This window comes from Sphingobacterium sp. UBA2480 (assembly GCF_002341965.1).
In the GTDB taxonomy this organism is placed as follows: domain Bacteria; phylum Bacteroidota; class Bacteroidia; order Sphingobacteriales; family Sphingobacteriaceae; genus Sphingobacterium; species Sphingobacterium multivorum.
The window spans coordinates 173,015-288,357 of record NZ_DDPA01000001.1 but is presented as its reverse complement, the minus strand read 5'-3'; the positions used below and the strand labels follow the sequence as shown (position 1 = coordinate 288,357).

The 115,343-nt window shown below is 40.2% G+C and carries 112 protein-coding genes, 1 tRNA gene and 1 pseudogene (2 of these 114 running past the window's edge); 48 read left to right on the top strand and 66 right to left on the bottom strand.

The features are described from left to right. Positions 1-1,200: the 5' portion of an FAD-dependent oxidoreductase gene (locus B3600_RS01355; RefSeq protein WP_286751831.1), read on the bottom strand. It extends 321 nt beyond the left edge of the window; 1,200 of the gene's 1,521 nt are visible here — the first part of the coding sequence; its start codon is at positions 1,198-1,200; the stop codon falls past the left edge of the window. Between the two features lie 212 nt (positions 1,201-1,412). Between B3600_RS01355 and B3600_RS01350 the strand changes: the two genes are divergently transcribed. Together B3600_RS01350 and B3600_RS01345 are read left to right on the top strand one after the other, a co-directional pair. After that, positions 1,413-2,186 carry an SDR family oxidoreductase gene (locus B3600_RS01350; RefSeq protein ID WP_286751830.1) on the top strand — a complete coding sequence of 258 codons (774 nt, stop codon included), beginning with the start codon at positions 1,413-1,415 and terminating at the stop codon, positions 2,184-2,186. A gap of 68 nt (positions 2,187-2,254) precedes the next feature. Further along, complete coding sequence (locus tag B3600_RS01345) at positions 2,255-2,746, top strand: low affinity iron permease family protein (protein WP_286751829.1); 492 nt, start codon at positions 2,255-2,257, stop codon at positions 2,744-2,746. A 71-nt stretch (positions 2,747-2,817) separates the two neighbouring features. Here the strand turns inward: B3600_RS01345 and B3600_RS01340 are convergent, their stop codons facing one another. The 3 genes from B3600_RS01340 to B3600_RS01330 all read right to left on the bottom strand — a co-directional run bounded on the left by B3600_RS01340 (position 2,818) and on the right by B3600_RS01330 (position 4,773). Then, positions 2,818-3,810, bottom strand: a complete 993-nt coding sequence (locus tag B3600_RS01340) for an SDR family oxidoreductase (protein ID WP_115048624.1) — start codon at positions 3,808-3,810, stop codon at positions 2,818-2,820. Positions 3,811-3,894: 84 nt separating this feature from the next. Further along, the gene (locus tag B3600_RS01335) at positions 3,895-4,125 is read right to left on the bottom strand and encodes a hypothetical protein (protein WP_286751828.1); all 231 of its coding nucleotides are present in this window, start codon (positions 4,123-4,125) and stop codon (positions 3,895-3,897) included. A 51-nt stretch (positions 4,126-4,176) separates the two neighbouring features. Next, positions 4,177-4,773: a ferritin-like domain-containing protein gene (locus tag B3600_RS01330; protein WP_286751827.1), complete on the bottom strand. Its 597-nt coding sequence runs from the start codon at positions 4,771-4,773 to the stop codon at positions 4,177-4,179. Between the two features lie 262 nt (positions 4,774-5,035). Between B3600_RS01330 and B3600_RS01325 the strand changes: the two genes are divergently transcribed. Continuing rightward, positions 5,036-5,425, top strand: coding sequence for a hypothetical protein (locus B3600_RS01325; protein WP_286751826.1), 390 nt, complete (start codon positions 5,036-5,038; stop codon positions 5,423-5,425). Positions 5,426-5,488: 63 nt separating this feature from the next. Here the strand turns inward: B3600_RS01325 and B3600_RS01320 are convergent, their stop codons facing one another. Further along, positions 5,489-6,142 carry a response regulator transcription factor gene (locus tag B3600_RS01320; protein WP_046676323.1) on the bottom strand — a complete coding sequence of 218 codons (654 nt, stop codon included), beginning with the start codon at positions 6,140-6,142 and terminating at the stop codon, positions 5,489-5,491. Positions 6,143-6,607: 465 nt separating this feature from the next. On the opposite strand from B3600_RS01320, the gene B3600_RS01315 reads away from it, so the two are divergent. Both B3600_RS01315 and B3600_RS01310 read left to right on the top strand, forming a co-directional pair. Then, positions 6,608-7,216 (top strand): DUF4142 domain-containing protein, encoded by a 609-nt coding sequence (locus B3600_RS01315; RefSeq protein ID WP_286751825.1) that lies wholly within the window; start codon positions 6,608-6,610, stop codon positions 7,214-7,216. 76 nt (positions 7,217-7,292) lie between these two features. Next, positions 7,293-7,793 (top strand): hypothetical protein, encoded by a 501-nt coding sequence (locus B3600_RS01310; RefSeq protein WP_286751824.1) that lies wholly within the window; start codon positions 7,293-7,295, stop codon positions 7,791-7,793. A 6-nt stretch (positions 7,794-7,799) separates the two neighbouring features. On the opposite strand, the gene B3600_RS01305 is transcribed toward B3600_RS01310, so the two are convergent. The 5 genes from B3600_RS01305 to B3600_RS01285 form a co-directional block, all read right to left on the bottom strand. Beyond that, positions 7,800-9,941 (bottom strand): mechanosensitive ion channel family protein, encoded by a 2,142-nt coding sequence (locus B3600_RS01305; RefSeq protein ID WP_286751823.1) that lies wholly within the window; start codon positions 9,939-9,941, stop codon positions 7,800-7,802. Between the two features lie 31 nt (positions 9,942-9,972). Further along, the gene (locus B3600_RS01300; RefSeq protein WP_046676320.1) at positions 9,973-10,179 is read right to left on the bottom strand and encodes a hypothetical protein; all 207 of its coding nucleotides are present in this window, start codon (positions 10,177-10,179) and stop codon (positions 9,973-9,975) included. A 162-nt stretch (positions 10,180-10,341) separates the two neighbouring features. Continuing rightward, complete coding sequence (locus tag B3600_RS01295; protein ID WP_286751822.1) at positions 10,342-10,578, bottom strand: hypothetical protein; 237 nt, start codon at positions 10,576-10,578, stop codon at positions 10,342-10,344. 25 nt (positions 10,579-10,603) lie between these two features. Next, positions 10,604-11,275 carry a DUF6766 family protein gene (locus B3600_RS01290; protein WP_286751821.1) on the bottom strand — a complete coding sequence of 224 codons (672 nt, stop codon included), beginning with the start codon at positions 11,273-11,275 and terminating at the stop codon, positions 10,604-10,606. A 61-nt stretch (positions 11,276-11,336) separates the two neighbouring features. After that, positions 11,337-11,786 (bottom strand): DUF421 domain-containing protein, encoded by a 450-nt coding sequence (locus tag B3600_RS01285; protein WP_286751820.1) that lies wholly within the window; start codon positions 11,784-11,786, stop codon positions 11,337-11,339. 268 nt (positions 11,787-12,054) lie between these two features. Between B3600_RS01285 and B3600_RS01280 the strand changes: the two genes are divergently transcribed. From B3600_RS01280 to B3600_RS01265, 4 genes are all read left to right on the top strand, one after another. Further along, the gene (locus B3600_RS01280) at positions 12,055-12,798 is read left to right on the top strand and encodes a nucleotidyltransferase domain-containing protein (RefSeq protein WP_286751819.1); all 744 of its coding nucleotides are present in this window, start codon (positions 12,055-12,057) and stop codon (positions 12,796-12,798) included. Between the two features lies 1 nt (position 12,799). Beyond that, positions 12,800-13,534, top strand: coding sequence for a metallophosphoesterase family protein (locus B3600_RS01275; RefSeq protein WP_286751818.1), 735 nt, complete (start codon positions 12,800-12,802; stop codon positions 13,532-13,534). A 78-nt stretch (positions 13,535-13,612) separates the two neighbouring features. Continuing rightward, positions 13,613-14,167 (top strand): type 1 glutamine amidotransferase domain-containing protein, encoded by a 555-nt coding sequence (locus B3600_RS01270; protein ID WP_204991153.1) that lies wholly within the window; start codon positions 13,613-13,615, stop codon positions 14,165-14,167. 88 nt (positions 14,168-14,255) lie between these two features. Further along, positions 14,256-14,507 (top strand): Rho termination factor N-terminal domain-containing protein, encoded by a 252-nt coding sequence (locus B3600_RS01265; protein WP_070564428.1) that lies wholly within the window; start codon positions 14,256-14,258, stop codon positions 14,505-14,507. Between the two features lie 107 nt (positions 14,508-14,614). Here the strand turns inward: B3600_RS01265 and B3600_RS01260 are convergent, their stop codons facing one another. Further along, entirely contained in the window at positions 14,615-14,818 is a 204-nt protein-coding gene (locus B3600_RS01260; RefSeq protein ID WP_286751817.1) for a hypothetical protein, read from the bottom strand. Between the two features lie 30 nt (positions 14,819-14,848). Next, positions 14,849-15,505 (bottom strand): response regulator transcription factor, encoded by a 657-nt coding sequence (locus B3600_RS01255; protein WP_286751816.1) that lies wholly within the window; start codon positions 15,503-15,505, stop codon positions 14,849-14,851. Between the two features lie 214 nt (positions 15,506-15,719). Between B3600_RS01255 and B3600_RS01250 the strand changes: the two genes are divergently transcribed. Then, the gene (locus tag B3600_RS01250) at positions 15,720-15,935 is read left to right on the top strand and encodes a hypothetical protein (protein WP_286751815.1); all 216 of its coding nucleotides are present in this window, start codon (positions 15,720-15,722) and stop codon (positions 15,933-15,935) included. Positions 15,936-16,073: 138 nt separating this feature from the next. Here B3600_RS01250 and B3600_RS01245 read toward each other — a convergent pair whose 3' ends face one another. Then, complete coding sequence (locus tag B3600_RS01245) at positions 16,074-16,634, bottom strand: DUF4230 domain-containing protein (protein WP_046676305.1); 561 nt, start codon at positions 16,632-16,634, stop codon at positions 16,074-16,076. 202 nt (positions 16,635-16,836) lie between these two features. On the opposite strand from B3600_RS01245, the gene B3600_RS01240 reads away from it, so the two are divergent. Next, positions 16,837-16,910, top strand: a tRNA-His gene (locus tag B3600_RS01240). A gap of 48 nt (positions 16,911-16,958) precedes the next feature. Here the strand turns inward: B3600_RS01240 and B3600_RS01235 are convergent. Beyond that, positions 16,959-17,738, bottom strand: coding sequence for a class I SAM-dependent methyltransferase (locus B3600_RS01235; protein ID WP_083295870.1), 780 nt, complete (start codon positions 17,736-17,738; stop codon positions 16,959-16,961). 171 nt (positions 17,739-17,909) lie between these two features. Between B3600_RS01235 and B3600_RS01230 the strand changes: the two genes are divergently transcribed. From B3600_RS01230 to B3600_RS01165, 14 genes are all read left to right on the top strand, one after another. Then, the gene (locus B3600_RS01230; protein ID WP_286751814.1) at positions 17,910-18,866 is read left to right on the top strand and encodes a bifunctional helix-turn-helix transcriptional regulator/GNAT family N-acetyltransferase; all 957 of its coding nucleotides are present in this window, start codon (positions 17,910-17,912) and stop codon (positions 18,864-18,866) included. Between the two features lie 151 nt (positions 18,867-19,017). Next, the gene (locus tag B3600_RS01225; protein WP_286751813.1) at positions 19,018-19,551 is read left to right on the top strand and encodes an RNA polymerase sigma factor; all 534 of its coding nucleotides are present in this window, start codon (positions 19,018-19,020) and stop codon (positions 19,549-19,551) included. Next, positions 19,532-19,804 (top strand): hypothetical protein, encoded by a 273-nt coding sequence (locus tag B3600_RS01220; protein WP_139144943.1) that lies wholly within the window; start codon positions 19,532-19,534, stop codon positions 19,802-19,804. Before B3600_RS01225 ends, B3600_RS01220 begins: the two co-directional genes overlap by 20 nt. Positions 19,805-19,816: 12 nt before the next feature. Beyond that, positions 19,817-20,500: an ATP-dependent Clp protease proteolytic subunit gene (locus B3600_RS01215; protein ID WP_201639237.1), complete on the top strand. Its 684-nt coding sequence runs from the start codon at positions 19,817-19,819 to the stop codon at positions 20,498-20,500. Between the two features lie 96 nt (positions 20,501-20,596). After that, entirely contained in the window at positions 20,597-21,007 is a 411-nt protein-coding gene (locus tag B3600_RS01210; protein WP_070564449.1) for a VOC family protein, read from the top strand. A 78-nt stretch (positions 21,008-21,085) separates the two neighbouring features. Then, positions 21,086-22,186, top strand: coding sequence for a DNA alkylation repair protein (locus B3600_RS01205; RefSeq protein WP_204991154.1), 1,101 nt, complete (start codon positions 21,086-21,088; stop codon positions 22,184-22,186). A gap of 118 nt (positions 22,187-22,304) precedes the next feature. After that, positions 22,305-23,846, top strand: coding sequence for a M20/M25/M40 family metallo-hydrolase (locus B3600_RS01200; RefSeq protein ID WP_286751812.1), 1,542 nt, complete (start codon positions 22,305-22,307; stop codon positions 23,844-23,846). 66 nt (positions 23,847-23,912) lie between these two features. After that, positions 23,913-24,329 carry a nuclear transport factor 2 family protein gene (locus B3600_RS01195; RefSeq protein ID WP_046676299.1) on the top strand — a complete coding sequence of 139 codons (417 nt, stop codon included), beginning with the start codon at positions 23,913-23,915 and terminating at the stop codon, positions 24,327-24,329. 237 nt (positions 24,330-24,566) lie between these two features. Beyond that, complete coding sequence (locus B3600_RS01190; protein WP_286751811.1) at positions 24,567-25,919, top strand: DUF3472 domain-containing protein; 1,353 nt, start codon at positions 24,567-24,569, stop codon at positions 25,917-25,919. Between the two features lie 235 nt (positions 25,920-26,154). Further along, positions 26,155-27,342 (top strand): serine hydrolase domain-containing protein, encoded by a 1,188-nt coding sequence (locus tag B3600_RS01185; protein ID WP_286751810.1) that lies wholly within the window; start codon positions 26,155-26,157, stop codon positions 27,340-27,342. 250 nt (positions 27,343-27,592) lie between these two features. Continuing rightward, on the top strand, positions 27,593-29,113 hold the full coding sequence (locus B3600_RS01180) for a glycoside hydrolase (protein ID WP_286751809.1): 1,521 nt from the start codon (positions 27,593-27,595) through the stop codon (positions 29,111-29,113). A 336-nt stretch (positions 29,114-29,449) separates the two neighbouring features. Next, positions 29,450-30,169, top strand: coding sequence for a DUF3575 domain-containing protein (locus B3600_RS01175; RefSeq protein WP_286751808.1), 720 nt, complete (start codon positions 29,450-29,452; stop codon positions 30,167-30,169). Between the two features lie 760 nt (positions 30,170-30,929). Beyond that, positions 30,930-31,166 carry a hypothetical protein gene (locus B3600_RS01170; RefSeq protein ID WP_070564469.1) on the top strand — a complete coding sequence of 79 codons (237 nt, stop codon included), beginning with the start codon at positions 30,930-30,932 and terminating at the stop codon, positions 31,164-31,166. Positions 31,167-31,837: 671 nt separating this feature from the next. After that, the gene (locus tag B3600_RS01165) at positions 31,838-32,683 is read left to right on the top strand and encodes an alpha/beta hydrolase-fold protein (RefSeq protein ID WP_312743462.1); all 846 of its coding nucleotides are present in this window, start codon (positions 31,838-31,840) and stop codon (positions 32,681-32,683) included. A 10-nt stretch (positions 32,684-32,693) separates the two neighbouring features. Here the strand turns inward: B3600_RS01165 and B3600_RS01160 are convergent, their stop codons facing one another. Beyond that, positions 32,694-33,779 (bottom strand): hypothetical protein, encoded by a 1,086-nt coding sequence (locus tag B3600_RS01160; protein WP_286751806.1) that lies wholly within the window; start codon positions 33,777-33,779, stop codon positions 32,694-32,696. 358 nt (positions 33,780-34,137) lie between these two features. Beyond that, complete coding sequence (locus B3600_RS01155; protein WP_046676293.1) at positions 34,138-34,638, bottom strand: RNA polymerase sigma factor; 501 nt, start codon at positions 34,636-34,638, stop codon at positions 34,138-34,140. A gap of 409 nt (positions 34,639-35,047) precedes the next feature. Between B3600_RS01155 and B3600_RS01150 the strand changes: the two genes are divergently transcribed. Both B3600_RS01150 and B3600_RS01145 read left to right on the top strand, forming a co-directional pair. Then, positions 35,048-35,200 (top strand): lmo0937 family membrane protein, encoded by a 153-nt coding sequence (locus B3600_RS01150; RefSeq protein ID WP_115048587.1) that lies wholly within the window; start codon positions 35,048-35,050, stop codon positions 35,198-35,200. Positions 35,201-35,501: 301 nt separating this feature from the next. Continuing rightward, positions 35,502-35,975, top strand: coding sequence for an ankyrin repeat domain-containing protein (locus B3600_RS01145; RefSeq protein WP_286751805.1), 474 nt, complete (start codon positions 35,502-35,504; stop codon positions 35,973-35,975). 89 nt (positions 35,976-36,064) lie between these two features. Here B3600_RS01145 and B3600_RS01140 read toward each other — a convergent pair whose 3' ends face one another. The 5 genes from B3600_RS01140 to treY all read right to left on the bottom strand — a co-directional run bounded on the left by B3600_RS01140 (position 36,065) and on the right by treY (position 49,334). Continuing rightward, entirely contained in the window at positions 36,065-38,254 is a 2,190-nt protein-coding gene (locus B3600_RS01140; RefSeq protein ID WP_286751804.1) for a catalase, read from the bottom strand. A gap of 346 nt (positions 38,255-38,600) precedes the next feature. Further along, positions 38,601-40,775, bottom strand: coding sequence for an ATP-binding protein (locus tag B3600_RS01135; protein ID WP_286751803.1), 2,175 nt, complete (start codon positions 40,773-40,775; stop codon positions 38,601-38,603). Positions 40,776-41,178: 403 nt separating this feature from the next. Next, positions 41,179-42,996, bottom strand: coding sequence for a malto-oligosyltrehalose trehalohydrolase (gene treZ, locus B3600_RS01130; protein ID WP_286751801.1), 1,818 nt, complete (start codon positions 42,994-42,996; stop codon positions 41,179-41,181). Between the two features lie 15 nt (positions 42,997-43,011). Then, entirely contained in the window at positions 43,012-45,120 is a 2,109-nt protein-coding gene (gene glgX, locus B3600_RS01125; protein WP_286751800.1) for a glycogen debranching protein GlgX, read from the bottom strand. 8 nt (positions 45,121-45,128) lie between these two features. Further along, positions 45,129-49,334, bottom strand: a complete 4,206-nt coding sequence (gene treY, locus B3600_RS01120; protein WP_286751799.1) for a malto-oligosyltrehalose synthase — start codon at positions 49,332-49,334, stop codon at positions 45,129-45,131. 196 nt (positions 49,335-49,530) lie between these two features. Here treY and B3600_RS01115 point away from each other — a divergent pair, with 196 nt between their 5' ends. The 6 genes from B3600_RS01115 (at position 49,531) to B3600_RS01090 (ending at position 52,882) form a co-directional block, all read left to right on the top strand. Then, positions 49,531-50,013 (top strand): adenylyltransferase/cytidyltransferase family protein, encoded by a 483-nt coding sequence (locus tag B3600_RS01115; protein WP_046676287.1) that lies wholly within the window; start codon positions 49,531-49,533, stop codon positions 50,011-50,013. A gap of 15 nt (positions 50,014-50,028) precedes the next feature. Further along, positions 50,029-50,514 (top strand): adenylyltransferase/cytidyltransferase family protein, encoded by a 486-nt coding sequence (locus B3600_RS01110; protein WP_070560786.1) that lies wholly within the window; start codon positions 50,029-50,031, stop codon positions 50,512-50,514. Positions 50,515-50,570: 56 nt separating this feature from the next. Further along, a complete protein-coding gene (locus B3600_RS01105; protein WP_112374726.1) occupies positions 50,571-50,969 on the top strand; it encodes a hypothetical protein in 399 nt (132 codons plus the stop codon). A 318-nt stretch (positions 50,970-51,287) separates the two neighbouring features. Continuing rightward, positions 51,288-51,782: an RNA polymerase sigma factor gene (locus B3600_RS01100; RefSeq protein WP_046676284.1), complete on the top strand. Its 495-nt coding sequence runs from the start codon at positions 51,288-51,290 to the stop codon at positions 51,780-51,782. Positions 51,783-51,877: 95 nt separating this feature from the next. Then, positions 51,878-52,348, top strand: coding sequence for a hypothetical protein (locus tag B3600_RS01095; RefSeq protein WP_046676283.1), 471 nt, complete (start codon positions 51,878-51,880; stop codon positions 52,346-52,348). A gap of 114 nt (positions 52,349-52,462) precedes the next feature. Continuing rightward, on the top strand, positions 52,463-52,882 hold the full coding sequence (locus B3600_RS01090) for a DUF6157 family protein (protein WP_286751798.1): 420 nt from the start codon (positions 52,463-52,465) through the stop codon (positions 52,880-52,882). 30 nt (positions 52,883-52,912) lie between these two features. Here B3600_RS01090 and B3600_RS01085 read toward each other — a convergent pair whose 3' ends face one another. Continuing rightward, positions 52,913-53,383, bottom strand: a complete 471-nt coding sequence (locus B3600_RS01085) for an NUDIX domain-containing protein (RefSeq protein ID WP_112374725.1) — start codon at positions 53,381-53,383, stop codon at positions 52,913-52,915. Next, a complete protein-coding gene (gene xth / locus B3600_RS01080) occupies positions 53,376-54,161 on the bottom strand; it encodes an exodeoxyribonuclease III (RefSeq protein ID WP_286751797.1) in 786 nt (261 codons plus the stop codon). The genes B3600_RS01085 and xth overlap by 8 nt, the downstream gene beginning before the upstream one ends. Positions 54,162-54,620: 459 nt before the next feature. Here xth and B3600_RS01075 point away from each other — a divergent pair, with 459 nt between their 5' ends. Further along, the gene (locus B3600_RS01075) at positions 54,621-55,802 is read left to right on the top strand and encodes a glycosyltransferase (RefSeq protein WP_115048573.1); all 1,182 of its coding nucleotides are present in this window, start codon (positions 54,621-54,623) and stop codon (positions 55,800-55,802) included. Between the two features lie 120 nt (positions 55,803-55,922). On the opposite strand, the gene B3600_RS01070 is transcribed toward B3600_RS01075, so the two are convergent. Together B3600_RS01070 and B3600_RS01065 are read right to left on the bottom strand one after the other, a co-directional pair. Next, complete coding sequence (locus B3600_RS01070) at positions 55,923-56,447, bottom strand: CinA family protein (RefSeq protein ID WP_083295736.1); 525 nt, start codon at positions 56,445-56,447, stop codon at positions 55,923-55,925. 51 nt (positions 56,448-56,498) lie between these two features. Further along, complete coding sequence (locus B3600_RS01065) at positions 56,499-56,810, bottom strand: hypothetical protein (RefSeq protein ID WP_053003998.1); 312 nt, start codon at positions 56,808-56,810, stop codon at positions 56,499-56,501. Between the two features lie 216 nt (positions 56,811-57,026). Between B3600_RS01065 and B3600_RS01060 the strand changes: the two genes are divergently transcribed. Beyond that, positions 57,027-58,217, top strand: a complete 1,191-nt coding sequence (locus tag B3600_RS01060) for a hypothetical protein (protein ID WP_286751796.1) — start codon at positions 57,027-57,029, stop codon at positions 58,215-58,217. Between the two features lie 80 nt (positions 58,218-58,297). On the opposite strand, the gene B3600_RS01055 is transcribed toward B3600_RS01060, so the two are convergent. Then, positions 58,298-58,651 carry a winged helix-turn-helix transcriptional regulator gene (locus B3600_RS01055; RefSeq protein ID WP_046676278.1) on the bottom strand — a complete coding sequence of 118 codons (354 nt, stop codon included), beginning with the start codon at positions 58,649-58,651 and terminating at the stop codon, positions 58,298-58,300. 584 nt (positions 58,652-59,235) lie between these two features. On the opposite strand from B3600_RS01055, the gene B3600_RS01050 reads away from it, so the two are divergent. Next, positions 59,236-60,090 carry a metallophosphoesterase gene (locus tag B3600_RS01050; protein ID WP_286751795.1) on the top strand — a complete coding sequence of 285 codons (855 nt, stop codon included), beginning with the start codon at positions 59,236-59,238 and terminating at the stop codon, positions 60,088-60,090. 176 nt (positions 60,091-60,266) lie between these two features. On the opposite strand, the gene B3600_RS01045 is transcribed toward B3600_RS01050, so the two are convergent. Beyond that, positions 60,267-60,647 (bottom strand): DoxX family protein, encoded by a 381-nt coding sequence (locus tag B3600_RS01045; RefSeq protein ID WP_236560186.1) that lies wholly within the window; start codon positions 60,645-60,647, stop codon positions 60,267-60,269. Between the two features lie 274 nt (positions 60,648-60,921). Here B3600_RS01045 and B3600_RS01040 point away from each other — a divergent pair, with 274 nt between their 5' ends. Beyond that, positions 60,922-61,200, top strand: coding sequence for a macro domain-containing protein (locus B3600_RS01040; RefSeq protein WP_312523510.1), 279 nt, complete (start codon positions 60,922-60,924; stop codon positions 61,198-61,200). Positions 61,201-61,239: 39 nt separating this feature from the next. Here B3600_RS01040 and B3600_RS01035 read toward each other — a convergent pair whose 3' ends face one another. The 7 genes from B3600_RS01035 to B3600_RS01005 form a co-directional block, all read right to left on the bottom strand. Further along, positions 61,240-61,713 (bottom strand): hypothetical protein, encoded by a 474-nt coding sequence (locus B3600_RS01035; protein ID WP_286751794.1) that lies wholly within the window; start codon positions 61,711-61,713, stop codon positions 61,240-61,242. 454 nt (positions 61,714-62,167) lie between these two features. After that, complete coding sequence (locus B3600_RS01030) at positions 62,168-63,298, bottom strand: cytochrome-c peroxidase (protein WP_070560807.1); 1,131 nt, start codon at positions 63,296-63,298, stop codon at positions 62,168-62,170. Positions 63,299-63,338: 40 nt separating this feature from the next. After that, a complete protein-coding gene (locus B3600_RS01025; RefSeq protein ID WP_159332930.1) occupies positions 63,339-64,892 on the bottom strand; it encodes a DUF6850 family outer membrane beta-barrel protein in 1,554 nt (517 codons plus the stop codon). Positions 64,893-64,959: 67 nt separating this feature from the next. After that, positions 64,960-66,276, bottom strand: coding sequence for a DUF4876 domain-containing protein (locus tag B3600_RS01020; RefSeq protein ID WP_286751793.1), 1,317 nt, complete (start codon positions 66,274-66,276; stop codon positions 64,960-64,962). Positions 66,277-66,293: 17 nt separating this feature from the next. Then, on the bottom strand, positions 66,294-69,059 hold the full coding sequence (locus B3600_RS01015) for a TonB-dependent receptor (RefSeq protein ID WP_286751792.1): 2,766 nt from the start codon (positions 69,057-69,059) through the stop codon (positions 66,294-66,296). Positions 69,060-69,241: 182 nt separating this feature from the next. After that, positions 69,242-70,045, bottom strand: coding sequence for a DNA alkylation repair protein (locus B3600_RS01010; protein ID WP_159332927.1), 804 nt, complete (start codon positions 70,043-70,045; stop codon positions 69,242-69,244). Positions 70,046-70,055: 10 nt separating this feature from the next. Continuing rightward, positions 70,056-70,346: a redoxin family protein gene (locus B3600_RS01005; RefSeq protein ID WP_070560814.1), complete on the bottom strand. Its 291-nt coding sequence runs from the start codon at positions 70,344-70,346 to the stop codon at positions 70,056-70,058. Between the two features lie 93 nt (positions 70,347-70,439). On the opposite strand from B3600_RS01005, the gene B3600_RS01000 reads away from it, so the two are divergent. Next, complete coding sequence (locus B3600_RS01000; protein WP_070560815.1) at positions 70,440-70,781, top strand: winged helix-turn-helix transcriptional regulator; 342 nt, start codon at positions 70,440-70,442, stop codon at positions 70,779-70,781. Between the two features lie 72 nt (positions 70,782-70,853). On the opposite strand, the gene B3600_RS00995 is transcribed toward B3600_RS01000, so the two are convergent. The 6 genes and pseudogenes from B3600_RS00995 to B3600_RS00970 form a co-directional block, all read right to left on the bottom strand. Then, on the bottom strand, positions 70,854-71,471 hold the full coding sequence (locus B3600_RS00995; RefSeq protein WP_286751791.1) for a class I SAM-dependent methyltransferase: 618 nt from the start codon (positions 71,469-71,471) through the stop codon (positions 70,854-70,856). A 51-nt stretch (positions 71,472-71,522) separates the two neighbouring features. Continuing rightward, positions 71,523-71,704, bottom strand: a pseudogene (locus B3600_RS00990) (class D beta-lactamase); the annotation flags it as partial. Positions 71,705-71,735: 31 nt separating this feature from the next. Beyond that, a complete protein-coding gene (gene eptA, locus B3600_RS00985; RefSeq protein ID WP_159332925.1) occupies positions 71,736-73,256 on the bottom strand; it encodes a phosphoethanolamine--lipid A transferase EptA in 1,521 nt (506 codons plus the stop codon). Further along, positions 73,243-74,070, bottom strand: coding sequence for a phosphatase PAP2 family protein (locus tag B3600_RS00980; protein WP_201303617.1), 828 nt, complete (start codon positions 74,068-74,070; stop codon positions 73,243-73,245). Before B3600_RS00980 ends, eptA begins: the two co-directional genes overlap by 14 nt. 222 nt (positions 74,071-74,292) lie before the next feature. After that, positions 74,293-75,639 carry a Gfo/Idh/MocA family protein gene (locus B3600_RS00975; protein WP_286751790.1) on the bottom strand — a complete coding sequence of 449 codons (1,347 nt, stop codon included), beginning with the start codon at positions 75,637-75,639 and terminating at the stop codon, positions 74,293-74,295. A gap of 228 nt (positions 75,640-75,867) precedes the next feature. Further along, positions 75,868-76,455, bottom strand: a complete 588-nt coding sequence (locus tag B3600_RS00970; RefSeq protein ID WP_070560823.1) for a hypothetical protein — start codon at positions 76,453-76,455, stop codon at positions 75,868-75,870. A gap of 115 nt (positions 76,456-76,570) precedes the next feature. Here B3600_RS00970 and B3600_RS00965 point away from each other — a divergent pair, with 115 nt between their 5' ends. Continuing rightward, positions 76,571-77,371 carry a CPBP family intramembrane glutamic endopeptidase gene (locus tag B3600_RS00965; RefSeq protein ID WP_112374703.1) on the top strand — a complete coding sequence of 267 codons (801 nt, stop codon included), beginning with the start codon at positions 76,571-76,573 and terminating at the stop codon, positions 77,369-77,371. Positions 77,372-78,031: 660 nt separating this feature from the next. On the opposite strand, the gene B3600_RS00960 is transcribed toward B3600_RS00965, so the two are convergent. The 4 genes from B3600_RS00960 to B3600_RS00945 all read right to left on the bottom strand — a co-directional run bounded on the left by B3600_RS00960 (position 78,032) and on the right by B3600_RS00945 (position 82,809). After that, positions 78,032-78,478 carry a VOC family protein gene (locus B3600_RS00960; RefSeq protein ID WP_286751789.1) on the bottom strand — a complete coding sequence of 149 codons (447 nt, stop codon included), beginning with the start codon at positions 78,476-78,478 and terminating at the stop codon, positions 78,032-78,034. A gap of 78 nt (positions 78,479-78,556) precedes the next feature. Then, entirely contained in the window at positions 78,557-80,791 is a 2,235-nt protein-coding gene (locus B3600_RS00955) for a TonB-dependent receptor (RefSeq protein WP_286751788.1), read from the bottom strand. 15 nt (positions 80,792-80,806) lie between these two features. Beyond that, positions 80,807-81,517 (bottom strand): membrane protein, encoded by a 711-nt coding sequence (locus tag B3600_RS00950; RefSeq protein WP_046676263.1) that lies wholly within the window; start codon positions 81,515-81,517, stop codon positions 80,807-80,809. Between the two features lie 920 nt (positions 81,518-82,437). Then, entirely contained in the window at positions 82,438-82,809 is a 372-nt protein-coding gene (locus B3600_RS00945; protein ID WP_286751787.1) for a DoxX family protein, read from the bottom strand. A 91-nt stretch (positions 82,810-82,900) separates the two neighbouring features. Here B3600_RS00945 and B3600_RS00940 point away from each other — a divergent pair, with 91 nt between their 5' ends. After that, positions 82,901-83,266: a winged helix-turn-helix transcriptional regulator gene (locus tag B3600_RS00940; RefSeq protein WP_112374699.1), complete on the top strand. Its 366-nt coding sequence runs from the start codon at positions 82,901-82,903 to the stop codon at positions 83,264-83,266. Here the strand turns inward: B3600_RS00940 and B3600_RS00935 are convergent. From B3600_RS00935 to B3600_RS00920, 4 genes are all read right to left on the bottom strand, one after another. Continuing rightward, positions 83,255-84,352 carry a DUF2891 domain-containing protein gene (locus B3600_RS00935; RefSeq protein ID WP_286751786.1) on the bottom strand — a complete coding sequence of 366 codons (1,098 nt, stop codon included), beginning with the start codon at positions 84,350-84,352 and terminating at the stop codon, positions 83,255-83,257. The two genes, B3600_RS00940 and B3600_RS00935, sit on opposite strands and share 12 nt — an antisense overlap. A 32-nt stretch (positions 84,353-84,384) precedes the next feature. Then, positions 84,385-85,074 (bottom strand): SIR2 family NAD-dependent protein deacylase, encoded by a 690-nt coding sequence (locus B3600_RS00930; RefSeq protein WP_286751785.1) that lies wholly within the window; start codon positions 85,072-85,074, stop codon positions 84,385-84,387. Positions 85,075-85,156: 82 nt separating this feature from the next. Then, the gene (locus B3600_RS00925) at positions 85,157-85,612 is read right to left on the bottom strand and encodes a hypothetical protein (protein WP_112374698.1); all 456 of its coding nucleotides are present in this window, start codon (positions 85,610-85,612) and stop codon (positions 85,157-85,159) included. 174 nt (positions 85,613-85,786) lie between these two features. After that, positions 85,787-87,625 (bottom strand): alpha-L-fucosidase, encoded by a 1,839-nt coding sequence (locus B3600_RS00920; RefSeq protein ID WP_070560838.1) that lies wholly within the window; start codon positions 87,623-87,625, stop codon positions 85,787-85,789. Positions 87,626-88,053: 428 nt separating this feature from the next. Between B3600_RS00920 and rnhA the strand changes: the two genes are divergently transcribed. After that, positions 88,054-88,548 carry a ribonuclease HI gene (gene rnhA / locus B3600_RS00915; RefSeq protein WP_115049557.1) on the top strand — a complete coding sequence of 165 codons (495 nt, stop codon included), beginning with the start codon at positions 88,054-88,056 and terminating at the stop codon, positions 88,546-88,548. Positions 88,549-88,593: 45 nt separating this feature from the next. Here the strand turns inward: rnhA and trxB are convergent, their stop codons facing one another. From trxB to B3600_RS00880, 7 genes are all read right to left on the bottom strand, one after another. Next, positions 88,594-89,550 carry a thioredoxin-disulfide reductase gene (gene trxB, locus B3600_RS00910; RefSeq protein ID WP_204991166.1) on the bottom strand — a complete coding sequence of 319 codons (957 nt, stop codon included), beginning with the start codon at positions 89,548-89,550 and terminating at the stop codon, positions 88,594-88,596. Positions 89,551-89,578: 28 nt separating this feature from the next. After that, positions 89,579-90,535 carry a 3'-5' exonuclease gene (locus B3600_RS00905; RefSeq protein ID WP_204991167.1) on the bottom strand — a complete coding sequence of 319 codons (957 nt, stop codon included), beginning with the start codon at positions 90,533-90,535 and terminating at the stop codon, positions 89,579-89,581. A gap of 71 nt (positions 90,536-90,606) precedes the next feature. Then, on the bottom strand, positions 90,607-91,929 hold the full coding sequence (locus B3600_RS00900) for a M16 family metallopeptidase (protein ID WP_286751784.1): 1,323 nt from the start codon (positions 91,927-91,929) through the stop codon (positions 90,607-90,609). Then, positions 91,919-93,178 (bottom strand): M16 family metallopeptidase, encoded by a 1,260-nt coding sequence (locus B3600_RS00895; protein ID WP_112374694.1) that lies wholly within the window; start codon positions 93,176-93,178, stop codon positions 91,919-91,921. The genes B3600_RS00900 and B3600_RS00895 overlap by 11 nt, the downstream gene beginning before the upstream one ends. A gap of 20 nt (positions 93,179-93,198) precedes the next feature. Then, positions 93,199-94,095, bottom strand: a complete 897-nt coding sequence (gene hemF, locus B3600_RS00890) for an oxygen-dependent coproporphyrinogen oxidase (RefSeq protein WP_286751783.1) — start codon at positions 94,093-94,095, stop codon at positions 93,199-93,201. A gap of 19 nt (positions 94,096-94,114) precedes the next feature. After that, positions 94,115-95,119 carry an NAD(P)H-dependent glycerol-3-phosphate dehydrogenase gene (locus B3600_RS00885; protein ID WP_070560849.1) on the bottom strand — a complete coding sequence of 335 codons (1,005 nt, stop codon included), beginning with the start codon at positions 95,117-95,119 and terminating at the stop codon, positions 94,115-94,117. Between the two features lie 88 nt (positions 95,120-95,207). Further along, positions 95,208-95,543 carry a Rieske (2Fe-2S) protein gene (locus B3600_RS00880; RefSeq protein ID WP_286751782.1) on the bottom strand — a complete coding sequence of 112 codons (336 nt, stop codon included), beginning with the start codon at positions 95,541-95,543 and terminating at the stop codon, positions 95,208-95,210. A gap of 68 nt (positions 95,544-95,611) precedes the next feature. Here B3600_RS00880 and ychF point away from each other — a divergent pair, with 68 nt between their 5' ends. Continuing rightward, complete coding sequence (ychF, locus tag B3600_RS00875; RefSeq protein WP_112374692.1) at positions 95,612-96,712, top strand: redox-regulated ATPase YchF; 1,101 nt, start codon at positions 95,612-95,614, stop codon at positions 96,710-96,712. Positions 96,713-96,786: 74 nt separating this feature from the next. On the opposite strand, the gene B3600_RS00870 is transcribed toward ychF, so the two are convergent. Next, a complete protein-coding gene (locus B3600_RS00870; protein WP_046676248.1) occupies positions 96,787-97,083 on the bottom strand; it encodes a YgaP family membrane protein in 297 nt (98 codons plus the stop codon). A 135-nt stretch (positions 97,084-97,218) separates the two neighbouring features. On the opposite strand from B3600_RS00870, the gene B3600_RS00865 reads away from it, so the two are divergent. Continuing rightward, positions 97,219-98,064: an ATP cone domain-containing protein gene (locus tag B3600_RS00865; protein WP_046676247.1), complete on the top strand. Its 846-nt coding sequence runs from the start codon at positions 97,219-97,221 to the stop codon at positions 98,062-98,064. Positions 98,065-98,138: 74 nt separating this feature from the next. Here the strand turns inward: B3600_RS00865 and ispE are convergent, their stop codons facing one another. The 5 genes from ispE to B3600_RS00840 all read right to left on the bottom strand — a co-directional run bounded on the left by ispE (position 98,139) and on the right by B3600_RS00840 (position 103,274). Beyond that, positions 98,139-98,954: a 4-(cytidine 5'-diphospho)-2-C-methyl-D-erythritol kinase gene (ispE, locus tag B3600_RS00860; RefSeq protein WP_286751781.1), complete on the bottom strand. Its 816-nt coding sequence runs from the start codon at positions 98,952-98,954 to the stop codon at positions 98,139-98,141. 30 nt (positions 98,955-98,984) lie between these two features. Continuing rightward, complete coding sequence (locus B3600_RS00855) at positions 98,985-99,512, bottom strand: adenine phosphoribosyltransferase (RefSeq protein ID WP_046676245.1); 528 nt, start codon at positions 99,510-99,512, stop codon at positions 98,985-98,987. Next, positions 99,499-100,461: a helix-hairpin-helix domain-containing protein gene (locus B3600_RS00850; protein ID WP_070560859.1), complete on the bottom strand. Its 963-nt coding sequence runs from the start codon at positions 100,459-100,461 to the stop codon at positions 99,499-99,501. The genes B3600_RS00855 and B3600_RS00850 overlap by 14 nt, the downstream gene beginning before the upstream one ends. Before the next feature lie 106 nt (positions 100,462-100,567). Continuing rightward, positions 100,568-101,872, bottom strand: a complete 1,305-nt coding sequence (locus B3600_RS00845) for an efflux RND transporter periplasmic adaptor subunit (RefSeq protein WP_112374833.1) — start codon at positions 101,870-101,872, stop codon at positions 100,568-100,570. A gap of 22 nt (positions 101,873-101,894) precedes the next feature. Next, complete coding sequence (locus tag B3600_RS00840; protein ID WP_159332923.1) at positions 101,895-103,274, bottom strand: TolC family protein; 1,380 nt, start codon at positions 103,272-103,274, stop codon at positions 101,895-101,897. A 114-nt stretch (positions 103,275-103,388) separates the two neighbouring features. On the opposite strand from B3600_RS00840, the gene B3600_RS00835 reads away from it, so the two are divergent. Beyond that, positions 103,389-103,940, top strand: a complete 552-nt coding sequence (locus tag B3600_RS00835) for a polysaccharide deacetylase family protein (RefSeq protein WP_376746068.1) — start codon at positions 103,389-103,391, stop codon at positions 103,938-103,940. Here B3600_RS00835 and B3600_RS00830 read toward each other — a convergent pair. From B3600_RS00830 to B3600_RS00815, 4 genes are all read right to left on the bottom strand, one after another. Then, positions 103,937-104,734 carry a DUF4249 family protein gene (locus tag B3600_RS00830; RefSeq protein WP_112374687.1) on the bottom strand — a complete coding sequence of 266 codons (798 nt, stop codon included), beginning with the start codon at positions 104,732-104,734 and terminating at the stop codon, positions 103,937-103,939. The two genes, B3600_RS00835 and B3600_RS00830, sit on opposite strands and share 4 nt — an antisense overlap. Positions 104,735-104,740: 6 nt before the next feature. Further along, positions 104,741-107,065 (bottom strand): TonB-dependent receptor, encoded by a 2,325-nt coding sequence (locus tag B3600_RS00825; RefSeq protein WP_286751780.1) that lies wholly within the window; start codon positions 107,063-107,065, stop codon positions 104,741-104,743. Between the two features lie 136 nt (positions 107,066-107,201). After that, complete coding sequence (locus B3600_RS00820) at positions 107,202-108,128, bottom strand: alpha/beta hydrolase (RefSeq protein WP_312523349.1); 927 nt, start codon at positions 108,126-108,128, stop codon at positions 107,202-107,204. Next, entirely contained in the window at positions 108,115-109,014 is a 900-nt protein-coding gene (locus B3600_RS00815) for a hypothetical protein (RefSeq protein WP_115048521.1), read from the bottom strand. Before B3600_RS00815 ends, B3600_RS00820 begins: the two co-directional genes overlap by 14 nt. 39 nt (positions 109,015-109,053) lie before the next feature. Between B3600_RS00815 and B3600_RS00810 the strand changes: the two genes are divergently transcribed. Further along, positions 109,054-109,947 carry a DUF4377 domain-containing protein gene (locus tag B3600_RS00810; RefSeq protein WP_112374684.1) on the top strand — a complete coding sequence of 298 codons (894 nt, stop codon included), beginning with the start codon at positions 109,054-109,056 and terminating at the stop codon, positions 109,945-109,947. A gap of 254 nt (positions 109,948-110,201) precedes the next feature. Continuing rightward, entirely contained in the window at positions 110,202-111,155 is a 954-nt protein-coding gene (locus B3600_RS00805; RefSeq protein ID WP_115048517.1) for a glycoside hydrolase family 43 protein, read from the top strand. Between the two features lie 82 nt (positions 111,156-111,237). On the opposite strand, the gene B3600_RS00800 is transcribed toward B3600_RS00805, so the two are convergent. Beyond that, complete coding sequence (locus tag B3600_RS00800) at positions 111,238-113,457, bottom strand: NADP-dependent isocitrate dehydrogenase (RefSeq protein WP_286751779.1); 2,220 nt, start codon at positions 113,455-113,457, stop codon at positions 111,238-111,240. 273 nt (positions 113,458-113,730) lie between these two features. On the opposite strand from B3600_RS00800, the gene B3600_RS00795 reads away from it, so the two are divergent. Together B3600_RS00795 and B3600_RS00790 are read left to right on the top strand one after the other, a co-directional pair. Continuing rightward, a complete protein-coding gene (locus tag B3600_RS00795) occupies positions 113,731-114,570 on the top strand; it encodes an aldo/keto reductase (RefSeq protein WP_115048514.1) in 840 nt (279 codons plus the stop codon). A gap of 175 nt (positions 114,571-114,745) precedes the next feature. Next, a protein-coding gene (locus B3600_RS00790) for a helix-turn-helix domain-containing protein (protein ID WP_286751778.1) crosses the window boundary here: on the top strand, positions 114,746-115,343 show its 5' portion. Its footprint extends 251 nt past the window's final position; the window shows 598 of its 849 coding nt (coding positions 1-598); the start codon lies at positions 114,746-114,748; its stop codon lies off the right edge, out of view.

The window sequence follows — 115,343 nt, the reverse complement described above, 5'->3', positions numbered from 1 at the left end:
CTGCTGTGCGCTCGCAACAGGTTTGATGCGGCTTGGTGACAGCAGTTCAGCCAGCGGATTCTCCTTTCCTTCCAATAAGTCAGGGATCACAAGTGACGCCATTGATCCAAATGTCATTCCATTACCGCCATAACCGGTGGCTATATACACATTATTTTCATTTGGCATACTGCCGATAAAGGGTAAGCCATCGGCTGAATCATAATATTGCGACGACCAACTTGCAGTAAGTTCATCATAGTCGAAATGCTGATCAACCCAAAGTTTTAGGTCGGCAAAATGTTGCTCTGTTTGTTGGTCGTCGCCAGTTTTATGATCAAAACCACCCACGATAAGGTAATGTTCTTTATCAGATCGATGATACCTAAAATAGTGGTAGGGATCATACAGATCCGCAGCTTGTCCCAATGCTTCAGGTTCTCCATGAAGCTTTAACGTCAGGACGTAACTTCGATAAGGTGCCAGTAAAAAATTGAATCTGTTTTTGCCTGGTGGCACATGGGTAGCCCAAATGATATTCTTTGCCGTATAAACCTCTTTTCCACTCAGCTTCAATTTGACCCTTCCATCTTCATTGCTATAGGCTTCAATTCCTCGACCCGTCAATATTTCGCCGCCCTCACGACAATAGGCTTCGATCATGCCCGCAATATATCTCATGGGATGAAATTGTGCTTGTCCCTCAATGCATATTGCTTTTTCGAAAGGTATATCAAAAGGTATGGTTTCGACATAATGGGTAGGCAATCCCAATTGCTGATGGGCCGCGTAAATTTGCTCGAGCTGCTCGTTCTGTCCAGATTCTGCGCTAAAGAGAAAAAAGTCACATGTCGAATATGCACACTGTATGGAATATTTGGAAATGTTATCTTTTATATAATCTAAGACCTCAAGCGTCGCATTCAGAAGCAGCTGAGCGGGATCCTTTCCAAAATTTTCAATAATCTCATTGTAAGAAGCGTCATAAAAGTTATTGATATGGGCGGTGGTTCCTCCGGTTGTGCCAAACCCTGGATTCTCCTTGTCCAACAGTAGGCATTTTATGCCTCTATTCTGAAGTTCCTTGGCCAATGTAACACCAGTTATACCCGCCCCCACAACAATGGTATGGAAATCTAAAATGGCAGGGTCAGTCGAAAAATTTTCAATGTCAACATCCTGCCAAAAGCTCTTGTTCGTTCCGTCACGCTTCATAGTCATTATATTAAATTCAAAGAATCAGTCTTTGCTTTATTGCAAATACAACACGTCCAAGATAAGAACCATGCTATTCCACTTTCGTTTTAGCGGTTAAATACGTAAAAAAAAGAAGAAGTACGTCTTCCTTTGCGCCCCAAAACCAATGTATAAAATAGGCTGTTCCTTCATGAAATAACGAAGTGCTTCATTGCACCTTTAACACGATATACATTATGAAAATAAATGTGAAGGATTACGTCAACTCCATTTTACCGAGTTGGGTAAAAAATAAGAAAATAATTATTACTGGTGGCACCACCGGGATTGGCCGGGCGACCGCCCTACTTTTAGCCGCGATGGGTAACGATATTTTAATTTGCGGCCATCATCAAAACCAGTTGGACGATACGCTCCGTGATTTTAATCAATTGGAATGCACAGGTAAGATGGAAGGGATTGTAGTAGATCTGGCGACCGAAGAAGGCATACACATGCTCTTCAGGACATTTGACGAACAATATGATCGTTTGGATATTCTCATCAATAATGCGGCTATAGCCTTTCAGTCGGTTAAGGACGGAAGTTATTCGGATCAGGATTACCTCCTTCGCACGAATGTGCTGGCCTATTTGGCTTGTACCCAAGCCGCGTTGTTACGGATGGAACCCCGCGGAACAGGACATATCCTTAATGTCGGATCAATGAGTGCAGATGTACGCGAAGCGCAGAGTTCTGTCTATGTCTGCTCGAAAGGAGGTATTCAAGCATTTACAGAATCGTTACGGAAAGAAGCCAATCCCAAGGGTATCCAGGTGTCGCTTGTTGAACCTGGATCAGTTGGAACAGATATGCAACCTTTTTCACCGGACGAGCAGCAAGAAAAAATTGATCATTTAGAAATGCTCTATGCCGAAGATATCGCGCGTACCATAGCTTATATCCTATCTCAACCACTACGTACTTCCATCGTGCATACACAGGTTAAACCTTTGAGACAAATCATATAAGTCATCTGCGATTTTATCAACAAGAAAACAAATCCACTTAGTTGAACGTCCTTAAAAAAATTTGTGTCATGAGAAAAAAGAAAAACTTGTTTGAACGATTCTCAAACTGGGCAACGCATGCCACCGGTAGTTCAGCCGCATTTATTATCGCAACTTCGACGGTGATTATCTGGGCCGTGAGCGGCCCCATATTCAATTATTCTGAAACCTGGCAACTGGTCATCAATACAGGTACGACCATTGTTACTTTTCTAATGGTATTTCTCATTCAAAAATCCCAAAATAAGGATTCCAAAGCAATCCACCTGAAACTCAATGAACTGATAGCGTCCCATGAAGGCACCAGCAACCGAATGGTCAATCTGGAAGACTTAAGTGAAGAGGAATTGGATCAGCTCGCCAAGTTTTATGCGCACGTGGCGAAGCTCGCTCTGGAAGAAAGGGATCTCACCTGCACACACTCTATAGATGCCGCAAAGGAAAACCATGATTATAAAGTAAAGGTTCAAAAAGAAAAACACAACCGCTCAGCAGATAAAAGACCGAACACCACGGACTAGTATTCAGCTTATTGATGATAAAAAAATCCCCTTGAAGGGGATTTTTTTTGTCATGCTATAATCGCTAATTTTTAGGGCTGTCCACCGCCGCCCGCGGCCCCATAAATTTGTCCGTTCGCATAACTTGCGTCTGCCGCAGCCAATTGCACATAGATTGAAGCAAGTTCGGCGGGTTGCCCCGGACGTCCCATGGGGGTATCACCTCCGAAATTCACCAGCTTTTCCTGCGTAGCACCACCACTCACCTGTAGTGCAGTCCAAATTGGACCGGGAGCCACGCCATTGACCCGTATGCCCTTTGGACCAAGTTGTTTGGCCAATGACCGAATATAGTTGGTGGTCGCAGCTTTTGTCTGTGCGTAGTCATACAAATCTTCCGAGGGGTCTGCGGCCTGTACCGATGTTGTACCGATAATTACAGCTCCAGGTTTAAGATGAGGCAAGGCTGCCTTAATAAGCCAGAAAGGTGCATAAATATTGGTTTTCATCGTGGCATCAAATTCCGCAGTGGTAATATCCAATATCGATGGTTTTGTCTGCTGCCGCGCCGCGTTGCTGACCAAAATATCCAGACCGCCGAGTTGAAGTACGGCGTCCTCAATCAGCCGAATACAAAACTCTTCTTTACGGAGATCTCCCGGAATAGCGACTGCCTTTCGGCCCGCCGCTTTTATCAAAGCGATGACTTCCTTCGCATCTTTCTCCTCCTCGGGCAAATAGTTGATGGCAACATCGGCCCCTTCTCGGGCGTAAGCGATAGCTGCTGCACGTCCCATTCCCGAATCGCCCCCGGTGATCAATGCTTTGCGCCCTTGGAGCCTTCCTGATCCTTTATAACTATCCTCGCCATGATCCGGCCGGGGCTCCATTTCACTGCAGAGTCCAGGCCAAGGTTGAGATTGGCTCTTGAACGGCGGTTTTGGGTATTCTTTAACCGGATTGACCGGTCTGTCTTGGGTTTGGCCCGCTGAGCGATCGGGACTTCCAATGATACTCAATGCCAAGATTCCAGAACCTATTTTACCGATAGCAGCTCTTCTTCCCATATTATCTGAATACTTCATAGCTTTTTTCGTTTTTGGAAAAGGCCCAATGAAATTGAGCCTTTTATATTTATTCTACAGATGTGTTTTTACAAAAAATGCACGTTAATCATGTCCTTCAGTTTTCACAATCTTGTTATAGATGCCCAATAGAAGGAACGGTGCAGCCCATTGACTTACAAATAGGGCGTTTTTATCGTTCGACATGCATTTTAATGCGGCAGATACACCCATCGCCAGCAATGCAGCGCCTAAAAATACGGTGGATGGTAGTTTAGAAGTTTGATCTTCTATCTTTTTGGTGATTTCACCTTCGTTTCCTGTATTTAATGCCATAACTTAAATTTTTGATTTTTTAATAGTGTTCACGCTAGGTCTATTGTACACTTATTCAGCTTTTGAATTGAGGTTTGTATCGGCCAGCGCGCTAAGATCTTCATCACATTTCTTTTCTTCACCCAGTGTTTCAAGTAGTAATTTTAAGGCATCCTTATGTGTTAACACTTTCGCAAAAGCTGCCAATGTTCCATACGTGGCAATTTCGTAATGCTCTACCTTTTGGGCGGCAGCAATAATTGCTGCATCGCGGACAGATCCAGCTTCTGTTTCTTTCATAAGGCTTTCCGCCTCTTCAAGTAGCCCCGCCATAGCTTCGCATTTTTCGGCTTTTGCTTTCACTCTGATAAGCTCAAAACATTGCTCCAAACGATCCACATGTGTTTCCGTTTCTGCCAGATGTTTAGAAATAGCAGATTTTAATTGTTCTGAACTTGCATTTTTCTCCATCTTAGGAAGTGCTTTCGTCAGCGCTTTTTCTGCCCAATAAATATCCTTTAATCCATCCTCAAATAATTCGGCTAGATCCTTCGCTGCCCCCGCTTCGGCAGGTACTTTTTTTCCTTCTGAATTAGCGTTTGAAGTTGCTGTGTTACCTGATTTTGTGTTTGTTTTACTTTTTTCTGCTGTTGCTGTTGTTGTTGCCATAATACTAAGTTTTTATGCTCAAACGAGCGGTTCGTCAAATAAACAGCTCTCAAACTTTTTTCGTTCGCCAGAACTGTGTAAATCCTGCAAATCACGCATATACCACATTTTATAAGTAAAAACACGTTTTTCAAAAATTTAAATGATAGCGAACAACAACGCTATAATTAACGTACAAATCATATGACAATGCGTACTAACACAGTTAACGATCTGGCAACAACAGTGGTTCATCAACAAACGATTATAAATTAAACGCAGTATGAATAAAAAATGTACAGTTCAGGATGTCCGTCCAGGTATGGCCATCCTCGCTTTAGCGATTGTAGCACAATCAGGCCCCCAAAATCTACCGAACGATATTCCGGAAGAGCATGAAGAAGAACTACCGGAAAATACACCGGATCAGGAACCCGAAATTGATCAGGAAGATTTGGAAACGGATGAAGAATTAGACTTCGCAGTTGATGCAGAAGAACCTGAAATACCCCGCCAGGATGATTCCGGTTTCGATGAGGAAATTGGTTCAGCAGGTGAAGATGAATTTCCAGAAGAAGATGAAAGAGATGAAAACGAGGGTGCTAATGATGCGGAAGGGCTGCCTACGCAACCGGTGACAACACCTTCTGATTTAGATGCAACAACCCTATAACGTGGACAAAAAAACAGAAGAACCCCGCTCTTTTTCCAGTGTCGGGGTTCATTGCGCCCTATCCTATCTTAATAACTTTTTCTGAAAACCAAAACGGACAAGTCCCGCCGTATTCTTCGAACCGGTTTTCTCAATTAATTGCTGCCGATGGCCCTCCACGGTCCTTTTGCTCAAAAAAATTTGATCAGCTATTTCCGCATTTGTATGTCCTTCCGCAATCAATTCCAATACAGACAGTTCGCGTTCAGAGATGTCGTATCGTGCCATTATTGCTGTACGATCAATATCCAACTGCGCATACTTTGATAAGTTTCGGATCAAATCAATACTTAATGCTGCACTGATATATTGTTGCCCACGTTTTACCTGCTGAATTCCGAATAAAATCTCTTCTACATTGGAATCTTTCGATAAATAGCCATCAGCGCCAAGATTTAAAACCTCCTGAACAATCTGGATATTGTCTTCCATAGATAAAACAATGATTTTTATGGCTGGATAATGTTTTTTTACTTCTTGTATAAACTGAATGCCATCCATTACCTCCATATGGATATCAGTCAGGATGATGTCCGGTTTGGCTCCCTTGAGAAATTCCAGGGCTTTTTGACCATTCTCCATCCCCGCAATTACAGTTATATCTTCTTGCGCCTCTAATATTAATTGGAAACCGGATCGTACTAACGTATGGTCATCTACCAAAAGCAACTGTGTCATAGCTATCTGTTTTTCTTTCTTTTTCGTTTAGTGATTGATTTTTGAACGAAACAGCTTTCAAGCCAAAAATGTTTTAAAAAAATAGCTCTTGGCAAATGCATACATAACATCAACGGAAAGATTTTGACCACCGCCGCATTCTTTTTTCTGAAAAGGCGTGAGAGATGTCTCTGCTAGAGCATATAAATAATTGAAGTCGCGCTATTCCTCCACGAGGGAATTAGTACGATATGTTTGCGTATGCACCACAATTTTTGCTTTAAATACGCAAAATAGGCTCTTTTCAAACGCTACCTTCCTCGCCTTTGTTCACTTGAAAACACAACGAAAGAAGAACATATGTTTACATCCATCATTATTGGCATCGTCTTTATTTTCTTAGCATCCTATATCGTCATCAACTATAGAAGAAAGGGAAATAATACGCGAAACAGAAAAAATCGTTAACATTTAAATAATAGTATCATGAAAATCATTTTAAAAACCCTGGGAATATTACTAGCCACCCTCGCCTGTATAATTGTCGTTCAGGCGCAAGACAGTAATCCCGCTCAGCCACAGTCTGGAGATCTGGACTTTGCCAGCAAAGCCACGGCCAGCAACAATTTCGAACTGCAGGCGGCAAGCATTGCTCTTGCTAAATCACAAAACCCAACGATCAAACAATATGCACAGATGATCACTGATGACCATACCGCTGCAGGAAATGAACTATCGACCATTGTAAAAAATAAAAATTGGCAGCTGCGTACGAGTGACGATCAAAATTATAAAGCCATGATCGACCAACTCAATAAGGCCGACACAGCCAATTTTGACCGCGTTTACACTGATCTGATGGTTAAGAGCCATCAAGATGCAATTTCACTTTTCAAAGATGCAAGCGCAGGTACAGCAATTACAGATGCTGACCTGAAGAAATTTGCCACCGATAAAATTCCGGCGTTCGAAAAGCACCTTGATCAGCTTAAAAATTGGCAACCTTCAGATCCTTCGATAAGTGACATGCCCATTACACCAAATGCGCCATCCCCAGCAATCAAGAATAAGGTACCAAAACCAACATTAAAATAACAACATATTTTTTCCAATAATTCACTCCGGAGGACAAAGCCATTACGGCTCTGTCCTTCGCTATTTCTTACATCACATGGAACAGACATTCGACTACATACACGAACTCCTTAATAGACAAATGGCACTACGTGCCAAAATTGAAGAAAGCCCTATTGCAGGCGAAATAAAAATGAGCTATGGACGGGATTTTTATCAGGAAGAAGTGCGCTCCATGGGGCTAGCGATGATTCGCGACGGCTGGGATATGGAGGGCGAACAACTGATCCTCGATTTTGTGCATGAACACTATCCGATGCGGGTTAAAGATGAACTTACCTGGATTAATAAAATGATGCATTATCTAGCGGCTGTTACCGACACCTTTATCGATAATCTACATGCCGAGGGCTACCGTTTTTTACAGGGAAATGTAGACATGCCCAATGAACACGCGATATTCTACCCAGTCCATGAACTAGATGCATTCGGAAAATTATCCCAAGAACTCGGAATGAATACCCTCGTAGATCTGAAAATATCAAATCAATTAGAACAGTTGCAAGGTTGGATCTATTATCGTTCGGGAAGTAACTAATTTTGTTTAAACCGAGGTAACTTTTGAATCATGAAATACGGCTTCGGCTTTAACTTGCTCAAGAAACTTACTCCTAAACCATTCAATCTGTTGCACGTTCTGTATACCTACCTGAATTGATACAACATAGGCATCCGCCGTAATATCCTTTGTTAAAATTTTCATGGGCAGGCTTCTGTCGATCTCCTTAAAGCTAGTAATGGTATCTTCCAACCACTTTTTCCACTCTTCGATGCTGCGTGCCGTAACGATGGTCAACTGAAGATTCAGACGGATATCCGATTCTTCAAACGTCCAGTTGACCAGGCGACCGGAAAGGAGATCTCCATTTGGTATAATAACTTGGGCCCCTTGGTCTGTTAATAAGGTGCTCGATCGGATACCCACCTGCATGACCTGCCCTTTTTTATCAGCAAGTTCCACATAATCCCCCACTTTAAACGGACGTTCAAATACCAAAATCACACCTGAAACAAAATTGTTGATAATATTCTGCAGGCCTAAACCTATCCCCACACTTAATGCACCAACAATGACGGTCAGCTTGTCAACTCCCAACCCCAGAATACGTATTCCTATAAGGAAGCCAACAATAAAAATGACAACACGCACGAGTGGTAATAAGGCTGTTCGACGCTGATTTTTTTTCGCGTCGGGCTGATCAAGAAGGTCTTTTAAATTTTTTTGTATCCAATTTGCTGTCCATATGACTGCAAATGCTAAAAGCACATCGCCATACGTATAATTAACACCACCAATGGTGTGGGTATTATTTAACAAGCGATCCCCAAGTCGACGAATTTCACTTGTGATATGCAAGGTGTTGGCCCAGATAATAATGACCAATATACCCGCAAATAGACCAATAATACGACGGAGTGCGGCAAGTATCTTCTGCTTATCAAAGCGATTTATAAAACGGTCTTCTTTCGAATTTTCATAAGAGTTGAGTAAATCATGAGACAGCATGTCGCGGAATGCATGCAGGGAGAATGCTTGCAATAGCCCTACAGCTCCAGCGATACTGCATGTACGGGCCAGATTTAGAAAACCAAACAGATTAAATATAATGGCGGCCATACTGATAATTAGCAGTAACCATCGTGAAAAGGGGCGCAGATAATCAAAAGGTATTTTTCCGTCGACCTTCCGCCCGAGGTGCCAAAGCAGGCAAATACCAGATAAATTGATCAACATGACAATAATTCGCGACATCCAACCTGTATCCAGCACTAGATTGCTGGCAAGTACCAATAGATAATAAAAAAACACATATTGCATCATCTTCAGATGCTGATTGGATAACTCCGGGCGAATCAAAAGATATAGAAAGCCGAAAATAAGCAGATAGCTCAATTCGAGCACGATCACGGGGATTCTAAGGGAAGTCAGTGGCAGGAGAATAAGGAAAAAGACCGCAAACTTGAGGACAGGAATCCACCACGGTTGATTGCGATGTAAGGGCAATGTCTCTTCGGCCCCTATGGCACGTCTGCGCATCTGATAAAGCCAATAAAAATAAATAAGGCTCAGTAGGATAAGGAGGAAACGACCATCCCAGGCACTATCGTAGTAACGCTGCGATAGTCCATCCTGCTCCAGGTTCTTTTGTATTATACTTTTCCAGTGATACCAAAAGGTTCCTTCTTGCGCTGCCTGAGTCACATTCTGCTGCTGCTCGGCCTTGTCGCCAAGGTCTTGCATGTCCAACAGGAGCGATTCAATATCACGTTCTAGTGTTGCGGCACTATCTTGCACCGCCCGCCATGAGTTGGCCGTGGAGTCCTGGGGCACCGTTTGCTTGCGCAACACCCTAACTTTTCCCTGTAGATCATGCACAGCGGGTTTAACCAGGCTGATATACTGCTTTACTTGACTGGGCACGAGCCGACCATCATCCGGCCGCTGCCAGGCCACTCCTCGCTTTACACTGTCCAATCCAGTATAATAACGATCAACCTGCTCACGCCATTGTTCCAAAAAGTTTCTCGCCGAGGCCAGTGGATTACTCGGCAACGAATCAAGAATACTGACCGAATCCTTCGATCGATGAACAGAATCGGCCTTTTGTGCGTGCACCGTATAAAAAAATAGGCTAAGCTGGATGACCAAGCTTAGCCTTAGCATGGCGCAAATTATTGGGCCCATAATCTTTTACGTTTTAAATTTGTCTTTATGTTTAATCGGGTTTAGCCGGAGAAGGCTGCCGCTGCAAAGAATCGGTGCTGTCCCGGCCAAGCGAGTCATTTATACCAACACCAACCTGCCCATCATCGGGTGTATTGGAGGAATCATAGCTGCCGTTTGCCTGATTGCCTTTATTGCTGCTATTGCCGCATCCCCATAGTCCAAGGATTGCCAATATCAATAAACTAATCTTTTTCATATGTTTTGAGTTTAAGTATGAAATTATTCGAAAAGTGAACAGTGCAAAAAAAACAATGGTTCTCTTTAGTTCGCATTTAAGTAAAAATATCTCCCTGTCGTAGAAGTACGCAACAGGTCAAACGTCTACAAACAGGTGTTCATGTTACTCAACGCTGCCTGTTCAATCCTCAGCTTTAGTTCGATCCAAATTGTCCAATGGTACAGCTTCCTGTACGGTCCCAGCCTTATTTTTAGTCGTATCTTTTCCACGGCTACGGTGAATATTGTCTAATGGTAGACCATTCTGGTTGACCGTTGTATCTACTTTCTGTTCCTTTTCGCTACTTTTGATTCTATTATCGCAAGATGTTGCTGCCACAGCTGCGAATGCTATGGCCAAATACAAATATTTAATCATAGTTTTTACCTTTTATTATTATTCGTTACCCCTTCCCCGTTTCGCTATGTGGAGCATCAACAGGCTTTGATTCAGGTGATCCTTTTTGACGTAGGAAAATGGTGAATACAACAATTGCCAAAACAGACAAAAATTCACTTTGCCAGTTCTGGAAAGTTTCAAACCAAAATTGAGGCATAATGAGGTACGTCCATGCGTCATCTACCGGTAAACCTTCAAACCGCTGTTCGGTGTTGTGCTGTCTCCAGCTTCCATAAAAGTGCACAACCCAACTCCCCAAAAAAAGTAGCGCAAAGCAAATGAATAGCGATGAACTATATAATTTCAACAGCCAGCCACCTTTTCTAACAGGATAAGGGGTATTCGGGCCGGGCTGCGGTTCACGGTCTACCTCTTCTTTTTCCCCTATTTTTTTTGATTCAGCAGAGCCCCATTGGCGTAATCCCACCGTCAGAATCACATACATCGCCATCTGCAGAAATTCACTCTCAAAATTTTCAAAAGTTGCAGACATAAAGTGTCCTGTGCCCAAATAATCAATGATGTCTAGTGGTGCACGATTGGCCTCCAGCAACTCTTCATTATGTACTTTCCAACCCGTAAAACATTGCATGCCTAGGGAAAAGACAAAAAGCGCTGCAAACACCAGGCTTAGGCCATTACGATAAAAAAAAGAATAATTTTTCTTGTTTTCCATAGTAGGATTTATTTTATTATTAAGTACATATAACTTCAATAACAACTTAACGATTAAGTATTTATGCCTTTTCCTTGAGTATAAAACTTATTCGCCCATTCGGCTCCATCAAAGCCATATCCACTTCATCGAGGTGCTTACTATTTGTCTCTAACCGCAAGCTCGTCAGTAGATCAGTACGGCTTACCCCCAACCGGTCCATTTGATCCCATTGGATTTTACCGTTCTTGTATAAAACAGCGGGCTTACCTTTTACCATATTACCCAAATAGGGAAGCCTGGCCGATACCTGGGCTAGGATTTTATTGACAATAATCATCACGAAGCCGGCAAACACGGTTGATAGAAACGGCGAAGCGCCAACTATTCCCCGCGCTAATACCGCACCTAACATAATAATGATGACGAAATCCACCCCGGACTTTCGGCCGAGAATTCGAATTCCGCCCAATCGAACCAAAAAAAGTGCGATGATAAACATCATAAACGCACGCGCCCCCATTTGTATCATCGTCAGGTCTTCACCAGAGCCAAAAAAACTGTCCATATTTTTATACCGTTTAGATCGTTGTTATACGCCCATCTTCATCATGAAGCAATGTGCTCTTTATTTATTTCAAAATAGCCTACTTTATCTCAGAACATCGGTAGGAGCCTTCCCTGTTCCCTCATTTTTCAAATTGAGTACTTTTACCTATTCAACAGGCGGATAATACGTTTTCATCGACAGTCAACAAACTACTGCATTTAATTGACTGTCTTTAAGAAAAGCAAACGATATGATTCATTTAGATAATCCACCTGAAGATTGTCTCGCCTTCTTTCAGGATACATTGCGGCTGCTCCAGGATAGCGGAGCTCAATTTATGGTGGGCGGTGGTTTAGCCATGTTTCACTACACTGGGATCATACGGCCTATTAAGGATATGGATATCTTTTGCAAAAGCAGCGAATACCCAAAAATTCTTAAACACCTTGCCGCTAATGGTTATGAGACCGAATTGACAGATGTGCGATGGCTCGCCAAGATTTACAAAGACCCCTATTTCATTGATATTATTTTCGATAGTGTTAATCACAATTGCACTGTTGAGCAGGATTGGTTTGACAGAGCACATGAAGGTACTCTTTTTGATGCTGATGTACGTTATGTACCAGCAGAAGAGCTAGTATGGTGTAAACTATATGTACAAAACAGAGAGCGGCATGACAGCGCCGATATTAACCATATTTGGCTAAAATATGGAAAAAGTTTGGACTGGAACCATTTACTAACGCGAATGGATCAACATTGGCACCTCTTGTTGGCTCAAATGCTCATCTTTCAGTTTACTTATCCGCATGACTATCGCGATATTCTCCCAAAAGACTTATTTGATGAGCTCATTAAACGCGCAGCGGATCAATATGAATTGCCTCCTTGTTTGGAGAAAGTTTGTCTGGGACCCTTGATAGATCAAACGCAATATGAAATTGATATTAAAGAATGGGATTATAAGTCATACACAATAAAAACTGTTTAATATGAACAAGAAGACAACCATAGCCGCATTGGGCGATATACATATGAATGCAAACCAGCACGGAAAATGGAAAACCAAATTTGAGGAGATTTCGGAGAAGGCTAAAGTCCTTTTACTTTGCGGTGATCTAACGGATACGGGGGATGAAGAAGAAGCAGAATTACTTGTTGCTGAACTCCAATCTATTAAGGTTCCAGTCATCGCCGTACTGGGAAATCACGACTATGAGAAAGGACGACAAAAGCAGATCCGCCAAATTTTGACAGACAGTAAAATTACGGTCTTGGATGGTGAAGCTATCGTGATCGAAAATATTGGTTTTGCTGGCGTAAAGGGCTTTGGCGGTGGTTTTGACCGTTATATGTTATCAATGTTTGGTGAAGGTGCCATGAAAAGTTTTGTGCAGGAAGCCGTAAACGAATCGTTGCTTTTAGATCGAGCTTTGGCGCGCCTCGAACAAGAACATGCAGACATAAAAAAAGTTGCCTTAATGCATTACGCGCCCATTGCTGAAACTGTTTTAGGTGAGCCCGAGCAAATTTATCCTTTTTTAGGGTCAACGCATTTAATGGAACCTTTGCAACGGCGTAAAGTAAGTGCTGCCTTCCACGGGCACGCGCATGCCGGAAAATTCAAGGCCCTGTCCCCTTCTGGAATACCGATTTACAATGTGGCAGTGCCTGTATTGAAAGCACATCACGAGGACGATACCAGCTTTGCACTTGTCGATATTTAAAGGCAATTTATTTCAAACCTTCGCCGATTTACATCCGTTCTCTTTAAGTATAGAAAGAACGTAAATAAAATTAGTGATATGGAGAATTTAAAGAATAAGCGGATAGCGATATTGGTCGCGGATGGATTTGAAGAAATTGAACTGACTAGCCCAAAGGAAGCCTTGGAAAATGCAGGCGCCAAAACAGACATTATATCACCGGCTGAAGGAACAGTGCGGGCAAAAAATGGAGATGAATGGTCAAATGACTATCCTGTCGATGTAGCTCTGCAGGAGGCAGAAGAGAATCGATATGACGGATTGCTGCTACCAGGCGGGGTCATCAATCCTGATAAATTGAGGACGAATAAAACGGCTATTGCATTGATCAATGCTTTCTGGGAACGGGATAAACCGATCGCAGCCATTTGCCATGGACCTCAATTACTGATTAACGCGGATCTGGTACGTGATAAAAAAATAACGTCCGTTGAAGCCATTCAAATGGACCTGATTAATGCAGGCGCATTATGGGAAGACAGCGAAGTGGTGATTGACGACAAACTTATTACAAGTCGTACGCCCGACGATCTTCCCGCTTTTAATAAAGCCATCATTAAAGCGTTTGCGACAGAAAAAAAGAACAAAGCGTAGTAGTACAGTTTCAATAACGTATAAAATCGGCCAACCTTTAGATCTTGTAACATGTTCAGCATATAAATAACACATAAAACAGTATATTATGAATACAACAAAAAGTTCAAGCCATACGACTGCCAAAGGGCAATCGCAAAGCAGCAACGCTAACAAAGAAAAAAAATCAGCGACAACAACAGGAAAAAGTGCTTCAGCGTCTAAAGGATCGCAAAACGGAAGTTCTGATAAAACCAAAGCTGAACTCTTGGAAATGGCAAAGAAAATGGAGATCACCGGGCGTCACGATATGACGAAAGATGAACTTGCTAAAGCCATTGAGAAGCAGGGCAAAAAATAGAAATGTCATTCACGGACAAGTGCTGATTAGTCCTGAAAATAGATACAGATTTTCAGCTAGAAACTAAGCTTAACAGAAAGACCCGCAATTTTAAATGCGGGTCTTTCTTATTTCTTCCTTTCTTTTGGCCTATCTGTAGGATCATTGGGCATCTCGTTCAACTGATCCACCTGCGGGTCTACTCCGGCCTCGGCATCGCCCTGATCCTTATCGTCTACATCTCGCAGTGTCTCTCCATTTACACCTAACTTGACCTTTTTCTTTTTTTCCATTTCGGTTCCGACGACGCGGTTTTCATTTTTTGTTGCCATATTCCTCTATTTTTTGTTTTTATTGTTTAATCAATGTAAGAGCATGTGATGAAAACCGAAGCTGACAAGACCAGCTGTATTTTTTGTATTCGTTTTCTCGATCAGTTTCTGTCGGTGCCCTTCCACCGTACGTTTGCTCAAAAAAATACGATCTGCAATTTCGCCGTTGGTGTATCCCTGTGCGATGAGTTCCAAGACATGCAATTCGCGTTCTGAAATATCATATTTTAACAAAACACGATTTAGGTCTGGAGCCCTGTCCGCAAAGTTTTTATAATCGTTAAGGCAGGAAACACTTAAGGAACCACTGATATATTTTTCTCCTTTGGCAACCTGCCGTATACCAAAAAGTACCTCATCACAACTACTATCTTTCACTAAATAGCCATCTGCTCCAGCACGCAATACATCTGCGGCAATGTGTTTGTCATTTTCCATCGTCAAAGCAAGGATTTTTATATCGGGGTATTTCTGTTTAACGGAATCAATGAGGGTTATCCCGCCCATTTCACCCATATTAATATCCGTAAGGATCATATCTGGTCGCTGATCGACATTCAACACATCCAAAGCTGCTTCAGCACTTTCAACATCAGCCAAAACAGTAATGTCATCTTGTGTTTCTAAAATCAGCCGAAAACCACTTCTTACCAAATGATGGTCGTCAACAAGCACTATCTGAATCATAGCTATCTGTTTAATGAACTTATGTACTTCTAGGAACAGCACCCAATTGTAAAAGGTTTTTTACAATTGAATTTATCTAAAAAATAAAGAAAATAAGATTGATTTTCTTTTTCTATCATAATAGCAAATATAGAAAGCGAAACGCTTTTGACCTGAGCTTTGTTCTCCTACTAAGTGCATGCAGGTGGCATGCCATGATTAAACGATAGATAATATGAAAAACTCAACAAAATTAATTGCCGTCAGTCTATTATACTTAGCAGCCTATGGATGTAACGGCGCTAAAACTGATGATCAAAAATCACAGGAACTGATGCGTGATTCCGTTCCCAACGATACCACGACGATACAATATCGCGACACCACATCTTCCGAATCCCGTGGAGAAATCCCGCCGACACCACAGCCGGATACAACGACAAAAAAATAAAACGAATGTAACTTGGCTAATGTTCTTGGCTTGATAATAGCATAATTATGAAGTCCTCCCGTCGTGAGATGGCTGGAGATTAGATTTATTGTAGAGAGCTAGACAATGTAAACATTGTCTAGCTTTTTTATTTGGGCACTATTCGAAGGTCAGATTGATTTTCGAAAATCCCAATCCCTGTAAGAGCGGTTTAAAAACGGTGGTTGCATTGGCCTTGGTCTGCTGCAGGATATCCGATTTCTTTACATCATCAGCAACAGCTTTTTCCGCAGCTTTATAAGCTTCATCCACGAGCTCTGCTTCGCGCAAGAAAGCCATTTTCGTATCATAGACTTTGGACGCCTCGTGGTCGATCTTGATGTAACAAATTTCTGGAGCCGGCAATTTGATGGAGACCGAATCCCCCAAAACCGTGATATCTTCCGGACTAAGTTTCGTCAGATTCACACAGCCTACAGCATCTGCTTTCACGATGAGTAATACACTTGCATCCGGTAAAAAAGTATTCACGTTTTTGTGCTCTACAACATCACTGTAACGGTATTTGACCAATTCCAGTTTTCCCATGGCTTCAATACGGTCCACCAACAGCTGATGTTTGCTTTCCACTGTCGGTCCGCTGTTATATTTATGATACACAAACCAGGCGCCAACTGCCAAAATGGCTACGATAATTAAAAATTTTAAAAATTTTCCCATAAACTATACTATACAAATTAAAGACCAAGCTGCTTTTTTAGACATTTAACCTGAAAATATTACCTCAATATTATTCTTCAGTGTCACTAAATGGGCATACTTGAAAATTATACCTTTTGATAGACAATTGTTTAGTTAAAAAGTTTAAAAAACATTTGGAACATATGAGCTATAATACTACTTTTGTGACATCAAAATCACGGTAGGTATAGCTCAGTTGGTTAGAGCACTAGATTGTGGTTCTAGGGGTCGTCGGTTCGAGCCCGATTACTTACCCAAAAGGCAGATCAAATGATCTGCCTTTTTTGTTTCTAGTCCCGTCTGTTAGCGCCACATAAACCCGCCAATACGGAAAAAGCGGAGCAACTTGTTGATCACGGTTAAAGCAGGTTTTTTAATCTTCCATTTTAATCCATCGAATCCTGTGGGAGCCGCATTGAAATCTTTCACTGTCGCCGCCCCTGTTTTCATATGGATCGGCGCTTCATCCCTTCGAAGTTTCTCCACCACCAGGATGCTATCATAGTAGTGTAGAGAGCCTACCGAACGCGTAAATCCGTTGACCTTCAATCCGCGTTGCTCAGAATGGTAAGCATTGATGTAATCAATAAAATTTTTACTATACTCTATAAAAGTACCGTTCCTTTTATGGCCACCACCATAAAATACCTGATAAGATGTATGTAAATCTTCACAAAGGTATACGCCATTGTCTTTCACATGATCAAAAAGCTCCTCAAATGTCACAATCTGTTGTTTCATCGTATGGCCACCATCATCAATCAATATATCGATCGGCGGAATAGACTCTTTTACCTGACGCAGAAACTTTCGGTCGGACTGCGAACCAATAAAGATCTCGACATTTTCTTCTTCGAGTTCCTTACAGTGCGGATTGATGTCAATACCATATATTTTAGCACGATCGCCAAAATAGTTCTTCCACATCTGCAGACTTCCACCCTGAAAAACCCCAACTTCCAACACCACGATCTCTTTGCCTTTGAAACGACTAAAATGTCTGTCGTATATATCGAAATAATGCATCCATTTATTGATTAGCTTCGCATTATTATTTCGGAAATAAGTTTCTAACTCGTTCATGTCCTTCGGTCTATTTAAGGGGTTCTGGTTTTTTATGTGTTGAATTTATTGAAATATAACGAAAAAAGCAACGATATATTTTTCTCCAGTCGAATTTTAAAATTCAATTTTAAAACATTCAAATTATTTTCCTACATTTACATAACTAGTTATATAATTACTTATAATACGATGGAACTATTTGAAAAAACAGGAAAAATAGCCTTAGGTAGCAGATTGCGCTACATGGCTTCCAACATCACAGAAGAAGCCGCCCGGATACACGAGCTTTATCAGATTGAATTTGCACCCAAATGGTTTCCCGTATTCTTTATTTTATCTGAAGGTGATTCCAAGACAATTACTGATATAGCAACAGAGATTGGCCACTCCCAGCCATCGGTCACTAAAATCGTTAAAGAAATGATCGAAGCGGGCCTACTTGAAGATAACCTTCGCTCTATGGATAAACGGAGAAATATGGTTGGATTGAGTAATAAAGGAAAAATGCTATGGGAAAGAATGAAAATTCAATGTATCGATATCGATCGTGCCATTGATGGGATTATCCAGGAAGCTACGCACAATCTATGGGAAGCTTTAGCGGAATGGGAATTTCTCCTTGAACAAAAATCCTTGCTGAAACGGGTGCAAGAGCAAAAGAAAATGCGTGAAAGTAAGGATATCAACATTGTGCCGTACAATCCAGCCTACCGCTTAGCATTTAAGTCCTTGAATGAGGAATGGATTTCCACCTATTTTGAATTGGAAGAGGCGGACCATAAAGCACTTGACAACCCTGAGGAGTATATTTTGGCAAAAGGCGGCAAAATTATGGTTGCTCTTTATAATGACAAGCCCGTAGGTGTATGTTCACTTATCAAAATGAATCATCCCGATTTTGACTATGAATTGGCAAAAATGGTGGTTTTTCCAACAGTGCAGGGCAAAAATATAGGCTATCTTTTGGGAAAAGCAATTATTGAAGAAGCAAAGACTCTAGGGGCTTCAAAACTGTTTCTCGAGAGCAACACCATTTTAAAACCTGCGATCAATCTCTATCACAAGTTAGGTTTTCAAAAAATCAATGGCTTTCCAAGTACTTATCAACGCTGTAATATCCAGATGGAACTGGATTTAAAAAAATAACCTTGCGCAGTAGAAACATACACTGGAATAGTCAACTCAGATAAGCGAATGAATGCTTCCTTTTTTTGGGGAAGCATTTTTGTTTAATTAATTTTCAAATAAAAGGTGATACTTTTCGCTAAATTGGTACATGTCTATAAATGATATTGCTATGCAACAATTGATCAATTCAAATCGAACAATAGACCGGCAGGTGCTCTTTATGAACTTGTATAAAAGTACATTTCCTATCGTGGCTAAGTATATCAGTCGCATGGGCGGTAATTTAGATGAAGCCAAAGATGTATTTCAGGACGCTTTACTGGTGTATTATGAAAAGATACATGTAAAAGAAACACCACTAAACAACGCTATTGGTTATTTGGTCGGAACAGCCAAAAATCTATGGCTTAAACGGTATGGTCAATCCAGCCCAAACCTCTCCCTAGATCAAGTGGATATTGCTTTGACAACCGAAGAGTCTCCATCTAGCGCAAGGCTGTTTCGCTTTTTGGAGATTGCCGGGCGCAAATGTTTAGAACTTTTGAAAAGCTTCTATTATGATCAAATGTCCCTGCAAGAAATTGCAGATGAATATGGCTATTCGGGCGTAAGGAGCGCCACTGTACAGAAATTCAAATGCCTGGAGAAAGTTAGAGAATCCGTTAAAGAAAAATCCCTGGTTTATGATGACTTCATGGAATGAAACCCAGCAGATAGAAGCATATATCTTTGGAATGGCTGAACCAGAAGAAGCGTTGCTTTTTGAAGCGCAATTGGTATTGGACGAAGAATTGGCAGACAAGGTTATTGCGCAACAAAAAGCTTATGAAGCTATTCAGCAATTTGGGCGCAAACAATTAAAAACTGAAATTGAAGCCATAACGCAAGCATTATTTACATATCCTGAACATGTCTCTTTTAGAAAAAAAATACTAAAGTTATTTCGCAAATCCTAAATTCTTAACATCATGACGATTGACAAAAATGAGTTCCGCAAATTTGCGGTAGGGCACTGCTATGTCCAAAAAGATCTGGTGGATCATTACATTTCCGGTATCGAGCAATCCCGCATGCCGCTGGCCATGACTCCATATATCACCGAAGAACGCGAATTGCGCGTATCACAAATGGACGTATTTTCCAGATTGATGATTGACCGTATTATCTTTATGGGTGCTGCCGTAGAATCCAACATCGCCAATATCGTACAAGCCCAGCTGCTATTTCTTCAATCTGTTGATCCCAAAAAAGATATACAACTGTATATCAACTCTCCTGGCGGCGAAGTTTATGCTGGATTAGGTATTTATGATACGATGCAATTGATCAGTCCTGATGTTGCAACAATCTGCACCGGTATGGCACTCTCTTTTGGCGCGATATTACTCTGTGGCGGCGCCGCCGGCAAGCGTAGCGCCCTGCAGCATGCACGGGTGATGTTGCATCAACCGCTGGGCGGTGTTCAAGGGCAGGCATCTGACATTGAAATTACAGCCAATCAAGTGTTGAAAATAAAGAAGGAGCTGTACGATATTATTGCCAAACATAGTGGACAAAGCTATCAACGTGTACATGATGTTAGCGACCGGGATCACTGGATGGTTGCTGCAGAAGCAAAAGAATTTGGAATTATTGACGACGTACTGACCTAGCGATGATCATTAAATTTATGAACAATTTCGAACGGACTATTGACAAACTGGTGTCAATAGCCCGTTTAATTTTGTTATCAATAAATTTAGATCATCATGAAATTAACATCCATTCGGCTGATTGCAAATGACATCCAGCAATCCGTCACATTCTATGAAGAAATCCTGGGCCTCACCGCGCAATGGTTTACACCAGATTTCGCTGAAGTTTCCACCAGTTCGATTACCATAGCTATTGGAAGTACGCGTACGATGCAAATGTTTAGCGACAGCCCCACTGTCTTTGGCAACACGGCCCCCATTATTATTGAATTTTTAGTGGAAAATGTAGATCATGAATATATTCGGATCAAAAATAGTGCTTCAAAAATCGTTCAGGAGCCGACAACAATGCCTTGGGGCAATCGCTCATTGCTTTTTTGTGACCCCGATGGTAACCTGCTTAACTTTTTCACGCCACTGAGCCCTGAGGCCATCAAGAAATTTGGTTTAGACGCTACTAACTAGTCTGCTCATCTGACAAGATACTAACATCGAATATAGTATCTTGTCTTCATTAATTGACATTTAACAGCTATTCAGCTCATGGCCCTCATTAAAGATATATATACACGGGAATTCTATCAGTTTATTGCTGATCAGTTCCACCGCGTTGATAACAATTTTAACAGAGAACAGTTTATCAAACGTGTTTTTGCAGGCAGTTTTCATGAAATGGAATGGAAACAGCGCACAAAACATAGCACAGCGGTCTTGCATGAATTTATGCCGAACTCCTTTCCTGAAGCAGCGGCCTTACTAAGACAAGTTGTGGAACATCTCCTAAAAACGAAGCATCCGGGAGGACTTGAATATGTTATTTTTCCAGACTATATCGAAACTTACGGCATCGAAGATTTTGAAACAGCTGTACAGTCATTTGAAATCGTCACGAGATTTATCAGCTGCGAATTTGCCGTTCGTCCATTTATTATCAACTATGGATCTCGAATGATCGCGGAAATGGAAAGGTGGTCCAAAAGTCCACATGCTCAGGTACGACGCCTTGCAAGCGAAGGATCTCGACCCCGACTCCCTTGGGCGATGGCAATTCCATCGTTGAAAAATGACCCTACTCCTATCCTGTCCATCCTACAAAACCTCCATAATGATTCATCCGAGAGCGTCAGAAGAAGTGTAGCCAACAATCTCAACGATATCGCTAAGGATCATCCCCATCTTGTCTTGGGTATTGCCCAGCAATGGAAAGGTATCAGTAAAAATACAGATGCTATCATCAAACATGGCTGCCGTACCTTACTCAAACAAGGGCATCCAGCAATTCTAAGCTTTTATGGACTGGATAGTAGCGATTTCGATGTTACCAATCTCAGTATTCATACACCGGCTGTTAAAGTAGGTGAACATCTTATTTTTTCTTTTGAAATCGAGAATGGAAGCAGCACCGCTAAATCACTACGTCTGGAGTATGGGTTATATTATCAAAAATCAAATGGCCAGCTATCTCGAAAGGTTTTTAAAATTAGTGAACGAATTTATCAGGGAGCTGAGATAAACCGTATCGAGCGAAAGCAATCTTTTAAATTGATTACCACCCGGAAATTCTATGCAGGGAAGCATAAAATCTCCATTATTGTCAATGGGCGAGAAATGGTCCAACAGGAATTTGAGCTATTGCACATTTAATGGGACATAAGAAACAAACGAAGGGCTTTCGTGTTCTACTAGAAACAATAGAATATGCGCTGGATGACTTTTTCCAAGATATATGTGGTAGGTGGTTTATATTAATATGAAGTCTGTTATGAAGAAAATTCTCTTAATCTTTTTTGTCTCACTTATTCTATTTCTCATTGGGCTTTTCATTAGAACGCTGACTTATCCGTTTACGCGAGTCAAAAAATCGGAGGTGGCTCCAATGCCGCCAGCGGTCAATGACAGTATTGTTGCCCGAATTGCTGGCGGTATCAAAATAGCCACCATCTCTATCGGTGACTCGACATTATTTAATCATGCTCCTTTTGAAGAACTGAATAATTACATCAGGTACAACTTTCCACTGATCTATCGCTCGCTGGAAACCTATACAATCAATGGTCATGCGCTGGTCTTTCGACTCAAGGGAAGCGACAAGAGCTTGCTTCCGCTACTCTTTCTTTCCCATATGGATGTCGTCCCTCCTGGTTCAGCTGCCATAAAAAACAACGATTCATCACTATTTCAGCCTAGCGACCAGGCGATACCACCTGTAAGCGAAATCGCCGAAGAGTGGGACTATGCACCTTTTTCGGGAGCAGTAGCCAACGGCCGCATTTATGGACGTGGAAGCTTAGACATGAAAGGCATGCTTTTCTCCTTACTTGAAGCGACAGAACAGCTGGTTCGAGAACAGGTACAGCCCAAGCGGGATATCTACCTCGCTTTTGGTTTTGATGAAGAAGTTGGGGGCGTACGTGGCGCAGCCAAAATAGCAGACTACTTCAAAGAAAAGGGCCTTAAATTCGAAGCCGTTTATGACGAGGGTGGACTCATTCTGGAAAAGGGCTCGGTCGAGGGGATCAGCTCGGATGTAGCATTGATCGGTTGCGCGGAGAAGGGATTTTTATCCCTGAAAATAAAGGTTAAAGGTCTTGGTGGGCACTCTTCGATGCCCCCAACAACGAGTGCAATTGGTCAAGCGGCAGTCATCATGCAGCGCTTAGAAAATCACCAGATGAAAGCACAGATCAACCCCATTATCCAAAACTTCTTTCAACAGGTTGGTGGCAGCATGCCTTTTGCCTCCCGATTTGCGATCGCTAACCGCTGGCTTCTTGAACCTTTACTTCTGGCTCAACTAACGAAAAACCATTCGACTAATGCTCTCGTGCGAACAACTACGGCACTGACAATGATGAAAGGCAGCGATGCCCCCAATGTCCTTTCCCCTGAAGTTGAATTTGTTGTCAATTTTAGACTGCTACCCGAAAACACCCTACAGGAAGTTCGGGATCATGTCGAGCAGGCTACAAGCGGGTTTGATGTTGAGATCGAACAGGTCGACAATGCCCGAGAAGCATCCAAAGTTTCACCAACAGACGCTAAAGCCTACAAAATGATGGAAATTGCTATCCGCAGACTATACCCCGATCTTATTATTACGCCCTACCTGACGGTGGGCGGAACCGACGCCATCAAATATCAGCATCTCAGTGATCATATCTATCGTTTTATGCCCATTAAAATTAATCACGCCGAACAGCAGAGTATGCATAGTACCAATGAATACATCAGCATTGAAAACTACCTGAAGATGATAGACTATTTTTATTACATGATGCGTCACTACGACGATGAAAAGATTTAACCATGGACAATCTTCGCAATTACATTCACACATTGGTTTATTTTTCAACAAACACAGATAAGAAATATGAAAACAGACAATAACGCACTCTTGGAATTCGAAAAATTTATGGCTATCCGATTGAAATCCTCAACAGATTTTGTGGAGGGCCATTTTGACTCTCTTAAAGACATTTCTGTCTCGAATGAGCCGGCAACAATTTTTCCGCCCAATGGAATATACATCTCTGGGGTATCCGAGGTCAATGATTTTAATCAAAAAGGAGCTTCCAATTTCCTTCCGGGTGCAGAAAACAAATTTGAAGTGATCCATCAAGATGCATGTGATTCGCTAGCTTACTGGACGGGTATACAACGTTCGACAGTCAACGTAAAAGGGCGAGATACAGCAGTGATTTTCAATCTCAGAATCACCGAAATCTTCAGAAAAGAGCAAGGCAATTGGAAGCTTATGCATCGACATGCCGATAAACTGGCCGAATAATCGAGATGGCTTAGCAAATCGTCAGATAAAACGGCTGTGTGCAGCAAACCACTGGAGACTATTTAAGCTATTGCGCATTGCAGCATTTACCTAATGATAGTTCATTAAATAAACAATGGCGACTATCTAACGTATCCCTTTTGTTACAAAAGCAATTCACACAAACGATTGCATTGAATAATTTTCGTTTAATTTAATTGTATTTATAAAATTAGAGTCAACAATTAAATTTAACTTATGAGATATCCCAAATTTACACTACTGCTTTGTGCAGTATTGGCAAGCTTTCTGTCTTGCAAAAAAAGCGAGGTGCAAACCAATTTAGAAGAGAAATTATCGCTCCGTGCTGCATCCCCTGGAGCAAGCGGATACGAAGTTCCCTTAGGTGGTAATGCCTTTGTTACTTCAGCACCTTCCGGTGCAGTTGAAGTCATCAATAGCAATGGCCTGGCAAACTGGACCAATGCCAATAGCGTGATCAGTACCTATGCCAAGGTCCCCCAAGCAGGCGCTTTACGTGTTAAAATAAGGGCTAAAGTGTTACCTTCAGGCGATAGCAGTACGGTGAAGTTAACGATCAACGGTGTAAGCAAACAAATCAAACTTAAGGGTGGAACCCTACAGGATTACACTGTTGGTACCTATTCGCTAAATGCGGCGGGTTATATAAAAATGGATCTTCAAGGTGTATCCAAGTCAGGTGGTTACTTTGCGGATGTATCCCACTTGATTTTAGATAGTTCGGCAACGAATGGCACAGTAATTTATAGTGACAATAATGTAGATAATACCTACTATTGGTCGCGACGGGGTCCATCCTGCCATTTGAGTTATACCATTCCAACAAATCAGCAAGTTTCCTATTATTATAGCGAGGTGAAAGTCCCCGCTGGAGAAGATAAAATAGGATCTTACTTTATGGCAAATGGCTTCGGCCAAGGATATTTCGGAATGCAGGTCAATTCAGCGACAGAGCGCAGAATATTATTTTCTGTTTGGAGTCCATATAGCACCGATAACCCATCACAAATACCTGCAGAGGACCGCATTACATTAAATAGAAAAGGTGCAAATACCACGACAGGAGAGTTCGGTGGCGAAGGTTCTGGCGGACAAAGCTACCTCAAGTTTAATTGGACTGCCGCTACTACCTATAAATTTTTATTGAAGGGAGAACCTGATAATAATGGAAGTACTGATTTTACAGCATGGTTTAATGATCCTTCGACCAATACTTGGATACTCATTGCAAGTTGGAAACGTCCCAAAACAAATACTTATTTAACAGGATTTCATAGCTTCCTCGAAAATTTCAATGCCGACAACGGCTTTCTGGGACGTTCGGCAGAATATAGTAATCAATGGGTTCGAACATCTGCTGGAACTTGGCTGAAAGTCGTGGAAAGTACCTTTACGGTTGATGCAACCTATTCCAATAACCAGCGGATAGACGCCATTGGCGGAATAACCGGGAATAGCTTCTTCCTGAAAAATGGCGGTTTTTTCAATACTGTCGTAAATCCCGGAACGAAATTTACACAAGCAGGTACTGGCACAGCACCTTCAATAAATCTAACAACACTGCCGTAATACGCCTGTTTACAGCAAATTATTAGTAGTTTATATTCCATGTAAAGGGGCGATACGTTCAAATGAAGTATTGCCCTTTTAAAAACTTAACCTTGTGATATTTACATAACAATTCGTACCTTTCACTAACACTTTAATAAAATTAGCTAATCCCCCGCCTTGGGCAGGTTGTAAACCCAATGGCTTTTCCGAATACCGACGATAGATTCCAGCATCAAGAACAATAAACTTGTTTATGAATATACTATCCAAACCCTTATTTATCCTATTGAGCACCCTGTTGCTAATTAATAGCCTTTCATCAAACGGACAGTATCTTTCACCCATCAATACTGACCATAAACTTAAAAACCAACTCGATACAATTGTAAACTGTTCCGTTGTTGATTATCTTTCCAACAACAATACATTTAGTGTGTCTATTGGGATTTATATTAAAGGGCACAAAACAACCTACACCTACAGTAGAGAAAAGTTACCAAACGCCGATAACTATTACAACATTGGATCGGTGGCGAAAACCTTTGTCGGCGCTCTACTTGCGCAAGCGGTCCTTGATAAGAAAATCAACCTCGATGATGATATCCGTAAATACTTGCCAGGAGGTTATTCCAATTTACAATACCGCGGCCATGGAATCCGCGTTAAGCATCTAGCAAATCATACTTCTGCCCTTCCAAAGACTTTCAGATCGCTACCTACCAAAGTTGTCGATAGTTTAAGAGGGCTCACTATTCCGGAACAGGTAGACTATCTTGGAAAGTACAGTCGTGACAACCTATTGGATGATCTGAGGAAAGTCAAGCCCGACACCGTCCCAGGTACAAAGTTCAGTTACAATAGCACGGCTGTGATGGTACTTATTGCGCTATTGGAAAGTAGCTATAAAGATTCCTATGAACATCTTATCAGCGCATATCTGAAGGGACACCTCGGTATGCATTATACAACGCCCTATTTAGATGAGTCACAAATAAACGACGTTGTACAGGGCCACGATAATAAAGGTCAGCCTGTTCCATTTGCGAATTTGAGCGGGTTTTACTTTGGTCCCACAATGAATTCAACGATCAATGATATGTTGATCTACATCGAAGCCAACCTCAAACTAAACGATAGAGCCCTTGGTCTAACACATCAACTGACTTATGGAAAAGACGATGGATTTGGTATGGGGCTCGGTTGGATGATCAATCGTGACGAACGTGGGGTTCGCTATTTCTATCACGATGGAAATACTAAAATAGGCTACAATACCTTATGTGTGCTGTATCCCACAGATGATTATGGTATCGTTATTATGGTCAACGACACCATTGATCAACGCAAGGTCAGTGAACTTGAAAATGACATTAGACATCAGTTATTACTGTATGATCGGCGACAGGTTCAGCCTTCATCTTCAGCAGAAAAGAAGGATTAAAATTAAGTTATCATTAAAAAAATATGTATTTATTTTTAATTCAATAAAAAATAAAATTAAAATAAGAGAAGTAATAATAAATTCTCCCAAAATATTATTAATTTTCGGAAACTAACCAATGTGGAAATCGGTGAATGTTTATTTTTTTAACTAAAGAAAGGAGGCAAACAAAACAACGACAATGAGAACCGCTTGAAAAACCAAGCACAATTAAATTAATGATTCATTCACAAATCTTAAAAACTAAGTTATGTTAAAATTAACCAGTCGCTGGAACAGACTTTATGCTGTTTTGGCCGTAGTTTCCACATTTTCTATTTTTAGTTGCCAAAAAACTTCATTAACTCCTGAGAGTTCAGAAGCACAACTGAACAAAAAAGCTGCTGTATCCGCACAGGCAGGAGCTACAATTGCAACATTAAATTGGGATCAAACCTATCAAAAGATTGATGGATTTGGTGCATTCGGAGGCCGGATTGTTCCATTCTTTGAATCCGCAAAAAGAGATAGTATTCTGGATTATTTATGGGGAGGCAGTGGATTGAAACTGAATATCCTTCGTGGAAAAGTACTTCATACCTATCCTTTTAATCAACAGACCAAGGTCGTTACCATTAAACCGGCAGGAGTTTCGATTGACGTAGACCCCAATAGTGCGACTTATCAGAATTTGACAGCAGATGAAAAAGAACAGCTTGGACAGGTCTGGATCATCAAGAAAGCAAAAGAAAGATTCCAAGTTCCCTTCGTTATGGCAAGTACCTGGACTCCGCCCTTATACATGAAGACCAATACGAGCAGTATTTCCGCGAAATGGTTTAATGGACTTAATTTTAATACTTCTTCAACAGCTTTCGCGCGCTACCTGACTGGATTTGTAAAATCATTTCAAAATGAAGGAATTACAATCAATGCTATCTCTCCTTCAAATGAGCCTGAAAATGTCTTTTCAGACTGGGATGCTTCTTATTGGGACGCTTCGCATTTGGGACAATTTATTACCAACAATCTCCGTCCAGAATTAAACAGCGCTGGTCTACAATCCACCAAGATTATATCTTCCGAAAATGCGGCCTGGGGAACTGCCGATAATTTCCTCTCAGGCATGGACAGAAGCAATGTCGACATCCTTGCGGGGCACGGCTACGTTGAAATAAGTGGCATCATCACTGGTCAACGTGGGTTTAACCAGAGTCCGTCCATGTGGAATTTTAGTATTGGTGGTAAACCAATGTGGGTAACAGAAGCGTCCGATGATGGCGGCAATTATGACAGTGGCATTGAAGGCGGCTTGAAACTGGCCGTTAATATGCACAAACTACTGGCGGATTGTAACGCCAATGCCTATGTGTTTTGGCTAGGGATGCTGGCATTTCAAAATAATGAGGCGCTTATTTGCACAAAGAGTAATGGTTCTTTGGAGTTTCCAAAAACGTATGATGTGATGGGACATTATTCCAGGTTTATCAAAGCAGGTTATATGCGTATCAATGTAGCGGTTCAAAATGGAAATGGCTTATTGATTTCGGCTTACAAAGATCCTCAATCAGGTAAGTTTGCCTTAGTTGTCACCAACACGGGTACTGCAGCTGTTCCATTGGATATCAACCTCACAGGTTTTGCAAGCGGCGCGCTGAACAATTACCAAACCACGGCAAGCAGTTCTGGCCATTGGGGTAACGTCGGAGCTGTAACACCAAACAGCTCAGGTGTCTATTCCTTAACAATACCTGCTAAAAGTATAAGCACTTTAGAAGGCAACAAACTTTAATTTGTTCATCATACTGAGGGAGCTGTCCTCCCTCAGTGTATTGTTCAAAACACATATTCTAGTTCTAAATTTTGTGCCATTGCCTGTTTCCCTTTATCTTGAAAACTTAACTTTCCATAGCATCTGAAGATATGCCTTCGAAAGCAAAAAAATTTGAACGACTTCTAAAAATAAGAATTTAAAGAACAAAATCCAGCCGGCTTTCGTTCTTTAAAAAATCAATTCTAAATCATTAGGAGATATAATGCTTAAAAAACAAATTGAAGAACGCACCTGTTCTTTCCGAACTAAAATATATTCCAATATCTTTGCTACCTATATTTTGGAAAAACTACTATGAAATTGCGCTACCTTACGATGCTTACTCTTGGGATATGTACTATCTCTGGATTAAAAGCACAAGAAAAATCAAATCTTATCAAACTAAATCTTTGGCCCCTATCTGTCGGGAATATTGCATTGGAGTATGAAAGATCGCTCAATGAGCACCTATCGATCAATGGAACGATAAGTTATCGTCCAAAAACCAACTTACCCTTTAAATCCCTATGGGAATCTGTTTTTGATGATGATAATAATATTTTGGGCGAAGCTAAATTAGGCGCTTTTTCCATTATCCCCGAAGTACGTTTCTACCTCGGGAATAAAGAAGTGTCAAAAGGATTCTATATCGCGCCCTTTGTCAAATACGCCAATTATAGTGTACACACAAAGATAACCGTCGATGAATCAAATTATCACCATGAAGTACCTCTATCGGGCAGCTTAGATGCTTTTACCGGTGGGGTAGCTGTCGGTAACCAATGGAAACTTGGACAAAACATCTATTTAGACTGGCGCATTGTCGGTCCCGGTTATGGCTTCAACAATGGAAAGTTCGAAGGGAAAACTCCATTAAATGCAGACGAACAACGCGAAGTAAGGAGACAACTGGATGAATTTGATAGTAATCTCATGAAAATCAAAAAAGAAGTAAATGCGGATGGCGTAACACTAAGCACTAGCGGACCGTTTGCGGGTATTCGCACCGCATTATCCATAGGCTACCGGTTTTAATTACAAGATCCTACGTTCCTCGTATCATCTTTTCCAATAAGCGCACAATATTGGTGCGCTTTTATCCATAGCAATCGCTAAGGATCCTTTGTGCATTTTTCATTCCAGTTTCGGGAAGAAATAGATCAACTATTTAGTAAATACCCAAGGATTTCTATCTTTGCACAACGGATCACCAGAATATTTAAACAATTAATTAATAACGATTATTTCGCCGCGAGGTTAGTTTCAGACTTGTTTAAACCTAATTTGATTATGTACGCCAATTTTCAAAGTCAGCTAAAGTCTACAACTAAAACCGCCATTATCTTGGTGAGCACTATTAAGGAATAACATCCCTATCGCTAGTTTTTTAAATTAGATTATGCTCACGGGCATACTTAAGCACTTGTCCTATGGTTTGACATTCTGCTTTTGCCATCATCTTCCTGCGATGTGCAACAACTCTGTGTGGGCTCAAAAAGGTGTAAAAAGCAAATAAAAGACCGTTTATTATCCAATAAAAAAGCAATGGAGCGAGACCTGAGCTATTGACCTCTTCTTGCACCATTGTTTTCTTTAAATGGTGCTGGATTTTATGCAATTATTCGATCCCGGATTCTGGTAGTTCCAACAATCAAATCCACTCAGTCTTCTATCCGCTATTTAGAATGGCCCTTGGGAGGTGTTTCCAGAATTTTAATAAAATGTCCCTAATTTTATCTTTAATATCATTTTCTCCAAATACTCTTGCTACCTTTGTTCTTCAAATTAAATTAACATGCCAAAAGAGACAAGAACAGGGCTTTATCAGGGAATCATCGAAAAAGATGACAACGGGAATTACTTTTGTGGTCCCTACCTACTGGATTATCAGACCGTAGAAACTTACTATAAATTGGGCGATCGCGTTAGTATCAAAACCATTATCAAAAATACAAGCCGCAAGAGTATGGAAGCTTATCCGCAAAAATCAGTTAAATTTTCCTATGCGTCAGAGGATCATGGAAATGATTAAAACCCATTTAGATTGAAAAATATAAATAACAAGGCCAGTTCTACAGAAATGGCCTTGTTATTTTCAAGATTGTTTTTGACGCGAGGCGAAAAACAAAGCCTCTGATTTTTGGTAAATCAAGAGGCTTCAACATAATCAAATGGATCGATTACTTTATAAAATAGGTATATTTTTTTTCAGCATAAAGAATGTACATTCAATAACTTATCTAAATGATGCATCTAAAATTCATTTTCCATAAAAGCTATTCTAAATTCACATTCTTTTTGAGCGATTCAACCCGTCGTCGCTACCATTTAGTGTAAGTGTCATTACTGATTTACGCTTCAAATATAAAAAACTAGTTTAATAGCTTCCGAGCGGAGATAATTGCTTGTGTCTAATTTTCGTTGAAATAGCGATTCAGTACGATGAAATTAAAGAGCGAAGTAAGGCGATATATCTCGATAATAAAATTATATTTGCAAAAAAACAATTAACCAAGCAATGAATAATAAATGTCTTAATTGCAATTGTGCGATAGAAACCAATTTTTGCGGCTATTGTGGACAAAAAGCTGCAACGCACAGAACACGATATTAATGCCGTAATCAATACCATTGGATTACGCAATCTAAATTATATTGGAATTAATATATAAGTATACACGAATCACTAACCAATAAGGTCTTATGCTACAAAAACGATCAAGTTTTTTTCTACAATTTGGTATTCTATTAAATTTAATTACATGTAATTTTTGTTTTGCACAAAGACACAAATACGATAATAGACGAATAGATAGTGCAACATTTGTTGAAACTAGAACAATATTAAGCCAGTTAAGCACGGATCAATATGAGAAAAGGATATTCACCAATGAGTTCGTTACAATACCTTACCGGCTTCTCTTACCAAAAAATTTCAATTCAAAAAGAAAATATCCCGTTGTCATTACATTTCATAATTCATCTAGAATGGGTAGTGACAATGAAAACCAATTAGAGCATTTGGCAAGAACCTGGATTAGAGAAGATATTTATACAAGGTTCAACTGTTTCGTTGTTGCCCCACAGTTTGAAAAGCGTTCATCAATCTACGAATTGAATAAGAATGATATACTTGAGGCAAGACCTTCAAGAGATGCACGGCAAATTTTAGAATTGATAGAAAATATTGAAGACGAGTTTAAAAATATCGATAAAAATCGAATTTATCTCGTCGGTTATTCTATGGGAGCGTCAACAGCACAAAACCTCATGAGCCTGGCCCCAGAAAAATTCGCAGCAATGATTTCTATCGCCGCTGTACCAGATCTATCTAATATCAACGCACTTGTTCATAAAAACATTTGGCTTATCCATGGTGAAAAAGATATAGAGAACCCTTATATTGGAAGCGAAGTTTTGTACAAAAAGCTGCACGGAAATCGTAAACTCAATTTCACAACTTTTAAAAATTTACAGCATAATAATATTGTCATTCCGTTTCTACTAACGGACGAGCTCCAAAAATGGTTATTCACTAAGCATAATTAACTTAATTGGACTAGTACCGAGTCTTCAGGGCAATAGGTTGTAATTCCTCATTCGGTATCTGAGGAACATATACGGTCTGTCCTCCCCTTTCGTCGATCAACAAGGCCAATAAACTACTGATGTCGTCGATCGTGTCCAATCCTATAGGGCTGTCTACTATAGCTATATCCCGATCCGAAAGAATCTTTACGGCCTGATGGAAGCTTTCTTGAACCACTAAGATATCCCCGCGGCCATCCTGGCAGGCGCGATAGATTTCTTGAAGATCAGTGATCACTAAGCCCTTGCCCACAGCTGCTTCCAATTCTTTAAAGTAGTCCTCATTTTTTCGTACAAGCTCCTGTTTCATAAAATTCCAAGCACGGCTCTCCAACTGATGTGTTTCAATGTTGTTATAATCAATAGGCAGGTATCCGTAATAGACCGAGGGGCGATCTGCAACCTGTAAGAGCTTGCTATAGTTATCTTCTGTACAGAAAACGAGCGTGACAATCCTCTCTTCACCAATAAATCGTAAAAGCGCTTTATCAACCCGATTAAGATATTCCCTGAGAAGATCATCAAGATGTTTGGCATCACTGCTCTTATCCGGAAAAGTATTATGGAATTGATTTTCGGGAATCGGGAACTCTTCGCTACTGATATCCTCAACAATACGACCATTGGTGGCTCGAAAAAGGTGGACACCGCTTTGCGAAAGGAGCATCACAAGATAACTGGTTTGACGGCCAATCTCCTTAACCAAAGGACGTACTGCAAATGTATTGCTGATATGGACTCCTTCTTGGTTTGTCTCCCAAGAGGACTTGAAAACTTCACTGATGGTATCAGAAACGAAAATATGTAGACTTTCAAGATTATAATTGATATCGAGCTCTTGATCTATTTTTTCCAATTTTTCAATCAGACCAACAACATCTTTCTGATCATGTTTATCCAACAACCTATCAATCGCTTCTCTTTTAAAATTTTTGATTTTTATGCGGTCACTGAGATTATCAGGATGTGTGCGATGGGTATTGACAGAAATGGTGACACATAATTTATCCTGAACCCGAATAAGGGTTTGCAAAAGTTGTTTTTCGAACATTATCATAAAGAAATACGTTAAGAAATAAATACAGTTATATGTAACAACAATTGCAGGAAGCTTCTTGTTTGAATAAAATTGAAGTGAAACAGTTTCCGAGAACTTATTTTCAAAAAACAATACATCCCCTTGACAGTTATGCTAGGTAAAAAAGCATCTACATGAAAAATATTTTTATCGCGGAGTGACAGGTTGTGTCGATCTCCAACACTCCTGTAGATACGATAAAACTGCTATTGAAGAAGTTGATTTTGATATTCTGATTGACTTTACCACAGCGTTTATTGCAAAGGAAAATGTCCTCTTTCGAGGAATAAAAGCTAGACAATTGAAGCCTAGCTTTTATTTATAGTTGTCGAAACAGTTAATTTAAGCGGTAAACTTTGAGCTGTTTTTGCAGCTTTTTACGTACCATGTGAATTCTGGTCTTTATAGTGCCTTCTGGCATATTAAAATAGGAAGCGATTTCATGGTATTTATAACCATCTAAAAATAAACGGAAAATTTCATAATTTTCGGGCGTAAGACTGGTCATCGCTTTTTCGATGTCTTCGGCCATAAATTTATTGATCCCTTTGTTAAGTTCAGACGTATTGGTACTTTCTAAGGCAATATAATTATCCTGAATTTCCGTCACCCGCTTGGCTTTTCTATACTTATTAATATACGTATGCTTCATAATCACATATAGCCAGCTCATTAACTTCGGATGCTGCACAAAGTTGTCTATGGACTTCAATGCCCTTATCCAGGTTTCTTGGATCAAATCTTCCTTTTCATCCGGATCAGCTGTAAATTTAGCAGCAAAATGATTAAGTAAACTTCTTTTTTCGTTGATGAGTACATTTAAATTGTAGTTGTTCATAACTTATCCTCTTTCTTTTTTCAACTGATTGTTTAAAATGGTTTTACATGAACAGAGGTAACAAGAAGGATGCTAGATTTGAAGTTCCATTTGCGCCAAAAAATAAATAGCAGCGTTGAGGGTAGAAATACGTTTTCCTATTTTATAAAGCTAATTAAGCAAAGTTTAATAGCTTTTTGACATTTATTTTAAATAATGATCAAAAAATAAGCAACTAATAAAAAAAGATAATAAGGTATTTATTTACTGCTGAAATGTTAGAAATACGTTTATTCTGCGTTTTAGCAATTTATACTCAGATGAACATTGTATACAGTTGTTGAGAAAACTGAACATCCTATTGATCGAAATACGATATAAAAGCAAACTATCACTCTTCGAAAGCTGTTCTAAATAAAAAAATCATATTATGGGAAATCTATTGTACATCATCGCCGTTATATTGGTCATCATTTGGGCGATAAGTTTTTTTGGAGGTTACGCTACGGGAAATATCATCCACGTGTTATTGGTCATTGCCATTATTGTCGTTTTATTACGTGTCATTCGTGGTGCTGCTTAAACTGAACTCAAAAGATGAAACAAAGCCGAACGTAGTTTACGTTCGGCTTTGTTTATTTTAAAGATTTACAGACTCGCTATTCAATCCATAGCAAAAAGAATAGTGTGATATTGTCGCTAAGTTTATGTTCTTCATCAGTAGCTGACGTAAGAATAATACCTTCACATTTTAATTAAGCTTTTCAAAACATCGAATGAGCGCAAACGTTTCGGTTCCCAGTTTTGTTCAAATTAAAAAGGAACGCCAGGAAGCATTTTTGCCGATCCCATTTAACGCTTTTTACGATATAAACTGAACCACTATGACACAAAACTCAGAAATCATGATTCATGCTGCCCGACTGGGCAATCTCGAAGTCTTACGTGAATTGATCAATCAGAATACCGATGTAAATACACGAGACGACAAAGGCTATACCCCATTGATCATTGCCTGTTATAACAATAAGCAGGCTGCAGCCCAATTACTATTGGAAGCTGGTGCCGATGTAAATGCACAGGATAACGGTGGAAACACAGCCCTGATGGGTGTTGCTTTTAAAGGTTATCATGATATTGCCAAATTATTAATCGGTTATGGTGCAAATTTAAACCTGCAACATGGGAACGGTGGCACCGCGCTGATGTTTGCAGCCATGTTTGGTAGAAATGAAGTACTCAAGCTTTTACTTGACAATGGTGCAAATACTAGGCTACTCGATACCCGTGGCTTGTCGGTGTTAGATCTTGCAGCGCAGCAGGGAAATGATACCGCCCTCACACTGCTACAGCATTAGTATTTATTTAAATAGGATGGTCCATAAATATGCCCCAAATAGTATAAAACTTTTTGGGGCATATTTCTACATTGGTTATTATTTAGATACTACGCAGGCACTTTGCGCGATTTTTCCCGCTCCCAAAACCGGTGTTGGGCAATTGCTTTAATGAATTTATCCACTAAGGACTTCGGATCCTGATCAACTATGATTCCGTCATCAAGTACAGTCTCCGCTGAAAACTCTTGGTATACCTTGCTAAAAAAATAGGTCGCTTCCAAAACTGGACTTGCCTCGACATCTGCTGCAATTGCTTTACAGTGTTTGAACGCTTCATTTAGAAAATGAACAGCATCGGCATTGGACTGTAACGTAGCAACGCTATCCTTTCCTCCAGGTATATATATGGCATCATACAGCACCGATGCTCCCGTTAGAAAGCTTTCTTCCACAGGGATCTTCTTTTTGTCCGTGCCCGTAACCTCCCCGAGCTTAGGTGCAATAACGTGGACAATTCCACCTTGAGCCCGGATCGTATCTACCACGGCCTGAAATGATTTCGTGTCTACTCCATCAGCAGCAAGCACGGCAATCTTTCGACTCTTTATCGTATCTTTTATCGTATTTTGCATACTTAAGGCCGCCGATTTTTTTAATTTTTCCTTAACTTGAATAGGTTCATAATCGGAAGGATCAGCATCGGCTGGGAGGCTCTTATTAATCGGCTTTTCAACTTCTTCTTGCACCTGCAGCCCCAAGGCAAACGCAACTTCAGCTGCCAGCCCCTGATCGACCAGCGACAGTATACCAATCATGCGTTGCCTTACCGAAACGGCCTTCACTTTACCCAGCTCAAAACTGAACGCATCTACAAGATGATTTTTTTCCGGCTCAGACTGACTATTATAAAACAGCCTTGCTTGACTAAAATGGTCGCGGAAACTATCGCTCCTAGCCCGCACTTTTCTGGCATCAATACGCTCTTGATAACTTTTAAAACCACCATCTGCCTCGCCTACCTGCGCAGGATCATTATTCCCCAATGAATTTGGTCCGTAACTCGTTTTACCCCGATCAATCCTTTGCCGCATAAATCCATCACGCTGGTTGTTGTGCGAAGGACAGATGGGCCTATTAATCGGAATTTCATGAAAATTAGGTCCACCTAAACGAATAAGTTGGGTATCTGTGTAAGAGAACAATCGTCCTTGCAACAACGGATCATTTGTAAAATCAATTCCAGGTACAATATTGCCAATATGAAAGGCAACCTGTTCCGTTTCGGCAAAGAAATTATCGGGATTGCGATTTAGAGTCATTTTTCCGATAGGCTGAACAGGCACCAGCTCCTCAGGAACAATCTTCGTTGAATCTAGCAGGTCGAAGTCATACTTAAATTCATCAGATTCGGGAATGACCTGTATGCCGAGTTCCCATTCCGGAAAGGCACCGCTTTCAATGGCGTCCCAGAGATCCCTTCGATGAAAATCGGGGTCTTTACCGGATATATTTTGAGCTTCATCCCATGCGACTGAATGAACTCCGAGCAGTGGTTTCCAATGAAACTTAACAAAGTGCGATTCGCCATTGGCATTGATCAACCGAAAAGTATGAACACCAAATCCCTCCATCATGCGGTAGCTGCGCGGTATTGCTCGATCACTCATCAGCCACATGATCATGTGTGTCGACTCAGGCATTAAAGAAATGAAGTCCCAAAATGTATCATGGGCAGAAGCCGCTTGTGGAATTTCATTGTCGGGTTCAGGCTTGACAGCGTGAACAAGATCGGGGAACTTCATTGCATCCTGAATAAAGAATACAGGCATATTATTACCCACCAGATCGAAATTACCTTCTTGTGTATAAAATTTGACGGCAAAACCACGAACGTCGCGGGCAAGATCCGTCGACCCCCTCGAACCAGCAACCGTAGAGAAACGCACAAACACTGGGGTTTCAGTTTCGATATCATTAAGAAAACCCGCTTTTGTCCATTCAGCTAAAGGCTTGTATAGTTTGAATACGCCATGCGCGCCCGAACCTCTTGCGTGTACAACACGTTCGGGAATGCGCTCGTGGTCAAAATGTGTGATCTTCTCTCGAAGAATAAAATCTTCCAAAAGCGTAGCGCCCCGATCTCCAGCGCGCAGTGAGTTTTGGTCGTCATTGATCTTGACTCCCTGATCAGTGGTCATTTGCTGTCCTGTGGCGTCCGCCGTATGTGGTCTTAGGGCGTTGACCTTTTTATTTTCCACTGGATCAACTTGTTCAGTCTTCAATTCTTTTTTTTTCATTATAATCGATTTTTGGGTTTAAACATCGTTTGTTGTATAAACTTTGGAGAAAATTCAGCTGTAACTTTTGCATATCCATCTGGACGGGCAATATTCACCATTTCATATAGGAACTTTTCCAATCGACTAATCGTTTGTTTTAATTCTAAAAGTGTTCTTAAATTTTCGTATCCCAGAAGATCGGATGGCCTGTCAATAAGGCAAAGTATAGATTGGATGAAACTTTGAATAAGAGTAGGTTGGGCAGATAGTAACTCTACCGCTCTTAAAGGTTGCTGCTACGTTCAAACAAAAAAAAGGAGCTTTCGGGCTCCTTTTTTGGTTTATTGATTTTTTTCTTCGTCCATTAGGCTTTAAATGTTATACAAAAAGTTGTACCAATATTAAGCTCACTATCGACGGTGACTTTTGCCTCTAGACGATCTACGATGCGTTTTACTATAGAAAGCCCAATCCCCGACCCTTCGAATCCCTGCGAGTTCGGCAAGCGTTTAAAAATATCAAATATATTACTATCATCTTTAATATCCATTCCGATACCATTGTCTTTAATGTAGTAGTGAACGAATTGTCCCTGCTTTTCACTATATATCTCGACTCTCGGGCGATCTTTTTTACTGCTATATTTTATGGCATTGCTGATCAGATTTAAGAACAACTGGTATAACAGTGTTCTTTCCCCTAAAATCGGCAAAGTTTCTCCCAAAACAAACTCAAGATGGGCGCTTTCAAACTGCTGCTTACAGCTTTCGAGAATGTTAAGAATTTTATTCCGTGGATCGATCAGTTCCGTTTTGAAGGCAACATAATTCGATTGCGTTAGCTGATACACCTTGTCCATCATTTCAGTGATCAGCGCAGTAGCATCCATAATATTTAGTGCCATTTTGCGTAACATATCCTTCGGAAGATCATCTTTCATCAACATCATCTGGGCAGCAAGCTTTATCGATGAAAGTGGATTTTTAAGATCATGGGTTAATGTATAGCCAAATGTATCCAAGGCATTGTTGGACCTGACAAGTTCTTTATTGAGCTGAGCAATCTCTCCGCCGCGCTGGGCAATAGCTTGTTGGGTTATTTGTGCGACTTTCTCCATAAAAGAAAGCTCGGCACTTTTCCACTGGATAGATTTGCCTTTCATCTTTTCACGCCAAGCTTCAAAAGATGTCCGTGGAGATGGAAATTCGACTTTCCTTTCGGGATCGTAATGATATATTTTTTCGGGTTTTCCAGCCCATACATCTTCGTAAACATGTTCTTTGCGGAATAAATAGATGTGCCATTTATTGCTGGGAAGGATATTTATCCGCAAAATGCCAGGCAATATAACCGGTTGCGGGGGTTCACTGTCGCCATAGACAAAGTTTGATGTGAAAAACAAGTCATCTTGACCCTCCTCTTCTATAAAGCGATCGATCTCACGCAACTGCAATTCAGTGGGTACATCGCCCCAACTTTTAGAACCCCGGTCGTGCTTGATCATTAGTCCATCTGCGCCCGCAATTTCTAGAATTTGTGGTGCAAAGCGTTCAAGCACAATTCCAATATCGCTATTAACTAATAACTCAGACTTCAGATCACGTTCCATAACACCCATAATGGTTTGCGCTACCAGGTTTTCTTTTTGATGTTCTGAAAGATAGTAGTTTATAGCGTATTGCGTTAAAAAAGCGCATAAATGACGTTGGGCGAGATCAACATTCAAAGGCTCGCTATTCTGGCATGCCACCAAGCCCCAAAGTTTTCCTTCGATAACGATAGAAAAACTGGCACTGGCCCGTGCTCCAGCGTTTTTAAGATATTGTAGATGTACTGGAGATAATGCTCTGAGGCTACAGCGCGTCAAGTCTACCTCACCAGCCTCCAAACCCTGTATACCAATAGTCGGACCATCAACATCAGCTACGTGGCGCGCAAGAAACTTCACATAGAGTTCGCGTGCTTGTGCCGGAATATCAAATTCCGGATACCGGTAGCCCATCAATGGGGTCATTCCATCTGCGATGGACTCTGCAATGACCTGTCCGCTATTGTCTTCCTCGAAACGGTATACCATAACTCGGTCAAAACCAATGATCTGACGGATCAGTACAGTCAATGATTGCCAAGCATTGCCATGACGTTCTTCAAGGTACTTCGCATAATAAAATAATCGCGTCGCTTTTAAATGATTTTCATTACAGATTTCTATTTCAAGGTATGTCCGCTCGTCGTACTGGTAAATACTCAGGTAATAGTCTACATTTTTAATGCGGATACGCTCCACAAAACGTGTAAAGATCTCTCCTCTAATTTGCGTTTCAATCTCTTTAAGATTCAACTCCTTTTCGGACGATAGCAATGGTAATAGCTGAGCAATAGAGCGTCCGAGGATTTCCTTCATGGGAATATCAAGGACGATAGTTAAGTTTTCACTTGCGGCAATACATCCGCTCTCATCAAAAATACAAAGGAAACCGAAAGACTGGACCTTACCGCATAGGTGGATTTTCTCTTCGTGACACTCCAGTTGACGCATAGTTTGCTAGTTTTTAATCATTTAATTCGCTAATAATAGGAAATTCTCGAAAGAGATAATTTGCCATACATTATAAATCTAGCACCCCTCTTCAAACATGTCATATCTTAGGCTAAGATAAAAAAAAATTGCGACGAATAACAGATCAAACGTTTGTTTAAAATTTATTCTGAATAGCTGATCGTTCAAACCACTGGTATTCAAAACCATAAGCAATTGTTCCTTTTAAAAATAAAAAAGCTAGGTTGGAAAGGACCTAGCTTTTAAAACTTTCTTCACGACTGGACAAGCCGTATTTAAATAAGGAACAATACTTTTAACGAAGTTGTTTGAATAATTTGTTTTTATCTTTTAATAGCTTTCATTCCTGAAGATCAACTCACTTAAATCTTTCCAAAACGATCTATTTCGAAGTGTAAGCATACCCTGACCATGGTAATAAGGAACAGTCCTGCACTGCAACAGCGTCAGTCTCTGCCAAAAGGTCGGCGTCCGGTACACTGGTATCAAATGACAAGGTCCATTGCACAGCTGCTGGTAGATTGACATGTTGTAAATGAGCTGAATAGTTCATCAGGATAATCATTTGCCTCTCCTTTTGTTCCACATAGATACTAAGTACCTTCTTATCACAGAGGCACTCAGTCCTGATATCACTTCGTTGCATATTTTTTAACAACGGATTGCTTTTCCGAAATGCGATCAACGATTTATAATAGGACAACTGTTGCTGATATGGTTGCCTGTTCAATTCGTCCCAATCCAACACAGCTTGCCTAAATATTGTTTCATCCTGTGGATCGGGAACCTCGTGATCTGTGAGAAAATCTTCAAACTCCCGCTTGCGGCCCTCCCGCACCAGCTCTACCAGCTCTGGATCACTGTGACTGATAAAATACGGAAAAGGTCGCGCTGTCCCCCATTCTTCGCCCATAAATAGTAGCGGAAGATAGGGCGACATGAATACAGCAAAAGTCATAAGACGTGTTATTTCTCTGGCGTAAAGCGAGGCCGCACGATCACCCAGCATCCTATTGCCGACCTGATCATGATTCTGACTGAAAACAATGAAGCGATCGCTTGGAATACCCGCCGTATTTGTTCCAAAAAATTTCTCGCGATGGAAAGAATAGTTCCCATCAAAAACATAGGCCTTCTCGTAGGCTTTTGCCAGATCTTCCACGCCATTAAACTCCCGATAATAGCCCTTTTTTGGTTCGCCTACGGCTACGCGTAAGGCATGGTGAAACTCATCTAGCCACTGCGCATCCATCGCAAAACCATTTTTTGCCAAGGGGTCTAAAAATCTTCTGTCGTTAAGATCGCACTCAACAAAGAGATATCGATTTTTCCCTGTTTTAGCGATCACATTATCCGTTTCCGCACGGATTTCCTGAAGGATGTGAATTGGACTGAAATCCTTGATCGCATGTACTGCATCCATGCGCAGCGCATCAATGTGAAAGTCTTCAAACCACATCCGTACATTGTTGACTACCAAATCCCGCTGTCCGTGACAGAAACGGTCGTCATAATTGAGTGCATCGCCCCAGGGCGTTCGATATTTCTCAGTGAAATAAGGACCATACTGCGCAAAATAGTTTCCTTCGGGGCCCACATGATTATAGACCACATCGAGAATTACAGCTATACCAGCCTCATGACAGGCATTAACTAGCCGTTGCAATTCGGAAGCGCCACCATAAGAATGCTGTACCGCGAATGGAAATACGCCATCATAACCCCAATTTCTCTCTCCGGGAAATTGAGCGATCGGCATGATTTCGATAGCAGTTATTCCCAAATTTTTCAGATAAGGAATCTTTTTGATAACTCCATCAAAGTCATGGGACGACGAGAATGTACCGACATGAAGCTCATAGATGATAAAATCTGATTGTTGCGGCGGCTGATAGTCTTGATCGGTCCATGAAAAAGCGAGGTCTACAGCTTGAGACGGTCCATGAACACCTTCCGGTTGTGAACGAGAAAGCGGATCAGGAAATTCGTTGTCGTCTACCCGTATTCTATACAAATCGCCCGCACGGATTAGATCACTTTCGGCATACCAATAACCGTAGGCTTGCTGCTCTAGCGGTATTTCGACACCCATATTATAAAGCATGCAATAGACATTCTTTGCATTTGGCGCCCATACGCGAATCTCCCATAGCGCACCATTGTATTGAACTCCTAATTGTCTAATTCCTGTTTTGCTCATAATCCAGTGGTCGCTCTATTGTGATTGAAATAAAAGAATCGAGCGCGAGGGAACTAAAACCGTATCCCCAGCTGGAAACTCCCCAAAATCACCTATCCTATCGCTATTCGTATCTATGATCTTATTCCAGGAAGCCCCATAGATTTCACTAGGGAGTTTATAGGCGACATCTTCCCAATGGGCATTAAATAAAAGGTAAAAATTGGCATCCACTATTTTATTACCAGCGGTGTCTACTGATCGAATTCCCTGACCATTGAGAAATACAGCAAGGGAACGGGCATAATCCTCCTGCCAATGATGATCATCCATCTCAGATGCGTCTGGGAGAAACCATACGATATCCTCGACACCCGTACCACGAATGGGTATACCTTGAAACCATTTACGACGGCAGAATACAGGATGTTCACGGCGAAAATGAATTAATTTTTTAGTAAAATCCAATAAAGTTCCATCCACGCTGGTCCAGTCCAGCCAAGAGATCTCATTGTCCTGGCAATACGCATTATTGTTGCCTTGCTGTGTTCTGCCCAGTTCATCGCCAGCGACGAGCATAGGCACACCTTGCGACAGGAACAAGGTCACCAGCATATTTCGTTTTTGTTTTTGTCTTAGGCTATTAACTGTAGCATCCTCTGTAGGTCCTTCGACCCCGCAGTTCCAGGAGCGATTGTGACTTTCACCATCTTGATTATCCTCGCCATTGGCTTCGTTGTGCTTATCGTTATACGATACAAGGTCATGAAGTGTAAATCCATCGTGTGCAGTAATAAAATTAATGCTGGCGGTGGGTGTTCGATTATCTCCCCTATATAAATCGGAGGATCCTGTAAGGCGATTGGCAAATTCAGCAATCATGCTATCTGCCCCGATCCAATAATCTCGGATACAATCACGGTATTTTCCATTCCATTCGGCCCAGCCGGCAGGAAATTCGCCAACTTGGTAGCCGCCTTCTCCGATATCCCAAGGTTCCGCAATGAGTTTAACCTGTGAAATCACCGGATCTTGATGAATAACGTCAAAGAATGAACTTAATTTATCGACCTCGTGTAACTCCCGTGCCAATGCTGATGCCAAATCAAAGCGGAACCCGTCAACATGCATTTCCTCAACCCAATAGCGCAGACTGTCCATAATCAGACGTAATACATTGGGTTGACGTGTATTTAAGGTATTGCCAGTTCCGGTAAAATCCATATAATACCGTGGATCTTCCGCCAAGCGATAATAAGAAGCATTATCAATCCCTCTAAAAGACAGTGTTGGCCCCATTTCGTTACCTTCGCCGGTATGGTTGTAGACAACATCGAGGATCACTTCGATACCGGCATCATGTAAGGCCTTGACCATTTTTTTAAATTCCATAACCTGCTCACCATGTGTACCTGAAGCGGAATAGCGCACATCGGGAGCAAAAAAACCGATGCTATTGTATCCCCAATAGTTAGTGAGTCCTTTGTCCTTTAAATGACGGTCAGTCAAAAAATGATGGATCGGCAACAATTCGACGGCAGTAATACCCAGTTCTTTCAGGTAATTTATAGCAACAGGATGTGCCAAAGCAGCATAGGTTCCTCTTATTTCTTCGGGAATGTCAGGATGTGTCGCTGTAAAACCTTTTACGTGGGTTTCATAAATCACACTCTGATGCATCGGTACCCGCGGCGGACTGTCGTTCCCCCAATCAAATTTGTTATCAATAACAACAGCTTTGGGGACAAAAGGAGCGCTGTCCGTTGTATCGAAGCTCATATCGTCCTCCCCTATAGTGTACGCGAATAAAGCATCATCCCATTGTACAGTACCTGATATTGCTTTTGCATACGGATCAATCAACAATTTATGGGGGTTAAAACGGTGTCCCTGCGATGGATCGTGCGGACCATATACCCGATAGCCGTAGCGTTGTCCTGGCTTAATTCCCGAGAGATAGATATGCCACACTTGGTGCGTCTTCTCGGTTATTTTAAATTTTGCGACTTCCTCCTCATCGGAACTAGTATAGAGGCAAAGTTCAACAGCCTCAGCATGTTCGGAGAAAAGGGCAAAGTTAACCCCTTCCCCATCGTAAGTAGCTCCTAATGGATAAGGGCTTCCGGTATAAATTTTTGTTTCCATCTGTATGTTTAACGGTTGTATAATTTCGTGTAGTAAGCTAATTTTTCCTGGTGGTTTGCTGCAAATGCCCCTTTTTGCATACGCCATACCCAATTGCCAGCTGTGCTGGCGGGACGGTTCATGCGGCAAGATCCATCAAGATTCAGGATATCTTGCATCGCGATAATGACGCTGTCTGCAACGGATGCGTAGAGTGAACGTATGAGGACATCATTTAGATTTGTATTTTCAACGATTTGCCCATAGTAATTATTGATCCTTTCTTTGCCCGCTCCATCGAGATCTTGATTAAACCAAGACAGCGAAGTATTATTGTCGTGGGTGCCCGTATAGGCGACAGTATTGCGGTTATATTGATGCGGGATATGAGGTGAACGGGGCATATCGTTGCCAAAAGCAAATTGTAATACGGCCATTCCCGGAAAATTATATTCATTACGTAGCTGATATACCTTAGCGTCTATGTCACCAAGATCTTCGGCGATAAAAGGCATATGATCCAACGAAGTTTTCACATGATCAAAAAAATCCGACCCAGGCCCTACAACCCAGCTTCCATTTTTTGCGGAAGTTTCTTCATGGGGCACTTCCCAATAGGAAGAAAATGCTCGGAAATGGTCAAGCCGTAACGTATCGAATAGCGTACAGTTATGTGACAAACGTTCCACCCACCATTGATAACCATCTTTTTGAAGTGAGATCCAATTATAGGTTGGCATACCCCATAATTGGCCGTCGGCGTTGAAGTAATCGGGTGGTACCCCCGCAACATGATTTATAGTACCGTCTGCTTTTAATGAAAAGTACTGCGGATTGACCCACACATCGGCAGAATCATAGGCAACATAAAATGGGATATCCCCTATAAACCTAATCCCATAATCACGCGCATAGTTTCTTAACGCACTCCATTGCCTAAAAAATAGGAACTGAAACCATTTTTCCTGTTGCAATTCATCTGCAAATCGAGTGGCGAAATCTTCCAGCGCTGCGCTATCGCGAAGCTTATAAAGCGCTGGCCATTGATACCATGGACGATCGTCATGTCTATTTTTCAAAACTTTGAAGAGTGCATAATCATCAAGCCAGGAAGATTCGCGGTCTACAAACTCGGAAAATTCTTGCGTAGGCTGCGCTGGAAGACGATGGAATGCCTTTTCAAGGAGCCGATATTTTGAGCTGTTTATTTCCGCGAAATCTATTGTTTGCAAACCCTTCTTTTTCAAGGTCTTCAATTCATCCTTATTCAGCAAGCCAAATTTTAATAATTCCTTTAAATCGATGAGTAAGGGATTTCCAGCCCTGCTACTTAGCGTGCTATAAGGCGAATAACATTGTGCTAAGTCTGTAGGCCCCAATGGAAGGATCTGCCACCAGCTTTGGCCACCACGTTGGAGCTGTTTAACAAAACGGCGAGCTTCATTCCCGAGATCTCCGATCCCATAAGGTGACGGTAATGAGCTTATATGCAACAATACACCGGAACTCCTTTTCTGAGTGGAATCTTTATATTTTAAGATCGCCATGGGAAGATCCTTAAAAATAGCATGGATAGGAATTTCTGTGCCTTCGCCACTGCTATCCATCAAAACATGCTGCCAAGTCACAGAACGATGAGTTAAGAGATGAACTTTTGTATCGGACCAATCAAATGAACAGGGCACAAATTTTGAGATTTTACCAATAGCGGCAAGATGTAGCGGTAAAATCACCACTAACCACTCATCCCCTGACCTACGTGCGAAGGCCAATATATGTTTCCGATATCGACCAGTCACCTTCAGTGGAATATAGCTGCTATCCGGTGCAAGTGTATGATCGTCCTTTCTCAGTTTCACCAATTTCTTTATCAACCAAAGCTTTATTCTTCCATCGTGTCTATTTCGCCATAAAAATGGAATTCGCTCTTCTTTGGCTGTCTCTTCGATCGTGTCGAGGAGACTTTTACTTAATTCATAAGCTATAGGTCGTCGGTTGTCGGGATCAACAAAGCTATAGTTCCAAAGTTCTGATCCCTGATAGATATCGGGTATACCAGGACAAGTAAACTTTAAAATTTGCTGAATAAGTGAATTCAATATCCCATAATCAGCGACTGCCTCAATAAATTGATAAAAGCTCGTAAAAAAAGGACGGTCTTTGTCCAGCAAAAAAGAAGCGAAGTCCCGAACTGAAGCTTCATAAACTAAATTTGGATTCTCCCAGCTTGAGCGTTCTTTACCTTCGCGAAGGTATTTAACCAAGTAGTCCAAAAAACGTTCTTCAAATGATGCTGTATTTGCCTTCGCATCCTGTTTCTCCATTGGATAAGAGGAGACCAAAGACTGATAGATGAAATATTCATCATTTGGGTGCGGAAGGTCCTTTCGATATTCATTCCAGACCACATCCTGCCAAATGCGCAGTTGTTTTACCCACTTTTGCGCCATAGCAGTTAGGACCAAAAGGCGGCTCCGTGAATCCTCCCCTCGCTTGGTGTCGTGCGTTGAACTGGCGTTGATTGACAGTGGCCAATCTTTTTGCCGATCCTGCATAAATCGGTGAAATTGCTTGATACTAAGCCCTAAATTCTTCGGATGGTCACCCACTTCATTATGTCCAATAAACCGGTTGTAGGTGTACATCAAGGTATCTTCTACCCCTTTTGCCATTACTGGCCCAGTCAATTGCATGCAGCGGAGAAAGAAATCGGCTAAAGCAGTTTGGTTCGGCGATTGATAAGCTACCTGCGCTTGCTGAAACTGATTTCGAAATTGATCGACCAGCTCTTGGTCGAGCTCGGGGTTCTTCATCAACTTTTCAAAAAGTGAAGACACAAGTTCGAAGTTCGTTATTGACAATGGAAAGCAATCATCATAAAGCCGATAGACCGGAAAAAGTGCAATAAAGGACTTTAAAATGTCCTTTAGCGCATCCCGCTTCTCTTGGTCAACAACACCCAGAAGTGATGCTAACGATTTGGCAAGATTGTCGAGCTCTCCCTGCATCTGATCTGTAAGAATCTTACATTTTTTTGCATATTGATCTATTTTAATTGATAAGTTTTCGCCAGTAACTTTGCGATAATAGTTATTCAATATTTTCTTTCCCGACTGGCAGGAACATACATTATTACAAACTGATAAAAAATCATAGCCCGTTGTTCCCTGTATAGGCCAGTCGATCGGGAGCTTCTCTCCTTTCTCCAGTATCTTTTCAGCGACGATATACGTTTTCGGACCGATATATTTTCTCAAATTGTAGAGGTAGGCTGTGGGATTATAAAGTCCATCGATATGATCAATGCGGAGTCCATCAATCAGCCCCTCGTCAACGAGTGTTTTGATTAGCTCATGAGACTGCTTGAATACTTCTTCGTCCTGCACATTTAAACAAATTAGTTCGTTGACCGTAAAAAAACGTCTATAATTTATTCGTTGATGTGTATGCCACCAAGGACAAAGCTCATAATTCTGACTAGTTACCAATTCAAGAATACGATCGGGATCCGCATTAAAGCGTTGCAGCGTAGACGTAAGTATCTCGCCTGAGAGACCTTTAAAGATGTGTATTCGCAACTGCTTCCACTCTTCGTTATCTCCATTGGCTTGAGCGGTATTTATCTGAACCAAAAGGCCGCTAAAATCGGCTTGTGTGTCCCGTAAATAATCGCCCAATATAAAGCCATAAGATTCTGGTGAAATTGGATAAACATTTCCTTGATAAGAAAGTCGAAGACTATCATCGGAAGAAACGACTGTAATTTCATTGTCTGATATTGCTTCATCCAAAGTCTTTGCTAATATAGGTACCATTAATTTTCCCTGCTCAAATAAATTAGAACTATAGCAGGTATCAAAAAAACGGCTAAATGTTGATGACTGTCCAAATTCCAGCAAATCCATGAGCCATTCGTTCGCTGGATGAAATGCCATGTGATTTGGAACGATATCCTGAATCCATTTGATATTGGATTCTCTTAATTGTTTCTTAATAGCCCTGAGCTCGTCGAGTGTACCTAATTCTGGATTTATCTGATGCATATTAACACCGTCATAGCCATGGACACTCCCCGGCGTTGATTGTAAAATAGGTGCAGCATAAATCGTATCTATACCTAGATTAAGCAGGTAAGGAATTATGGCTTTAAAATCAGCAAAGTTAAACGCTTTATGAAATTGAATTCTGTAGGTTGTATTTGGCTTATTAATGGATACATTTCTATTCGTCTGCATAGTGCTGGATTTCATTTTAGTTCAGAACGCCAGCCAGCCATTTTAGTTCAATCGTTTTTCAAAAAAGGGAAGTTGAAATGAGATGGAAGGGTGTTGAAAATAATAAGGCAAAAAAATAATTTAAAATTAAAACGAATCTTTCTGAGCTGCGTTCTACCTGTACTTCTTCAATAATTGCAGTTTAAATTATTATAATATGAAAAAAATAGGAATTACGTTTTCCGCTTTTGATCTGCTTCATGCAGGTCACATTAAGATGCTCGAAGATGCCAAAGAACAGTGCGACTTTCTGATTTGCGGTCTGCAGACAGATCCAACGCTGGATCGTCCAGAAAAAAACAAGCCGACACAATCGGTATTTGAACGCTATATGCAATTAAAGGCATGTAAACATGTGGATATGATTATCCCTTACGCTACTGAGCAGGACCTAGAAGATGTTTTACGTTCATACAAAATACATGTTCGCATTTTGGGTGATGAATATATGGATAAGGCATTTACAGGCAGACAGTATTGCGAAGAAAAAGGGATACGGCTTTATTTCAATAGACGGGAAAACAGGTTCTCGAGTTCGTCTTTGCGAAGAATAATTGCATCGAAGGAAAACACTAGTAAGGGCGCCGTAGTCAGTATAAACGATGGGGCTAATTACGCGTTAAAGCGCATAAATGCATAAACTAATATTAAAAATATGATTATAGGTATTATTTTCGGCGTATTTGACATGTTGCATGTAGGCCATATCGTTGCGCTACAGGAAGCGAAGAGTCAGTGTGATTATCTCATTGTGGGACTTAAAACTGATTCAAATGTACAGGAAGCTGATGGCCATGACACGGCTCAGACCATGGTCGAAAGATTCATCAAATTGGAAGGCTGTCAGTTTGTTGATGAAATCATCCCTTTTGAATCGGATCACGACATTACAGATATGCTTCAGTCACTACCTGTCCACAAATTCTTTATAGGGGAAGACTATAAGATGGTTGATTTTTCAGGCAGAGATTATTGTATTTCAGAGGGAATTGAAATTTGTTATACCAAGAACAAAAACCGATTTTCAAGTCAGTCGCTTCGAAAAATTGTGAGTGAAAAAGAAATTGAGAAGGCGGAAAGGAGTTTTGGCGCAAGTTTAAAATGCCATTCCGCAAATATTATTTCAACCACACCCCAATAAAGTAGCAATGAAATATAGATACTGCAGGCTTGTAAACAACAACAATATCGTTCGTTATGGAAAAAATCAATATCGGTATTATTACGAGTTTAAGAAAGCAGTTGTTTGCCTATCGCATCCTTTTTTCTGAACATATACAAAGTCCCGCAAGGGTTGTACTAGAAGCAGCATCTCTTGAATCTATTAGCAGCAATTCTCTCATTCATGAAAAGCCTGAATTGCTGCTGCTCGATTATCGTTTGGTATTTAAAGATACCGCCCTTTTCTTTTCGCTTCTAAATAATCGCTATCCAAACCTGATCGTTATTGTTCTTGTGGATCAAACTCAGCTAAAAGAAGCGAAGCGATGTCAACAGTTTGTTGATGCCTATGTAGCCCCAAACATAGAGATTCTCCAGCTTTTTACACAAATTAGGAATCTAACAGTACGCTCTCCCTTCATGAACGCACATTAGTATAACAAGTGATGGCTTCGTTTTTTAATGAAATACCTGAGATAAGCGTATAAATAACGTGTACTTTGAGGCATTACCGAGAAAATTCCAATCGCAAAAATTTAATACGGTTTTAAATCCTTAGCCGATTATGTTGGCGCGACTCACACAGTGAATATAACATACTGATAATGAGCAGTTATAACCAATATTAAGTATAAATTACATCTTCCGTAATATTTACCTAAAGATCGTATCAGCGTTCCAACACGCAGCATTTTGACTAAAATCTGCACTGTTGTTGTTCTATAATAGCCGTAAAATTTAGAAAATAACAACATGCAGCACATCGAGATAAACTCATTTTTTAAAGAAAAAAGAAGCCTACTCAAAAATTTCGCTTCGCAATTTACTTCAGATCCGGAGATTAAAAATGATCTTATACAGGACACCATGGTTAATGCATTAAAATCCATCGAAAAGCTTATACATAATCCTAAGGTGGGCTCATGGTTGTATGTGATTATGCGCAACATTTATATTAACCATTACAGAAAAACAAAACGTACTGAGAACTATCACCATGAGTATGCAGCTTTAGCCAGTGCGGATTCTGTTTCAACAAATTTAAGCAGCAGCAAATTTATCCAGGATGATATCCAAAAAGCATTGCGTCAGCTTTCCGAAGATAATTATGAAATTTTCAACATGTTTCTAGAAGGTTATAAATATCATGAAATCGCTGAATATATGCAGATGCCTGAAGGTACTATTAAAACACGCATTCATTTTATTCGAAAGACCATGCAAAAGCAGTTAGCAATATATCATTAATATAGGGGATATATTAAACTATAAAAAAATAAAAATTAAAACTATTTACAAATAAATCTTGTTATTTAAACATTATCACTAAATAAATAAATATTATGATTTCAAACAAAACATTACTTGCTTCACTAGCTACCGCAGCGATTTTAGTTTCGTGTAATAATCAAACACCGCAGGAAAAGGCGGCTGAGAAGATGGAGCATGCGGAGGAAAAAGCAGCTGACGCCAATGAAGAGGCAATGAAAACTTCCGAAGATGCTGCGACGAAAGATGCAGAAGCCGTTGTTTATTCCGATAAAGCGGCGGCTAATGCAGCCATTGCTTCAGTGACAGCCCCTGTCCTTTCCAATGATAAAGCCAAGGAGCTTTATACAAAATTAGGTAAAACTTGGGTGGATCGCATCAATGCAGAGTCTGCAGATCAAGCGTTGGATAAAGAGAAATCACTGTTGGATATTAAAAACGAGATCGAAAAAAGTCTTGCTGATGGAAAAATATCTGCTTCGGATAAAGATAACATCATGAAATACCAATCGGATTGTTTAGCCGCTATTAAAGCTGCGCTCTAGAACATACGAGCATAATAATCAATAAATCATAGGATATTTTGCGATTCACTTTCAAATCGTAAGATATCCTATTATTTTTGTTGTTATCCTTACGGCTCCATTGATTAAAGAAAGATGAAAATTATGAAAATCCATTCGACCAATTATTTTAACACATTGATTGAAGCTGCTGCAGATACCAAAGTAGTTAAGGGCACTATTCCACCATCAAAAAGCAATAAAACCGTTGCTAAACGACAATATGAATTAATCGCCTCTGCACCTTATCAGTATACATCTGACGATATTATTTTCCAAGTCTATGCGGAAAGAAGGGATCTAACGCCAGATGAGTATCCTGAAGCAAGAGCAGTTTTTTTCTCAAGAGGACAAGCTTGCCTGCGAGCTTCCCCGCTTACAAAAACCTATGGGTATGGGATTCATAGTAATAGTGAAGGCAAGATCGCTCTATATGGAATGGAAACAGCAATTTATCAGAAGTTTGTAGCGGATGATAATACAGCGAAAGTTAAAGCAATGAGGTCTACTAGGTAGCACTTGCAAAATAAAATGGTGTTGAAAAAATTAACATTTCTCATGAGCAATCACTTGCTCCAAAAAAGAAATCTGCCGTTCGTTTATTTTCTTCCTAGCCTCCGCAAATGTAAACCAACCTCCGCGATCTACTTCTGGATAAGTTTGCATTTTTCCGGATTTCGGCGGCCATTCCATTTCAAAGGTATTGCTTACCAGATCAGCAGGATCTATATCTCCTTCAATTGCCCAGCACTTAACTATTTTTCCCCCTTTCTGTTGAATAGCTTGTAGCGCAATAAAATTTCCGCTGGGAAGATAGCCTGTCTCTTCAATAAATTCCCTTTTGGCTGCTTCAAGTTCATCTTCATACAAATCGATTTCTCCCTTAGGGATTGTCCAAGAGCCTTCATCTTTTTTCGTAAAATAGGGACCACCAGGATGTACTAAGAAAAAATAAATTTCTAGCGCCTCAAATTTATACAATAACAATCCAGCACTGGTATTTATCTTTTTAGCCATTGTTGCTGCTATTCCGTAACCGAATCCATGTAGGGGCATGATCGCTGCTCTTTTCCCAGCCGCGAACATGGCGATCAATACCGCCTTCAATCAAACGATTCTGAATTGAAGGGCTTAATAGGATATGATCTATACGCAAACCGGCATTTCGACTATAAGCCTGACGAAAGTAATCCCAGAACGTATACACCTGCTGATCCGGAAAAAGCTGACGAATCGCATCCTGCCAGCCCGCTTCAAGAAGTTGACTGAAAGCCTCTTTAACCTCCTTTCTGAACAATGCATCGTCGACATATTTTTCAGGTTTATAGGTATCCATTTCAGTTGGAATAATGTTAAAATCGCCGATGAGTATCGCTGGACTATCCATACTAAGCAACGTTTTGGCCCGCTTAGCTAAGCGCTCAATCCACGTCAATTTATACTCAAATTTGGGCCCGGGAAATGGGTTCCCATTGGGCAGATAAAGACAGCAAATCGCGACTTGCTGGATCATAACCTCCAAATAACGGCTTTGAACATCTTCGGCATCACCTGGAAGCACTCTAGAGATTTCTTCGATCTCATATTTAGAAAGAACCGCAACCCCATTCCAGCTTTTTTGACCGTGCCAAACGGCATGATATCCGATGGCATTAATTTCTTTCAGTGGAAAACGTTCCTGCGGAGATTTCAACTCCTGGAGGCATACAACATCAGGCGATTCTTCGGCCAACCAGCGAAGCAAGACTGGTAGACGCGCATTGATACCATTAATATTATAGGTAGCTATTTTCATGAACTCATTTTTAACTTAAATAAACAACCAAAGGAACCTCTTTATTGTTTGAAACTGCTAAGAAAAATTTAAGCGAGGAAAATTGAACATCTTTAGCAAAACAGCACTTATTTATGAAATTTGTATGGGATTAAATGACTATTTAAGTGATACGACGATAAATTCATTTCTCCAACGCTATAAATACGTATTTAACCTGTATTTTTCGGAAGTTCCTTAGCTACCCTACGCTATTTCTATTCAAAAACTACGGTTAAAGCTTCATAAACATCCTTTAGGTATAAATTTTGTTTCAATTACATCAAAAGAATTTACACTCAAATAGCGTACGGATATGGAAAATATTGAAAAGAAAGCAAAAAAAATAGGTTTGGAAAAAGGCTACTATTTATTGCTAATGGCCATTTTGGATCTTCCAGTTGAAGAAGTACAAAATACAGTAAAGGAGGGTTAAATCATATGAAAAAAATAGCAATCATCAGTACTTGTCCGCCTCAAGAATGTGGGTTAGCAACTTTTACGAAAGACCTTAAACAAGGTATGGAATTCGATCCTACTGTACAAATTGACATCATCGCTTTATCTAAACATGGATTAGAGGATTTTAATGAATCTGTACGCTTTGTCATCTTTCGGGATCGACTTGATAGTTATCATCAAGCAGCTCGTATCATCAATGAGGAATATGATTATTGTATTGTGCAACATGAATTTGGAATATTTGGTGGTGCCGACGGTATTTTCATCACACAAATCGCCAACAATCTTACTATACCATTATTAACCGTATTTCATACTATTCTGCAAACCCCTTCATTGCAGCAGAAAGAAATTATGGAATTACTTCTGGAAAAATCTCAGGTGGTTGTCAGCTTATCGCCAAAAGGAGTAGAATTGTTAAAGGAGCAATTTGATTCGGCTCTTACGGATAAAATTAAAGTTATACCGCATGGCGTGCCGCAGTTTGACTATAATCAGGGGTTAGCCAAGTACAGGTTGAATTTACAGCAAAACTTTGTGATGATGACTTTTGGTTTAATCGGAAGAAGTAAAGGGCTTGAATATGCCATAAAATCCCTGTCGGGTATCGATCTTCCTGGATTCAAATACTTGATTGTTGGAAAAACACACCCCAATGTGCTTGCCCATGAAGGTGAATCTTACCGATTCGAACTTCAAAATTTAGTTGATCAACTAGGTTTACAGGATAAAGTTGTTTTTATTGATAAATTCTTAACGGATGAAGAACTTAAAGAGTATCTGACAGCATGCGATATATACTTATCCCCATACCCTCACGAACAACAAATAAGCAGTGGAACCTTATCTTTTGCAGTAGGCGCGGGAGCTGCAGTTATCTCCACTCCTTACTGGCATGCCAAAGATCTATTGAAAGATGATCGTGGCATTCTCACTCCGTTTAACGACATAGAATCCATGCGTGGCAACATCAAATTATTGTATACCTCCCATCGACTACTCGCTTGGCATCGTTTCAAAGCACGCAGCTACGGAGAACAAACTGTATGGAAAAACGTAGCAAAAATGTATATCGAGCTTCTAAATGGAGTAACAACACCGGTGAGATCTTTAATTGATTATGAAAAATACCTCTCTTTTGATTTGAAAAGAGAAGCATAAAGTTAAAGGGCTGTCCGAGGAGTCTAACTTTTCAGGGCAGTGATTAACGTGGACAGCCCTTCCTTTTTACTATTTTATGTACATCCCATCCAATTCAACAGCCTTTCGGATAATCAGTTCTCAAACGGATTGGCTTGACTTTTTACTCACCCTATTTAGTCGTAATAGCCTATTTAAAGTTTCGAATGCCTTTATGGTATAAATGGCCTGCGCTTCTTCCATTTTGACGCTCGATTGAAGTTCAATTTTTTCGGTAGATATAATCTTGTCCTTTTCAGCAATTGAAATATAGGCGAACAATTTACCAGCTGATTCGGGCACGGCTGTTGCATATCCGGTTGTGGCAATAGCCCATGTTGTACCAAACAGGTTGCTTACTGCAAGTGCCATTTCTTCGGTAATTTTCGGAGATACGCAGTCGCATCTTTCGGCTTCCTTTGCATCTACCTTTAGTATTTTTATCTTAGCATTAATCGTATAGGTGGTCACTCCCCCAGCGAAAACTTCCATTGCTCCCTCCATCTGTGAACAGGCTAACTGCAACAATCCCGCTGTCACACTTTCAGCAACGGCAATACGATCTTTAGCATCTTTGAGATTTTGAGCGACTTCGCGCAGTAACAATTCTGGAAACTCTATTTTCATTATATATTAATATAAGGTCATCTACATATGAAGGCATTGCCTACGCTATCTTTATGCCACATGGTATATTTTAATCTCAGGATTATTGCTTATTAGTGGCTTTAGTGCAACGAGGATGATATTATTGTATAATTCTGTTGACAAAAAGGCCTCAGCATCTTCATAAGTATCAAAGCCATATAAGAGCTGTATATCCTCATCGCTGAAGAGTAGCTCTTGTGTTTTCGCTCCTTTTATTTGTTCTCGAAATAAATCTTTGAACTTATTATATGTACTTGTCAATTCCCCCCTATTGGAAGAATTCATTTTTAACACAATTTGCAAATATGCTGTCGTCATTTGTTCCTTATTTTTATTGTCCATAATGGTTTAAATTTCCCTGACCCGGTACGAATGGATTGGAATTGCCCAATCCAAATGTCTCTAAAAACCAAACAGCTTCTAACCAAAGATCGTTTGTAATAAATTAATATTCCTTCGTTATCTAAGCTAACTTTAGCATAAACATTTTAGATGATATGCATGTTAAGTAAAAGGACGATCTTTGCATACTAACATTGAGATAAAATCTATCAGCACATGATATATTCAAAAATAGCGCTGTCAACTGTACTTTTCGTATTAATGGCACTCACTTGTACAGGCCAGAGTTTTGATCGCCAACTGAGGAATCAAAAGGAAAAGACGCAAAAGGAATTTTTGAAGTTTATTACTGAAATAGGAAGTAAAATAACGGATTCGACCTTAACGACCGAACAGCAAAATGCACTATTTAACCCGATCGTTGCGTATGCTCATAAAGAACATACTGGCTTAACACGATTGCGCAAAAAATATTTTGAAAAAATAAAGGCTCCACCAACAGCACTTAATGCATTTATTTTTGATAGCAAGCCTCCTGAGGAACTGTCAAAAATGTTGGAAACCCCACAATTCACGACAGTAAACTTGCTACAGTGTTATCGACCTATCGAAATAGCGCGACTTATCAGCGGAATTATACAACCTATGATTTACCAACAATCGAACATAGGAACAAACGAATCTACAATAGCTTATGCCTTTGGAAATCAAGTCTTCGCTAAACAATTAAAGGAGGAGGTTTGGCAAATTTGGCTAGTAAATAAGCTTTATATGCTTAAGTTCAACCTTAATCTACAAACGATGGTTATCCAAAATTCGGAATATACGCTACCCAATAAAGTGGAATATTTACGACTTGGGATTCCGTTCGTGCCCCAGAAACCAGCCAATGAATTAGAGAAACTCTACCAGGAAATGGATGAAATACGCTGGAACAGCTATTCATCAACTTGGATACAACAACTCAGCCCTCAAGAATGGCAAGATACTATTGATAAGCGATTAGGTACATTTTACCTAAAAAATCAGCCCCGCTTCATAAAAGTTCAAAATGAAATACTCAAGGATCTGGAAAAAGCAAGCAATTTGGATACGAACTGGCAAGAATTGCACTTATCTTCCGATGAAAATATACAATTGACAAAAACCTTAAAAAACCATATTTTGCAACCCGATGAAGTTGCACAGCAGCTATTTTCATTTTCAAACGGCATTATCCCCTTTAATCAAGATGTTGAAGAAATTGGAAAAAATGCGATGTCAGGGTTTTTACACTATATCGTTGGACATGAAAAAGACCAGGTGTGGAAAATTAGATCTTTAGGTTATTCCATTGCATTCGAATATAAGTGGGACCTAAAGCAAGGCCGGTTCTCTGAAATAAAAATCTTTCAGAGACCATCCTAGTGTAAATTTCCATTGTGGCTATACTAAACTTTTTTGAATTAGGTATCGATAAAAAATCAGTGCTGAAAACAAAGCCGTCTTTATGTTATCATTTTATGCTTGGCGCCCCATTTTTCCAACTGACACCAAATAGGGATAAGTTCTGCCGCAATTTCAGTCAATTGATACTCCACTCGAGGGGGCACTTCCGCGTAAGCAATCCTTTTAACCAGTCCTTGCTTTTCCAGCTCTTTGAGCTGCAAAGTGAGCATGCGATCTGTAATCCCTGTAATCAATTGTTTAATCTCACCAAACCGCAGCTTGCCATGCTGTAATTTAGCAAGTATCAACAGCTTCCATCGGCCACCGATCTTACATACAGCATACGCTAAATCACATTCAATAATATACTGTTCATTAATCCTATTGGTTGAATTTTCTTTTCGTTTTCCCATAATTTAAAATCTCTTTAATAGCATACAATCCACTGCAAATAGGGACAAATTTAAGACTTCTACCCTACATCTGTGGCACCACATTCGTCAATAATATGACACAAAGCGAAAGGAGGTTATTGCTCCAAAGCTAATAGTCATCAGCTTTGAAAATAATTTAAAACTGAAATTATGATTATGGAGAAAAACAGCTATTTTAGATTTGGTAATCCAATTATTCATTCCAAATATGCCAGATTCAATTTTAGACTTCGAATATGATCCAACAATTCTATGCCTATCTAAAAATTTTAATGCTATTCATTTTTTTAGATCTTCTAATATTTCTAAGAATACGGTCATTATCAACTTGGAAATCCAATCGAAAGCTACTGAACATAGTCTGGTGGTCTATCAGTATACTTTCCTATCTATCCATATTTCTTAATTTATTTTTTAGATGGACTAGTTTTGAATCTGCCTGTTTAGTATTTTTTCCAGTTTCGTTGCTATTGTGTAAGATAATCTGCCTTTTTTTTATTGGTATTGATGCGGTTGTGCATATTTTCAACATAATAAACAAACGAATAAAAGAAACTAAATCGTTGCCGAAACAAATTGGAAATTTACCCTCCATAAAAAGATCAGATTTTATAGTCAAAAGTGGTCTCCTGTTAGCCAGTGTCCCCATCGTTGCACTTACACGTGGATTTGTCTTTGATTTGTATAAGTACGAGGTCAACCACCTCGATTTAATTTTACCTAATTTACCGAAATCATTTGAAGGAATTACTATAGCCCAAATTTCCGATATACATGCAGGTAGTCTATTTAATTCAACTGCTGTAAAAAGAGGGATTGACCTTTTGTTAGCACAGAACCCTGACATCATCTTTTTTACCGGGGACCTAATCAATGATTTTGCTGCTGAAATGGAAGATTATTTATCCATATTTGATAAAGTGAAGGCTCCATTAGCTACGTTCTCTATCCTCGGGAACCATGATTATGGAGATTATCATTTTAACAGACATCATTTCTTTGATCAGAAGCATTTGACCAAACAACAAAACCTTTCAAATCTCAAATCCATTCATCAACAACTGGGTTGGCAACTACTTCTCAATGAATCGAAAGAACTCGTACTGAATAACGAAAAGATTACGATTATAGGTGTCGAAAATTGGGGCGCAAATAATCCACAAAATTATGGGAATATCGATCTGGCCATGTCTAAAGTAGATAAATCCTCGCCTATCAATTTGATGCTTTCACACGATCCTCCCATTGGCGCGCAGAGATCCTACCCAAATATCCCACAATCGACGTCACTTTCAGCGGGCATACGCATGGGGGACAATTCGGCTATAACAACCCGAATTATCAGTGGAGTCCGGTCAAATATGCTTACCGCGAATGGGCAGGCCTGTACCGTGAAAAGCATCAGGCACTGTACGTAAATGTTGGCTTCGGTTATCTAGATTATCCAAGCCGAGTTGGGATACTACCGGAGATCACTATATTTCACCTGAAGAGTAAAGGTTAAAGCAAGTTAAATACTGTCCCTGATGGATTTTTCACCCAGTACATATTTTCGGGTAACTCATTAAATTCATCACAGATTTCAACACAATTTCTAATCGAATTTCCTATCGGCTGGTCTGAAATACCAAGAAGTAGCAATTAGAATAATGTATAATAGTGCCGGAGCCATTAAAGCGAAAGAATCTCCCGATGCAATATGCGAATACAAGGCACCAGTAGCCGTAAAGAAAATACCCGCATATGCCCATTCTTTCCAAAGTGGTCTTTTAGGCCAAAGCAAGGCAACCACAGCTAATAGTTTCCAGATTCCTAGTAAAGGAAGTATATAACTCGGATATCCCAAATGGTCTATATTTTGTATCCCACCTGCTCCTTCTGTTTGAATTTTAAAAATCTGTATGATAGCAGTTGACAATAACCCTACAGCCAACCATATGGTTGCTATCCAATAAATTATCCGATTTCTTTTCATAATGCGTTGATTTATTTATTATCCTGTTAATTACTTTACATTCCTAGCCACCTCTCCTATCTTCAACACCCGGTATTATCCTTGCCACCCAAAATAAAGCAGCTCTTTTACTGACCGTTCTTTATTATGTAGCTATTTGACTACAAATATAAATGTAGTTATGTAACTACGCAATATTATTTTCACTTTTTTAAAGCGAGGCATTGAATACAACGGCTATCCTGCGATACCCCAATTAAACCTGCTAATTATTTTTTCATTTATTTGAGTTAAGATCAATCCGACGTCACATAGTAACAACAAAATAACCGTAGTTACTATTCATCGCTGCGGTGGGCCGGAAATTCTGGAAGGATGCCGTAACATTGGGGCTAAACAAGGAGGCTGCAAGGTAGGTGAAGCCGTCATCACAACTGCAGCCAAGCTAGCCGCTAAATATGTAATTCATACAGTTGGACCAGTGTGGAATGGTGTCATTACACCGTTTCTGATGGCCGATACAACACTTAAGCAGATCAAAATAGTATGTTTGACGATGATACCTTTCTACTGATCAATCAAATAATAATATAAACCTAGCATAAAACTAAGACTACTCCGCTTCAAATTCCCATCTATATTCATAGGAAGGAACAGGCTTATCAATGTGTGGAAATTGCAGTTTTTTGAGTTCCCTAATATGTTCAAAATCTTTATTTAGAAGTAAATATATACCTGCGTTCTTACCTATTTCTCTTAATATTTCTGGGGTAATCTCTTTTTCTCGACTGTTGGCAGATATGATCATTTTTACAAATTGCTTGCCCGATGAAGTTATATACGGATTTAGCTTATAGGGCCCCGGAATACCAGTATTTTCGTGAGATTGTCCTGCCAATACATCATTGATATAGATAGCATAGTCTACATTTTTTATTTCATGGTAGAGAAAGTATGATTTTACGACCGAGGCTATTCCGCTATGAGCAACCTCAGCAACCTCATCATTTTCCCTATCTCCACCGCCACTGTTACACGACATAAACAACACAACACAGTACATAGCAATGACGATAATTTTTTTCATTTCGTATTTTCTCCTTATTTTTAAAACTGTCGCAATATTCCTTTGATAGCGATTCTAAGCCAATACGACCAACAAGTTAACAACCCAATTTAAGGCCTTAAAACAAGAAATTGCGGATGGCTATACAGCTTATTAAGATACAAATTAGTCGGAATAAAATGGGCTATACAGGTTATTTTTTTACAGGAGAAGTAAGAAAAGTGTAACCATATATCAACCTCTTGGCCGTATTTAAAAGAAAGAGAAACGTCCATCTTTTTAAAATTTCTTTATAAGTCACTAGAATTCACGATATTTGGAAAAATAAACACCCTACCAGTATCTGTTTAAAACATTGGTTATCCAATAGCTGGATAACCTTTTTTGTGCAAGAAGCTATCCTGAAATTGCCCCACTCTCAATATAGCATGTCGAACAGTATGCAAACACAGCTTCACGATTGTTCGGCTGTCATCTATCTCGGTAAACTTTCGGGACGGCGCATACGATAAGAAGTCCCTGTGATGGCGTGCAAAAAGGCCTCAATATCTTTTATTTCATCTTTTGTCAAATTTAGGGGTTGCATCAATGGATCAGTTACAGGATAAAGTGGATCTTTTGCTTTCTGCTCAGCAGTAGCGGAATTCATCTGCATACCACTATTGTACATATTCAACAGACCGGTCATATTCCAAAACAATCCGTTGTGCATCCACGGATCGGTATTCATCACGTCACGTAGGGATGGTGTACGGAAACGTCCTACATCAGCAGGATCCTTTGTAATCTCGTATCGTCCCAGGTCCTGATATTTCCGTTTGTAATAGGTGAGACCAATATTGTGATACAGATCATCGGTAAAAAATTGACCATTATGACAATTCATACAGCGCGCTTTGGTGCGAAATAAATGAAGACCGCGAACTTCCTGATCAGACAACACTTTATAATTGCCATCTAAAAACTCGTCAAAACGGCTTCTTCTACTTGTTAATGTCCGTTGAAAAGCACTCAAGGCTTTCAGTACCTCCGGCATCGAATAATCGGTTTCCCCGAAAGCATCCACAAACAATTTGTTGTATCCGGGGATGGCCTTTAGCTTGGGAATCAGTTTTGTCAATTCCATATCCATTTCATGATGAGCTTCAATAGGACCCAACGCTTGTTCCTCCAATGAACCAGCACGACCGTCCCAAAACAATTCCTTGCGTGCATACACATTGAGCAAAGATGGCGTATTACGCGTGCCTTCAAGATGATCATTACCAACTGGTACGGTAAGCTTGTCAGCCCAGGAAGTCTGGGGGTTGTGGCAGCTACTACAGGATATTTGATTGCTTCCCGATAGAATGGGGTCAAAAAAAAGATATTTCCCCAACTTCACATCAGGCTTTTCCATTAAAGAAAAATAACCGGTATCGATCTTGGGTAGAGACTTAAATTCATTCCAATGAGCCCCTACATCAATTGTTGGTTTTGGCCATTCGCTCACCGGCCGTCGATAATAAAGCTGTATCTCATCATCAAAGGCTTGCTGTTGATCTTTCATAGAAAGCAAACCCACAAAACCAACAATAGTGGCCAATACACAAAACTGCTTTTTCATTCTCTCTTAATTATGCTTATAAACAAGTACGATAACTATTTTAAAATATATAAGAAACCCCCAATTTACCCAGAAACCAATTTTTACCCGGTACACTTGACAACGTATAGTCTATCGGCACCAAATTACCCCTACACTGATAATCCATCTGGAGCTGTATGCTCCAATTGTTCTTTGCATGATGCGTGCCCCATACCCAGGACATATTCCAGCTATTACGTGGAGCGGTGTCGTAAAGATAATCTTGATACAGTATCTGCTTCCCAAAATCCCCTGTATTCAACTCAGATACGTAGAGATTATGGCTTGGTGACCATTGTTTAGTATAGGCGATTGTTCCTATTATATCGGCCGACTGGCCGAGCCGGAATGTTCGATTCAGTCCCAGTCCCAGTTTAACTTGATCAAATTCCATTTGGTTACCACTAACACCATCTTTTTTCTCGGTCTTATACATACCAGCATGGCCTTCAAACAAATACTGATGTACGGCTAATTGAGTTTTAAACGAAATTTCATGCCGACGATAGGTGTAGTTATTTGCTAGATAACTATAATTAAAATCCTGTCCATTTTCAATTTGTCCCTGCAGCGCTACTCTTAGCAATCGCTTACGATGCATCTGCCGGCTCCATAAAAAATCGATTGATCCGATATCTTTTTTATAATCATTTAAGGACAAATAGGTCTGTTTTGAGTTATCATTTCGTCTGAATGATTGTTCTTCATTTAGATAGCGACTATTAAAATAGATCTTATTCCTATCATTGGGTTTCAGGAAGATATGCGCGCCGACGCCTTTACGGTGAATAATATCGTTGTAATTGATCTCTTTTAGTCGCTCACTCGCACTTCCAAAACCGTTCATCATCCAATTGACATACAATGGGTCTTCTGTATTGGTTGTATACTTGTCATTTTTATAGCCCACGTTGACCCGTTCAGAACCATATCCCCAAATACCAGCAATATGATAAGAAAATGTTGGCAGATTGTGACCAACACTCAATTCAAACTGCAGGTTCATATCTTTGATATCGCCTCTGGGATCATTATTGGAGTAGTGAGAGCCTAATCGATAATCGATGCCCAGGGAAATCGGGAGCTTAGCATCGAAGAATGCTCTTTGGATTCCCGCATCGAGCTTATAGGTCTCTCGACTGTATTTATTTTTTCGCAACGAACCAAAATACAATGGCGCATCGACATTCCATCGTGACTGATGGCGCAAAGCAGTACTGTCTTCTGCGGAGCGGTCATATGAAAATCTTCCCCAAAAGCTAGTTTTGCGCCAATCGGTCTTCCCTTCCGTATACAATTGGGATTGAATGAGCCCATCAGTTCCTTGCGCCGCCTTAAAGTCCCCTTGCCCCCTGCTGTGCCGAATACCAAATAGAGAAGATCTATTTTTGATTTCCTCAGGAATCCATACCCTATTTCGTATGGCCATATCATGCATTATTACAAATGATGGCTGATACCAATAGGTCAAAGCTGCTGTTGAATCTAAAGAATTAGACGTACTCTGCCCGAAGACAGCGTGGTGGGCTAAGAAAGCCACCCAAAATAACATGATGTATCTCACACTTTTCATTCAGGTATTTTTTATAAAATACCAGCTTTCCAACGAAAAAGCTGGTATTGGGAATAACCGTTTTTCATTAATCACCAAATCCAAATGGATTTGCTTTTATCGCGATAAAATCTTCTGTGGAATTATTTGTATCTTTTAATTTACGAACTCCATTGTTCGTTTTTTCGGTTTTGCGAATTACAGATTGCGATGAATAGCCACCTAATGGTGCGAAAGTAAAACCTGCATCCTGTGACGCCGTCAATTTTTTAGGAATTCTCGCGTCCTTGGTGTTTGGCTGTACTTCTATGGCATCCATAATCCAACCGACAGGTAACTGTCTGTATTTTTTTGCGGTGGAAGTCGGAACACTGATGGACGGTTCCGCATAGCTCTTCAAATTCTCCACATCTGAACGATTCGCGTGCTTAAAAATAACATAAGCATCCCGCCCTAAATTATCCAATATCCAGTCATTCCCCGTATAATCCAATATCTCCACATTGGGAACAGCCGGATTGTCAATATCTGTTGCAAAAGGAGTTTTGCCAGGGATATCTCCAAAATAAACCTCAAAATTAGCTTTACTCAGATCTACTGTAAGATCCGGATTCTTGATGGCTACTTCTTTTCCATTATTACCAACAAACGGTGCTTTATGGTTTAGAGCATTTTGCGCAATTACAATGCTTTTACCAGGTTCCACTGGATAGGTCTTTCCATTGCCAGGAATCATAAATAAATCTCTTAAGTAAACATAGTCTGTATTTTCTGATTCGTAGCCGCCCATTCCTGAAGATTTACTCCAATCCAATTGGCCATTGGATTGATAGTAATCGGATTGACTGGTCGGAGATTGCCTTCCCCATAACCGGCCAAAGTAAAGACTATCGGCATATAAAACACGTTCTGTATTATTGTAAACTTCAAAAAACTGATCCCTGAATACCGCTCCTTCTTTATTATCAGAACCCGCATAGTAAATCTGCTTGATGACAAAGTCGCCCAATAGACCTGCAACCAATTCCATATCCAAAGTCGTAGAACTGGTTAAACTGATTTTTTTCAGCGAAGCATTGAATGTCACGTCTTCAATACTTGATTCTCCTGTCAAACTGTTGTATTGCGCTTTGGGTATCGAAATAGAAGCATCAATATCATATTCACCCGGTATAATAGAAGTCAGGTTGACCACACCTTGGGACGAAGAATATGTAGCACTGGTTTTTGTTGCCAGATTGGTTATCTTAACAATAACCTTGCTTAAGTCCAACTTGGTATTAAAATTTTCAGAAGCATATTTTAAATTCAGCTTAATATCCAGCGGTTGTACACCGGGTGTATTATCTTTTTTACAGGAGATAAAAGGTAAAAAGAGAAAAGGAATTAAGTAACGAGTTTTCATTGTGTTTAGTTTTTATGTTAAAATTTATAAGTCAGTTGGGCGCCATAGTTGGGAGATGAATTTGGGGCTTGCACTGAAGAAGCTCCTTCCCTATAAAAGCGCGGTTGGTAATCCAGAAAATTATAGACGTTAAATGACAGGTAAATATTCTTGCCTATTTCCTTGGCCATATTGAGACCAAAGTTCCAGTAGACGTAGTTGTTTTCAATATTTACCAAGTCAGCTTCATTTTTCCTTGCTGTGTATAATTCGAGATGCTTCGGATTGTTTATATCAAATTGATCAATGGTATGATACGTATAATCACGTGTATAATATCCTACAGGAATAATATCTCGGTAATTAGATTTATTGTAGTTTAATAATTCACAGTCTGCACTCAGTTCAATAATCAAACGCAAAGCCGGAAAATGAGTTGAACTTCGTAACTGCGCTCGACTTAAATAGTTCTTGGTAGATTTGGACGGAAAAAATCCAAGGATAACGTCATCTAACGCTGTCTTTTCGGCATTAAAATTCAAACGGCTCAGCGCACTGGAACTAGAATTGGCTAGGGTAAATGCGGCAGTAGCGGAGAAAGTTGTCATAATCTGTTGAATTCTAGGTGTAGAATACATGACTTCCGCACCAATATTGGACGATTTATTACTATTGGCAAAGTACAGATTGGACATTAAATAGCTTCTCGTCCCCGTCTGTTCAACTATTGGTTTACCCCCGGGCACCGCAGTAGCCGAATAGGTAGGCAAGTCAATGAGTTGATCAGCCGTAACCGTGTTGATTCCGCGCGTATTTTTTTTATAGAAAAGATTCGTACGTAGCTGATGCCCATTCTTATGCCATGAAAACGATGATTCCAGCGTTTGCCCTACACTACTTTTGAGATTGCTATTATCTTTTTCATAACGCCGCAAGTAAATCAATGCCATACTTTCGTCAACCTTACCATTATAAGAGTTGAGCAATATAATTTCATCAAAAGTAGGCCCGGGATATAGTTGTGCTAATCCAGGAGATTTGAAGGATAAGCCGTATGCTAGCCCAATCTGAGTTGATTTAGAAAGTGAATAATTGATGTTGGTTCTTGGAGAGATGGAAGAGTGACCATTCATAAGATCCCAGCGAACGCCCGCCCGCATGCTAAGATCCCTTCCCCATACTTTTGTCCGCATAGCATCCTCCGCATACAAGCCCAGGTTTTGCAAAGCGTTTGTTAATGAAAAATCATAATACCTATCCGATCTCGCTCCAAGATCCTTTTTGGGAATAGAAGGATCTGCAATTCGCCCCTTTCCACGGTTGATGTCATAACTATAGTTACTTCCAAAGTTTATTTTGTGGATAATATCGCCGGTAATTGCGATGGCATTTCCTTCCAATCGGGCATTTAAATTCAATGGTCTATTATCCACATGATCTAGCGCAGTATACTGACCAGGTGCATATTGTCCTTCTACAATTCCAGTTTGCACAGAATCGGTATAAAGCACGACTGCACCATTATAGTAATACTCCCGATAGGTTTTCTGCAGTGTTGAACTTATTCCTGCATTGAGACTAATGCTTTTAAGGAATTTATGGTCCAATTTGTAACTGGTTCGGCTAGCAGCATTCCAACCCCGGCCGCCAAAAGAAATGGCATTCGAGAGTGGGTCATCTGGATCTTTTCGGACCTGATCAATAACTTTATTGTAAGAGCCTGAGAAGGTTTGTTTCAGACGCTTATCTGCGCCAAAATAGTTTGTCCATATCAAAGTTCCGTTTACGCGGTCGTATTGTTTCAGCTTATCTCTATTGTCTGCGTAAGACTGCACATAACCTAAATCCACATTAATTGTCCCAAGCTTTTTTCCGAGCTGCATTCCCTTAGACAGACCATATGAAGTTGCATTGCTCCGCACTTGAAGCCTAAAAAAAGCCGGAGTCTTGCCAGCCTGCCTTTCGATAATAACGGCACCATTTGATAAATCGCCATAGCGTGCCGGTGCTACGCCAGAAATAACTTCCAAATGTTCGATATTTTCTATCGGAATCTGACGCAGATCCAGACCGCTAAACACATTTTCTCCAGAATAGAATTTTCCCGTTGTCGGTCGACCGGTTAAACCATAATCTGAAGGTCTAATTGCATTCGTTGCGGAAGACATGCCAAATATTCCAGCGTTCCGCCCTTGCATATTACCATTGTTACCCAAAACCATGTCATCCATTATGATAGCGACACCAAAGGAGTTATTCAGTTCATTCGCGTCTCGCGATCGTCCTGTAGTCTCACTAAAAGCACCTCTCAGCGTCAGATTTTGCATCTCCTGCACAGAAGGGGCTGTATTCTTCCGGTTTGGCAATCGGTTCAGCAGATCGTTTAAACTTAGCGCCGGATAACGTTCAATCATTTCGCGATCAAATACGAGTGATGAGTTGCTCAACTCCCCTCTCTTCGCCTGTACCCCAACTTCTTCAAGAGCAAGACTCATATCTTGCAACAAAAAATTTTCAATCTTTTGCATCGAATCTAACAGGACTGTCCTTTCAACCTTTTTCTTACCAATGTAGGAAACCGATAGCGTAACAAGTTTGCCATACTGCTCTTTAGGGATGGTTAAACGATATTCACCACGCCCATCGCTCATACTGGAGAATCCTAACTGATCCAAAATAACGGTACTTCCCAATAGGACTTTCTTATTACCATCAGTGATCTTTCCCCGGATGTATATCGACTGTGCATGCGCAACTGCAATTGTGTAAAATAAAATAAAACTAGTCCAATAGAGCTTTTTCATAAGTGAGAATAAAAGCGCACAAAAAGGCACATCTATTTAAAATGATTCTAAACAGATGCAAATGTAACGTATTTTAACACAGTATTTCAAATTATTTTTAATAATTCTAAATAAACTACTGCATAAAAAATTAAATATGAATTAGAAAGACGCAAAAAACAGAATACTGATACCGGTAATTTTTACTTCGAAATTGTGCGTAATGCTTTTCGAATAATGTAGTGTGTTTCCTTGGTATTACTTTCTTCTTCCCAACGATGACAAAGTGCTCTAACAAAACCAGGTTGGCTTTTGCTTGCGTCATTCAGCCAATTTGCGACGCTATCCCGAACATATTTTGAAGGATCGGATTTTAGCGGTTCTAAAATAGGCAAGGCTAGACTTGGTTCCTGCTTCAACCGATCGATGTGCTTACACCATACGCCCCTCGGTCGGGTTGACTCCGTAGCAAAACGCCTCACATTTTCATCCTTCTCTATCGCCCATAGGCTCAGATAGGTAATGCTCCTGTCCAAATCAAAAGCTATCCTATTACGGATGGCCATCCAGCTGATTTCTCGTACACCAAAATGTGTATCTGCAGCAAAAGGACGTATTGATGAAAGCAGTTCCTCAATTTCAAGCTGTTTATCATTTCCAATCGCGTAGGTCGCCCAGCAACGCACGAGATCTGCAGGATGATTGAATAATATTGTCAGGAAGGTATTATCACGATTTTGTGTGATCATGTCGAACAGCGCACGTCCGATCGTTTCATTGATGGAATTTACCGTCGGTTTCTGTAACTGCTCCAAAAGCAACAAGATTGGCTTTAAGTAGTGAATGCGCGCATTCTGCTGAAGAATGTGCGCAAGTAAAAGCCGTTGGTCAACAGCTAGCCACTCTACAAGATTTGCAGTTTCAATTTCACCGCGGTTCAGACTGGCTAGGCAGTCTATTGAAATATCAGCTGTCCGCCTTACCCCTTTACGTTGTACTTTGCTCATAGCTGTATGATTAACGCATCAATATTAGTCTTAGCTCGGGATTACAGTAAGGACACCAGTTGCCGCGGAAAAAGGCCACGCTAACCGTTCCATTCTCCAGAAGTTTTCCGAGCTCAATTTTGCTATGCAGCGAATTCATCAAACTAAAATTCGGGACCTTGTCCCCTATCTGCAGGCTCTTTTCGATTAGATCGCCAGACTGAAGATCCTGAATGGATCTGCCAAATATTTCCTTTATTTCAAGACGAAGATTAGCTAAATTCGCATTTAATTTAGCAATTTTGTGTTCTAAATTTTTCATGATGCTGTACGTTATTTCTGCAAAGTTTTAAAAGTAAATGCACAATCACAATACCGCATATTATTATCCCTATGGGGCAAAAAAGTCAATTTTATGAGTATAACAGAGAAAGCAATAAAACAAAAAATATGTCCATTGGAATTTGCCGTCAATGCGATTAGCGGGAAATGGAAAATTCCGATTGTCTGGCGTATCAATGAAGGGGAAAAACGCCCAAGTGAAATGCTTCGTGGTATTGCAACAGTTGATAGACGGGTGCTAAACCAACAATTGGCCGAAATGGTCAATGATGGTATTTTAAGTAAACAATCTTTCCATGAGCTTCCTCCCAGAGTGGAGTATTCATTGACACCCTTAGGGAAAAGTTTAGTGGAAGTACTCTGGAAATTAAATGCCTGGGGAGAACTTTTATTGGAAAATTCCAATAAAAATTAGCACAAAGGGGCAGATTCGAGCCACACACCGATGCGCTATTTGTACGAAATGCGTTCGCCCCAGCTATGACAGCTATTTACGAAAACTGCAAAACACAAAATGCTGTTTCGTGTCGAAGGGTGTTATATGGTCAATAGTCATACATTCAATTTTCCTAAAACATGTCTGGAATAAATCGCTTATTGATTGTGCTGAATACTGTTTAATAGTAATGCCACTACATTTCTTTGGCCCCTGTTCAGAAAAAGTTCCAACGACTAAAATACCTCCCAACGCAATTGATTGATCTGCGATTTTGATGTAACGATCAATCTCCTGGCGAACAGTCAAAAAATGAAAGGTGGCCCGATCATGCCAAAAATCATAAGTTGCGTCGGGAACGAAATCCAAGATATCCGAAACAATCCATTTGACTTTAGTCGCCTCATCCCCTAATCGCTTCTTCGCTCGTTCAATTGCAGCGTTGGATATATCCAATACAGTAATATCTTCAAATCCTGCTTTCAGCAAGAAATCAACCAGGAAACTGTCACCACCACCTATATCGATGATTTTCGCCTTTTTTGGAAGGTTAGCTTGCTCTACAAAATGTAGCGATGCTTTTGGATTGGGCTGGTACCAGCTCACTGATTCCAGCGGCTTGTTTTCGTATATGTCTTCCCAATGCTTCTTTCGATTAAAATTTTCCATCTGTCTATTGTCCTGGTAAAATTTGATGATTGATATCTAATGCCCTAAGGTTTAGGGCAAAATTTTTAGCTCCTTAAAGACTTTCCGCGTATCTCTTTGCGGCAGCGCGAGAAATCAGGACGATTGAACTTGCGGTCCTGAATAAGCCGCGTTGCAAAGAAATAAATCTTTTCTTTTTGCTCAACATAACCTATCCACCATCCGGTATTGATCTGATTGGCCATAGTCCATCCGTTTTAGACCAAACTGTACCCGCAATCCTGTCTATTCGAAAATATCCATATTTTCATCATAAATAGGGCTTTTCATATCCAGAAATTTCAACACACTGTGAAATACGTGATTTTGGGTCAACGTTTTATTTGGTTTCAACTGTTTTGAATGATCAGAAACCCAAACAATAAAGGGAATCTCGTATTGCTCTTTTGGTGCAATGCTCATCGGCAATCCGTGCATATAAAGGTTATTTTCACCCAGCGATTCGCCATGGTCCGAGACGAACAACATGGCACTATTATATTCCTTCAATTGTTTTAGATCCTCAATCAGATTATGTAAAATATAATCTGTATAAACAACGGTGTTATCATAAGCATTGATCAACTCTTCTTTAGAACAGTTCCCGAGTTCAACACTATTGCATACAGGTTTAAACAGCTCGAATTGAGCGGGATATTTTTTGCTATATGTTGGCCCATGGCTTGTACTTGTGTGGAGCACAACAAAAATTTTATCTTTTTTACTGGAGGATATTCGCTCCTTTAGACCTGTTAAAAGTACCTCATCGTAAGCACATCCTTCACCCTTACAATTTGTGGCAAGTTGATCATTTGTTTCATATTCTTTAATATGTACAGGTGGCTCCCCCCAATTACTTGTTCGCCAGATCACATCGACATCATTTCTATAGAGATAGTTCGGCAGGATTTCGTACAAATCATCTGTATTTTTATGCTCCAATATACATTTTACTCCTGCTGTCGTATAGGTGGAGCAAGAAGTTGCGTCAAAATGATAAAGATTGGGTGTTTTGGAAAGTAGCGGATTTGTATTCTTTTGATAGCCATATAAGGAAAAGTTATCCCTTCGAGCAGATTCACCAATAACAAGGACAACCACTGTCTTTTTGTGGTCAGTTATCTTCGCATCTGGCAATAAAATCTCTTTTTTATTTTTTTGATGTTCGTGAATGTAAAAACGCGAAATATTGACGGTATAAGACCACGGCATGGCAAGTGCGCCCAAAGTCTTCGAATTCTTGTCGATCCATAACCAATTAGTCGCATTGGCGAATATTAAAATAACGATAAATAATAGCGAAAGTGACGAAGTGATAAAGAACTTCTTTGGTTTATCCTTTATTATTTTTGCTTTAATAATGAAGATACTGGGAATAATACCGAGAAAAACGAGATAAACGATCAATTTCAGGGAAAAGAAACCGCTGGACTCGGAATAACGGGTATTCAAGATATTGCCGATCATGGTTTCATCCAAAATAACGCTATAGGTATTTACAAAATAAACGGCTACTGAATTGATAAGAAAGAACAACACAAGTATCGATTTCCCGAAGCGACGCGAGGCTGAAAAAAATAGATAAAGTACAAAAGCATTCATTACCAGCATCAAAACCATTAGACTGCCGATGAGAACAATGCCCCCAAAGCTTTTATAATCAACATTTTTAAAAACAAAAGTATAAAATGGAAAATGGAAGAATATAAAATTCAACACACTCATGAAAAGGACAAAATGAACTAGTTTTAAGCTATTTTTTAGCATAAACGGTAATGGTTTTATAAAGTGTACTAATTAAGCAGATAAATGTAAAATAAAATATTAGCAAATTATCATTAATTATTCTATTGACCAATACTATACTGAAAACGAGGAATAATAAAATGAAAATTGGATAATACCGTTGGTCGTTGACCCAATTCCATATTTTAAATTCCCTGCTAAAAAAAATTCCGAGCAGTCCCGAAACATATCCTATAATACAGCCACTAACTACATCTAATGGATAATGTGCTCCCAACGCGACGCGAGATAAAGCAAGCATTAACCCAATACATGTTAAACAAAAAAACCACATTATTTTATAACTCAATCGTTGCGGCATAAAAGCATACATGATAACGGTCAGCGTTGTAAATATCGTAATGGAATGGCCCGAAGGCAAGCTATTGTTACCAAGAAGCATCTTACCAGTAATCAAAAAACTCGTTTGATTAAACACCGCTGCAGGTCGAGGCACAGCAAATGCCACTTTTAAAACAATGGAAAAAAAAGCTGAAATTAGCGATGCTGATATCAATGCTTCCCATAATTTAGGCGCATATAATACAAAAACACTCAATAGTGACAGGCTAATTAAACAATCTCCAAACTGTGTAAAATTAGACTCAAGATTTGGATATTGTCCGAGGTAAGCATTTATTGTGAAAAAGCTATTCTTCTGAATGACCGTATAGCCATATACATTCAATGCATGATTAAAATAGAGAAATAGAATGAGCAGAACTAATAGAAGTATAGGTAGAAAGAACAAGGGTTTTCTAAGCCTAGCATAATTATGGGTTATCGTCGAATTCATATTCATCGTCTACTCGTCTTTTAATCGAGTAAAGAACGGTTCGAATTCTGTAGAAATTTAGAATTTTAAGCTTGAACATATTTTGTTTAATCTATTGGATCCCTTTGCCGTTAGGTAAGGAACGTTCTATATATTGATAAATGCCAAGTCGGTCCATATGCATGGCATATTTTGACGGGTGCGTTTTTTCCATTTGCCGGTATCTGTCGCTTGATATTTTTATTACGGATGTTGCCATGGACTGCGATACCCTCTCTGCAATAATTGAGTTGCTTCAGGGTCATTAATACATATTTTTTGCGTAGGATCATAAATCAGGGGCCGATTCAACTGCATCGACAAATTGGCTAATATGCAACTTGCGGTGGAGATATAGCCTTCTTCAATATCGGCTACAGGTAGGTGATTATTTTCAATTGCTGATAAAAGATCGAGCATGTGTCGTCGCGTTGCCGGAGCTGTATGCAGTTCTATTCGATGCTCTTCCAGATCTTTAGGAAACGTCTCTTTTTCTAAGATAACATCCTTTCGGATAGTCTCACCTTCTCCGATGGGAATGAACTCATATTTCATCACACTTCCCTTTAAAGTACCTTTGTCACCGTATATAACAAATGCCCAAGGATATTCAGGGTCTGTTGCTGCTCCCCATGTCCTATGCTGCCAGACACAGTTAAGATCTTCGTATTCAAATAGAGCGGTCTGCGTATCTGCAATCGTCGATTTGCCTTCTTTTTGGACATAAATACCGCCTTTGGCACTCACGCTTTTGGGCCATTTAAGTTGCAAAAGCCAACGTACCGTATCAAACATATGCATTCCCATATCGCCGGTTATCCCATTTCCATAAGCCATAAAGGTTCGCCACCAGCTGCCATGCGGTAAACCATCATAAGCTCGTAAAGGTGCCGGTCCTGTCCATAACTCATAATCTAAGAACTCTGGAACTTGTTGTGTAGGCGGGTTACCATTTTTCCGCATATGATAGTAGCAGCACATCTCCACATGCGAAACCTTACCAAGCAGGCCGCTATCGACCACCCGCTTCTTAGCGTCGATGAGATGCGCCGTACTCCGCCGTTGGGTCCCTACCTGCACTTTCCGGTTATATTTTCTAGCCGCGCGCCATATGGCATCGCCCTCAAGTACATCCACACTGATGGGTTTCTGCAAATAAAGGTGAGCCCCCGCACGCATCGCGTCTATAGCCTGTCTTGCATGCCAGTGATCCGGTGTGCCAATAAGGATAAGATCGAATTTATGGTTAGCGAACATCTCCCTATAATCTCTATAAAGCTTTGGAACCTTTTTTGAAACCTGGCGCTCAGCAGTTAATCGCCCCGCCTCCTGCAAATGGTTGTCGTCAACATCACATATGGCGATAACATCAACATCCCGAACCTGCATTAAACGGAACAAATCACTCTTCCCATACCAACCCGCACCGATCAATCCGACCCGAAAATTTTTAATCGCATCTTTAAACGACAGACCTTTAACTTGCAAAGCGGATAAAGTTAAGACTGCTCCCGCTCCTTGAATAAATTTTCTCCGATTTAGATTGAACATAGACACAATTTGCTGGTTTATTACCTAATATAAGAAAAATAAGCAATAAACAATAAAATATTGCATCAACAAGCGCAGCTATAGAGCGGATAATCTGGGAAATTACGGAAAGAAAGGCTCGGAAGATATAGATATTTAACGACTATTAGCAGTCGGGGAATGGATTAAATCGGTTTGATGGACTGAGTCCCGGCTTTGATTAAAGGTTCCGGGACTTTGCCAATTTTCTTATAGACTAAAACTATTCAAAAAACTCTCTAATTCTTCAATTGCTACATTATTTGCTGAAGAGACAGTTGCAAATCGATTTGATTCGAGATATTGAATGCTAGTCAAACCATCGTTTTCAAACATGCTCCAGTCAAAAGACGCCAGCCAACCTTTGTAAGGCTTAACCTGCATTTTGGTTCCTAGGTCTTCAATTGATTTTAGGTCGATATAGTTCATCAAATTTAACTTTACCTGATCCGAACCTGGACCGGCTCCGTCGGTAACCATCAAATAAATATTTTGCTCTCCCTTCACATAGTTTGCCGTTGCGTAAGATCCTGACTCCGCATCCTCGAAAGCCGTCACCTCTGTGAGCTTAAATCCGTTGATTTCCGGTTTGAACTTTGCCTTAAAATCTGCCGAACTGATAGGCTTCATCTTTCTCAGCGCTGTTGCTAATTGTTCAACCTTCAATGAGTCTGAATTTACCTGCACATATTCAATGTGTTGAACAGCTAATTGCTCTCCGGCAAATACAGCCTTTGAATTGGCCATGCTCGCTAGGGCCGCACATACCATACTAATTCCTAAATAAGGATACTTCATATTATTATTTCTCTAATCTTTCTCCCCTATAAACAAAAAGCACACCACTCTTTCAGATAACCTTCACTATTTCTTCAAAAATAGTGTAAATTCACGTTTACCAAACAGTTAGAAAATGAAAAGAGAGACCATATACCTAAAAGTAATATTATTTTACGTGGCTTCGCTGGTGTTGTTTGCTTTCGCTGCCGCTGTGACCAAACAGACAGCGTTGCCTGATTTACTTTCACTCTGCCTCGCGACATTCCTCAGCTTGGCTTTAGTTTACCTGTTTAAAGCTTGGGATAAAATTAGTTTTTCTCAAATTGGGTTAGGATTTAACAAAAAGAGTGTGCTCAATTTTAGCGCTGGCTTATGCTTAGGTTTTGTTATGGTCGGCCTTATGGTTATAATATTAACAAATTTTGCCGAAGTATCTTTTAAAAAACAGGTATTTATCGACCCAAAAATACTGACAATACATATTCTTCTATACTTTTTCGTCGCCTGTCGGGAAGAGTTGGTCTTTAGAACCTATTTCTTATGGCGATTGAAAGATAAACTCGGCACTGTTGTGGCCTTCTCAATTATGGTACTTGTTTTTATTTTAGAACATTTATTTACCGGTTTTACACTAAAGGCGGCAGTACTGGGTTCAGGACTTGGAGCTGTACTCTTTGGTCTTGCAGTACTAAGAACCCGCAATATTGCACTATCTATCGGACTACACTTCGGCTGGAACCTAACCCATTGGGCGTTTGGATTTAAAAATAATACGGGGTTATGGGTAGAAAGTGTTGCAAAGGGTAGCGAACATCAGTCTGAAAACATCGCGTTTATTGCCTATACGATTGTAATGCTTTTGGGTATTCTCATCGTCTATAGACTATCAAAAAAAACATCGTTTCAAACGAACAATAGGAACCAGATCCATTAATTCCACAATCGATGCACAAGACATCGGCAAAAGCCTTTTCAAACATATCATTTCCTTATTCATATCGACGCCTTGTAGACACGAAGCTACAACAACCAGACTTACTGCAAGTTCTAAAAATAAAGGCACGGCTTTTGTAAACTACTAAGTAAAAAAAAGTATTATGAGAAGAACGCCTTACACCACATCTGTTATTATATTACTCGTCTTATGTGTGATTATACTAATGACCACATGTTCAAAAATTGCCTAATTTATATCCAGTTTGGGCAAAATTGCAAAACCAGTGATAACGACGGGTTCATCGCTGAAAACAGCATCTAAGAAATAGATTCTTAGGCCCTCCTCATGGCTTTCATCAAGTAGCTAAATTTCGCTTTATTGATCAGGAAAGAACGCGATCCAGACAGATTGTACAAAATTTCGTTTTTCCCGGACGTATAATTACAAAAAAGCCCTAGAGCGGGGAACTCTAGGGTCTTAGCCATATATTAACCTATTTTATGAAAAGTATTTGTATCAATAACGTCTTAGTTTCCTATTTATTTTGTAAAACATAGAAATTTCTTAAATTTTCTTTTTTCGTACAAAGATTCAATTCCTATCACTTGCCTTGTAATTATTCCTATAGCTGTCTTTTAACGCTTCATATCGATTGCCTTACAGCGGTTGTGCTAAACCAATCAATAATCCCTCTACTCCCCTTAGATAACAGAGACGATACGCATTTTCATATTGTACCACCTCCCCGACCAGCACAGCTCCATGATTGTCAGTTAGCCGCCGCAGCACATCATCGATATCTTCAACGGTAAACATTGCCCGCAAATACCCCAAGGCATTGACCGGAGCGTTTCTATGATCTGCAATTATCGCTGGATCAATAAATCTTGAAAGCTCCAATCGGCTATGCCCATCTGGTGTCACCATCATGGCGATCTCCACATGCTGAGCACCGAGACCTGTTATTCGACCTGCCCATTCCCCTTTAATCTGTGCCCTTCCCTCCAAATGTAAACCAAGTTCTGAAAAAAACGAAATCGCGTTGTCCAACGACTCCACCACGATACCCATATTATCCATTCGACGTAACTTACTCTTTTCCATAATACATCATTTATAAGGACTTATAATTCCTATTAAAGATACAAAGGAAAATTTTAAGGCGACCACTTTACCCAGTCTTTAGAATTTATAGGACAGGCCAGCTTTTACCATAAAAGGTGTTCCAGGGGTGAAATGCAATTCAGAAACGGGCTGTTGTTCATTTCTTAATCGAGTCTCGGTCTCAAACTGTGCTTCATTCCATTTGGTGTCAAATATGTTTTGGGCCTGCAACAAAAAATTCCATTTTCCCACGCCATAGTTAAGCAGGAGATCGTTGACCAAATAACCTTTAGCACGTACCGAATTATCTTCTTTCGCTGGTTTTGTATTCATATAACGATAGCGCAAATTGGCCGAAATGCCGAGCGGTAGCTTCACAGATACTCCCCCTGTACTTGTTAAAGAAGGTACCAGCGGGATATAGTTTTCGCCTTTAGGTTGGTCAATTGCCCGCGCGTACGCATAATTGATGTCGCCATCAAAATATAACCATGGAGTAGCTTGATAGCGTAGACTCAAATCAGCCCCCAGACGTTTCGTTTTGCCTGAAGGCTCTACAACAGCTTCATCCCCGACGTACACAAATTCTTGCTGCAGGTATAACCCCCATAAAGCAGGCTGAATAAAAAGGTTATCAGTTGGCTTCCAGATCAAGCCAAGATCTGCACCAAAGGAAATGGGCATAATATCTTTTCCCTGTTGTTCCATCACCACCCTGATATCGTTGGAATGAAATCCCATACCCGTTTTCAAATAGATTTGGGCGCTATGATTGAACGTATATCCAAAGTTCAGCTTTGGGCTGATTCTTGTTGCAGAAGCCTCTTGCCCTGCAGGATCACTTTTCAGCTTATCATGCAAGTTGAAAATCAAGTGATCGACACGTAATGCAGGATTAATCGTCCATTTTCCAATACGCCAATCCAAATTGCTATAGGCATGAAGATTCATTTCTACACCCGAAATATGCGAAAGCCGATCCAATAATTCGTCGCGCTGATAGACATGGTTCAGTTGAAGATCTTTGATATCATCCACTCGGAGCCCAAACCCCGATGTCCAAGAAAGCTGACTATGATCAAAATGAAATTGGCGATTGTATTTGTTTTCGATACCGTACAAGTATCGATTATCAACCTGCTCTATTTCATCGCCATGAATGGGGTCTTTCAGAAAGAAAGTAAAATCCGAAAACAACTGAAAGTTATAGCGCGAGAAGTAAACATTGCTTTCCCAGCTTTCCTGATCACTGATCAGCGCACGGTATTGCATCGCCAAATTCATGCGGGATGTATTCCCGCCTTCTGTAGAATCAATCGAACCCCAACGGCTAATCAGTCCCTGACGAACAGCCCGCTCCGGAATCTGACCCGATGCATTCCAACCCGAACTGAATATGGACCCCTGGAGATTGATATAATGTTTCTCATCGATCCACTGATTATATTTCGCAAATAGATTGACACGACTAAAATTTTGCTTGATGTCAAAAGGACCATTCGAATAATTGAACTCTCCTGCGGCATAGGCATATTTATTCTGCTCATGGTTATTCAGCAGATTAAGCATGGCCACGGTACGCCAGGAATCAAAAGAACCGCCTTCAACCTTAAAAAGATTATGATCCAAATGATCCAAGGTCGTAAAATTAACATAACCCGATGTGTTCAAATCGCCTTTGTCTGCATAATAAGCACCCTTGCCAAAATCAATGTCTTTTACCGTTTCTGGAATAATAAAATGGAGATCTGCGTATCCTTGACCGTGCGCATGAGAGACCATATTAACGGGAATGCCATCTGCAGTAATGGCAATATCTGTACCGTGATCATTATCAAATCCACGCAAAAATATTTGCTCAGCCTTTCCACCACCGGCATGCTGTGCTATAAAGAGCCCAGGAACTTTTCGTAACAGATCTTGCGCCGAATTAACCGGAATCTTACTTAAATCAACTTTGCTCAATGTTTTACTGCTATTGAATGCATCCACCTGAATTTGACTCAACTGCACTTCATTTTTTTGCATCTCGATTTCAATCGGAGACTTCACTTCTTTTAGGATGTATACCTGATCGAGATAGCCAATCCGGCTCAACAATAAAGTATCCGGAAATATTCCCGGCTGTACGGAAAAAGTACCATTCGATGCTGTATGACTATGTTTTATTCCACGTTGGTAACGTATATTGACTTCTTCTAATCTCTGTTTACTATCCTTATCTTTCACAGTTCCCTGAATTACATGTTGCTGGGCATAACTGTGTGTAGTAGCCATTAGGCTTATAAAAAAGGTGATTTGATGTTTGTTCATATCCTATTTAAAAAATTACCATCCCAGAAATAACATCCCCGCACCGCAAATTGACAGGACAGCACCACTAATAGCGTGTACATATCGATCAAGTTTTTCGGTGTTGAGCAAATTATAACCATAAATTCCCAACAAGACCATCCCAACCATGGTTGCCACTGTTGTGATGGTAAAGGTGCTAATCAGTGTAATCACCTCTGGCATTGAGCGGTGAGCACCTGAAAAAAATAAAAGTGGAATCAATGGTTCCGATGGTCCCATGACGAAAATTGCAAATAATACCAAAGGCGTTACCTTCGTTTTTTGATGATGGTGATGATGCCCTGATGTGCTTTTCCCATGCGTGTGTTCATGCACATACACCTCATCACCCATCACATCAAAATGCTTATGAGAATGCTTCTTTGACATTTTCCAGATCCCGTAAATCAAATATCCAAGTCCAAAAATAAATAGTGCCCAACTCGAAACATTGCCGCGCACGTCCTGCAACCAGCTGATCTTATTGAGCTGCCATCCAAGATAAACGCCAATAATCCCCAGTATGACCGAACTGAAAACATGCCCAAGCCCACATATAATGGTCCATAATATGGTTTTCCCCAACGACCATTTTTTCGATTTGGACAATACAATAAATGGCAGATAATGATCTGGGCCCGATGCAGTATGAAAAAAACTGATCGTAATAGCTGTAATAGCTAATGCGTAAAGTGTTGTGTTCATATAAATGATTTAATAGCAAAGCAGCTGATTAAGCCGCTTTCTTCAAGCAATGATTTATTAAATCGGTTTTATAGCCGTCTGTCGACCCAACCGATGATATTCACGAAAAGGAAAAGGGATTTAACCGAAAATTTTAAAGGAATGGTATAGGATACACCTGTCTGGCAGCCTGTTCGATAGATATTTATTTTGGAGTTCATAAAAACTATGCCATGACTTCTTATCCGCAAATAGCAAGAAAATTGGTAGAATCAGTCCCAAGGTACAGAGCCGAACGGCATATGCTAAATGTTGATCATAACGCCATTCGAACGAGCATTCTTCGATCGATCCGACATAAAAATCGAAATGGGATTGTGAAGAAGTTATTGCCGTTTTTGAGGTGTTTTTATAGGCAGTATGTGAAAAGACATCCTTGTTTATTTTACCTGTAAAAAACAGACAGAAAAAAACAATGGGCAAAACCATTAAAAGTTGTCTTAAATACCTATACATAGCATGTAACATCCCTATGGGATTGATAGATCAAATGTATTATAAGTTTGATCGTGTATAGTAGCACAAATCTTGAATTTTATAGCCTTTTTCTAACCTGCTAAAAAATGTATATCTAAAAAAAACAGCGCGAAAACTTTACTTATACCAATAAAAACGCAATAAAACGGTAGAAAAACAAAATATCCCAGCATAAATCAACAGAGTTAAATTAGCACAAATCACGATTTACAACCGATCAAGTCGCTCCTATATTTTCGGCTATCGACCGGCTTGCCATACCGCTTATAATTGTAGTCTATCACATTATTTTCCCTCTTGCATCTCCAGCACCACTTGCTTCCGGATAAACATAGGATCATTAGAAAATTAAGCCATAAAATAATCCTAATTTTCTAATGATCATGCTAAAGCTGACGCAGGATTTAAAGTATAATTTTAAAGGTTTTGTCTGTGGCCAACAGCACAATACTAAGTACACACATCAGCAAGGAGTTGTAGAAATGATGATACTCTTGATGCGCCATATGTGCCGTAAACGCCGCAACCGCAAATGGAAACAACAGCAGCACTGCAACATTCTTAAATTGCGGGTTATACAAACCTATTAAGAGCAATACTACCCCCGTTAGTTCCCCTATTCCGATAATGATCGTCCAAGTCTTATTAAAACCCAGGGACTGCATGCTTTGCATCATGGCGCTCTTTTGAAAAACTTTGAATAATGATGCATATCCAAATACATAAAGGTAGTACGCATAGCTCAACCAATGAGCGACTGATTTAATCGTTTCCATGTTATACTTTTTGTTTTCCTACAAATTTCTTTATTAATTTGCAGGAATAACAGTACATACAAGATTGTATGATACCAACAAAAAAGTTTGTATGAACCCGCGAAAAGAGAATTCAACCAATCACATTAATGAGCTATACTGGAAAGACCGTTGTGGTATTGCATTTACCTTGGCCACCATAGGTGGCAGATGGAAAATCAATATCCTTTCCTATTTGCTAAATGAAGGTAAACTCCGCTATAGTGAGTTGCGGAAAAGACTCGTGGGAATATCTGAACGTATGCTGATCGCCAAATTAAAGGAACTGGAGCATGACAAGCTGATTAATAGAATTGTATACCAGCAAGTTCCCCCAAAGGTAGAATATGAATTAACCGAGCTCGGCCGTTCGCTCGAGGAAATATTAAACCTAATGGATAAATGGGGAGAAGATAATCTCCCCGAATCAATGCTTTGATAGTGCATAGAGTGCAAAAGTACCTAACCAATGTGACCCCATGTAATCATCCTTGGTTGTAATATTGGGCAAAGAATACTTTAAATGTTTATTCGCCAACCTATGCAAATAACTTAATTCAGGCAGCGCTTTGGCGATACCGTTTAAACAGTTGGCGCGACTAAAATTAAGTCCATCCAGATGGACCAAATGTCCGTCGGTTCGATCTTTCACGATTCCTGGATCTAAATTGAAATCGGGATTAAACAGATCTGGCATAAAATCCTTTAACCATTTACGGTAATCCTCCTGTTGCAGCACCATACTCATACAAAGGGCTTCTTCAAGACAAGGAGAAAGAAAATCGCTTCCACTTGGCTCAAAAGAAATGTTGCAGCTCTTATCCTGACTGTATAAACGAGAAGCATTCGTCATTAATGATTTTTCAAACGTCACATTTCCCGTGCTTCTTGCATAGTCCAGGGACAGCGAAAGGCCAAAGGCAGAATTATCATGATAGCCTGTCCTGATCGGATAGACCAATTTGGGCAAATATTCCTGATACGATTTTACCACATGTTTCACCAACGGTTCAAGATTCGATGCCCAGCGTTTTGCATCGGCATCTTCCCAAGTTAATAATTCCTTCTGCAGCTGCAACAACCAAGCCCAGCCATACGTACGCTCAAAGTTCTTATTGTTCTTATCTTGAAAGAAATCTAATTCAACAGCCACATTTTCTGCTGTAATATTTCGGTTCAATTGGCGTCGAATTTCACCTGAGCTATCCAAATTTGGAAATTCCTTCAAAATATGCACAATTGACCAATACCCGTGTACAGAAGAATGCCAGTCAAAACAACCGTAAAAAATTGGATGCAATGTACGCGGTGCTTTTAGATCACCATCACTACCGAGTACCTGTCCCAGCTTATTGGGATATTCCACTTCGATGCAATGCAGTGGCAAACTGAGCAGATGCTTGGCCTGAACGCTATCCAAGGTTAAAGGCTGATCATTTGAACTCGTATTTACTTTGATCGCTGAATTATTTTGACATGCAACAAAAGCAACGGACATGCAAAGAAGCCCTATTATTTTCTTCATAAACCCTTATTTTATAAACGACTATATAACATTTAATTAAGTAATTGTTCTACCAGTTCAGGAACAGCTATGGTCGCCGATTCTTCAAAACACTGTATATTACGTAAAGCGTTGTCATGAGGAATCTTTTTGTCAATTAAAAACGATTTACAGTGACTAGGCGCAAATTCTTTAAGTCCCGCAGCGGGATAAACCTGTAGGGAGGTTCCCACAATAATCAAAATATCGGCCCTCGAAACCAGGCTTATCGCTTCCTCAATGGCCGGCACAGCCTCTCCAAACCAGACTATATTTGGCCTCAGCTGACTACCCTTCTCACAAAGATCACCCATTTTGATCTCATCACCAACAATGGGATACACCAAACGGTCATCGACAGATGACTTCGACTGATCCAGGCGTCCGTGCAAATGAACGATATGGGATGAACCTGCCTGTTCATGCAGTAGATCTACATTCTGCGTCACAATACTCACCCGGTATGCTGATTCCAATTTTACCAGCGCATGATGAGCCGCATTTGCCTGTGCGACCAAAGCGGCTTTCCGTCTCAGATTATAAAACTCCTGCACCAAGGCTGGATTTTTATGCCAACCTTCAATGGAAGCAACTTCCATGACGTCATGTCCTTCCCACAATCCATTGGCATCCCTAAAGGTAGGTATACCGCTTTCAGCCGAAATACCGGCCCCCGTCAATACAACGATATTTTTCTTTTCCATCTTAAATCTATTTGTTGCACCATTGTATAGTTAAGATTGACTTTTGATATGACCTTCATCATGTCTGTAGGCCTGATCTAGATCATTCATTTATCAACAAAGATGCATAATTATCCGGCAGCTCGAGTCGGATCGAATCTTTACTCAAGGCTGCCTTACGGTTCATATCATCAAAAGAACGTTGGTAATACACAAAAGCGCTATTTGGTATATGCAGTTCACTGGCTTTCTGCACGTTGAACACATAGCGATTATTTTTTAATTTGACATGCTGATAAATCCGATAAGTAACAACTTGAATCTGTACCTTATCAAATTTCGGAATGACCTTTAAATCCGCCGGTTCATGAAAGTATTTATCATTGAAATACATAAATTCATTTGACTCTGCTAATGTTGCTAGAGCTAACCTTCCATTGACCACTTCATTCACTAACGAATCTGCCCGCAATCGCTCGGATTTACTTCCGTCACCGGAAGAACAACAAACACAAAGAAGAGCAAAAATTGGGATCAAAACAGCTTTGATTGGATTCATAGGCCTAAGTTATAATAAAAAATGCTTTTGCGCCACAATTCAGGAGAAAATGCACCGAATACCGAAAGAAAATGGATCAGAATTAATAAATCAGCATAGTTTATATCTCGCAAAAAAGCCTAGGATATTTTGTTATCCCAGGCTTTTTTTCAACGCTAATTGCTATCCGACCTCTTAAAGGTTATTTTCGATAGCGCCCACTTTCTCCCGATATAGTTGTATTGGCGCATCCAACAAAACAGCAATAACTGTCATGTTTTTATCCAAGCGCTCTGCTGGTGCCTGAATGTAGATAATACCCGGGATGCTACTCCAATAAAGCTTATTGAAAATCTCATGATTTATCATGGAGCCCTCACCGACCACGCGGATCCTGGCGACTCCATTTTTAACACCTTTTAGTGCAATAGGACCCGTAGGTTTTCCCTCGACAAACAGATACAATGTCTGGCGATCTTTAGAGAGCGCGCTTAGTCCTTCATAATGTCCTTCAGGTAAGCCTTTTCCAGTCTCATAAAGTGCTTCGGCATGATCCTTAATCCACTTTAATACCGTTGGATTAGTCGCATTACTACTTGGCAATTTGGTCTCTAAGCCATCCACGGTCAATCCGGAATTATCAAAGATATTTTTTCCGGCATGCAGTGTTGAAGCGATCTGACCTAAAGCACGACCTGTCAACTTATTATCCAGTACAGATTTCAACGTAACTTCAGTATCTTGCGGTGCAGTCCAACGAAGCACCTCCGCAAAGGTTAGTGCAATCACAGTCACATCCTGATCAAAGTTTACTTTCGTCAAATCGACTTGAACGGTTCCGTTTTCAGACTTAACGTTCACTTTCGCGGATGCATCACCAACAACTGAGACTTCTTTAATGGCTGTATGATTGACCAAACCTCTGAGCTGCAATTCGGGTTTCTGTTCGTATACATACAGATAAAGTGTCTTTCCGTCCTTTGATAAAGCAGATTTCCCGCCGTAGTTCACAAATGGAATACCGGCTCTTGTACCGTAGATCGCAGCTGCATGCTTATGTGTCCATCGCCCCAGCTGTTTCAAAATATTTAATTGTTCCTCAGGGATCGTTCCATCTGCCTTTGGACCGATATCCAACAATAGGTTTCCACCCATGGAAATACAATCTACCAACGTTCGAATGATCATATTCGGTGATTTGTACTTTTTATCAAAGGGTTGATAGCCCCAAGAATCATTCATGGTATAACAGAGTTCCCAAAATTTAGCATCAGGACGGGTTACTGGAATCCCTTGCTCAGGTGTATCGTAATCTCCATGATGATTCAATCGCGAGTTTATAATAATATTCGGATTATACTTCCGCAAAAGATTCAAGGTCTCTTTAGCTTTCCACTCCTCGGCACTATGCTCCCAATCCCCGTCAAACCAAAGTAATTCGGGCTTATACTGTTCGGATAGCTCAGTCAATTGCTTCTGGTAATATTTTACATAATTATCCCAACGAGAAGGCTCACTTTTCAATTCATAACGTTTTCGATTGCGCGTAAAAACATCGTAATAAGGATGGCTCCAATCGGGCAAAGAATAATACAGTCCAGTATGCAAGCCTTCTTCTTGTATGGCTTTCACAAATGGTGTGATTACATCCTGTTTGGCAGCTGCGTCTTGTAATGTCGTGATCGCTTTATCAGCCTTCGTATTCCACATCGAGATCCCGTCATGGTGTTTGGTCGTAATCACCGTGTATTTCGCACCGGCTTCTTTGATCAATTTGGCCCATTCCTTCGGTCTATAATCCTTTGCTGTAAAACCATTCAGTTGCTTGATATAATTGTCATGATTGATGTAATTATTGAAGAATGACCAAGATTCTGATATTCCATCGACAGAATAAATCCCCCAGTGAATAAAAATACCCAGTTTGGCATCTTCAAACCAATCCATTTTTTGCGGTGATACATTGTTCTGCGCTGAAACGTTTAAGCACGCGGACGCCAATAGAACAAAAAGAGAAATCTTTCGAAACTTCATAAAGCTATTTTATCGATTACATAACAGTTTAAGCGGGCAAAATACACATAAATCAGCACAATCCAACTATGTAAGGGATAAATTACTTTGGAGAGCGGCTGAAATCTATCATCATACTTCGCTTAGCTTAAGCTTAAAACACAAAGGGAATATTCCTATTATTTAAACGGACCTCATGGGGACTTTATAGGGACCTCATTCGGACCTCATTCGGATAAAGCCGTGTAAAGTACCTTTTAAACACCTATAAAGTCAGTCTTAAATACCTATGAATTTTGATGCTTGTAGCACTATGCCCTATCGTTGGATTGATTGAACATGTCGCAGTGTTAAAATTCTTCTACTTCGAGCATCAAAATATGGACTAGTCTTGATCATTTTTACCTGTTTGTATGTGCTTACAAAAACTTCATGTATATTTGGCCGGTATGATCGAATTATATACAGATGGGGCTTCAAGTGGAAATCCGGGCCCTGGAGGTTACGGAACCATCTTAAGAACTATTTATACAGGCGATAATGAAGCCTTTAAAGGTAAACTGATCGAAAAAGAGTTTTCGGGCGGTTACCGCAAAACGACTAACAACAGGATGGAATTGATGGCTGTGATCGTCGGCCTCGAGGCACTGAAAAATCTACAGCAACATGTTACCGTGTATTCTGACTCCAAATACGTCATTGACGCCATTGATAAGAAATGGGTATATGGTTGGATACAAAAAGGTTTTGCGGGAAAAAAGAACAAAGATCTTTGGTTGCGCTTAATGAGCGCCTATAAGCTCCATACCGTACGCCTTGTATGGGTAAAAGGCCATGCTGGGCATCCGTTAAATGAGCGCTGTGATCGTTTGGCTGTCGCAGCATCCAAAGATAAGGCAAATTGGAAAATCGATAGTGTTTTTGAAATGGAAGAAGGTAAATAAAAACGGGGCATTGTCCAATGCCCCGTTTTTATTATTTCCATGCGATTATTCGCCGCTTTCCTTAGCTGCTAAGTATCTTTCAGCTTCCAAAGCTGCCATACAACCTGTACCTGCAGCAGTGATTGCCTGACGGAAGATGTTATCCTGAACATCACCACAAGCAAAAACACCCGGGATATTTGTTGCAGTACTATCTGGTTTTGTAATTAAATAACCTGTTTCATCCATATCCAATACACCTGTGAAAAGCTCGGTATTAGGCTTATGCCCAATAGCAACGAAGAAACCTGTTACTTCGATATCTTTTTCAGACTGGTCTTTATTGTTTACAACACGTATTCCGGTCACCACCTGACCATCTCCTAGGACTTCTTTTGCCTCAGAATTGTAGTGAACTTCGATATTTGGTGTATTCATAACGCGATGTACCATTGCTTTAGAAGCACGAAACTCGTCACGGCGAACCAACATATGTACTTTTGAGCATAATTTTGCAAGATACGTTGCTTCTTCTGCCGCTGTATCCCCAGCACCTACAATAGCAACCTCTTGGTTTTTAAAGAAGAACCCATCACATACAGCACATGCTGAAACACCAAAACCATTGTATTTTTGTTCAGATTCTAAGCCTAACCATTTTGCTGTGGCTCCTGTCGCAATAATCACAGTATCTGCGGTAACTTGTACCGTTCCATCGATCTCAACACGGTGTACCTCACCTGTAAAATCCACTTTAGTCACATATCCAAAACGCACTGAAGTTCCGAAGCGTTCAGCTTGCTCGCGCAAATCTTCCATCATCACTGGTCCAGTGATACCTTTTGGATAACCAGGGAAATTGTCCACCTCAGTTGTTTGAGTCAACTGTCCCCCTGGCACAATACCGGTATAAACGACTGGTTTCATATCCGCACGGGCTGCATAAATCGCGGCAGTATAACCTGCTGGTCCCGAACCAATAATCAAACACTGTACATGTTCCACTTCTTGTTTGAATTCCATAATCCTTTTTCTAAGCTATTAATTAACGTTATTTTTTAAATTTATCTTGCAATCCTTTCAGCATATCCAAAGAAATGTTCTGCGGCGCTTCTTCTTTTTGTTGATTGAATTCCTTTTTCGCAAGTTTTTTATCTTCTACAGAATGGGTGGCTGCAGCTGCTTTTGCCTTTTGCTCACTCTTTTCCTTTTTATACCGATTCCAGATATTCTCCAAGACCTTCTTGGTATACAATGGAAAATCACCATTCTGCATCCATGCGTAGTAACTGGGCTCTTGCTCAAATACTTCTATAACAGGTCTTCCTTTATGTTTACCAAAATTGATCGTTTCCAATCCCTCCGCATTATAGACGAGACGTCCGGCAAAATCTACAGGTTTACTTAGGTTGGTAAACGTATGTAGCGCCTCAACATCGTTTACGACAGGATAAGATACTGTCCCATGTTTATCTTCGAATGCTGCGCCTTCATATTTTGTCAGCTGCGCTTTCAAGACCTCATATGTGGCACGAACATCCGCTTCCGCTGTATGCGCATTTTCAAGATTTTCGTTGCAATAAAACTTGTATGCAGCTTTCAGCGTACGTTGTTCCATCTGATGGAAGATATTTTGAACATCCACAAATGCTCTACCCTCCAATGAAAAATCAACACCTGCCCGTAAAAACTCTTCCATAAGCATTGGGACATCGAATTTATTGGAATTATAGCCCGCGAGATCTCCATCGGCAATAAAAGCCGCAAGTTCCACTGCGATTGCTTTAAAATTAGGAGCATCCTTCACATCTTCATCATAAATGCCGTGAAAAAAAGAGGATTCCGCAGGGATAGGCACTTCTGGATTGATCTTCTTTGTATAGACTGTTTCTTCACCACTGGGCATCACTTTCAGAAATGATACTTCCACAATACGATCGGTCGCTACATTAACTCCTGTAGTTTCCAAATCGAAAAATACCAATGGTCTTTTTAATTTTAATTCCATGCTGGATAATACACTTTTTTATCAAAAACCAAAAATACAAAGTAGTATTCGATTTTTGTAGTCTAAGAAATTTAATTTACAACCGCTTGATGAACTGGTTCTACTTGACTGATTTTCCCAACCACAACCTTCACCATGGCATCGTAGTCCAAGTATTTATTGGCAAGATGCTGCACCTTCTCGGGCGACATATTTCTGATCTGTTCCATATAATAGGAATAATAGTTCAATGTCATCCCATTTAACAAAACACTTTTGAACTTGTCGGCATGCGAAAAGATACTTTCCAACGAACCCAACATAGAACCTTCCATATAGGTCTTCACAAGATTGACCTCATCCTCGGAGGCCAAAGTTGTTTTCAACAAATTGATCTCCTTTTCTATTTCAGTCAACGTGGCCTGTGTTACATCTACCCCAACTTCAGTTACAATGGTCATAAAACCAGTATGTTTCAAGGTAGCAACAGCCGAACCAATGCTATAGGTATACCCTTTTTCTTCTCGGATATTGCGCATTAGGCGGGAACCGAAAAAACCACCTAATAATGTGTTGACAAATTGTAATGCCGGATAATCGGGATGTTCCCTTCCAATTGTCTGACAGCCTAACCGAATGGCAGACTGCAAGGCATTATCTTTTTCCTCATAAGCCAGGTTATTTGAACCTTGCACCAAAACTGGGACTTCCGAAGGAGATACAGCAGCTGCTCCTTGCCAATCGACACCGAAGATTTGCTCCAACTCCTGCAAAAGCTCTTCAGAAACATTACCTGAAACAATTAATGTACAATTGGTAGGAACAATTTCCCTACGGTACAATTCGATCAGCTGCGCACGCGTAATTGCATCGTAATCTGTTAGTTTTGGTGTACGCCCATAACGATTATTCTCACCAAAGATCAAATTGTAAAATTTGCGTCTCGCCAGATAATCATTTTTCTGAATAGAAACTTGAAACTTTTGCTTGTTATTACGCAAATAGGTATCTAACTCCTGTTGCGGAATCGATGCTTTCGTCAGAATATCTTTTACAAGCGGCAAGAGTACTTGACTATGTCTATTCAATGTATAAAGCGACAAAGAAGTTACGTCAAAAGAATATTCAGGAACAAGAAATGCTCCGTAGAAATCCACTTTATCTGCAATCTCTGCACTCGACATGGTCTTTGTCCCCTCCTTAAGCAATGCACTTAAAGTACTATTTAACAACGGATTTTCAGCCGCACCGTCAAGATAGGTATTCTCAAAGATCCATTCTATCCGTACCAGCTCCTGCTCGGGCGACTGGAATACATAGACAGGCAATCCGTTTGCAAACTGCTTCTTGATTGGTTCTTTCAAACTTATATTTCCAATTTCACGGAACTCGGGTGCTTTTGTTCTATCCAACATGTACAGCCTCCTCTTGTTTTGATTTATACATTAATATAGAAGCATTCTCCGGTCTAAAAATAACCTGAGCTTGCTGTTGAACTTCCTCAGCACTCACCTTCAAATATTTTGAAACCTCTGTGTTGATGCCGTCTGCATCACCCAGCAACTCATGGAAAGCCAAGTTCATGGCTTTATCCAAAATAGATAGTTCTGCAAAAACATTGGTCGATTCGATCTTATTCTTTACTTTTTCCAATTCAGCTGCAGGCACCAACTCGGATTTTATGACCTCCAATTCTGCCCACACCGCACGTTCAGCTTCCTCTAGCGAGATGCCTTCCGATGGTTTTCCTTCAATAACAAAGAGGTTATTGTCGATACTTCCCATCACATAAGCATTTATTTCACTAAATAACTGCCCCTCTTTTACCAGTCGACGATACAAACGTGAAGAAGAGCCCCTCGATAAAATGTCCGACAGAAGATCCATTGCAAAATACCCCTCTTCCAATCGAGCAGGGCCATGAAATGCCATATAAAGCGCATCCAAAGGTACCTCTGCCCAAGTCGTTTCACGCCTAATCTTATCTTGCGCGGGTTCTTTAGGCAATTGGCGATTGTATTTTTCGCCCGCCTCGATATCGCCAAACCATTTTTCAGTCAAAGCTTTTACTTCCTCAAAATGAACATCTCCAGAAACAACCATAATTGCACTCTGCGGATTATAATGTAATTTGAAAAATGCTTTAACATCTTCCATTGTAGCCTCTTCAATATGGCTCAGTTCTTTTCCGATGGTTGCCCAACGATACGGATGTACCTGATAGGCTAATGGACGTAATTTTAGCCAAGCGTCACCATAAGGCTGATTCAAATAACGCTGTTTGAATTCTTCACTCACGACATTCCGCTGCACTTCGAGGCTTTGTTCGGAAAAAGCCAAACTTAACATCCGGTCCGACTCCAACCACAATGCCGTTTCTAGATTTGAAGAGGGTAAAGTGATGTAATAATTTGTAATATCGTTGCTGGTGAATGCATTATTCTCGCCACCCACTTTTTGTAATTCGGTATCGAAATTAGGAATATTGATACTTCCACCAAACATCAGGTGTTCAAATAAGTGCGCAAATCCGGTCTGTTCCGGCGATTCATCCCTTGCTCCCACATCGTACAAGATATTGACGCAGGCCATGGCTGTATTATGATCCTCGTGTACCAATACACGTAGGCCGTTTTCCAACGTAAATTTTTGATAAGAAACCATCTATTTTTTCTTCGATGTTTTTAAATCCAGTTAATACCTTTTCGCAATAAAGATAAGGTTTTGGCTTCTTCGGAGCCTTCTTCAGGACGATAGTCATATACCCAATTGGCTTGGGCTGGTAGACTCATCAATATGGACTCAATCCGACCATTCGTTTCAAGTCCAAATTTAGTCCCAGAATCCCATACGAGGTTAAATTCGACATAGCGTCCGCGACGGATCAATTGCCAATTTTTTTGTTGATCTGTAAAGGTTTTATGTCGATTTTTCTCGACCAATGCAGTGTACGTTGGTGCAAACGTGCGTCCAAGGTCACAGGAAAAAGCAAAAATATCTTCCATGCTCACCCCCGTTTTTTCAGTATTCAACTTATCATAAAATACACCTCCTATGCCACGTGTTTCCTGGCGATGTCTGATATAAAAATAATCATCCGCCCAATTTTTAAACTTTTCATAGTAGGTAGAATCATGTCTATCACAGACATCTTTCAGCTGCTGATGAAAATAACGCGCATCCTCTTCATCAATATAATGCGGCGTCAAATCAATACCGCCGCCAAACCAACGAATCTGATCGTTCAGTTCAAAATAGCGGATATTCATGTGTATAATAGGTACGAAGGGATTGTTTGGATGGATTACAATGGAAACTCCTGTCGCAAAAAAATCATCTTCTTCCACCGCAAATGACTTTTTGATCGCTTCAGGTAATTTGCCATACACAGACGAAAAGTTAACGCCTCCTTTTTCAAAAATCTGACCATTTTGAATGATCCTGGTGCGACCGCCACCGCCGCCTTCACGCTCCCACAATTCTTCTTCAAAGCGTGCCGATCCTTCTAATTTCTCCAGCGCCTGACATATTTCGTCCTGAATTTCTTTATAAGCTAAAGCAATCGCTTCTTTTGTTATCATCTACTCTATTGCTACTTTATTATGTTAATTTTTCGCTCAATGCTTGAATAATTTTAGATGCAGGGAGGTGTTCATACAAAATTTGATGCACGGCATCGCATATAGGCAATTCCACTGCATATTTTTTCGCATACTCTTGAATACATGCCGATGCATAATACCCTTCAGCCACCATATTCATTTCCAACTGCGCAGATTGTACACTGTAGCCCTTTCCGATCATATTACCAAAGGTTCTATTGCGGCTAAATTGGGAATAGGCTGTTACCAAAAGATCCCCTAAATAAGCCGAAGTATTCACATCCCTTGACGTATCACCATCTACTTTACCTACAAACCGACGCATTTCGCGAATTGCATTGGAGACCAGCACAGCCTGAAAATTATCACCGTAACCTAAGCCGTGACAGATACCTCCAGCTAACGCATAGATGTTTTTCAATACTGCACCAAATTCTATTCCGAGTACATCTTCCGACAGAATCGTCTTGATAACCCTTGACGACAGAAAGGAAGCAACCAATGCTGCACTATCCAGGTTCTTACAGCCGAAAGTTAAATACGACAATTTGCCTAAGGCAACTTCCTCCGCATGGCAGGGACCACCAACCACACAGATCTGTTCAATATCGACCTCATAGCGTTGCTCCAAAAACTCACCGATAATCAAATTATCTTTGGGAATAATCCCCTTGATGGCTGAAACAACAATTTTATTTCTAAAATCTTCCTTCGTCACATTGGCCAGTGCATCCTTCAAATAGGCCGCAGGCGTATTTAAAATGACAATATCTGAATTAGTAATTACATTTTTAGCATCGGTATCAATCGTCGTAATACTAAGATCAACCGAAACACTGCTCAGGTAAGTCGGGTTATGTTTGAATTTTTGAATATATTCTGCATCCTCTTCCTTTCTTACCCACCAAAAAATATGCTTGTCTTGGTCATTTTCACATAGCATCTTGATCATAGCAGTAGCCCAACTTCCGCTACCAATTATACCAATCTTTTTCCCCTGCATGTCTTTAATTTGTTTTCGACAGCAAATATACTTATTTACTAACGAGATATACGATTCACGCAGTGAGATATGATACTTTCGTTACTTTTTAAGCAAATAAACGCTCCCAGAAGCCTAATTCCAAGCCAACATAATAATCGTTGTTTTCGAATTTTATGGGGTAAACGCGAATAAAATCATGCTGTTCGGGATTACCTCTTCCCGACACCAGATCGAATTCATGGCGATGAAAAGGACAGATTACTTTGCCACGTTCACACCAGCCATTTTTCAATGGTGCCCCAGCATGTGGACATTTAGGCGAGAAAGCATAGAGTTGGTCTTCGTACCAGGTAATACAAATAATTTTTCCACCGAATTTATGTTCGCTGATGCCCTGTTTTTTAAGAAAATCGGCATGTTCAATTTTGTACCAATGAACCATTCGACAAGATAGCTAAAAATTACAGTGAATTTTCTATCTTTGTGCAATTTCAAAAATTTGCACTATATATGGCTTTACAATGCGGTATCGTAGGTTTACCAAACGTCGGTAAATCAACATTATTTAACTGTTTGTCGAACGCGAAAGCGCAAGCGGCTAACTTTCCATTTTGTACAATTGAACCAAATGTTGGGGTAATTACCGTACCGGATGCCCGTCTCAATAAATTAGCTGAATTAGTCAACCCGCAACGAATTGTTCCAAACACCATCGAGATTGTCGACATCGCCGGTCTTGTGAAAGGAGCTTCAAAAGGTGAAGGCTTAGGCAATCAATTCTTAGGAAATATTCGTACAACAAATGCTATTATTCACGTTTTAAGATGTTTTGACGATGGGAACGTGATCCACGTAGATGGTTCGGTAGACCCAATCAGAGATAAAGAAATCATTGACACCGAATTGCAGCTTAAAGATTTGGACACTGTAGTAAAACGTATCCAGAAGGTAGAAAAAATGGCTAAAACAGGCGGCGATAAAGATGCAAAAAGAACGTTTGACATCCTATCAATCGTCAAAGATCATCTTGAAGCTGGAAAATCCGCCCGTACAGCAGCGATTGAAGCTGAAGATTTTGAGTTTATCCAGGATTTAGCCTTGTTAACGGCTAAACCTGTACTTTATGTATGTAATGTAGATGAAGGTTCTGTTAATACAGGCAACGCCTACGTAGAGCGTGTTAAGGAAGCCGTGAAGGATGAAAAAGCGGAAGTATTGATTATCTCAGCACAGATCGAATCTGAAATTGCCCAACTGGAAAGCTACGAAGAACGCAAGATGTTTTTAGACGACTTGGGTCTTGAAGAATCTGGCGTACATAAGCTCATCCGCGCTGCATATTCGCTTTTAAATTTGGCGACTTATTTTACCGCTGGTGTACAGGAAGTTCGCGCTTGGACGATTGAGAACGGATTTACAGCCCCTCAGGCTGCAGGTGTAATCCACACAGATTTCGAAAAAGGGTTTATCCGCGCTGAAGTAATCAAGTATGACGATTTCGTCACGCTTGGCTCCGAAAATGCAGTAAAAGAAGCTGGAAAATTATCAGTGGAAGGAAAAACATATATTGTCCAAGATGGCGATATCATGCACTTCCGTTTTAATGTATAATCATTCCCACCTGTTCAAACAGATAAATACAAAAAAAGGCCAGTACATGAAATGTACTGGCCTTTTTTTTTGTGTTATTTAACAAAATAGCGGTGTTCAATCACCTCTACTTTTTTGATATCCTTATCTTCCAGCACTTTCTTAACATCACAATGACCAGTTACGCCGCGATAGATCAGCGCTCCGCCAAGGGTCAATCCTGATAATCCAGTCAGTGGTGATTTAAAAAGTTTTTTAACACCCAAGCCCAATATGAATCCGCCGGCAATCACCGACAGAACACGCTCAGAGGTGCCAATATTTTCTTCGATACAATCGTCTTCGATCTTTGTTTTTATCTTATCAAATGCAAAGTTTAGTAGGTTACTCATAATTATCTCCATTTTATTTATCGTACATGTTATAAACAAATGGTGTCCTAAAAAAGTTTAGGAATAGAATAATAGTTTTTTATGTTGTTTCTCCGACGACATCTCTTATATTCGTATTTAACAAATTAGAGATACATGCAAATCAAAAAATATTCTGGTGAATTGGTACCTTTTAATGGTGAATCGCTACGCCATTCGCTTTCTCGTTCCGGTGCCAATGCTGACCAGGTCAATCAGGTCTACGATAAGGTACTCAACGAAATATATGATGGGATTTCAACAAGAGAACTCTATCAGCTGGCCTTTGATACGTTAAAAACTGTGCGAAATTCTTACGCCGCTCGCTACAGCCTTAAGAAAGCCCTGCGTGAACTTGGCCCCGAAGGTTTCTACTTCGAAAAATACATTGCCCACCTTCTGCGATCCATCGGATATGAAAGCACCACCGGACAGACCGTACAGGGACATGCCGTTTCCCATGAATTGGATGTTGTAGCCTATAAGGACGGTAAACTGATCACCGCCGAATGCAAATTTCGAAACGATATTGACGCAAAAATATCCGTAACGACGCCCATGTATTATCTTTCAAGATTCAAAGATATCAGCAATATCAATTATCAGTTTTTTGGAAAACAGCTGCAGTTTCAAGAAGGCTGGCTGATTACCAATGCATACTTCACCTCCGACTCGATTGATTTTGCCAAATACTATCATATCAACTTGCTTTCTTGGGATTATCCAAAAGAAAATAGCATCAAAAAGAGAGTAGACAAAGCTGTTTTCTATCCGGTCACTTGTCTCACAACTCTTTCCGACCTTGAGGAACAGCAACTGCTCAAAAATCAACTTATTTTGGTAAAAGATATCGTGAGTAATCCCGAGAAATTGGATCTCCTAAACTTAACAAAAGAACGGAAAGAAAAGGTCTTAAACGAGGCTCGCGAACTCATCAACTATCAGGTGGAAGAAGAATATTAATTATAAAAAAAGGTGTTATGTATACCTGTTTGGACAGCTATACATAACACCTTTTTCAGTAGTCGATATTACTTCTAAAGCTTGGTCGGATGATAGATCTTGCCATATTTCGCAAGTTCGCTTAAATCTGTCTTTTCCCAAAATATACCATAAATGGCTGCTCCGGACCCTGACATAGAAGCGTAAATTGCTCCTTTTTGATATAAAGTTTCTTTGATTTCTTTCAACAAGGGGTAACTTTCGAAAATACCATCCTCAAAATCATTTCGAATATGAAACTTCCACTCTTGGATGGGCAAACGAATCGCTTCTTCCAAATTAACTTCGGGTGCCTTAGGTTGCACAGCAGCAAAAGCCTCAGCCGTAGAAATATGAATATTAGGCATAATTACCACAAGATGGTAGCCATCCAGATTTAGATTTAAGTCTTTAAAATCTGTCCCAATACCTGTTGCAAAAACAGGATTATTTGCGATAAAAAAAGGACAATCGGCACCTAGCTTTGCGGCGTATCCCGCCAGCTGCTCTTCAGTAAGATTCAATTGAAAGAGCGTATTGAGTCCTTTCAAAACAAAAGACGCGTCCGCAGAACCGCCGCCTAATCCTGCTCCAATCGGAATTTGTTTGACCAAATCAATGGAAACGGGTGGAATGCCATAATCTTTTTTCAACAATTCAAAAGCTCTTATACAAAGGTTATCATGGAGATTCCCTGGGATACGTTCCCCTTGAATGTTTAGTGTTGTCTCCGCAGCAGTCGTTTCCAATAATTCGATAATATCGTAAATCGGAAGTGGATAGAAAACGCTATTCAGTTCATGATAACCATCCGTACGCTTGGCAATGACTTGCAGCCCAATATTTAGTTTAGCGTTTGCAAAAAGTATCATGTGAATTGCTCTAAATCGTATATTTCAAAATTAATAACTTACCAATGAAAAGATATTATCACTGAACCTAGATAACCGTCCTTTCGCTTTAAGGAAATCCAAAGAGATAATAAAACTGTAGGCGACAATCTCCCCACCAAGTCGTTCAATAAGTTTACTGGCGGCAACGACGGTACCCCCTGTCGCTAAAAGGTCGTCGTGAACCAATATACGGCTTCCTTTTTCAAAAGCATCTTCATGGATTTCAATGGTTGCCTGGCCGTATTCCAGTGCATAGGATTCAGATACGGTTTTAAAAGGCAATTTACCTTGTTTTCGGATTGGAATAAAAGGCAAGCCCAGCCTATTGGCAAGTAAAAATCCAAATAGAAAACCCCGACTCTCAATTCCAGCAATAGCATCTATCTCTATGCCTTGCAATTGATCAATAATCGCATCAACCATTTCGCTACACAATGCCGCATCTTTCAACAAAGGGGTAATATCTTTAAAGACAATACCAGGTTTAGGAAAATCCACAATATCCCGGATTTCCAGTTTCAATTTATCTTGAATCATTCTCAAATATTAAATAAGGCGCAATCTTCGCAATCGCCAGATCTGAAAGTGTTCCTATTTTTGTCAAGTCCTCAATATTGACATAACTTCCATGCTGATCCCTATAATTGACGATTAGTTTCGCATCTTTAGGGCTAAGATACGGATGTTTGGCCAATGAATTTGCATCAAGCTTATTAATATTGATTTTTTTGATTCCATCTAAATTGGCTACAACAATATAGTCTTTAATCTGGTCATAGGTCTCGGCTGTAACTCCATAAACCTCCTTTAATTGTTCTATGCGGTAGAACCCACCAAGAACCTCTTTATATTTCAAAATGCGTTTGGATAGAACCGAACCTATCCCTTTAAGACTGATTAATGCTGTGGTATCACAGGTATTAATATCGATAAGCTCGGCTTTATTTCTTTCAAACTTATCGTAAAGCAAAGGCGCTTTATTTTGTTGTTTTGTTCGCGCTGAATCAGGCATTGTTTTGATTTGAATGTAGGGCTCTAATCTGTTGTAAAGTCGGCCATTGATCGAGTAAATTTTCTTCAGATCGGTTTTTACTCTAAACCTTCCACCTTTTTTTTCATAGTTTTTCAGGACCGCAATCTGTTTATCAGAAAGCCCCAACTTATGCCAATCAGCGTGTGGTAAATTGTTTGGATCAAAATAGAATAGTTTGGTCTCTTCCAAAACCGAATGTTCAGATATTGCCCCCGCACTTTTGTCTTTAGTCGAATAGGTTGCCTCGACCTCCTGTTTGTTTACCGGACCAGAGACCTCAAGAGAGTCATGAAAGGATTGTTCAAATAACTTGGCCTGATTGGGAATTGGATCGCGCGTATTGCTTTTAATCAAAGCATAGATCGTCACAAACAACACAATGATTACCAAAATAATGAAAAACCCATTTTGTTCTGTTTTATTAAATTTAAAATAAGCCAATAGCCTCTTCATAAGCCGCTAAAAATTGGGATATCTAAATTTAATAAATTATAAGGAAAATAAAAAGGGAATTATTAAAAACAATTCCCTTTTTATTAATTATTATCTACAAAGAGATTTATAACTTTGACTTGTCCACTTTTTCAACTTGGCTACCATCCTTTAAAGTTTTTGAAATAGCATCAAATGGCCGAGAGACCACTTCATCCCCTTTTTTCAGCCCTGAGGTAACGATGATATTTTTATCATCCTGAATACCGGTCTTTACCAACACCTGCTTAACAGTTTTATCTTTTAGGACAAATACATACTCATCTACTTTCTTATTTGTATTGGTAGAATCTTTATCATCAGAACGCACAGTTACCGATTGAATCGGAACAACCAGCCCTTTATCATGTTTTGTAAATATCTGAACGGTTGCTGAAAGCCCTGGCTTAAATGGCGATGCAACGTTCTCTTTCATCAAGTCCTGATACGATTCTGCACTGATGCGCACTTTTACATTAAAATTTGTTACCTGATCTGTCGATGATGTCGTCGTCGTTGTTGTTGCTATATTTTTAGACGAGCTAGCAATTTCCGTCACAACACCTTTAAACTTCCTATCCTTAAAAGCATCGACTTCGATCTCAGCTTGATTCCCTACCCTTACATTATTAATATCATTTTCATTTACATCGACATTAACCTCCATCGAGCTCATATTGGCTATACGCATAATTTCTGTACCTGCCATCTGCGCCGTTCCAACAACACGCTCTCCCTTTTCGATAGACAAGAGCGAGATGATACCATCTGAGGGTGCGTAGATTGTCGTCCGATTCAAATTATCCTGTGCTTCTTTTACTGACGCTTGTGATTGGTCAATGCCATATTTTGTCGAACGTACCGTTTCCCTTTGTGCTTGGATAGAAGCCTGTGCAGCAAAATATTCGGCAGAACTTTTATCCATTTCTGAAGCAGAAATAACACGTTTTTCGAAAAGCTCCTGATTCCGTTTATAGGTAGCGGCAACATTTTTGAAGTTTTCTTCTTGTTGTTTTAATTGCTGTTGTGCAGCTGCGAGATTGGCCCGCTGTGAATTCATTGCCGCAACCGAACGATCATAACCAGACTGCAAAATATCAGGTTTAATGCGACAGAGCACCTGTCCTTTTTTAACAAAATCACCTTCTTTAATGTTAAGCTCAACAACCTCTCCAGATACCTCCGAACTCAACTTAACCTCCACCTCAGGCTGAATCTTCCCACTCGCAGAAACTAATTCATCGACATCGGCCTCCTTTACGACATCCACAGCGACTTTAGTAATCTCTCCCTTTCCAAACCAGCCAGCTTTAAAACCTATGAAGCCAAGGACCACCAAGAGCACTACGATGATCAGTATAATTTTTCCAATGCTACGTTTTTTCTTTGCCATTTCTTTTGTTAGTTCAAATAGATTAATTGTTATCGAATTGAATTGGATTTCCAAGGTAATAATCGATGATCTTCGATCTGAATATTACGTTATATTTTGCTTGAATAAGGTCAAATTCGGCCTTATTTCGTTCTGTTTGAGCTGTAAACAATTCCAGTGAATTCGCCATACCAATATCATAACGCTCCTTTGTTGCCTTGAATGCTGTTTCAGCACTTTCAAATGCTACAGTAGCCGAGCTATAGCGTTGTTTGGCCGCATTCACATCCAATACAGCCTGATTAACGGCCTTGTTTAAGTTATTTTTTGCCAACTGCTCGGATGCCTCCGCCTGTTTCAAACCAATCTTTGCCTTGGCCACATTCACTTTATTCTGATTTCTCGAAAAAATAGGAATAGCAAGAGATAAACCTGTGAAAAATGACTTATTATCCGATACCTGCTGGCCAAAGGGCACTCTAAAAAGAGTTGCAGGATCTAAGGGATCGGTTTGTCTTGTCGTTGCAGAGGAGTAATTCGTTCCATAACTCACATTCAGATTGAGTGTAGGATAATAGCCTCCCTTCGCGATATCGATTTGTTTCAATGCCACCTCTTTATCCAATGCAGATTTGTGAATATCGGGCTGTAAGGTGAGCGCTTTTTGGTAAACATCCACGGCATTCTTATCCACTGCATGAACCAATATGGCTTCCAGACTCGGGCGTTCCAAAGAAATAACGGTTTCAGGAGGCATTTCCATCAACTGCTTCAAGGTCAACAAAGACATTTCGTATGAATTTTTTAGATTAACTTTGTTCAGTTCATTTGTGGCAACCTGATTTTTTGACTTAGCAAGATCGGCAATTGTTTTATTACCAACTGCAAATTGGATGGAGTCCAAAGAAAATTGTTGCTTTGATAAAGCAATCTGATCTTCACTGGCAACCATCATCTCATGATTGGTTATTGCTTCCAAATAATTCACCAACACATTGAGCACGAGATCATTCTTGATCTTATCTACCTGAGTCGCTGTAGACTCCAGTTGCAATTTATTCGCTTTGATCTGATTGACCTGCTGAAAACCCTGAAATAAGTTGACACTAGATCCCACGGAGCCACTGGTTCCTTTTGTCCAAGTGTTATTAACGATTCGTCCAGAAGTTAAATCGAAACCAAAACCATAACGGAAACTTTGATCCACAGTAGCACTCAGGTTTGGCAACAAATTACTTTTTGCCTGAAACAGGTCCTGCTCAGCAAGATCTTTGTTCAGGGCCGCTTGCTTTATCTGTACGTTCCGTTCCAATGTCATACGAATGGCCTCGGCCACCCCCACAACCTGTTGGGCTTGAACTAAAACATTAGTTCCAAGAAATAACCCAGTAAATACTACTGCAGAATAATAAAATCTTTTCATGTCCATATGTAGAACCATACATTTTTTTTTAGATTTGAACTTCATTTATCGGTTATGTATTTTGTCAAATCTCCATTTTTCCTTAGATGGCTATATCCCAAATCAATATGGAACATGCCACGTCATGAAAAAAAAGTCTATCTTACTTTTGACGATGGTCCAATTCCTGAAATTACACCTTTTATACTCGATATCCTAAAAAAATATCAGGTGAAGGCAACATTTTTTTGTGTTGGTGAAAATATTAAAAAAAATCCACATTTGTTTCAACGAATTTTAGCGGAAGGACATCAGGTGGGCAACCATACTTACAATCACCTCAAAGGCTGGGAGACAAATGATGAGCAGTATTTGGCAAATGTTGCAAAATGCCAGGAACTGACCCAAACCGACCTTTTTCGCCCGCCTTATGCCCGAGCAACAAAATCCCAACTCCGTCAACTCTATAAAAAATACCGTGTGATCATGTGGGATATTATGTCGGGTGATTTTGATCCGAATTTAAGTCCCCAGAAATGCCTCGAAAACGTTTTGCCCAATATTAAAAATGGCTCTGTTATTATTTTTCATGATAATATCAAAGCCATTCCCCGTGTCGAATATGTTCTCCCTAAAACAATAGAATTTCTATTAAAAAATAACTATCAGCTTTCGAGAATAGATTAAGGTTTACTTCTAGCAAACGTCACCTCAGATTCATAATATTTACCTACACTGACACTGAAATACCCCAATGCATTGTTGCTTAAATTTGAAATCGGATTAGATGGCGAAGCCGAACCAGGATTAATCATTTGAAAACTATTCCAGTAATTGTAAGCGCCTACATCGATACATTGACGTAGGATACGCACACGATCACCAACTTTCAAATCTCTATCGCGGTCGACAATATCATGCTGCACCTCTAAGCCATTGTTATACTTATCGTTAAAGACATCAATAAAACGTAGTTTACCTCCATTCACCGACATCTTATACTTATAATAATTCCCTTTTTCCGGGGGGTCAACAAATACGAGAGTTGGATAATAAATGGTATCAGTAAAAATAATGCGCTGTGAAAGCCCTATAGAATCCACATCCACATAGCTGGGAACCTTTGATACCCCTTGGATCTCCCTTCCATCAGCGGTCTTTACCTGCAACTGGTAAGTGACCTTCTCCTGTAACCGTAATGTCTTATTGGTATACAGCCCGTCAGCCCCCGCTTGAAACGTATAAGTGCGATTATTTTGCATATTCTTAACGATCACTTCTGCATCTGTTATCGGAGAAAACAGCGAGTCTTTAATACTTACAACCTGCTGTATACTAATCTCATGCTGTTGATCCGAAACCATCAAATCTGCGGTGATAACCAATTGACCTGTATTTTCGGGCAGTTCCAAATCTATTTTGTCTTCGCAGCTCCCTAAAGTAAATAATGCAACAGCTATAACTCCTAATATCTTCTTCATACTTTGCTAAAATTTAAAATTCCACGTAATCGATGGTATCGCTCCAAATAATGCTATCCGATAAATCTCGGTGACATTGGATTGTCCTTCTTTTTCTCTAAAGTCGATCAAATAGGCATTTTTTCGGTTATAGGCATTGTAGAGACCAAACGACAAGCTCGAGTAGCTATTCTTTGTTCGCTTAATATCATAAGTTGCTGCCAAATCCAGGCGGTGATAAGCTGGCATCCGCTGCCCATTTCTTTTATCGTAATAGAAGATCGTACGATCGTCAACAAAATATTTCCCCGCGGGCATCGTTACGGCGTCACCTGTATAGTAGACAAAATTGGCGCTCAAACTCCACTTCGGATTTAACTGATACTGCGCCACAATGGCTATATTATGGGTTTTATCCTGCCGCGCACTAAACCACGCACCATCATTGATCTGTTCAAATTGGCGCTCACTTTTGGATAAAGTATAACTCAGCCAGCCGCTAAATCGCCCCAGTCTCTTTTTCAGAAACCATTCAATGCCGTACGCTCTACCTTTTCCAAACAGCAATTCCCCTTCCAGCAATTCATTTGCCTGTAGATCGGCGCCATTCCTATAGTCAATCTGGTTCTTTAAATCTCGATAATAACCTTCAACAGAGAATTCATATCTGTTGGATGCAAAATTCCGAAAGTAACCCAGCGAATACTGATTGGATAACTGCGGCTTAATTGTATTATTGCTCAGTACATATTGATCGGTAGGAAGGCTGCTGGTCGTATTACTCAGTTGATGCAAATACTGAACATTGGTATTAAACGAAGCCTTTACCGTTGTCAAATCATTGATCGCGTAGTTTAAGGAAATGCGAGGCTCCAGATAGACGTACTTTTTACCCAACTTGCCATTTCCTACATAGGTAGAATCCACGGCCTCGCCAGCAGGATCGAAAGTATAAAATGTTCCCGGTCCCAATGCTGCGTAAGCGGATGCTCTCAGTCCAAAGTTTAATTTTAAACGGTCGGTAACTGACCAGTCATCGGTTAGATATGCAGCAACATCAACACCCTTACGATGTTGAATTTGCAATGAATTCACCTTCGAATCTTCCCCCGCTTCGATACTTGCCGGTCGGATTTCCTGCAGGGCTGCCTGCAATCCAAATTTTAGATTGTGACGGTCCGAAAGATTGTACTGAAAATCTTGCTTAAAATTGTAATTAAAGATATCTGAGCGGATCTTAAAGTTATTATCATCCTCAATCTTAACCTGATAATTGAATTTACTAAAAATAAGCGTAGTATTGCTAAACAACCTATTGCTCCAGACATGGTTCCAACGCATGGTTCCAGTCGCATTTCCCCAATTGAAATCAAACAAATCATGATAAGCCATTGCATCCTTACCGAAATATCCAGACAAGTAAAGTGTATTCTTATCATTGATGCGATAATTAAACTTTGCATTGAGGTCATAAAAAAAGAGCGCACTCTTCTTAATATTCTCATCACTTGAAAGTTTTAAGAAAAGATCCGCATAAGTACGTCTGCCGGAGATCATAAATGAGCTCTTGCCTTTTTGAATAGGTCCTTCCAATTTAAGACGCGAGGCGATAAGTCCCAAGCCACCTTCTACGTTGAAGTGCTGATTGTTTCCATCCAAGGTGGTTATTTCCATAACCGACGAAATTTTACCCCCATATTGAGCCGGAACCCCACCCTTGTAGAAATTAACGTCTTTGATCGCATCGGAATTAAAGGTCGAGAAAAAACCGAACAGATGGGAACTGTTATAGACAGGAGCCTCATCCAGCAAAATCAGGTTTTGGTCGCCACCACCACCACGCACATAAAAATTGCTGCTTCCTTCCCCACCACTGGTTACTCCTGGAAATAGCTGTATGGTCTTGAGAATATCTTTTTCTCCAAATAGTACAGGGACTTTTTCGATTTCTTTAGGGCTAAACTGCGTAAGCCCAGGCGTTAGATCCTTTATTGATTTGCGCCTATTTCCGGTCACGGTAACCTCGGCGAGCTGATTTTCCTCAGGTACCAACTGAATAATATAAGTGGAGTCCTTATCCAGATAAACAGAAAATCCTTTTGTTCGATAGCCTACCGACGATACTTCTATCCCTTTGCTGCCATCACGGACAGACAAGCTAAAAAAACCATATTTATTTGACGCAGTGGATTTTTTCTCCGCATCGTTTCTTATCACGGCACCAATAATATTCTCACCGCTGATACTGTCCCTAACAAACCCCGAAATAGATTTAGACTGTTGACTATACGCTTGCTGCGCGCAGAACAAAATGGAAGAAAGACAAAAAACAACCTTTATAGGTTTAAACATAATCAAGTGAAGTCAAAATTTTGCTGAAAATAATAAAAAAGCCTTACAATTTGTAAGGCTTAATAATAAGTTTATAATTTGTTAGTTAAGGTCTCTGTTTAACAAAAATAGCATTTTATTCATTTATGCCAAATATTTATCCATTTTTCTTTTCACTTTTCTTCGCTTGATCAAAATATCCCTTAAAAAAAGCCATTTGATAAACAATTGACCGAGACCAGTACTCCCAATTGTGTCCACCTTCACTTGTAACAAAGGTATGATTTATATTATGGTACATCAATTTATCATGCAGCGCAACATTCACCGTGTAGAAAAAATCTTCCTTACCGCAATCGATGATTAAGCGAAGTTTATTATTGATTAATTTGGGAACCATATTCATAACAACACGATTATCCCATTCTTGCGGTACATCAGCATAATTCCCGATGCGATCTTTAATTTCCCAATTTAGGGGGAAAGGTCTAAAATCTACCCCACCGGCCGTACTTCCTGCAGCGCCATAGCTATCCTGATGTTTTATGGCCAGCGAGAGCGCGCCATGCCCACCCATACTTAACCCCGTAATAGCCCTTCCGCTCCGATCTTTGATCGTTGAATAATGCTGATCTACATAATCGATCAGCTCTTTGGACACAAAGGTTTCATATTGGTAGTTTTTATCGTTCGCGATGTCCCAATACCAGCTTCCAAAACCGCCATCGGGACAAACCACCATATAACCATACTGATCTGCCAATGCGCTTACACTTGAATTTTTAACCCAATTGCTATAATTACCGGAATAACCATGCAATAGGTAAAGGACGGGATAATTGATTTTGCTCGAGTAATTTTGCGGAAGAATTACGACTGTCTTAATTGCTTTACCCATGGACGGGCTCTGAATGGAAAGAGTATCCACTTTTGCAGCATAGGAGTTCGTGAGGGTGCATAAAAATAAAGTGAATGCAATTAACAGCTGTCTAATACCGGCCAGACAAAATAGGCCGCTTTTGATAGGATCGGTTTGATGAAAATTATGCATCGAATAACTGAAAATAGGTCTAGTGTTTATCATAAATGTATTGATTTCTTTCAAAGAAATAAAGATAGGATTTTAAACCAAATGGACGCTCGCTAATTGTATAAAATCCAGTTCCATTGCTATCGAAAGCTATTGCTTCCCCCTGCGGCTCTACCTGATAAGGCAGAATAGCTGGCTTTCGTTGCAATACCTGCTTCCAGGATTCACTTCGGTTTCTCTGCCAATAGAAAATATGGGTAATATTCTTTACAAGCAGTTGTGTACCTGTCTGATCTATAGCAGAAGCCGTAGCAAAAGTAAATGGCAGCTCTGCTATCCTATTTAAGGTAAAATATTGCTGTTTAACATTTGTAAATACTTCGGCGCCATAAACAGTCGATCGAAATTCACGTTTAGATATAACATACAACATGTTGTCAATTGGATCAATCATAATCGATTCGGCATCTAACCGTTGCTGGCCAGGAAATTTAAGAAAGATAGCCCGAATGGACTTCTTCGGAATAAGCCCGGGATCATCGGCCTGAGGCTCAGGAAATACATACAGGCATGTCCAGGTTCTTTTCCCGGCGTTGTTTCCGATGTCCGCGAGGACGAGAAAATAGGTATCTCCAATTTTCACCCGATCGATATCCTCACAGTCGACGACAGAGACTCCTTCAAGTGAAAATTTTTTCAGTAGTTTGGCCTGACGATCAATTAAATAAATAGTTGCACCGTCACCACTATCATTGTGTACCCAAAAATTACCCTCCTGATATGCCGGTGTAATACCCGACACTTCCTTCAATTGTGGATCAGTCAGTTCCCCAAGAGCAATTTGCGTTTTAAAATAATCCTTCCTATTTTGGCTGTACACCTGCAAACTTAACAGCGAAAATGTAAACAGCAGGCACAGATTCAATCGTGCAATATTCATGTTTAAAGATACGTTTTTATTGATATTTACATTCCAATTATGAAGAAGCTTTCCACATACAGTTCATTACTCCTTCTTTTAACACTCTTATTTCCTTGTCACAGCCTACTCGCGCAGAATTCTTCATTTCGTGTAAAAGTAAAATCAGGTCTTCGACAAACACCCCCCTATCTTGTCAAGTACTACAACAGCAAAGATTGGGAGAAATTCAATACCGAGATACGCCAATTTGATTATGATCCCAAATTTGAATATGACATCAAGATCCTCAAACGTCAAAACGGTTCACGTCCAACATACAGCTTAGCCAAAACGATCACAAAATCATTATCGGAAGAGACGGCCGTAGACACATGGGAAGTTGGAGAAAACTACGTAAATGCTCAGAACCTTGGTAAATTGAAGTGTCTGCAGATAAAATCTGATAAAAAAAATAAATGGGAATACCTCGCTGCAACCATTCAAGGTTTCGATTACCAAGAGGGCTACCGTTACCGCATTCGGGTAAAACAAACGAAACAAAAAGATACAGACACCATCAGATACAGCTTAATTGAAGTTGTCTCAAAAGAACGTACAGATGAACTGCCCAGTGTGGCCGCATTTCTGGCTCGTTTTAAATGGAATTTACTTCAGTTAAATGGAAAGGATGTCACCGACAGCAAAGCAAGCATCGGGTTCGATGCCCGAAATGGCACGATTACCGGAACAACGGGATGCAACAATTTTTGGGGAAATTTCACTATTAAAGGGGACAAAATCAGCTTTATACACCTAGCAAGCACCATGCGTGCCTGCAATGGCCAAAATATCGAAAATGACTTTTTCCAAATTTTTGAACAAAAACAAATTCAATTTGACATAGCCGAACAAACCTTAAATTTATACAACGACAGAAAACTAGTCATGATTTTTGGGTTGGAGCGGGAATAAAAAAACACCCAAAGTCTGGGAGACTTTGGGTATCTTAGCCATATTATTAACCTATTTTATGAAAAGTATTTATGCCATTTGGAAATGACATAAACAAATATGTGAAATAAATCGGAAACAATCGAAAGCACAATAATATTTTAACAAAATTTTAACATTTCAAAAAATAATGAGATAAATGAGCATAAAAATGATTCATTTTGACTCATTCCGATCCATATTTATCCTGTATCTTACAGGTTTAAACCGATACAATGATTAAAACATTTTTAACATCAACAGCCTTACTTTTAACCGCGACACTTTTTGCCCAGAAGAACCCTGTCATCAAGGGAAACTATGCCGATCCTGAAGGTATTATCTATGGCAATAAATACTGGATATTCCCGACCTATTCGGCACCTTATGAAGAGCAGATATTCTTCGACGCGTTTTCATCTTCCGACTTGGCCAACTGGACAAAACACAGCCGCATCTTGGAAAACAGCAATGTCAAATGGGCGAAAAAAGCTATGTGGGCACCAGCGGTATTGGAAAACAAAGGCAAATATTACCTATTTTTCGGAGCCAATGATGTACATCAAGGCGAGATCGGAGGCATCGGGGTCGCTGTGGCCGACAAGCCAGAAGGTCCCTATAGCGACCTATTGGGCAAACCCTTAATCAACGATATTATCAATGGCGCTCAACCGATAGATCAGTTTGTTTTTAAAGATAAAGACGGAACTTTCTACATGTATTACGGCGGTTGGAAGCATTGCAATATGGTGAAGCTCAAGCCAGATTTCACCGGCTTGCTCCCTTTTGATGATGGTAGCTTTTACAAAGAAATCACCCCTAAAGATTACGTTGAAGGACCATTTATGTTTATAAAAGATGGAAAATATTATTTCATGTGGTCGGAAGGCGGTTGGACAGGCCCCGACTACAAAGTCGCTTATGCCATCGCCGATTCGCCATTTGGGCCTTTTGAGCGCATCGGGACAATATTAGAACGAGATCCCGAAGTCGCTGTTGGCGCCGGACATCATTCAGTCATCAAAGTGCCCAACAAAGACAAGTATTTTATCGTCTACCACCGTAGACCGCTTGGCAAAGATGGGGCCAATGAGCGCGTCACCTGTATCGAGGAAATGAAATTTGACAAAAATGGACATATCATACCTGTTAAGATGACCTTTACAGGTGTCAAGTATCCATTAAAATAGCAAAAATACTCGTTTTTGCAAACAACAAAAGAAGCCCAGATCAATCGAACTGGGCTTCTTTTTTTATGAAAACAATTACCGCTTAAATGCTAGAAATTGCATTATTTAATGTTTCAGATGGACGCATTGCCTTAGCTGCCAATTCATCATTCGGGAAATAGTAACCGCCGATGTTTTGTGCATGCCCTTGTGCAGCGATCAGTTCTTCATTGATTTTCGCTTCATTATCTGTCAACACCGTTGCAACAGTTGCAAATTTCTCTGCCAATTCAGCATCTTTTGTCTGTGCCGCCAAAGCCTGAGTCCAGTATAGTGTCAAATAGAAATGTGATCCGCGATTATCAATCTGACCAACTCGACGTGCCGGAGATTTATCGTTCGCTAAGAATTTTTCTGTTGCTTCATCCAAGGTCTCCGCCAATACAAACGCTTTTGGATTATTCTGTGTTTGAGACAAGTGTTCCAAAGAAGCACCAAGCGCCAAAAATTCACCCAATGAATCCCAACGCAAGTAACCCTCTTGAAGGAATTGTTCTACGTGTTTCGGAGCCGAACCACCAGCACCTGTTTCAAATAAACCACCACCATTCATCAATGGAACAATAGACAACATTTTAGCTGATGTACCCACTTCTAAGATCGGGAATAAATCCGTCAAATAATCACGCAACACGTTACCAGTTACTGAAATGGTATCCTCGCCCTTACGAATACGTTCCAAAGAGAATTTCGTCGCATCAATCGGAGATAAAATACGAATATCCAAACCAGTTGTATCAAAGTTTGGCAGGTATTTTTCTACTTTTTTGATGATTTCTCTATCATGTGCACGGTTTTCATCTAACCAGAATATAGCTGGAGTTTCAGATAAACGAGCACGATTCACAGCCAATTTCACCCAGTCTTGAATTGGTGCATCTTTCGTTTGACACATACGGAAGATATCACCTGTCTCCACTTTTTGCTCCATGAAAACATTTCCTGCAGCATCAACCACGCGAATAACGCCGTTTCCTGCAGCTTGAAAAGTTTTATCATGAGATCCGTATTCCTCAGCTTTTTGCGCCATCAAACCTACGTTTGGCACAGAACCCATTGTTTTAGGATCTAAGGCACCATGCTCCTTACAGTCTTCAATTGTAGCTTCGTAAACGCCAGCGTAACAACGATCAGGAACCATCGCAATAGTATCTTCTTCTTGACCGTCTTTATTCCACATTTTACCACCAATACGGATCATTGCTGGCATAGAAGCGTCAATAATAACATCAGAAGGCACGTGGAAATTTGTAATGCCTTTATCCGAATTTACCATCGCTAAAGCAGGGCCGTTTGCGATAGCAGCGTCGATAGCAGCTTTCACTTCAGCCTCTTTTGCATGGCCCGCGATTTTAGCATAAACCTCACCTAAGCCGTTATTTTTATTGATACCCAGCTCTTTGAATAAATCGCCATATTGCGCAAAAACATCTGCAAAATAAGTTTCAACAACAGCACCAAAGATAATCGGATCAGAAACTTTCATCATTGTTGCCTTTAAATGTGCAGACAACAATACCCCTGCCGCTTTCGCTTCAGCGATAGCATCTGCTACAAAAGCTTTCAATGCTGTTAAACTCAACGTTGAAGAATCAATAACTTCACCCGCTTTCAATGGCGAAAGTCCTTTTAATTCTGTTACTGCACCTTGCTCATCAACAAACTCAATTTTAAATTGGCCTTCATTTTCTACGGTTACAGACTGCTCTGAGCCATAGAAATCACCTGAAGTCATTGATGCAACCTTTGTTTTAGAATCTTTCGCCCAAGCACCCATTTTATGTGGGTTTGCTTTTGCATAGTTCTTAACCGCTTTAGGCGCACGGCGATCTGAGTTTCCTTCACGTAATACAGGATTTACCGCAGAACCCAATACTTTGGCATATTTCGCTTTAGCTGACTTTTCCTCTTCTGTTGTCGCTTCATCAGGATAGTTTGGAACAGCGTAGCCTGCTTGCTGTAATTCAGCGATAGCACCTTTTAACTGCGGAATCGAGGCGGAGATATTCGGTAATTTAATGATGTTTGCTTCAGGAGTTGTTGCCAACTGACCCAACTCAGCCAATGCATCAGCAATTTTTTGATCTTCTTTTAAAAATTCTGGAAAGCTAGCAAGAATACGGCCTGCTAAAGAGATATCTCTCAATTCAACATCGATATCAGCTGTAGCTGTAATCGCTTGAACGATAGGCAAAAACGAATAAGTCGCTAATAAAGGAGCTTCATCTGTTTTTGTCCAAACAATTTTTGATTTGTTTGACATAGTAATCTATTAGAAATATGTTTAATTTTTAATGCTATGTGAAATCATTGAAAAATCTGAATTTCTCAAAAATTCGCCTAAAGATAAGAATAAATGCCATAATTAACGAGGAATTGCACCCCTTTTGACAATAAAATTGTGAAAATAAATATATTTTGGCAATACAGAATAAGTCGCCCCTCCTCTACCCAAAAGTATTTCCTCTTGACATTTCAGTGACCAGATACTACAGGCGAAATCCTATTTTAGCTCAACATAAAAACACGACTTACAATGAAAACATTCAAATTGAACAATGGAATTGAAATTCCGGCAATTGGATTTGGAACCTGGCAAATTCCTGAGGGCGACGAAGCTTATCAGGCAGTTAAAGAAGCACTTGCCGCTGGATATACACATATTGATACTGCGGCCATATATGGCAACGAAAAAAGTGTTGGAAAAGCGATAAAAGACAGTGGTATCGATCGTAATTCGCTGTTTATTACAACAAAACTCTGGAATACCGAGCGTGGATACGATAAGACTATTGCTGCATTCGAAAAATCGCTCAGCGATCTACAATTGGATTACCTCGATCTTTACCTGATTCATTGGCCTGCCAACGAAACGCAATTTGCAAACTGGTCTGACATCAACGCCGATACCTGGCGGGCTTTTGAGCAGCTGTACAAAGAGGGGAAAGTTAGAGCGATCGGCGTGAGTAATTTCCCCAAAGACTACCTCGCCAAATTATTGGAGTCAGCGACAATCATCCCTGCAGTGAACCAAATTGAATTTCATCCGGGTTACCTTCAGCAAGATACTGTGGCACTCTGCCAATCCAATGACATCCTTGTTCAGGCTTGGTCACCCCTGGGTTCGGGCAGAATATTACAGGATGAAACACTCGTTGCTTTGGCTAAGGAAAAGAATACTAGTGTTGGACAACTCTGTATCAAATTTGCTTTATCTCAGGGTATCTTGCCGCTGCCAAAATCAACCAATCCCGATAATATTAAAAGAAATTTAGTGATCGACGATTTTGAGCTGACAGCAAGCGATATCAAAACTATCCTCGATTTACCTGAAATGGGGTTTTCCGGATCGGACCCTAAAAAAGTCGCTTTTTAAAGGTGATAATATAGGATTGATGGAGTCGCTCTTGGGCTGCTCCTCCAATCTTATATTGTTGAGCTTCCAGTACCAAAGAAACTGATTGTCCCTTTTTCCTAAACAGGATATAACAATTTTTTGCTATTATAGCGGTAAAGTTGCCTACACTATTCCTTACTTTTTTATTATAAAAATGAATGAAATAGAACTTATAGATCAATCGGAACTTCCTGCGAAGGGAGAAGACTACTACTATCACCCCTTATGGACGACTTGTATACTGCTGTATAGAGGCTCTATCCAGGTCAATAGCAATGGTACGCTTACCGATCTCCAAGCTGGCAGTATCCTCTTTATCGGATACAATAAGTACTACAGCTTTACAACAATTAGTACCGATGCTATATTTAAAATCCTTCATTATGACCGGAATTTTTCTAACCGAATACGCTTGTCGATCAGTCGATATGATGCGTATCGGTTAATCAATGCCTATCATTCCACACCTTTTACTCCCGCCCCCAACGATTTTGAAGCTATCTGGACATTGTTATGCACTTTGCATAACAATCGTAAAAAACCGATCGACCCGAAGAAGGATTTTCTCCAAAAAGCCAACATCAATATTTTTATGGCTATTATCTACCTTTTGGCCGATGTGATCTATACTGCTGGTGAAAGCTCCGGAAAGGCACGCAACAAGAGAAAGGAAGAAATTACCGTACATTTTTTACAGCTTATAGCTGATCACTACAAAGCGCAGCGCGATCTCGCATTCTACGCCGACCGCC

Bases quoted from the DNA above. Each gene is read 5' to 3' on its own strand.
- B3600_RS01350 (WP_286751830.1), top strand. From the start codon at position 1,413: ATGAAAATAAATGTGAAGGATTACGTCAACTCCATTTTACCGAGTTGG.
- B3600_RS01345 (WP_286751829.1), top strand. From the start codon at position 2,255: ATGAGAAAAAAGAAAAACTTGTTTGAACGATTCTCAAACTGGGCAACG.
- B3600_RS01340 (WP_115048624.1), bottom strand. From the start codon at position 3,810: ATGAAGTATTCAGATAATATGGGAAGAAGAGCTGCTATCGGTAAAATA.
- B3600_RS01335 (WP_286751828.1), bottom strand. From the start codon at position 4,125: ATGGCATTAAATACAGGAAACGAAGGTGAAATCACCAAAAAGATAGAA.
- B3600_RS01330 (WP_286751827.1), bottom strand. From the start codon at position 4,773: ATGGCAACAACAACAGCAACAGCAGAAAAAAGTAAAACAAACACAAAA.
- B3600_RS01325 (WP_286751826.1), top strand. From the start codon at position 5,036: ATGAATAAAAAATGTACAGTTCAGGATGTCCGTCCAGGTATGGCCATC.
- B3600_RS01320 (WP_046676323.1), bottom strand. From the start codon at position 6,142: ATGACACAGTTGCTTTTGGTAGATGACCATACGTTAGTACGATCCGGT.
- B3600_RS01315 (WP_286751825.1), top strand. From the start codon at position 6,608: ATGAAAATCATTTTAAAAACCCTGGGAATATTACTAGCCACCCTCGCC.
- B3600_RS01310 (WP_286751824.1), top strand. From the start codon at position 7,293: ATGGAACAGACATTCGACTACATACACGAACTCCTTAATAGACAAATG.
- B3600_RS01305 (WP_286751823.1), bottom strand. From the start codon at position 9,941: ATGGGCCCAATAATTTGCGCCATGCTAAGGCTAAGCTTGGTCATCCAG.
- B3600_RS01300 (WP_046676320.1), bottom strand. From the start codon at position 10,179: ATGAAAAAGATTAGTTTATTGATATTGGCAATCCTTGGACTATGGGGA.
- B3600_RS01295 (WP_286751822.1), bottom strand. From the start codon at position 10,578: ATGATTAAATATTTGTATTTGGCCATAGCATTCGCAGCTGTGGCAGCA.
- B3600_RS01290 (WP_286751821.1), bottom strand. From the start codon at position 11,275: ATGGAAAACAAGAAAAATTATTCTTTTTTTTATCGTAATGGCCTAAGC.
- B3600_RS01285 (WP_286751820.1), bottom strand. From the start codon at position 11,786: ATGATACAAATGGGGGCGCGTGCGTTTATGATGTTTATCATCGCACTT.
- B3600_RS01280 (WP_286751819.1), top strand. From the start codon at position 12,055: ATGATTCATTTAGATAATCCACCTGAAGATTGTCTCGCCTTCTTTCAG.
- B3600_RS01275 (WP_286751818.1), top strand. From the start codon at position 12,800: ATGAACAAGAAGACAACCATAGCCGCATTGGGCGATATACATATGAAT.
- B3600_RS01270 (WP_204991153.1), top strand. From the start codon at position 13,613: ATGGAGAATTTAAAGAATAAGCGGATAGCGATATTGGTCGCGGATGGA.
- B3600_RS01265 (WP_070564428.1), top strand. From the start codon at position 14,256: ATGAATACAACAAAAAGTTCAAGCCATACGACTGCCAAAGGGCAATCG.
- B3600_RS01260 (WP_286751817.1), bottom strand. From the start codon at position 14,818: ATGGCAACAAAAAATGAAAACCGCGTCGTCGGAACCGAAATGGAAAAA.
- B3600_RS01255 (WP_286751816.1), bottom strand. From the start codon at position 15,505: ATGATTCAGATAGTGCTTGTTGACGACCATCATTTGGTAAGAAGTGGT.
- B3600_RS01250 (WP_286751815.1), top strand. From the start codon at position 15,720: ATGAAAAACTCAACAAAATTAATTGCCGTCAGTCTATTATACTTAGCA.
- B3600_RS01245 (WP_046676305.1), bottom strand. From the start codon at position 16,634: ATGGGAAAATTTTTAAAATTTTTAATTATCGTAGCCATTTTGGCAGTT.
- B3600_RS01235 (WP_083295870.1), bottom strand. From the start codon at position 17,738: ATGAACGAGTTAGAAACTTATTTCCGAAATAATAATGCGAAGCTAATC.
- B3600_RS01230 (WP_286751814.1), top strand. From the start codon at position 17,910: ATGGAACTATTTGAAAAAACAGGAAAAATAGCCTTAGGTAGCAGATTG.
- B3600_RS01225 (WP_286751813.1), top strand. From the start codon at position 19,018: ATGCAACAATTGATCAATTCAAATCGAACAATAGACCGGCAGGTGCTC.
- B3600_RS01220 (WP_139144943.1), top strand. From the start codon at position 19,532: ATGATGACTTCATGGAATGAAACCCAGCAGATAGAAGCATATATCTTT.
- B3600_RS01215 (WP_201639237.1), top strand. From the start codon at position 19,817: ATGACGATTGACAAAAATGAGTTCCGCAAATTTGCGGTAGGGCACTGC.
- B3600_RS01210 (WP_070564449.1), top strand. From the start codon at position 20,597: ATGAAATTAACATCCATTCGGCTGATTGCAAATGACATCCAGCAATCC.
- B3600_RS01205 (WP_204991154.1), top strand. From the start codon at position 21,086: ATGGCCCTCATTAAAGATATATATACACGGGAATTCTATCAGTTTATT.
- B3600_RS01200 (WP_286751812.1), top strand. From the start codon at position 22,305: ATGAAGAAAATTCTCTTAATCTTTTTTGTCTCACTTATTCTATTTCTC.
- B3600_RS01195 (WP_046676299.1), top strand. From the start codon at position 23,913: ATGAAAACAGACAATAACGCACTCTTGGAATTCGAAAAATTTATGGCT.
- B3600_RS01190 (WP_286751811.1), top strand. From the start codon at position 24,567: ATGAGATATCCCAAATTTACACTACTGCTTTGTGCAGTATTGGCAAGC.
- B3600_RS01185 (WP_286751810.1), top strand. From the start codon at position 26,155: ATGAATATACTATCCAAACCCTTATTTATCCTATTGAGCACCCTGTTG.
- B3600_RS01180 (WP_286751809.1), top strand. From the start codon at position 27,593: ATGTTAAAATTAACCAGTCGCTGGAACAGACTTTATGCTGTTTTGGCC.
- B3600_RS01175 (WP_286751808.1), top strand. From the start codon at position 29,450: ATGAAATTGCGCTACCTTACGATGCTTACTCTTGGGATATGTACTATC.
- B3600_RS01170 (WP_070564469.1), top strand. From the start codon at position 30,930: ATGCCAAAAGAGACAAGAACAGGGCTTTATCAGGGAATCATCGAAAAA.
- B3600_RS01165 (WP_312743462.1), top strand. From the start codon at position 31,838: ATGCTACAAAAACGATCAAGTTTTTTTCTACAATTTGGTATTCTATTA.
- B3600_RS01160 (WP_286751806.1), bottom strand. From the start codon at position 33,779: ATGATAATGTTCGAAAAACAACTTTTGCAAACCCTTATTCGGGTTCAG.
- B3600_RS01155 (WP_046676293.1), bottom strand. From the start codon at position 34,638: ATGAACAACTACAATTTAAATGTACTCATCAACGAAAAAAGAAGTTTA.
- B3600_RS01150 (WP_115048587.1), top strand. From the start codon at position 35,048: ATGGGAAATCTATTGTACATCATCGCCGTTATATTGGTCATCATTTGG.
- B3600_RS01145 (WP_286751805.1), top strand. From the start codon at position 35,502: ATGACACAAAACTCAGAAATCATGATTCATGCTGCCCGACTGGGCAAT.
- B3600_RS01140 (WP_286751804.1), bottom strand. From the start codon at position 38,254: ATGAAAAAAAAAGAATTGAAGACTGAACAAGTTGATCCAGTGGAAAAT.
- B3600_RS01135 (WP_286751803.1), bottom strand. From the start codon at position 40,775: ATGCGTCAACTGGAGTGTCACGAAGAGAAAATCCACCTATGCGGTAAG.
- treZ (WP_286751801.1), bottom strand. From the start codon at position 42,996: ATGAGCAAAACAGGAATTAGACAATTAGGAGTTCAATACAATGGTGCG.
- glgX (WP_286751800.1), bottom strand. From the start codon at position 45,120: ATGGAAACAAAAATTTATACCGGAAGCCCTTATCCATTAGGAGCTACT.
- treY (WP_286751799.1), bottom strand. From the start codon at position 49,334: ATGCAGACGAATAGAAATGTATCCATTAATAAGCCAAATACAACCTAC.
- B3600_RS01115 (WP_046676287.1), top strand. From the start codon at position 49,531: ATGAAAAAAATAGGAATTACGTTTTCCGCTTTTGATCTGCTTCATGCA.
- B3600_RS01110 (WP_070560786.1), top strand. From the start codon at position 50,029: ATGATTATAGGTATTATTTTCGGCGTATTTGACATGTTGCATGTAGGC.
- B3600_RS01105 (WP_112374726.1), top strand. From the start codon at position 50,571: ATGGAAAAAATCAATATCGGTATTATTACGAGTTTAAGAAAGCAGTTG.
- B3600_RS01100 (WP_046676284.1), top strand. From the start codon at position 51,288: ATGCAGCACATCGAGATAAACTCATTTTTTAAAGAAAAAAGAAGCCTA.
- B3600_RS01095 (WP_046676283.1), top strand. From the start codon at position 51,878: ATGATTTCAAACAAAACATTACTTGCTTCACTAGCTACCGCAGCGATT.
- B3600_RS01090 (WP_286751798.1), top strand. From the start codon at position 52,463: ATGAAAATTATGAAAATCCATTCGACCAATTATTTTAACACATTGATT.
- B3600_RS01085 (WP_112374725.1), bottom strand. From the start codon at position 53,383: ATGGCTAAAAAGATAAATACCAGTGCTGGATTGTTATTGTATAAATTT.
- xth (WP_286751797.1), bottom strand. From the start codon at position 54,161: ATGAAAATAGCTACCTATAATATTAATGGTATCAATGCGCGTCTACCA.
- B3600_RS01075 (WP_115048573.1), top strand. From the start codon at position 54,621: ATGAAAAAAATAGCAATCATCAGTACTTGTCCGCCTCAAGAATGTGGG.
- B3600_RS01070 (WP_083295736.1), bottom strand. From the start codon at position 56,447: ATGAAAATAGAGTTTCCAGAATTGTTACTGCGCGAAGTCGCTCAAAAT.
- B3600_RS01065 (WP_053003998.1), bottom strand. From the start codon at position 56,810: ATGGACAATAAAAATAAGGAACAAATGACGACAGCATATTTGCAAATT.
- B3600_RS01060 (WP_286751796.1), top strand. From the start codon at position 57,027: ATGATATATTCAAAAATAGCGCTGTCAACTGTACTTTTCGTATTAATG.
- B3600_RS01055 (WP_046676278.1), bottom strand. From the start codon at position 58,651: ATGGGAAAACGAAAAGAAAATTCAACCAATAGGATTAATGAACAGTAT.
- B3600_RS01045 (WP_236560186.1), bottom strand. From the start codon at position 60,647: ATGAAAAGAAATCGGATAATTTATTGGATAGCAACCATATGGTTGGCT.
- B3600_RS01035 (WP_286751794.1), bottom strand. From the start codon at position 61,713: ATGAAAAAAATTATCGTCATTGCTATGTACTGTGTTGTGTTGTTTATG.
- B3600_RS01030 (WP_070560807.1), bottom strand. From the start codon at position 63,298: ATGAAAAAGCAGTTTTGTGTATTGGCCACTATTGTTGGTTTTGTGGGT.
- B3600_RS01025 (WP_159332930.1), bottom strand. From the start codon at position 64,892: ATGAAAAGTGTGAGATACATCATGTTATTTTGGGTGGCTTTCTTAGCC.
- B3600_RS01020 (WP_286751793.1), bottom strand. From the start codon at position 66,276: ATGAAAACTCGTTACTTAATTCCTTTTCTCTTTTTACCTTTTATCTCC.
- B3600_RS01015 (WP_286751792.1), bottom strand. From the start codon at position 69,059: ATGAAAAAGCTCTATTGGACTAGTTTTATTTTATTTTACACAATTGCA.
- B3600_RS01010 (WP_159332927.1), bottom strand. From the start codon at position 70,045: ATGAGCAAAGTACAACGTAAAGGGGTAAGGCGGACAGCTGATATTTCA.
- B3600_RS01005 (WP_070560814.1), bottom strand. From the start codon at position 70,346: ATGAAAAATTTAGAACACAAAATTGCTAAATTAAATGCGAATTTAGCT.
- B3600_RS01000 (WP_070560815.1), top strand. From the start codon at position 70,440: ATGAGTATAACAGAGAAAGCAATAAAACAAAAAATATGTCCATTGGAA.
- B3600_RS00995 (WP_286751791.1), bottom strand. From the start codon at position 71,471: ATGGAAAATTTTAATCGAAAGAAGCATTGGGAAGACATATACGAAAAC.
- eptA (WP_159332925.1), bottom strand. From the start codon at position 73,256: ATGCTAAAAAATAGCTTAAAACTAGTTCATTTTGTCCTTTTCATGAGT.
- B3600_RS00980 (WP_201303617.1), bottom strand. From the start codon at position 74,070: ATGAATTCGACGATAACCCATAATTATGCTAGGCTTAGAAAACCCTTG.
- B3600_RS00975 (WP_286751790.1), bottom strand. From the start codon at position 75,639: ATGTTCAATCTAAATCGGAGAAAATTTATTCAAGGAGCGGGAGCAGTC.
- B3600_RS00970 (WP_070560823.1), bottom strand. From the start codon at position 76,455: ATGAAGTATCCTTATTTAGGAATTAGTATGGTATGTGCGGCCCTAGCG.
- B3600_RS00965 (WP_112374703.1), top strand. From the start codon at position 76,571: ATGAAAAGAGAGACCATATACCTAAAAGTAATATTATTTTACGTGGCT.
- B3600_RS00960 (WP_286751789.1), bottom strand. From the start codon at position 78,478: ATGGAAAAGAGTAAGTTACGTCGAATGGATAATATGGGTATCGTGGTG.
- B3600_RS00955 (WP_286751788.1), bottom strand. From the start codon at position 80,791: ATGAACAAACATCAAATCACCTTTTTTATAAGCCTAATGGCTACTACA.
- B3600_RS00950 (WP_046676263.1), bottom strand. From the start codon at position 81,517: ATGAACACAACACTTTACGCATTAGCTATTACAGCTATTACGATCAGT.
- B3600_RS00945 (WP_286751787.1), bottom strand. From the start codon at position 82,809: ATGGAAACGATTAAATCAGTCGCTCATTGGTTGAGCTATGCGTACTAC.
- B3600_RS00940 (WP_112374699.1), top strand. From the start codon at position 82,901: ATGAACCCGCGAAAAGAGAATTCAACCAATCACATTAATGAGCTATAC.
- B3600_RS00935 (WP_286751786.1), bottom strand. From the start codon at position 84,352: ATGAAGAAAATAATAGGGCTTCTTTGCATGTCCGTTGCTTTTGTTGCA.
- B3600_RS00930 (WP_286751785.1), bottom strand. From the start codon at position 85,074: ATGGAAAAGAAAAATATCGTTGTATTGACGGGGGCCGGTATTTCGGCT.
- B3600_RS00925 (WP_112374698.1), bottom strand. From the start codon at position 85,612: ATGAATCCAATCAAAGCTGTTTTGATCCCAATTTTTGCTCTTCTTTGT.
- B3600_RS00920 (WP_070560838.1), bottom strand. From the start codon at position 87,625: ATGAAGTTTCGAAAGATTTCTCTTTTTGTTCTATTGGCGTCCGCGTGC.
- rnhA (WP_115049557.1), top strand. From the start codon at position 88,054: ATGATCGAATTATATACAGATGGGGCTTCAAGTGGAAATCCGGGCCCT.
- trxB (WP_204991166.1), bottom strand. From the start codon at position 89,550: ATGGAATTCAAACAAGAAGTGGAACATGTACAGTGTTTGATTATTGGT.
- B3600_RS00905 (WP_204991167.1), bottom strand. From the start codon at position 90,535: ATGGAATTAAAATTAAAAAGACCATTGGTATTTTTCGATTTGGAAACT.
- B3600_RS00900 (WP_286751784.1), bottom strand. From the start codon at position 91,929: ATGTTGGATAGAACAAAAGCACCCGAGTTCCGTGAAATTGGAAATATA.
- B3600_RS00895 (WP_112374694.1), bottom strand. From the start codon at position 93,178: ATGGTTTCTTATCAAAAATTTACGTTGGAAAACGGCCTACGTGTATTG.
- hemF (WP_286751783.1), bottom strand. From the start codon at position 94,095: ATGATAACAAAAGAAGCGATTGCTTTAGCTTATAAAGAAATTCAGGAC.
- B3600_RS00885 (WP_070560849.1), bottom strand. From the start codon at position 95,119: ATGCAGGGGAAAAAGATTGGTATAATTGGTAGCGGAAGTTGGGCTACT.
- B3600_RS00880 (WP_286751782.1), bottom strand. From the start codon at position 95,543: ATGGTTCATTGGTACAAAATTGAACATGCCGATTTTCTTAAAAAACAG.
- ychF (WP_112374692.1), top strand. From the start codon at position 95,612: ATGGCTTTACAATGCGGTATCGTAGGTTTACCAAACGTCGGTAAATCA.
- B3600_RS00870 (WP_046676248.1), bottom strand. From the start codon at position 97,083: ATGAGTAACCTACTAAACTTTGCATTTGATAAGATAAAAACAAAGATC.
- B3600_RS00865 (WP_046676247.1), top strand. From the start codon at position 97,219: ATGCAAATCAAAAAATATTCTGGTGAATTGGTACCTTTTAATGGTGAA.
- ispE (WP_286751781.1), bottom strand. From the start codon at position 98,954: ATGATACTTTTTGCAAACGCTAAACTAAATATTGGGCTGCAAGTCATT.
- B3600_RS00855 (WP_046676245.1), bottom strand. From the start codon at position 99,512: ATGATTCAAGATAAATTGAAACTGGAAATCCGGGATATTGTGGATTTT.
- B3600_RS00850 (WP_070560859.1), bottom strand. From the start codon at position 100,461: ATGAAGAGGCTATTGGCTTATTTTAAATTTAATAAAACAGAACAAAAT.
- B3600_RS00845 (WP_112374833.1), bottom strand. From the start codon at position 101,872: ATGGCAAAGAAAAAACGTAGCATTGGAAAAATTATACTGATCATCGTA.
- B3600_RS00840 (WP_159332923.1), bottom strand. From the start codon at position 103,274: ATGAAAAGATTTTATTATTCTGCAGTAGTATTTACTGGGTTATTTCTT.
- B3600_RS00835 (WP_376746068.1), top strand. From the start codon at position 103,389: ATGCCACGTCATGAAAAAAAAGTCTATCTTACTTTTGACGATGGTCCA.
- B3600_RS00830 (WP_112374687.1), bottom strand. From the start codon at position 104,734: ATGAAGAAGATATTAGGAGTTATAGCTGTTGCATTATTTACTTTAGGG.
- B3600_RS00825 (WP_286751780.1), bottom strand. From the start codon at position 107,065: ATGTTTAAACCTATAAAGGTTGTTTTTTGTCTTTCTTCCATTTTGTTC.
- B3600_RS00820 (WP_312523349.1), bottom strand. From the start codon at position 108,128: ATGATAAACACTAGACCTATTTTCAGTTATTCGATGCATAATTTTCAT.
- B3600_RS00815 (WP_115048521.1), bottom strand. From the start codon at position 109,014: ATGAATATTGCACGATTGAATCTGTGCCTGCTGTTTACATTTTCGCTG.
- B3600_RS00810 (WP_112374684.1), top strand. From the start codon at position 109,054: ATGAAGAAGCTTTCCACATACAGTTCATTACTCCTTCTTTTAACACTC.
- B3600_RS00805 (WP_115048517.1), top strand. From the start codon at position 110,202: ATGATTAAAACATTTTTAACATCAACAGCCTTACTTTTAACCGCGACA.
- B3600_RS00800 (WP_286751779.1), bottom strand. From the start codon at position 113,457: ATGTCAAACAAATCAAAAATTGTTTGGACAAAAACAGATGAAGCTCCT.
- B3600_RS00795 (WP_115048514.1), top strand. From the start codon at position 113,731: ATGAAAACATTCAAATTGAACAATGGAATTGAAATTCCGGCAATTGGA.